The 114,029-nt window shown below is 64.6% G+C and carries 106 protein-coding genes, 1 tRNA gene and 1 other RNA gene (1 of these 108 running past the window's edge); 70 read left to right on the top strand and 38 right to left on the bottom strand.

What is annotated here, in order from left to right; all coding sequences use genetic code 11:
- The 5 genes in view from ACH488_RS09390 to ACH488_RS09370 are tightly spaced (at most 17 nt apart) and all read right to left on the bottom strand, a layout consistent with a single transcriptional unit that may run on beyond the window.
- Window positions 1-173, bottom strand: partial view of a M20 family metallo-hydrolase gene (locus ACH488_RS09390; RefSeq protein ID WP_397323760.1) — the 5' end (the start) only. 1,084 nt of this gene lie to the left of the window's left edge; only the first 173 of its 1,257 coding nucleotides appear in the window; its start codon is at window positions 171-173; its stop codon lies off the left edge, out of view.
- Window positions 174-181: 8 nt separating this feature from the next.
- The gene (locus ACH488_RS09385; protein ID WP_397323759.1) at window positions 182-1,897 is read right to left on the bottom strand and encodes an amidohydrolase; all 1,716 of its coding nucleotides are present in this window, start codon (window positions 1,895-1,897) and stop codon (window positions 182-184) included.
- Window positions 1,898-1,905: 8 nt separating this feature from the next.
- Window positions 1,906-3,303 carry a gamma-aminobutyraldehyde dehydrogenase gene (locus tag ACH488_RS09380; protein ID WP_397323758.1) on the bottom strand — a complete coding sequence of 466 codons (1,398 nt, stop codon included), beginning with the start codon at window positions 3,301-3,303 and terminating at the stop codon, window positions 1,906-1,908.
- A gap of 17 nt (window positions 3,304-3,320) precedes the next feature.
- Window positions 3,321-4,940 carry a thiamine pyrophosphate-dependent enzyme gene (locus ACH488_RS09375; protein WP_397323756.1) on the bottom strand — a complete coding sequence of 540 codons (1,620 nt, stop codon included), beginning with the start codon at window positions 4,938-4,940 and terminating at the stop codon, window positions 3,321-3,323.
- Window positions 4,937-6,268, bottom strand: coding sequence for an MFS transporter (locus ACH488_RS09370; RefSeq protein ID WP_397323755.1), 1,332 nt, complete (start codon window positions 6,266-6,268; stop codon window positions 4,937-4,939). The genes ACH488_RS09375 and ACH488_RS09370 overlap by 4 nt, the downstream gene beginning before the upstream one ends.
- A 164-nt stretch (window positions 6,269-6,432) precedes the next feature.
- Between ACH488_RS09370 and ACH488_RS09365 the strand changes: the two genes are divergently transcribed.
- The 8 genes from ACH488_RS09365 (at window position 6,433) to tgt (ending at window position 14,021) form a co-directional block, all read left to right on the top strand.
- Entirely contained in the window at window positions 6,433-7,644 is a 1,212-nt protein-coding gene (locus ACH488_RS09365) for a PucR family transcriptional regulator (protein ID WP_397323753.1), read from the top strand.
- 157 nt (window positions 7,645-7,801) lie between these two features.
- Window positions 7,802-9,166, top strand: coding sequence for an MFS transporter (locus tag ACH488_RS09360; protein WP_397323751.1), 1,365 nt, complete (start codon window positions 7,802-7,804; stop codon window positions 9,164-9,166).
- A complete protein-coding gene (locus tag ACH488_RS09355) occupies window positions 9,163-9,570 on the top strand; it encodes a RidA family protein (RefSeq protein WP_397323750.1) in 408 nt (135 codons plus the stop codon). Before ACH488_RS09360 ends, ACH488_RS09355 begins: the two co-directional genes overlap by 4 nt.
- On the top strand, window positions 9,567-10,175 hold the full coding sequence (locus tag ACH488_RS09350) for an RraA family protein (RefSeq protein WP_397323749.1): 609 nt from the start codon (window positions 9,567-9,569) through the stop codon (window positions 10,173-10,175). The genes ACH488_RS09355 and ACH488_RS09350 overlap by 4 nt, the downstream gene beginning before the upstream one ends.
- A gap of 78 nt (window positions 10,176-10,253) precedes the next feature.
- Window positions 10,254-10,793, top strand: coding sequence for an NUDIX hydrolase family protein (locus ACH488_RS09345; protein WP_397323748.1), 540 nt, complete (start codon window positions 10,254-10,256; stop codon window positions 10,791-10,793).
- A gap of 73 nt (window positions 10,794-10,866) precedes the next feature.
- The gene (locus ACH488_RS09340) at window positions 10,867-11,877 is read left to right on the top strand and encodes a DUF6707 family protein (RefSeq protein WP_397323747.1); all 1,011 of its coding nucleotides are present in this window, start codon (window positions 10,867-10,869) and stop codon (window positions 11,875-11,877) included.
- 62 nt (window positions 11,878-11,939) lie between these two features.
- Window positions 11,940-12,647: an SRPBCC domain-containing protein gene (locus ACH488_RS09335; RefSeq protein ID WP_397323746.1), complete on the top strand. Its 708-nt coding sequence runs from the start codon at window positions 11,940-11,942 to the stop codon at window positions 12,645-12,647.
- 69 nt (window positions 12,648-12,716) lie between these two features.
- The gene (gene tgt, locus ACH488_RS09330; RefSeq protein WP_397323745.1) at window positions 12,717-14,021 is read left to right on the top strand and encodes a tRNA guanosine(34) transglycosylase Tgt; all 1,305 of its coding nucleotides are present in this window, start codon (window positions 12,717-12,719) and stop codon (window positions 14,019-14,021) included.
- A gap of 91 nt (window positions 14,022-14,112) precedes the next feature.
- Here the strand turns inward: tgt and ACH488_RS09325 are convergent, their stop codons facing one another.
- The gene (locus ACH488_RS09325; RefSeq protein WP_397323744.1) at window positions 14,113-14,823 is read right to left on the bottom strand and encodes a queuosine precursor transporter; all 711 of its coding nucleotides are present in this window, start codon (window positions 14,821-14,823) and stop codon (window positions 14,113-14,115) included.
- A 304-nt stretch (window positions 14,824-15,127) separates the two neighbouring features.
- Between ACH488_RS09325 and ACH488_RS09320 the strand changes: the two genes are divergently transcribed.
- From ACH488_RS09320 to ACH488_RS09310, 3 genes are read left to right on the top strand one after another with little or no spacing between them, the layout of a single operon-like run.
- Window positions 15,128-15,790 (top strand): TetR/AcrR family transcriptional regulator, encoded by a 663-nt coding sequence (locus tag ACH488_RS09320; protein WP_397323742.1) that lies wholly within the window; start codon window positions 15,128-15,130, stop codon window positions 15,788-15,790.
- Window positions 15,787-16,686, top strand: coding sequence for a TIGR01777 family oxidoreductase (locus ACH488_RS09315; protein ID WP_397323741.1), 900 nt, complete (start codon window positions 15,787-15,789; stop codon window positions 16,684-16,686). Before ACH488_RS09320 ends, ACH488_RS09315 begins: the two co-directional genes overlap by 4 nt.
- A complete protein-coding gene (locus ACH488_RS09310; RefSeq protein ID WP_397323740.1) occupies window positions 16,683-17,117 on the top strand; it encodes a hypothetical protein in 435 nt (144 codons plus the stop codon). Before ACH488_RS09315 ends, ACH488_RS09310 begins: the two co-directional genes overlap by 4 nt.
- 53 nt (window positions 17,118-17,170) lie before the next feature.
- On the opposite strand, the gene ACH488_RS09305 is transcribed toward ACH488_RS09310, so the two are convergent.
- Window positions 17,171-17,557, bottom strand: coding sequence for a methyltransferase family protein (locus tag ACH488_RS09305; RefSeq protein ID WP_397323865.1), 387 nt, complete (start codon window positions 17,555-17,557; stop codon window positions 17,171-17,173).
- 586 nt (window positions 17,558-18,143) lie between these two features.
- On the opposite strand from ACH488_RS09305, the gene ACH488_RS09300 reads away from it, so the two are divergent.
- The 5 genes from ACH488_RS09300 to ACH488_RS09280 all read left to right on the top strand — a co-directional run bounded on the left by ACH488_RS09300 (window position 18,144) and on the right by ACH488_RS09280 (window position 23,569).
- Window positions 18,144-19,526 (top strand): MFS transporter, encoded by a 1,383-nt coding sequence (locus tag ACH488_RS09300; protein WP_397323739.1) that lies wholly within the window; start codon window positions 18,144-18,146, stop codon window positions 19,524-19,526.
- 130 nt (window positions 19,527-19,656) lie between these two features.
- Window positions 19,657-20,319 (top strand): response regulator transcription factor, encoded by a 663-nt coding sequence (locus tag ACH488_RS09295; protein WP_397323738.1) that lies wholly within the window; start codon window positions 19,657-19,659, stop codon window positions 20,317-20,319.
- Window positions 20,316-21,722 carry a sensor histidine kinase gene (locus ACH488_RS09290; protein ID WP_397323737.1) on the top strand — a complete coding sequence of 469 codons (1,407 nt, stop codon included), beginning with the start codon at window positions 20,316-20,318 and terminating at the stop codon, window positions 21,720-21,722. The genes ACH488_RS09295 and ACH488_RS09290 overlap by 4 nt, the downstream gene beginning before the upstream one ends.
- On the top strand, window positions 21,715-22,689 hold the full coding sequence (locus ACH488_RS09285) for a TAXI family TRAP transporter solute-binding subunit (protein ID WP_397323735.1): 975 nt from the start codon (window positions 21,715-21,717) through the stop codon (window positions 22,687-22,689). Before ACH488_RS09290 ends, ACH488_RS09285 begins: the two co-directional genes overlap by 8 nt.
- A 43-nt stretch (window positions 22,690-22,732) precedes the next feature.
- Window positions 22,733-23,569 carry a hydroxymethylpyrimidine/phosphomethylpyrimidine kinase gene (locus ACH488_RS09280; protein WP_397323734.1) on the top strand — a complete coding sequence of 279 codons (837 nt, stop codon included), beginning with the start codon at window positions 22,733-22,735 and terminating at the stop codon, window positions 23,567-23,569.
- On the opposite strand, the gene ACH488_RS09275 is transcribed toward ACH488_RS09280, so the two are convergent.
- A complete protein-coding gene (locus ACH488_RS09275) occupies window positions 23,566-24,495 on the bottom strand; it encodes a cytochrome b/b6 domain-containing protein (protein WP_397323732.1) in 930 nt (309 codons plus the stop codon). The two genes, ACH488_RS09280 and ACH488_RS09275, sit on opposite strands and share 4 nt — an antisense overlap.
- A 295-nt stretch (window positions 24,496-24,790) precedes the next feature.
- On the opposite strand from ACH488_RS09275, the gene ACH488_RS09270 reads away from it, so the two are divergent.
- The 3 genes from ACH488_RS09270 to ACH488_RS09260 are packed head-to-tail and all read left to right on the top strand — an operon-like array spanning window position 24,791 to window position 26,504.
- A complete protein-coding gene (locus ACH488_RS09270; RefSeq protein WP_397323730.1) occupies window positions 24,791-25,405 on the top strand; it encodes a TetR/AcrR family transcriptional regulator in 615 nt (204 codons plus the stop codon).
- A gap of 27 nt (window positions 25,406-25,432) precedes the next feature.
- Window positions 25,433-25,975: a hypothetical protein gene (locus ACH488_RS09265; protein ID WP_397323729.1), complete on the top strand. Its 543-nt coding sequence runs from the start codon at window positions 25,433-25,435 to the stop codon at window positions 25,973-25,975.
- On the top strand, window positions 25,965-26,504 hold the full coding sequence (locus tag ACH488_RS09260; protein WP_397323727.1) for a DUF6036 family nucleotidyltransferase: 540 nt from the start codon (window positions 25,965-25,967) through the stop codon (window positions 26,502-26,504). Before ACH488_RS09265 ends, ACH488_RS09260 begins: the two co-directional genes overlap by 11 nt.
- 125 nt (window positions 26,505-26,629) lie before the next feature.
- Here ACH488_RS09260 and ACH488_RS09255 read toward each other — a convergent pair whose 3' ends face one another.
- Window positions 26,630-27,922: a serpin family protein gene (locus tag ACH488_RS09255; protein WP_397323726.1), complete on the bottom strand. Its 1,293-nt coding sequence runs from the start codon at window positions 27,920-27,922 to the stop codon at window positions 26,630-26,632.
- A 160-nt stretch (window positions 27,923-28,082) separates the two neighbouring features.
- Window positions 28,083-29,597 (bottom strand): helix-turn-helix domain-containing protein, encoded by a 1,515-nt coding sequence (locus ACH488_RS09250; RefSeq protein ID WP_397323725.1) that lies wholly within the window; start codon window positions 29,595-29,597, stop codon window positions 28,083-28,085.
- A 143-nt stretch (window positions 29,598-29,740) separates the two neighbouring features.
- Between ACH488_RS09250 and aceA the strand changes: the two genes are divergently transcribed.
- Together aceA and aceB are read left to right on the top strand one after the other, a co-directional pair.
- Window positions 29,741-31,054, top strand: a complete 1,314-nt coding sequence (gene aceA / locus ACH488_RS09245) for an isocitrate lyase (protein ID WP_397323724.1) — start codon at window positions 29,741-29,743, stop codon at window positions 31,052-31,054.
- Window positions 31,055-31,260: 206 nt separating this feature from the next.
- Window positions 31,261-32,913 carry a malate synthase A gene (aceB, locus tag ACH488_RS09240; protein WP_397323723.1) on the top strand — a complete coding sequence of 551 codons (1,653 nt, stop codon included), beginning with the start codon at window positions 31,261-31,263 and terminating at the stop codon, window positions 32,911-32,913.
- 248 nt (window positions 32,914-33,161) lie between these two features.
- On the opposite strand, the gene ACH488_RS09235 is transcribed toward aceB, so the two are convergent.
- Together ACH488_RS09235 and ACH488_RS09230 are read right to left on the bottom strand one after the other, a co-directional pair.
- Complete coding sequence (locus ACH488_RS09235; protein WP_397323721.1) at window positions 33,162-34,355, bottom strand: CynX/NimT family MFS transporter; 1,194 nt, start codon at window positions 34,353-34,355, stop codon at window positions 33,162-33,164.
- 85 nt (window positions 34,356-34,440) lie between these two features.
- A complete protein-coding gene (locus ACH488_RS09230; RefSeq protein ID WP_397323720.1) occupies window positions 34,441-35,661 on the bottom strand; it encodes an ROK family transcriptional regulator in 1,221 nt (406 codons plus the stop codon).
- Window positions 35,662-35,850: 189 nt separating this feature from the next.
- Here ACH488_RS09230 and ACH488_RS09225 point away from each other — a divergent pair, with 189 nt between their 5' ends.
- From ACH488_RS09225 to ACH488_RS09165, 13 genes are all read left to right on the top strand, one after another.
- Window positions 35,851-36,942 carry a Gfo/Idh/MocA family protein gene (locus ACH488_RS09225; RefSeq protein ID WP_397323718.1) on the top strand — a complete coding sequence of 364 codons (1,092 nt, stop codon included), beginning with the start codon at window positions 35,851-35,853 and terminating at the stop codon, window positions 36,940-36,942.
- Window positions 36,939-37,733 (top strand): hypothetical protein, encoded by a 795-nt coding sequence (locus ACH488_RS09220; RefSeq protein WP_397323716.1) that lies wholly within the window; start codon window positions 36,939-36,941, stop codon window positions 37,731-37,733. Before ACH488_RS09225 ends, ACH488_RS09220 begins: the two co-directional genes overlap by 4 nt.
- 111 nt (window positions 37,734-37,844) lie before the next feature.
- Window positions 37,845-39,164: an ABC transporter substrate-binding protein gene (locus tag ACH488_RS09215; RefSeq protein ID WP_397323715.1), complete on the top strand. Its 1,320-nt coding sequence runs from the start codon at window positions 37,845-37,847 to the stop codon at window positions 39,162-39,164.
- A gap of 11 nt (window positions 39,165-39,175) precedes the next feature.
- Complete coding sequence (locus ACH488_RS09210; RefSeq protein ID WP_397323714.1) at window positions 39,176-40,144, top strand: carbohydrate ABC transporter permease; 969 nt, start codon at window positions 39,176-39,178, stop codon at window positions 40,142-40,144.
- The gene (locus ACH488_RS09205; RefSeq protein WP_397323712.1) at window positions 40,144-41,037 is read left to right on the top strand and encodes a carbohydrate ABC transporter permease; all 894 of its coding nucleotides are present in this window, start codon (window positions 40,144-40,146) and stop codon (window positions 41,035-41,037) included. Before ACH488_RS09210 ends, ACH488_RS09205 begins: the two co-directional genes overlap by 1 nt.
- 66 nt (window positions 41,038-41,103) lie before the next feature.
- Entirely contained in the window at window positions 41,104-41,868 is a 765-nt protein-coding gene (locus ACH488_RS09200; protein ID WP_397323710.1) for a sugar phosphate isomerase/epimerase family protein, read from the top strand.
- Window positions 41,865-42,986 (top strand): Gfo/Idh/MocA family protein, encoded by a 1,122-nt coding sequence (locus tag ACH488_RS09195; protein WP_397323709.1) that lies wholly within the window; start codon window positions 41,865-41,867, stop codon window positions 42,984-42,986. The genes ACH488_RS09200 and ACH488_RS09195 overlap by 4 nt, the downstream gene beginning before the upstream one ends.
- Before the next feature lie 33 nt (window positions 42,987-43,019).
- Window positions 43,020-44,198: a Gfo/Idh/MocA family protein gene (locus ACH488_RS09190; protein WP_397323707.1), complete on the top strand. Its 1,179-nt coding sequence runs from the start codon at window positions 43,020-43,022 to the stop codon at window positions 44,196-44,198.
- Between the two features lie 2 nt (window positions 44,199-44,200).
- Window positions 44,201-45,199, top strand: a complete 999-nt coding sequence (locus ACH488_RS09185; RefSeq protein WP_397323706.1) for a sugar phosphate isomerase/epimerase family protein — start codon at window positions 44,201-44,203, stop codon at window positions 45,197-45,199.
- A gap of 4 nt (window positions 45,200-45,203) precedes the next feature.
- A complete protein-coding gene (locus ACH488_RS09180; protein ID WP_397323705.1) occupies window positions 45,204-46,094 on the top strand; it encodes a DUF1080 domain-containing protein in 891 nt (296 codons plus the stop codon).
- On the top strand, window positions 46,091-46,987 hold the full coding sequence (locus tag ACH488_RS09175) for a TolB family protein (protein ID WP_397323703.1): 897 nt from the start codon (window positions 46,091-46,093) through the stop codon (window positions 46,985-46,987). The genes ACH488_RS09180 and ACH488_RS09175 overlap by 4 nt, the downstream gene beginning before the upstream one ends.
- Window positions 46,988-46,991: 4 nt before the next feature.
- Entirely contained in the window at window positions 46,992-48,002 is a 1,011-nt protein-coding gene (locus ACH488_RS09170) for a Gfo/Idh/MocA family protein (RefSeq protein ID WP_397323702.1), read from the top strand.
- Entirely contained in the window at window positions 47,999-48,469 is a 471-nt protein-coding gene (locus tag ACH488_RS09165; protein WP_397323700.1) for a heme-degrading domain-containing protein, read from the top strand. Before ACH488_RS09170 ends, ACH488_RS09165 begins: the two co-directional genes overlap by 4 nt.
- A 4-nt stretch (window positions 48,470-48,473) precedes the next feature.
- Here the strand turns inward: ACH488_RS09165 and ACH488_RS09160 are convergent, their stop codons facing one another.
- Window positions 48,474-49,544 (bottom strand): YeiH family protein, encoded by a 1,071-nt coding sequence (locus ACH488_RS09160; protein ID WP_397323699.1) that lies wholly within the window; start codon window positions 49,542-49,544, stop codon window positions 48,474-48,476.
- Between the two features lie 101 nt (window positions 49,545-49,645).
- Here ACH488_RS09160 and ACH488_RS09155 point away from each other — a divergent pair, with 101 nt between their 5' ends.
- A complete protein-coding gene (locus ACH488_RS09155) occupies window positions 49,646-50,545 on the top strand; it encodes a LysR family transcriptional regulator (protein WP_397323698.1) in 900 nt (299 codons plus the stop codon).
- Window positions 50,546-50,551: 6 nt separating this feature from the next.
- On the opposite strand, the gene ACH488_RS09150 is transcribed toward ACH488_RS09155, so the two are convergent.
- Window positions 50,552-51,220: a response regulator gene (locus ACH488_RS09150; RefSeq protein WP_397323697.1), complete on the bottom strand. Its 669-nt coding sequence runs from the start codon at window positions 51,218-51,220 to the stop codon at window positions 50,552-50,554.
- Complete coding sequence (locus ACH488_RS09145) at window positions 51,217-52,794, bottom strand: ATP-binding protein (protein ID WP_397323696.1); 1,578 nt, start codon at window positions 52,792-52,794, stop codon at window positions 51,217-51,219. Before ACH488_RS09145 ends, ACH488_RS09150 begins: the two co-directional genes overlap by 4 nt.
- Window positions 52,795-53,091: 297 nt before the next feature.
- On the opposite strand from ACH488_RS09145, the gene ACH488_RS09140 reads away from it, so the two are divergent.
- The 5 genes from ACH488_RS09140 to ACH488_RS09120 all read left to right on the top strand — a co-directional run bounded on the left by ACH488_RS09140 (window position 53,092) and on the right by ACH488_RS09120 (window position 57,155).
- Window positions 53,092-54,099 carry a Bug family tripartite tricarboxylate transporter substrate binding protein gene (locus tag ACH488_RS09140; protein ID WP_397323695.1) on the top strand — a complete coding sequence of 336 codons (1,008 nt, stop codon included), beginning with the start codon at window positions 53,092-53,094 and terminating at the stop codon, window positions 54,097-54,099.
- A complete protein-coding gene (locus tag ACH488_RS09135) occupies window positions 54,096-54,599 on the top strand; it encodes a tripartite tricarboxylate transporter TctB family protein (protein ID WP_397323694.1) in 504 nt (167 codons plus the stop codon). Before ACH488_RS09140 ends, ACH488_RS09135 begins: the two co-directional genes overlap by 4 nt.
- On the top strand, window positions 54,599-56,137 hold the full coding sequence (locus ACH488_RS09130; protein WP_397323693.1) for a tripartite tricarboxylate transporter permease: 1,539 nt from the start codon (window positions 54,599-54,601) through the stop codon (window positions 56,135-56,137). Before ACH488_RS09135 ends, ACH488_RS09130 begins: the two co-directional genes overlap by 1 nt.
- Before the next feature lie 20 nt (window positions 56,138-56,157).
- Window positions 56,158-56,550 carry a universal stress protein gene (locus ACH488_RS09125; RefSeq protein WP_397323692.1) on the top strand — a complete coding sequence of 131 codons (393 nt, stop codon included), beginning with the start codon at window positions 56,158-56,160 and terminating at the stop codon, window positions 56,548-56,550.
- Between the two features lie 74 nt (window positions 56,551-56,624).
- Window positions 56,625-57,155, top strand: coding sequence for a GNAT family N-acetyltransferase (locus ACH488_RS09120; protein WP_397323690.1), 531 nt, complete (start codon window positions 56,625-56,627; stop codon window positions 57,153-57,155).
- On the opposite strand, the gene ACH488_RS09115 is transcribed toward ACH488_RS09120, so the two are convergent.
- A complete protein-coding gene (locus ACH488_RS09115; protein ID WP_397323689.1) occupies window positions 57,156-58,205 on the bottom strand; it encodes a glycosyltransferase family 4 protein in 1,050 nt (349 codons plus the stop codon). It abuts the gene before it with no gap.
- Between the two features lie 131 nt (window positions 58,206-58,336).
- Here ACH488_RS09115 and ACH488_RS09110 point away from each other — a divergent pair, with 131 nt between their 5' ends.
- Window positions 58,337-59,035 (top strand): DsbA family oxidoreductase, encoded by a 699-nt coding sequence (locus ACH488_RS09110; RefSeq protein ID WP_397323688.1) that lies wholly within the window; start codon window positions 58,337-58,339, stop codon window positions 59,033-59,035.
- 4 nt (window positions 59,036-59,039) lie between these two features.
- Here the strand turns inward: ACH488_RS09110 and ACH488_RS09105 are convergent, their stop codons facing one another.
- The 5 genes from ACH488_RS09105 to ACH488_RS09085 form a co-directional block, all read right to left on the bottom strand.
- Entirely contained in the window at window positions 59,040-60,578 is a 1,539-nt protein-coding gene (locus ACH488_RS09105; RefSeq protein ID WP_397323687.1) for an alpha-N-arabinofuranosidase, read from the bottom strand.
- Window positions 60,579-60,619: 41 nt separating this feature from the next.
- Window positions 60,620-61,516 (bottom strand): carbohydrate ABC transporter permease, encoded by an 897-nt coding sequence (locus ACH488_RS09100; RefSeq protein WP_397323686.1) that lies wholly within the window; start codon window positions 61,514-61,516, stop codon window positions 60,620-60,622.
- A gap of 2 nt (window positions 61,517-61,518) precedes the next feature.
- Window positions 61,519-62,460, bottom strand: coding sequence for a carbohydrate ABC transporter permease (locus ACH488_RS09095; RefSeq protein WP_397323685.1), 942 nt, complete (start codon window positions 62,458-62,460; stop codon window positions 61,519-61,521).
- Between the two features lie 34 nt (window positions 62,461-62,494).
- On the bottom strand, window positions 62,495-63,829 hold the full coding sequence (locus tag ACH488_RS09090) for an extracellular solute-binding protein (protein ID WP_397323684.1): 1,335 nt from the start codon (window positions 63,827-63,829) through the stop codon (window positions 62,495-62,497).
- A 215-nt stretch (window positions 63,830-64,044) separates the two neighbouring features.
- Window positions 64,045-64,980: a LacI family DNA-binding transcriptional regulator gene (locus ACH488_RS09085; RefSeq protein WP_397323682.1), complete on the bottom strand. Its 936-nt coding sequence runs from the start codon at window positions 64,978-64,980 to the stop codon at window positions 64,045-64,047.
- On the opposite strand from ACH488_RS09085, the gene ACH488_RS09080 reads away from it, so the two are divergent.
- The 3 genes from ACH488_RS09080 (at window position 64,979) to ACH488_RS09070 (ending at window position 67,065) form a co-directional block, all read left to right on the top strand.
- The gene (locus ACH488_RS09080) at window positions 64,979-65,800 is read left to right on the top strand and encodes a hypothetical protein (RefSeq protein WP_397323680.1); all 822 of its coding nucleotides are present in this window, start codon (window positions 64,979-64,981) and stop codon (window positions 65,798-65,800) included. The genes ACH488_RS09085 and ACH488_RS09080 overlap by 2 nt on opposite strands.
- Window positions 65,797-66,273 (top strand): HEPN domain-containing protein, encoded by a 477-nt coding sequence (locus ACH488_RS09075; RefSeq protein ID WP_397323678.1) that lies wholly within the window; start codon window positions 65,797-65,799, stop codon window positions 66,271-66,273. Before ACH488_RS09080 ends, ACH488_RS09075 begins: the two co-directional genes overlap by 4 nt.
- Before the next feature lie 111 nt (window positions 66,274-66,384).
- The gene (locus ACH488_RS09070) at window positions 66,385-67,065 is read left to right on the top strand and encodes a TetR/AcrR family transcriptional regulator (protein WP_397323677.1); all 681 of its coding nucleotides are present in this window, start codon (window positions 66,385-66,387) and stop codon (window positions 67,063-67,065) included.
- Window positions 67,066-67,069: 4 nt separating this feature from the next.
- Here ACH488_RS09070 and ACH488_RS09065 read toward each other — a convergent pair whose 3' ends face one another.
- Both ACH488_RS09065 and ACH488_RS09060 read right to left on the bottom strand, forming a co-directional pair.
- Window positions 67,070-67,738 (bottom strand): LytR C-terminal domain-containing protein, encoded by a 669-nt coding sequence (locus ACH488_RS09065; RefSeq protein ID WP_397323675.1) that lies wholly within the window; start codon window positions 67,736-67,738, stop codon window positions 67,070-67,072.
- Complete coding sequence (locus tag ACH488_RS09060) at window positions 67,731-68,030, bottom strand: type II toxin-antitoxin system VapB family antitoxin (protein WP_021471645.1); 300 nt, start codon at window positions 68,028-68,030, stop codon at window positions 67,731-67,733. Before ACH488_RS09060 ends, ACH488_RS09065 begins: the two co-directional genes overlap by 8 nt.
- Before the next feature lie 137 nt (window positions 68,031-68,167).
- Here ACH488_RS09060 and ACH488_RS09055 point away from each other — a divergent pair, with 137 nt between their 5' ends.
- Both ACH488_RS09055 and ACH488_RS09050 read left to right on the top strand, forming a co-directional pair.
- The gene (locus tag ACH488_RS09055; protein WP_397323674.1) at window positions 68,168-69,088 is read left to right on the top strand and encodes a hypothetical protein; all 921 of its coding nucleotides are present in this window, start codon (window positions 68,168-68,170) and stop codon (window positions 69,086-69,088) included.
- 105 nt (window positions 69,089-69,193) lie between these two features.
- Window positions 69,194-70,723: a stealth conserved region 3 domain-containing protein gene (locus ACH488_RS09050; RefSeq protein ID WP_397323864.1), complete on the top strand. Its 1,530-nt coding sequence runs from the start codon at window positions 69,194-69,196 to the stop codon at window positions 70,721-70,723.
- Here the strand turns inward: ACH488_RS09050 and ACH488_RS09045 are convergent.
- The 4 genes from ACH488_RS09045 to ACH488_RS09030 form a co-directional block, all read right to left on the bottom strand.
- Complete coding sequence (locus ACH488_RS09045) at window positions 70,701-71,666, bottom strand: phosphodiesterase (protein WP_397323672.1); 966 nt, start codon at window positions 71,664-71,666, stop codon at window positions 70,701-70,703. The two genes, ACH488_RS09050 and ACH488_RS09045, sit on opposite strands and share 23 nt — an antisense overlap.
- A gap of 140 nt (window positions 71,667-71,806) precedes the next feature.
- Window positions 71,807-72,289: a glutathione peroxidase gene (locus tag ACH488_RS09040; RefSeq protein WP_397323671.1), complete on the bottom strand. Its 483-nt coding sequence runs from the start codon at window positions 72,287-72,289 to the stop codon at window positions 71,807-71,809.
- 100 nt (window positions 72,290-72,389) lie between these two features.
- Window positions 72,390-73,919, bottom strand: coding sequence for a M23 family metallopeptidase (locus tag ACH488_RS09035; RefSeq protein ID WP_397323670.1), 1,530 nt, complete (start codon window positions 73,917-73,919; stop codon window positions 72,390-72,392).
- A 160-nt stretch (window positions 73,920-74,079) separates the two neighbouring features.
- Entirely contained in the window at window positions 74,080-74,457 is a 378-nt protein-coding gene (locus ACH488_RS09030; protein WP_397323669.1) for a MarR family winged helix-turn-helix transcriptional regulator, read from the bottom strand.
- Between the two features lie 97 nt (window positions 74,458-74,554).
- Between ACH488_RS09030 and ACH488_RS09025 the strand changes: the two genes are divergently transcribed.
- Entirely contained in the window at window positions 74,555-75,994 is a 1,440-nt protein-coding gene (locus ACH488_RS09025) for an MFS transporter (protein WP_397323667.1), read from the top strand.
- A gap of 9 nt (window positions 75,995-76,003) precedes the next feature.
- Window positions 76,004-76,915, top strand: coding sequence for an oxygenase MpaB family protein (locus tag ACH488_RS09020; protein WP_397323666.1), 912 nt, complete (start codon window positions 76,004-76,006; stop codon window positions 76,913-76,915).
- Window positions 76,916-77,041: 126 nt separating this feature from the next.
- Here ACH488_RS09020 and ACH488_RS09015 read toward each other — a convergent pair whose 3' ends face one another.
- Window positions 77,042-77,812, bottom strand: a complete 771-nt coding sequence (locus tag ACH488_RS09015) for a DUF3800 domain-containing protein (RefSeq protein WP_397323665.1) — start codon at window positions 77,810-77,812, stop codon at window positions 77,042-77,044.
- Window positions 77,813-77,945: 133 nt separating this feature from the next.
- On the bottom strand, window positions 77,946-81,407 hold the full coding sequence (locus ACH488_RS09010) for a proline dehydrogenase family protein (RefSeq protein ID WP_397323664.1): 3,462 nt from the start codon (window positions 81,405-81,407) through the stop codon (window positions 77,946-77,948).
- Between the two features lie 124 nt (window positions 81,408-81,531).
- On the opposite strand from ACH488_RS09010, the gene ACH488_RS09005 reads away from it, so the two are divergent.
- Window positions 81,532-82,434 (top strand): LysR substrate-binding domain-containing protein, encoded by a 903-nt coding sequence (locus tag ACH488_RS09005; protein WP_397323663.1) that lies wholly within the window; start codon window positions 81,532-81,534, stop codon window positions 82,432-82,434.
- A gap of 59 nt (window positions 82,435-82,493) precedes the next feature.
- Here the strand turns inward: ACH488_RS09005 and ACH488_RS09000 are convergent.
- Window positions 82,494-82,578 (bottom strand) — tRNA-Ser (locus ACH488_RS09000).
- Window positions 82,579-82,881: 303 nt separating this feature from the next.
- On the opposite strand from ACH488_RS09000, the gene ACH488_RS08995 reads away from it, so the two are divergent.
- Window positions 82,882-83,205 (top strand): hypothetical protein, encoded by a 324-nt coding sequence (locus ACH488_RS08995; RefSeq protein WP_397323662.1) that lies wholly within the window; start codon window positions 82,882-82,884, stop codon window positions 83,203-83,205.
- A 63-nt stretch (window positions 83,206-83,268) separates the two neighbouring features.
- Here ACH488_RS08995 and ACH488_RS08990 read toward each other — a convergent pair whose 3' ends face one another.
- The gene (locus ACH488_RS08990) at window positions 83,269-83,838 is read right to left on the bottom strand and encodes a recombinase family protein (protein ID WP_397323660.1); all 570 of its coding nucleotides are present in this window, start codon (window positions 83,836-83,838) and stop codon (window positions 83,269-83,271) included.
- Between the two features lie 326 nt (window positions 83,839-84,164).
- Here ACH488_RS08990 and ACH488_RS08985 point away from each other — a divergent pair, with 326 nt between their 5' ends.
- The 12 genes from ACH488_RS08985 to recR all read left to right on the top strand — a co-directional run bounded on the left by ACH488_RS08985 (window position 84,165) and on the right by recR (window position 95,672).
- Complete coding sequence (locus ACH488_RS08985) at window positions 84,165-84,296, top strand: keywimysin-related RiPP (RefSeq protein ID WP_397323659.1); 132 nt, start codon at window positions 84,165-84,167, stop codon at window positions 84,294-84,296.
- Window positions 84,297-84,488: 192 nt separating this feature from the next.
- A complete protein-coding gene (locus ACH488_RS08980) occupies window positions 84,489-84,620 on the top strand; it encodes a keywimysin-related RiPP (protein WP_397323657.1) in 132 nt (43 codons plus the stop codon).
- Between the two features lie 102 nt (window positions 84,621-84,722).
- Entirely contained in the window at window positions 84,723-86,363 is a 1,641-nt protein-coding gene (locus ACH488_RS08975; protein WP_397323655.1) for an asparagine synthase-related protein, read from the top strand.
- Window positions 86,360-86,659, top strand: coding sequence for a PqqD family protein (locus ACH488_RS08970; RefSeq protein ID WP_397323653.1), 300 nt, complete (start codon window positions 86,360-86,362; stop codon window positions 86,657-86,659). The genes ACH488_RS08975 and ACH488_RS08970 overlap by 4 nt, the downstream gene beginning before the upstream one ends.
- Window positions 86,656-87,081 carry a lasso peptide biosynthesis B2 protein gene (locus tag ACH488_RS08965; RefSeq protein WP_397323651.1) on the top strand — a complete coding sequence of 142 codons (426 nt, stop codon included), beginning with the start codon at window positions 86,656-86,658 and terminating at the stop codon, window positions 87,079-87,081. The genes ACH488_RS08970 and ACH488_RS08965 overlap by 4 nt, the downstream gene beginning before the upstream one ends.
- Window positions 87,078-88,910: an ABC transporter ATP-binding protein gene (locus tag ACH488_RS08960; RefSeq protein ID WP_397323649.1), complete on the top strand. Its 1,833-nt coding sequence runs from the start codon at window positions 87,078-87,080 to the stop codon at window positions 88,908-88,910. The genes ACH488_RS08965 and ACH488_RS08960 overlap by 4 nt, the downstream gene beginning before the upstream one ends.
- Before the next feature lie 40 nt (window positions 88,911-88,950).
- Window positions 88,951-89,706, top strand: coding sequence for a hypothetical protein (locus ACH488_RS08955; RefSeq protein WP_397323647.1), 756 nt, complete (start codon window positions 88,951-88,953; stop codon window positions 89,704-89,706).
- Between the two features lie 22 nt (window positions 89,707-89,728).
- Window positions 89,729-90,445, top strand: coding sequence for an ABC transporter ATP-binding protein (locus tag ACH488_RS08950; protein WP_397323645.1), 717 nt, complete (start codon window positions 89,729-89,731; stop codon window positions 90,443-90,445).
- Window positions 90,442-91,239, top strand: a complete 798-nt coding sequence (locus tag ACH488_RS08945) for a hypothetical protein (RefSeq protein ID WP_397323643.1) — start codon at window positions 90,442-90,444, stop codon at window positions 91,237-91,239. The genes ACH488_RS08950 and ACH488_RS08945 overlap by 4 nt, the downstream gene beginning before the upstream one ends.
- Before the next feature lie 94 nt (window positions 91,240-91,333).
- Window positions 91,334-91,430: signal recognition particle sRNA small type (gene ffs / locus ACH488_RS08940), an RNA gene on the top strand.
- A gap of 33 nt (window positions 91,431-91,463) precedes the next feature.
- A complete protein-coding gene (locus ACH488_RS08935; RefSeq protein WP_397323641.1) occupies window positions 91,464-95,030 on the top strand; it encodes a DNA polymerase III subunit gamma and tau in 3,567 nt (1,188 codons plus the stop codon).
- A gap of 42 nt (window positions 95,031-95,072) precedes the next feature.
- The gene (recR, locus tag ACH488_RS08930; RefSeq protein ID WP_387434538.1) at window positions 95,073-95,672 is read left to right on the top strand and encodes a recombination mediator RecR; all 600 of its coding nucleotides are present in this window, start codon (window positions 95,073-95,075) and stop codon (window positions 95,670-95,672) included.
- Between the two features lie 6 nt (window positions 95,673-95,678).
- On the opposite strand, the gene ACH488_RS08925 is transcribed toward recR, so the two are convergent.
- Complete coding sequence (locus ACH488_RS08925) at window positions 95,679-96,788, bottom strand: hypothetical protein (RefSeq protein WP_397323639.1); 1,110 nt, start codon at window positions 96,786-96,788, stop codon at window positions 95,679-95,681.
- Window positions 96,789-96,981: 193 nt separating this feature from the next.
- On the opposite strand from ACH488_RS08925, the gene ACH488_RS08920 reads away from it, so the two are divergent.
- Window positions 96,982-98,328, top strand: coding sequence for an aspartate kinase (locus tag ACH488_RS08920; RefSeq protein ID WP_397323637.1), 1,347 nt, complete (start codon window positions 96,982-96,984; stop codon window positions 98,326-98,328).
- 229 nt (window positions 98,329-98,557) lie between these two features.
- On the opposite strand, the gene ACH488_RS08915 is transcribed toward ACH488_RS08920, so the two are convergent.
- On the bottom strand, window positions 98,558-99,151 hold the full coding sequence (locus ACH488_RS08915; protein WP_397323635.1) for a TetR/AcrR family transcriptional regulator: 594 nt from the start codon (window positions 99,149-99,151) through the stop codon (window positions 98,558-98,560).
- Between the two features lie 102 nt (window positions 99,152-99,253).
- Between ACH488_RS08915 and ACH488_RS08910 the strand changes: the two genes are divergently transcribed.
- Window positions 99,254-101,749 (top strand): beta-glucosidase, encoded by a 2,496-nt coding sequence (locus tag ACH488_RS08910; RefSeq protein WP_397323633.1) that lies wholly within the window; start codon window positions 99,254-99,256, stop codon window positions 101,747-101,749.
- Between the two features lie 146 nt (window positions 101,750-101,895).
- The gene (locus ACH488_RS08905; RefSeq protein WP_211713967.1) at window positions 101,896-102,195 is read left to right on the top strand and encodes a DUF4193 domain-containing protein; all 300 of its coding nucleotides are present in this window, start codon (window positions 101,896-101,898) and stop codon (window positions 102,193-102,195) included.
- Window positions 102,196-102,298: 103 nt separating this feature from the next.
- Here the strand turns inward: ACH488_RS08905 and ACH488_RS08900 are convergent, their stop codons facing one another.
- The 3 genes from ACH488_RS08900 to ACH488_RS08890 all read right to left on the bottom strand — a co-directional run bounded on the left by ACH488_RS08900 (window position 102,299) and on the right by ACH488_RS08890 (window position 103,419).
- On the bottom strand, window positions 102,299-102,727 hold the full coding sequence (locus tag ACH488_RS08900) for a lipopolysaccharide assembly LapA domain-containing protein (RefSeq protein WP_397323631.1): 429 nt from the start codon (window positions 102,725-102,727) through the stop codon (window positions 102,299-102,301).
- A 122-nt stretch (window positions 102,728-102,849) separates the two neighbouring features.
- Entirely contained in the window at window positions 102,850-103,083 is a 234-nt protein-coding gene (locus ACH488_RS08895) for a hypothetical protein (RefSeq protein ID WP_397323629.1), read from the bottom strand.
- 111 nt (window positions 103,084-103,194) lie between these two features.
- Entirely contained in the window at window positions 103,195-103,419 is a 225-nt protein-coding gene (locus ACH488_RS08890) for a hypothetical protein (protein ID WP_397323627.1), read from the bottom strand.
- A 107-nt stretch (window positions 103,420-103,526) separates the two neighbouring features.
- Between ACH488_RS08890 and ACH488_RS08885 the strand changes: the two genes are divergently transcribed.
- The 4 genes from ACH488_RS08885 to ACH488_RS08870 are packed head-to-tail and all read left to right on the top strand — an operon-like array spanning window position 103,527 to window position 105,939.
- On the top strand, window positions 103,527-104,003 hold the full coding sequence (locus tag ACH488_RS08885; RefSeq protein WP_397323625.1) for a MarR family winged helix-turn-helix transcriptional regulator: 477 nt from the start codon (window positions 103,527-103,529) through the stop codon (window positions 104,001-104,003).
- Between the two features lie 9 nt (window positions 104,004-104,012).
- The gene (locus ACH488_RS08880; RefSeq protein WP_397323623.1) at window positions 104,013-104,603 is read left to right on the top strand and encodes a serine protease inhibitor; all 591 of its coding nucleotides are present in this window, start codon (window positions 104,013-104,015) and stop codon (window positions 104,601-104,603) included.
- Complete coding sequence (locus ACH488_RS08875; RefSeq protein WP_397323621.1) at window positions 104,560-105,519, top strand: 3-methyladenine DNA glycosylase; 960 nt, start codon at window positions 104,560-104,562, stop codon at window positions 105,517-105,519. Before ACH488_RS08880 ends, ACH488_RS08875 begins: the two co-directional genes overlap by 44 nt.
- Window positions 105,520-105,549: 30 nt before the next feature.
- Window positions 105,550-105,939, top strand: a complete 390-nt coding sequence (locus ACH488_RS08870) for a serine protease inhibitor (protein ID WP_397323619.1) — start codon at window positions 105,550-105,552, stop codon at window positions 105,937-105,939.
- 78 nt (window positions 105,940-106,017) lie between these two features.
- Here ACH488_RS08870 and ACH488_RS08865 read toward each other — a convergent pair whose 3' ends face one another.
- Complete coding sequence (locus ACH488_RS08865; RefSeq protein ID WP_397323617.1) at window positions 106,018-109,173, bottom strand: S8 family serine peptidase; 3,156 nt, start codon at window positions 109,171-109,173, stop codon at window positions 106,018-106,020.
- Between the two features lie 662 nt (window positions 109,174-109,835).
- Complete coding sequence (locus ACH488_RS08860; RefSeq protein WP_397323615.1) at window positions 109,836-112,823, bottom strand: exo-alpha-sialidase; 2,988 nt, start codon at window positions 112,821-112,823, stop codon at window positions 109,836-109,838.
- Window positions 112,824-112,969: 146 nt separating this feature from the next.
- On the opposite strand from ACH488_RS08860, the gene ACH488_RS08855 reads away from it, so the two are divergent.
- Entirely contained in the window at window positions 112,970-113,908 is a 939-nt protein-coding gene (locus ACH488_RS08855) for an NAD(P)-dependent oxidoreductase (RefSeq protein ID WP_397323613.1), read from the top strand.
- Window positions 113,909-114,029: the final 121 nt, after the last annotated feature.

Raw genomic sequence — 114,029 nt, 5'->3', positions numbered from 1 at the left:
GTGAAGCCGCGTTCTTCAAGGAGGCCGGTGAGCCAGCGGCGCTGCTCGCCGTCCGGAATGGTGGCGGCCTGGCGGTCCACGCCGCCGTTCTCGGTGGCTCCGAAGGCGCTCATGGTCCGGAAGTCCTGGACGAAGGCGGTGTCCTGCGCGGTGAAACTTGTGGTGGTTGTCATGGTCTCCCCTAAGTGCTTTGGTGGGATTGCCCGGCTGGAACCAGCGATGCCGGTGCAGCGTGGAAGTCGGTTGATTGGTAGGTGAAACGGCCTCCGACGGCGGTAGCCAGGACGGTGAGTCCGCTGATGTCCGGAGCGTCCAAAGGAGAGGCCGAGAGGACTGTGAAGTCCGCGAGCTTTCCGGCGGTCAACGTCCCCTTCTCATCCAGGGTTCCTGTGGCTTCAGCCGCACCACTCGTGTAGGCGGCAAGTGCCTGCCAGGGAGTGAGCCGCTCGGCCGGGTTGCCGAAGACCGCGCCGGATGCCGTGCGGCGGTCAACGAACGCCTGCATCCCGCGGAGCACGTTCCCATCGGCAACAGGCCGGTCGGAACTGCCGGCCAGCGTGACCCCGGCTTCGAGGAAGCTCGCAGCCCGGTAGGCCCACGAGAGCCGGTCCGGACCGAGGGAGTCCGTCATGCCGTCTCCGCCGTCGCGGAAGAAGCTGGCCTGTGGGGTGACGGCGATCCGCGCTTCGGCGAGCCTGTCCAGCTGCTCCGGCCGGGTCATGGAAGCATGCTCGATCCTGTTCGGTACCGTGCGTGGGCCGTAGGTGGCCTGGCAATCCGCAAGGATGTCCAGTGCCAGGTCAATGGCCCGGTCCCCGATGGCGTGGGCAGCGATGGACCACCCGGCTGCGTAGGCGGCTTCGATGCGTTCCCTGAGCTGTGCCGGGTCTGCCTGGAAGTACCCCACGTTGCCGCGGTTGTCCTTGTGCCCGTGGCTGCAGAACTCATGGCTCACGGCAGCCGTCTCGCCAAGCAGGGAACCGTCCAGGAACACCTTCGCCGGCCCGAGGGACAGGAACTCGTTCCCGAACCCGCTGGAAATCCCCAAGTCCAGTCCGGCCGGAGCCGCACCGGGGCTGTCCGAGGAATGTCCATCAAGGGGGTGCAGCACATCCAGCACCGGCATCACCTGTGCCCGGGCGTGCAGGCGGCCATTCCCGGCAGCCCGTTGGTAGGCGGCGAGCTCGGCCGGGCTGTGTCCGATCCAGCCACCGCCCACCCCGGCCTCGGTGAAACTCGTGATTCCCTCCGAGGCGTAGTACGCCGTGGCCCGTTCCAGCGCCGCCTCGATGTCCTCCAGCGCGTAGGGCAAGATCAGTTGCTGGATGAGTTCCTGCGCCGTCTCCTGGACGAGTCCCGTGGGACGTCCCGCTGCGTCGCGGACAATCGCGCCGCCGTCGGGATCGGGGAACGACGGCGAGTAGGCACCTGCCAGCCGCAGCGCGGCCGTGTTGACCACGGCCATGTGCCCGGAGTTGTGGCGCATGAACAGCGGCCGCTCCCCCGTGATGCGGTCAAGCTCGGCGATGTCCGGGAAAAGGCCGTCGTGCTGGGTTTGGCTGAAGCCGGTAGCGAAGAGCCAGCCCTCGTCTTTGGTTGCACCGCCGTCCGTGACCGCATCCCGGAGCAGCGAATACAGTTCCTCCAGGCCCCGGGCACCGGACACGTCCAGTTCCGCGAGCCCCAGCCCGAACCACGTGGTGTGGCAGTGGGCGTCGATGAAGCCCGGAGTTACCGTTGCGCCGCCGAGGTCCAGGACCTGGGTGGCTTCCAGGCCGAGCAGTTCCTCGTCGAGGCCCACGATCCGGCCCTGCCAGATGCCCAGCGAACTGGCCGACGGACGGTCCGGGTCCATGGTGATGATGTCTGCGTTGCGCAGGAGGAGATCGAGTTTCATGGCTGTTTCTAGCGGTGGGACGTGGTGACGGACTTGATGCGCGTGTAGTCCTCAAGCCCGAAAACGGAGAGGTCCTTGCCGGTGCCGGAGTGCTTGAAGCCACCGTGCGGCGCTTCAGCGGGGATCACCTGGTGGCAGTTGATCCACACCGCGCCGAAGTCGAGCTCATTGGAAACGCGCGTCACCACACCGTGGTTCTCGGACCACACACTGGACGCCAGGGCGTACTTGGTGCCGTTGGCGAGCTCCAGGGCCTCTTCTTCCGTGGCGAACGGCTGGACGGTCAGGACGGGCCCGAAGATCTCGTCGCACACCACCTCGTCGCTCTGGAACACCCCGTCGATCACCGTGGGCTCAAAGAAGTACCCCGTTCCGGCGCGCTTGCCACCGGCCAGGACGCGGGCGTTCGCGGGCAGCCGGGACATGAAGCCCTCCACGCGCTCCAACTGCGCGGCGCTGTTGAGCGGGCCAAGGTCCTCGCCAACACGAAGAGCCGAGGCAGCATCAGCCAGGGCCGCGGCAAACTCCGTATGGATGTCCTCATGGACCAGCACGCGGGTCACAGCCGTGCAATCCTGGCCCGCGTTGAAGAACGCGCCGAGCGCGATCTCGCGTGCGGTCCGCTGGATATCGACGTCGGCAAACACCACCGCGGGTGCCTTGCCGCCGAGCTCCAAATGGACATCCTTCAGGGTCTTCGACGCCGCGGACATCACCTGGGCACCGGCGCGGGTGGAACCGGTGATGGACACCATTTCCGGAATCTCGTGATCCACCATGGCAGCCCCGGCTTCGCGTCCGCCGCAGACCACGTTCACCACACCGGCCGGGTAAACCTGCTGGGCCAGTTCCGCCAGCACCACCGTGGACCACGGCGTGGTGTCGGCGGGCTTGAGGACCAGCGTGTTGCCCGCTGCCAAGGCCGGGCCGATCTTCCAGATGGCCATCATGAACGGGTAGTTCCACGGCGTAATCTGGGCGACCACGCCGATCGGCTCCCGCCGGATAGTGGAAGAGAATCCCTCGACATACTCCGTCTGTGCCGTGCCAGAAACCACCCGGCACGCCCCAGCGAAGAAACGGAGTTGGTCAGCACCGCGGAGAATTTCGAGCTCACGTGTGAGGGCCGCGGGCTTGCCAGTGCAGGCAACCTCGGCCTCAAGCAGGCGGTCAACGTTGGCCTCGATGAGGTCCGCGAGCTGCAACAACAGCGACTGGCGCGTTCCCGGCGTCGTGCGCTTGTAACTCTTGAAGGCCGCGGCAGCAGCCTGGAAGGCGAGGTCGACGACGGCTGCGTCGCTGTCCGGGGCGGTGCCGATCTGCTCACCCGTGGAGGGGTCGAAGAAGGGCAGCGTTTCCGTTGCGGAGACGGACTCGCCGTTGATGATGTTCTGGAGCTGAATCACGAAAAAGGTCCTGACTCTTAGTTGGACGTCTTGGGCGAACGCGTCGTGGGGTCCTGCGGCAGGTGCAGCAACGCAGGAAGGCCGGAGTCGACGGCGCGGCGGAACGCGGCCGCGAAGTCCTCGGTCCGCTCAACGCGTTCTCCGTAGCCGCCGTAGGAACGGGCCAACGCGGCGAAGTCCGGGTTGGTCATGTGCGTTCCCGAGGGGCGGTCCGGGTAATGGGCTTCCTGGTGCTCACGGATGGTGGCGAAGATGCCGTTGTCCACCACCAGCACAATGAACTGCGCGCCGTAGCCCATGGCCGTGGCGATTTCCTGGCCGTTCATCATGAAGCAGCCATCCCCGGCCACGGAAATGACCTGGCGTCCCGGGTACGCGAGCGAAGCTGCGACGGCCGCAGGGATACCCATGCCCATGGCGCCGTTGCGCGGTGCGGCGAGGGAGTTGGCGGTGTTGTGGGCAAGGTAGCGCGCGGGCCACAGGGCGTGGTTCCCGGCACCGAAGGTGAGGACGGCGTCGTCGTCCATCTCTTTCTTGAGGACCTCCATGGCGACGCCGAGGTCGACGCCGATGCCGCCGTCGGGTGCTGGCGTGGAGAACTTGAGGTAATCAGCGCGGGCGCTGGCAAACCAGCCTTCCTGCGGTTCCACGGCAGCGTCAACGGCGGCGAGGGCACCCGCGAACGCCGAAACGTCGGCAACTATGTGCTGGTCCACCCGGCCGAAGTGGCCCAAGAGGTTGGCGTCTGCATTGACCACAATGGTCTCGGCGCCCAGCCCGCGCTTGTAGCCGTCGGAGAGCACGTCGCCGCGGACGCAGCCCACGAAGACCAGCAAGTCGGCGTCATCCAGGCGCTGGGCGTTTGCGTCGCTGCGGCCGTAACCGAGGAAGCCGGCGTAGGCGTCGCTGCGGTGGGGAACGGCGTCGTAGGCGCGGAAGTCCGCCACCACCGGGATGCTGTGGCGGCTCGCCCAGGCGGCCAGTTGCTCGCCTGACTCCTGCGTCCAGCCTTCGCCGCCGACGACGATGAGCGGCTTGCGTGACTGCTCCAGCTTCTGCTTCATGACGGCTAGGTCCGCGACGGTTGGCTCCGGGCGGGCCACTGTGCGCGGCTCCACCGTGGCGTCGTCGACGACGTGGACCAGGACGTCCTCCGGAAGGCCGATGACCACGGGTCCCGGACGCCCGCTGAGCGCGGTGAAGATGGCGTCGTCCACCACGCGGGCGGCGGAAGCGGCGTCGTCGAGAGTGACCACTTTCTTGGCTGTGCTGCCGAACCAGGCGTTGATGTCGAACTCCTGGAACGACTCGCGCCCACGGTCTGCCACCGGGATCAGGCCGACGAACAGGATCAACGGCGTGGCATCCTGGTACGCCGTGTGGACCGCGATGAAAGCGTTCGCTGCGCCCGGACCACGGGTCACCATGGCCACGCCTGGAAGTTCCGTCAGGCGGCCTTCGGCGAGGGCCATGAACCCGGCGCCGCCTTCCTGGCGGGCCACGACGTTCTGGATGGGTGAACCGTGCAGTCCGTCCAGCACGTCAAGGAAGCTCTCGCCGGGAACGGTGTAGACCCGCTTGATGCCTGCCCGTTCGAGTTGGCCAACAATCAGGTGGCCCGCAGTGGTGGTGCTCAATGCTTCATTCCTTCTTCTTCGATGGAAAGGCGTGGGAGGAACAGGCCGGACAAGGCAGTGAGTGCGGAAACGACCAGCAGGATGATGGCGCCCGGCCAGAAGGAGTTGTTGGTGGCCACCAGGGCCGTGGCGATCAGCGGCACGAAGCCGGAGATGACGCCTGCCGTGTTGGACGTGATGGCGACGCCGGTGTAGCGCACCTTCGTGGCGAAGAGGGCGGTCAGGGCAGTACCGGAGACTGCGTAGGGAATGGAAAGAACAGCGACGCCGATCATCATGCCCAAAACCACCAGGACGGGGTTGCGGCTGTCGATGGCCAGGAACACCGGGACTGCGATGAGGGCCGAGGCAACGCCACCCCAAAGGATGACCTTGCTGGCACCGAACTTCTCGCCGAGGCGGCCGGCCCAGATGAGGGCGCCGATCTCAAGAGCAGCGGCAAGCAGGGTGCCCAGGAGCAACAGTTCAGAGGGCAGCTTGAGGACCTTCGTGCCGTAGAAGACCACGAAACTGGTGATGAGGTAGAAGCCGCCGATTCCCAGGAGGGCCGAGCACATGCCCACCAGGATCTGCCGCCAACTGTTTTTCAGGACGCCGCGGATGGGCGCGTGCTCCGTTTCGCCGGACTCCATGAGGGCTTCGAATTCGGGCGACTCGCTGAGCTTGCTGCGGATCCACAGGGATACGGCCAGCAGCGGGATGGCGGCGATGAACGGAATGCGCCAGCCCCAGGCGTCGAAGTTGGTCTGGCCCACCAGGAAGAGCATGCCGAAGAAACCGCCCGAGGACAGGATGGTGCCGATCGGCGAACCGACCTGCGGAAGCGCCGCATAGCGTGCACGCTTCTCCACTGGAGCGTTCTCGACGGCGATGATCACCGCGCCGCTCCACTCACCGCCGACGGCGAGGCCCTGGACGATGCGCAGAGCCACCAGGAGGATGGGTGCGGCCAGGCCGATGGTCATGTAGTTCGGAAGCAGGCCGATGAGGCCGGTGACAATGCCGATCCCGACGATGGTGACCATGAGGATCTTCTTGCGGCCAACCTTGTCGCCCAGGGCGCCGAAGATGAAGCCACCGATCGGGCGGGCCACGAAGCCCACAGCGAGTGTGGCGAACGAGCCCATCGCCGCGACGAACGGGTCCTGCGAGACGAAGAACTGGGCGTTGAACACCAAGGCCGCAGCCGTTGTGAAGAGGAAAAAGTCGTACCATTCCAACGCCGTGCCCACCAGGGCAGCGAGGGCCACCTTCTTGGTGACGCTTTCATCGACGACGCGTGTTGCCGTTGGGCTGACGCCCGTGGCTCCGCTGACGGTGCTTGCCATTGTTGCTCCAAAAGTGCGAAAACGGGACCGGGCGTTGGGGGCCCGGAGGGTGGTGTGGATGCTTGTGAGGGGATTCACTCCACAGTGACTCATTCCATAGTGCCAGTAGTTTTTCCCAAAATAACTAGCGATACATCACGCAAAAGGGCCGCTAAGATGTGTGAATGCACAATGTTGAAGCGTCCGGGCATAGCCAGCGCTGGACCGAACTGGTGGATCAGCTGGACGGACGGCTGGATGAACTGGCCCGCGCGTTTACCGCCAGGGTCCGCGAGATCCCCGAATACGGCGAAAGCCAGGTGACTATCCAGGAAATCACCGAGACTGCCCGCGGAACGTTCCGGCGCCTGATCCGCGGGCTCAAGAACGGCACGACGGACAGCAGCGACGGACTGCTGGACTTCGCCTCCGACCTCGGTTCCAAGCGCGCGCGGGCCGGAATCCCGCCCGAATCACTGACATCCGCCGTACGACTGGACTTCAGCATCCTCTGGGCGGAACTCTTGGAAATCGCCAAGCCTGAAGACGCCATGCTCCTGGCTTCCAGGGTGGACCAGGTGTGGCGGGTAGTGGACGAGTTCGCCACCAGGACCCACACGAGCTACCTCACTGAGCGCGTGCGCATGGCGCAGGAAGAATCGAGCATCCAGCGCGAATTCATCGCACGGCTGTTCAACCAGAGCACGCCGTCCTTGGAGACCTCCGCACAAGTTGCCTCGGCTTTGGGCATCAACCCGGAATCCCGGTTTGCGCTGGTAGCTGCGAGCGGCGACGCCGGAGCACGGCTACGGGCTGCTGCGTCACAGTTCGGTTCGAACCAGCACTCCCGGCAGCGGTTGTTCGTGCACGAGTCCGGCGGAAATACCTACGTGTTCTGGACCCTGCCGCCGCTCCGGTCAAGGGGCCCGGAAAACCGCGGCGAACTTCACAGAAACGACGCCGAAAAACATCAGCTGCCGCCCGGCGTCGTGGACGTCCCCTGCGGCTATGTTCCCGAAATCCTGGGACTGCGTGCCCTGCCCGCAGCAGCCCGCACGGCGGAAAGCCTCGCCGCGCTCCTCCGCCCCCGCGACGCCGGCCCCCTATCAGCCGATTCGGCGTGGGCCCGCCTGGCGCAACAGAACCTGCAGGACGCCGGACTGGACCTTGCCGCCGAACTCGAGGAAGCCCTGGCCGAGTGCAAGGGCGGCGAGCGCGAGCGCCTGTTGGAGACCGTTCGGAACTACCTGACCACGGGCAATGTCACGCTGACCTCGGAGCAGTTGTTCTGCCACCGGAACACCATCCTGAACCGGCTCAACCGCTTCCAAGAGCTCACGGGAATCGACCTCGCGGTACCGGCGAGCGCAGCACGGCTGGTGGTGGCCTGGGCGTAGGTGCCGTGTTTTGCTCCTCGGCAGCCCGATGTGTGTTCTCACATTCCGCGCCCGTTTTTGCTGGGATTTTTGCCATTGAAGCTGTGATCCGCAACACAGAATAGTTGTAGCTACCTTGCACCGGACACTCGTCCCCGCACCCCATCCGGAGATTCTGATGGCCCAAACGGTAGATACCGAATCCGCTTCCACAGCCAGGCTGGACCTGGCAAAAATGCGCAAAATCGCTTTTGCCAGCGTCATTGGCACCACTGTTGAGTGGTACGACCTTTTCGTCTTTGGAACAGCGTCCGCGCTGGTCTTCAACAAGATCTTCTTCCCCAGCTTCGACCCCATTGTGGGCACCATGCTCGCCTTCGGCACCTTCGCTTCGGCGTACATTGCCCGCATGGTGGGTGCCATCATCTTTGGCCACTTCGGCGACCGGCTGGGCCGTAAGTCGATGCTGCTTGTTTCGCTCCTGACCATGGGCGCTGCGACGTTCGCCATTGGCCTGTTGCCCGACTACCAAAGCATCGGCATCATGGCTCCCCTGCTGCTCCTCCTCCTTCGCGTCATCCAGGGCCTTGCCCTCGGCGGCGAATGGGGTGGCGCGGTGCTCATTACCGTTGAGCACGCTCCCCCGGCCCGCCGGGGTTTCTACGGGTCCCTGGTCCAGGTTGGCGTCCCCGCAGGCACGTTGATCGCCAACGTTGCCTTCCTGATTGTGGCCTCCAGCATCAGCACGGATGCCCTGCACGCCTGGGGTTGGCGCATCCCGTTCCTGGCCTCCGTCCTCTTGGTGGCCGTCGGCATCTACATCCGCTTGAATATCGAAGAAACGCCGTCCTTCAAGGCCGTCAAGACCGCCGGGGCCAATGCCAAGATGCCGTTCGCCTCGCTTATGGCCAAGTACTGGAAGCAGGTTGTCCTGGGCGGCGTGGCCACCCTCTCCACCGGCAGCACCTTCACGCTCCTCGTGGCCTCGGGCGTCTCCTACGGCAAGAAGGAACTGGGCCACTCGGAGAGCCTCATGCTCTGGGTTGTCCTGGCCGCCTGTGCCCTGTGCTTCGTCCTGATTCCCTTCTTCGGCAAGCTCTCGGACAAGTACGGCCGCAAGCCCATCATCTACGCCGGCGTCGCTGCGGAGGCTGCACTCGCGTTTCCGATGTTCTGGCTCATGGACACCAAATCGGTGGCGCTGCTGTTCGTTGCCTACCTCGCGATGATGACGGCGTTCGCAGCCAACTACGGCCCCATTGCCACCTTCCTGGCAGAGCTCTTCGGGTCCAAGGTCCGCTACTCCGGCCTGTCCGTGGCGTACATGCTCTCCGGGCTCCTGGGCAGCGCCGCTACGCCGTTCATCACCACGTGGCTCCTTGGCTTGACCGGCCAGAGCTCCTCGATCGCCTGGTACATCATGGCGGCGGCCGTCCTTTCCCTGGCAGCGCTCTTCGTCCTCACCGAGACCCGGCACGGCAACATCGACTCCGTCGAGGAAGCCCCGGCTGAGGCAGCAACATCGGAAGCGGCAGCCAAATGACCGCATCCACCATCGAGCGCCTGGCCGGCATCCCCGGCCAGGCGCCCGCCGTCGGGCCTTTCTCCCCCGCGGTCATTGCCAACGGATTCGTGTTCACCTCCGGCCAGATCCCCGCGATCACGGGCCTTGACGATCAACCCGCCACCTTCGAAGGGCAGGTCCGCCAGACCATCGAGAACCTCGCAGGGGTCCTGGAAGCCGCCGGCTCCAGCCTGCAGCACGTGGTCAAAGTGAACACCTACCTGACCAGCGAAGAGCAACTTGAGGAGTACAACCGCGTCTATGTGGAGTACTTCGGCGACGCCAAACCTGCACGGACTACCGTTTGCGTGAGCCTCTGGGGTGTGTCCCTCGAGATCGAATGCGTTGCCGTCCTGGCCGGATCGGAGGACACCGCCCCATGATCACCACGCTGCTCCAGGACCTGGAGAGAATCAGCTACCCCACCATCGGCCACTTCCTGGAGGATGGGTTCGTGGATCCGGCCATCCAGTCCCTGCTGGAGAACGTGAAGGTCGCCGGACCCGCCGTAACAGTGCGGATCGCGGACCACGATGCCATCGCCATGAACCGGGCGCTTCTGGCCTTGCGGCCCGGCGACGTGCTCGTGGTGGACATGCTGGGCGACCACCGCCATGCGCCCGTCGGTGCCGTGACGGCAGCCGCGGCGATCGCCCAAGGTGCTGCCGCCGTCGTGGTTGACGGCATGGCGACGGACGTCCTGGAGCTGCGGCAGGCTGCGCTGCCCGTCTTCGCGCGCGGGACCACTTGCCTCACCACCAAACGGCTCCGCGGTACGGGGTCGGCGGTGAACGTCCCGGTGCGCTGCGGCGGAGTGGAGGTCAACCCCGGTGATGTGGTGCTTGGGGATGACAACGGGTTGATCGTGCTTTCACCGGAAGCGGCCCGGGGAGTCCTGGACAAGGCCTTGGCGTCGGACGAGGCCGAGCCTGACATCCTCGCGCGCCTTGCCGCCGGCCACCCCCTCGAGTCAATCCTTGCGTTGTAATACCGCCGAGAGCGTAACGCCACAGCGACCGGCAAGGCCTCAACGGAACTTCGGCTGGTGATGGGGTAGAACTTAACCATGAGCGTACGTACACCCGACCCGTATCCAGGCTGGCTTTCCGATGAGGACCTCTTCGAAGCCCGCGGCCGCCTCCCCATGGTCTACGTGGAAGCTGTCCCTGTCCGCTTGGATCCGCTCGGGTACGTCAATGAAGTGGGCACCCTCCTGCAGGGCGACGCCGACGGCAACATGGTGCGCTACCTCGTCTCCGGCCGTGTTCTCTACCGTGAAACCATCCGGGCAGCCCTGCTCCGGCACATGGAAAAGGACCTCGGCCCCCTGGCTTTCCCGCAGCTTCCCATCAGTCCGGTGCCGTTCACGGTGGCCGAATACTTCCCGGCGCCTTCCCAGACCGGCTTCACCGACGACCGCCAGCACGCCGTTTCGTTGGTGTTCATCATTCCCGTCACCGGAGAATGCGAACCGCGGCAGGACGCGTTGGAACTCACGTGGATGACGCCGCAGGAAGTCCTCAGCGAAGGAGTCCAGCAGGAATTCGAAGGCGGCCGCGGCAGCCTGGTCCGCCAGGCTTTGGCGTTCTCCGGCATCGTCGCCTAGCGGGTCCTCAGGTTATTGGCGGTCCGCTTTTGTAGACTGGACGGCGGACCGCAAGAGAACCAAAGGACTTCCGATGACTCACAGCCCAGCCTCACAGCAATACCGCGAAAAGCAGGCTGGGGACCTGCAAGCCGGGGATTTCGTGTACCTCCCCGGGGACGGTCCGGCCGAGGAAATCGCCTCCGTTGAGGTCCAGAACGACGATTACGGCACTGCCGCGCTGCTGCTGGTCACCACGTACGACGCCGGCACGGTACGGATCGCTGTTGGGTCCAGTGTTCCTGTGGGCGACGGTGTTCCGCGCGGCTTGGGTGGCGACGCGGCCGACGATGAGGCGGCTCCCGGCGAGGCCGCGTTAGCCGACTCCAGTACCACCGCGGATGCCGAGCCCGGCGCAGAGCCCGGTCCCGCCGTCGTCGTACCTCCCCGCCCGGCGGACCCTCCCGCCTTCACCGGCCCCACTGCCGAAGAACTGGCCTTGATCCCCGAACCGGACGGAACGCCGGAGGCCGTAGTGCGCGCCGCGGTGGCCAAACACAAAGGCAAGAACGGCGTGCAGGTGCTGGCCGAGCGGCTGGCGAAGGGCATCAACACCAAATCCGGCAGCTGCCTGCGTGACCTCAGCGACCTCGCCTTCGATCTCTGCATCGTGCTGCGCGACCCCGACCATTCCCTGGAAGTCGCGGACCTGCTGAACGTGCTTCCGTTCGACGGGAACCTGGACCGCTGGGCATCGATCGAGCGGGCCCTCGCGTTGTCCAGCTTCATTTGCCGCGAAGCCGGCCAGTCGGAGCGGGCCGCCGTCTACGAGAAACTGCTCCGCGCTCCCGAATCGCAGGAAGAGGACCCGTTCAAGGCACTCGTCAACGCCCGGGTCCGCCAGCGTTCCCTGAACGAGCCCAACCTCTACGACAAGGAAATTTTTCGCGCCGTGGACAACGGGAACCGCGACGCCGAGCGTGAATGGCGGTTCCTGCGGCTCGAAGCGTTGATGTTCCTCCGGGCACACGGCGGCTCCAAAACCATCGCCGAGGATGAACTGGGACGCCGGATCGCCAACGAGCTCGAAGCAGTCCGTGCCTAGTCCTCTGCGGACGGAAGTGCAAGGCCTGTTTTAGGCACCCAAACGGCGGTAAATTCAGGGCCATGACGAACAATCTGAGCGTAGTGATTAATGCTGACGCGCAGCAAGTTTGGACGATGCTGCGCGAACCGTCGCTGGTGGCCCAATGGCACGGCTGGGAAACCGACGAGCTGACCGACGAAATCAAGCAAATCTACTTTGATCCGAGCGTCGTGGAAGGACCGGACCACACCAGCCTGACCGTTCGCGGCGGCGATGAGTTCGAGCTCCATCCGGTATCCGGCGGCACGGAAGTCAAGGTCACCCGCGCCGCGTTGGACCACGACTCCGAGTGGGCGGAATGGGACGAGGACATCACCCAGGGCTGGCTCACTTTCCTGAACCAACTCCGCTTCACCCTGGAACGCCACCCCCACGGCAAGCGCCGGACGCACTTTGTCTCGGTCGCCGGTGGCGGGTCGGCCATTGAGAAGCTGGGGTTGGGCGATCTTCCGCCGGTCGGGGACGAATATTCACTCACGCTGTCCACCGGCGAGTCGATTTCCGGAAAGGTCTGGTTCAAGAGCCGCCATCAGGTTGGCGTCACCGTCCACAGCTACGCCGAACACGGCGATGGGCTGTTGATTGTCGCCGAACAGCTGGCGATTCCGGAGAAAAGGCCCGACGGCGGCGCCATGGTGATCGCCTCCACCTACGATTTGGGGGCGCACACTTTGGCGGACATCCGGTCCTCGTGGGACAAGTGGAAGGACTCAGGCTCCGGGTCCTGATGGTTGCTGCCGGGCCCTCCCGGGTCTGCCGGGCAAGTTACCCGCGGTAAAGCTGGCACACTTGGTAGCGTGCCAGCTTCCGTGTCTTCGCCCTCATCCGTTCCGTCCGCCGTTTCCGATCCTGCCTCCGGGTTCTCCTTCTCGGTGGGCCAGCGACTGACTGAAACGTCGTCGCCGTCGGACGCTTTGGTGGACGCCAACGGCGGCGAGTTCGTTGGCAGGACCGGAACCATCACCACGCCGCACGGAACCATCCAGACACCGGCGTTCATCGCCGTCGGAACCAAGGCCACCGTCAAGGCCGTGCTGCCGGAGTCCATCGCGGACCTCGGCGCGCAGGCCGTTCTGGCCAATGCCTATCACCTGTACCTGCAGCCCGGTCCCGAGATCCTCGACGCCGCGGGAGGCCTCGGCGCGTTCATGAACTGGTCCGGCCCTACCTTCACCGACTCCGGCGGATTCCAGGTGATGAGTCTCGGCTCCGGGTTCAAGAAGGTCATCGACATGAAAAATGTGGATACTTCCGGCCCGGATGACGCCGTGGCACCAGGCAAGGAACGCCTGGCGCACATCGACGACGACGGTGTCTGGTTCAAGTCCCACCTCAACGGAGACAAGCACAGGTTCTCCCCCGAGATTTCCATGCAGGTGCAGCACCAGATCGGCGCGGACATCATGTTTGCCTTCGACGAGCTCACCACGCTGCAGAACTCGCGGGCGTACCAGGAAGAGTCGTTGGAACGCACGCGCTTGTGGGCTCTGCGTTGCCTGGACGAGCATTTCTCCTTGACGGCCTCCCGCGTGGGCAGGCCGTACCAGGCGTTGTTCGGCGTGATTCAGGGTGCCCAGTATGAAGACCTCCGGCGCAAGGCCTGCCGGGACCTCGGAGCCATGCCTTTCGACGGCTACGGAATCGGCGGTGCCTTGGAGAAGGAGAACCTGGGAACGATCGTGCGCTGGTGCAACGAGGAACTTCCCGAGGACAAGCCGCGGCACCTGCTGGGCATCTCCGAGCCGGACGACATTTTCACGGCCATCGAAAACGGCGCGGACACCTTCGACTGTGTCTCCCCCACCCGCGTTGCCAGGAACTCCGCGTTCTACACCCCGTACGGCCGGTTCAACCTGTCCGGAGCGAAGTACAAGAAGGACTTCGGGCCGCTGCAGGAAGGCTGCGACTGCTACGCGTGCTTGAACTACTCGCGCGCCTACATCCACCACTTGTTCAAGGCCAAGGAGATGCTCTCGGCCACGCTCATCTCCATCCACAATGAGCGGTTCGTGGTGAAGATGGTGGACGACGCCCGTTTGGCCATCGAGTCCGGGGACTTCTTCGAGTTCAAGGCCGAAACGTTGGGGCGGTACTACTCGTAGCCTTTGTTGGGCGCCGGGTTCGCCGGAAACGTGCTTGGAGGCTGGGAAACTTCCAGCGACTGGGCACCGTTCCAGCGAACCCGGCGTGGGCTTACGCTGCGACTACTCCGTAGCTCGGCTCGCGCTTCTTGATCCAACCCACTACGAGCACGGTGATGGGCACGAAGATGAACTCGACGGCGGTCTTGTAGACGAAGCCCACCAGGACGTAATTGACGAACGAGCCTGCATCCGAGATGCCGATCACCGAGGCAGCGATGCTGCAGAAGATCAGCGTGTCCACGAATTCGCCCACCACAGAGGAACCCATGAGCCGGGCCCACAGGGTCTTCTCTCCGGTGCGTTCCTTCATCTTCACGAGGATCCAGGAGTTGATGGTCTGGCCGGCCAGGAACGCGAGCAGGGAGGCCAGCACGATCTGCGGCACCGGACCCAAGGCGCCCTCGATGGCAGCTTGCTTGGCCGTGCCGTACTCATCGTTGAAACCGGGCAGGATGATGATCACCCAGTAGCAGAGGGATGCGAACACGCTCAGCGCAAAGGACGTGATGATGGCTTTGCGGGCAACCTTGAACCCGTACACCTCACTCATCACGTCGCCCAGGATGTAGGCCAGCGGGAACAGGAAGAACCCGCCGTCGGTGATGATCGGGCCGAGCACCACCCCCTTGGAGGCACCGATGTTGGACAGGATCAGCACCACGGCCATGACCGCCAGCATGATGCCGAAGTAGGGGGATCCGATAGAGGCAAAGCGGGGAGCTGGTTTGCTCAACGTGCTGGAGCCTGAGGGCGAGGGCATGGGTCATCCGTTCGTAGTGGTTCGCGCAGGCGCTCGTTTCGAGGCCGCCCCGCTGTATTAGCACTGTGTTTGGTGGGGCATCCGGCCCGACACCAGCTACATTCTCCCACCTCCCCGATCCTCTCTCACCAAACCACCCCTCCCCCGCCGATCCTCTCTCACCAAACCACCCCTCCCCCGCCGATCCTCTCTCACCAAACCACCCCCTCCCCACCGATCCTCTCTCACTGCCAGTTTTGAACACGTTCATAAACAGTGCAATACTCATTCTTGAACACGTTCAAAATCCAGTGAGGGATATCCCATGGCAGCCAAGAGTGAGCAGACCAGACAACTCGTCGCCAGCGTCGCCCTGAAAATGTTCCGCGAGATCGGCTTCGAGAAGACCACTATGCGCGCCATCGCCCAGGAGGCCGGGGTGTCCGTCGGCAACGCCTATTACTACTTCTCCTCCAAGGATGAGCTGGTCCAGGAGCTCTACATCCAAGTCCAGGACGAGCACGCCATCGCGGCCGCGAAAACCCTCGAAGGCGTCCAGGACCTGGCCGGACGACTAAAAGCAGTGCTGCACAGCGGCATCGACGTCATGGCGCCGTACCACCAGTTCGGTTCCGATTTCATCGCGACGGCGATCCGGCCGACGTCACCCGTCAATCCGTTCGGCGAGGCGTCCAGCGCCGCCCGGGACGCTTCGCTCGCGATCTTCCGCTCCGCCGTCGACGGTTCCTCACCCGCCGTCGCGAAAAAGCTGCGCGCCGACCTGCCCGAACTGTTGTGGCTCGCCTACATGGGGATCGCGCTGTTCTGGGTTTACGACACATCCGAGGGCCAGCGCCGCACGCGCAAACTGATTGACGGCGCGGCGCCGCTGGTGGCCCGCGGGCTGTCGCTGGCGAAAATTCCGGGTGTCAGCAAGGTGTTCGACGACGTCCTCGGCTTGGTCCGCAACGTCAGGGAAGACTCATGACACGGACGGTGGTGCTCGCTGGCGCTTCGGGGTTCATCGGCAGCTACTTTCGGCGGCGGTTCGTTGAGGAGGGGTGGCAGGTGCGAACCATTGGTCGCGATGCTTGGGCTGACGCGCAATGGAACGACGACGGCGGCATGACCCGCGTGCTGAACGGCGCCGAGCTGCTGGTGAACCTCGCCGGACGGACCGTGAACTGCCGTTACAACGATCGGAACCGCCGGGAGATCCTCGATTCGCGGGTCTTGACGACGCGGTCATTGGGGGTGGCGTTGTCCAATTGCGGCGAACCCCCGCGGACGTGGATCAACGCAAGCACAGGAACCATCTACCGGCATGCTAAGGATCGGCCGCAATCGGAGATGTCCGGCGAACTTGGCCGGGGATTCTCCGTGTCCGTGGCCCGTGCATGGGAGGACGAACTGGCCGCGGCTGTGGTGCCGGCTACTCGGAAAGTGCCGCTGCGGATCGCGATTGTCCTGGGTGGGGACGGCGGAGTGATGGGTCCTTTCCGGAACCTGGCCCGCGGTGGTTTGGGCGGACATATGGGTCCAGGCACACAAAAGTTCAGCTGGATCCATGTGGAGGACTTGTTCCGGGCCGTATTGTTCATCCACCACCGGCCCGCGCTTTCTGGACCTGTCAATGCCGCGTCGCCGTATCCGGTGGACAACCGAGAGCTGATGACGTTGGTTCGACAAAGCCTCGGTATGCCGTTCGGCCTTCCAACGCCGAAGTGGTTGCTGGAGCTGGGCGCGGTGATGATCCGCACTGAGACGGAGCTCGTCTTGAAGAGCCGCTGGGTGGAGCCACGCAGGTTGCTTGACGCAGGGTTTGCCTTTGAGCACCCGTCCTTGGCGGGCGCCCTCAACGAGATTGTGGCGGCAAAGTCATGAACGACTGGGACGACGAGATGGGCTTAGCCGAGCCGCGGTGCTCACAGTACGACCCTCGGGACCGCGTGATTTTGACCGGCAAGAGTCTCGCTGTGGGTGTCCCGGTTGCCTATGTGGTCTTCAGTTCACTGCTGACCACGCAGGCTCCGGGTTGGGCATTGATCTTCTTCATCTACGCGGCCATCCCCGCAGCATTCATCGGCACCGCGGTAGGGGCCGTCCTGGGATGGGCACTTCGCCGCGTCCGAAACCAGTGGATTCACGTTGCCGTGTTCTTCGCAGCCGGCGCCTTGATCTGCGTACCCTTCGGCGGCTTCTCAAGCTGGGGTGCAACTCTTTTCAGCCTATCCATTGCTTTGGCGGCGGGGGTGGGCCGGTTATCGGTGTGGAAGCTCGTCAAACTCAACCCCCAACGCTCTCTCACCGAATAACCCCAATCCCCCATCCCTCTCTCACCAAATAGCCCCATCCCCAGAACCGTCTATCACTGTGGTTTATCGGCGCGCATAAGTCTGCTCGCGGGGTTGCCCACATAGCGCGGCACGGCCCGCATGTACTCGGCGTATTTGTAACCGAATTTCGTGAGGAGCGCCTTTTCCTCCCACAAAACCCCGACGTGTTCAACAAGGATCCCGGCGGGCAGTGTGGCCAATGCCCCGGAGGAACCCCGGAAGATGGCTATCCCGGAGTGGATCAGCCACCATCCCAAATACATAGGATGGCGGCTCAACGAGTAGGGGCCGGTCGTCACCAGGTCCTCCGGGTGGCTCAAGGCGAAACTGCCATTACTACGCATGCGGCGTTCTGCTACCGCCCAGACCGTGATCCCCGCGCCGGTCACGACTAAAACCATTCCGAAGACTCTGCGCATCCTCCGGCCGGACGGGGCAGGTGACTGAAAGAGCCGGTCCAGGATGGGGTCCAGCACTAGTCCAACCGTCTGGCCCGGCGGGAGCGGAACATTGGCTGCGTCATGCTTCAAGACAAGAGCTGCTCGGTGAAGTGCGCTCATGGCATGAACCATATTCCTGGCTTTGCAGGAAAGCCACGGCCAGCGGGCGGCTGGGGAGAGAAGGTCCGCCCAGACCGGTCATTCGGTGAGAGAGCGTCCGCCCACACCGGCCATTCGGTGAGAGAGCGTCCGCCCACACCGGCCAATCCGTGAGAGAGCATCCGGGGGCCACAGCGAAAGGGTCGTCGGGCGCCCAAGCTGCGTGCCGCCGTCGTACGTCGCCAAACGCGACCCGAAACCTAAGGAAGTGTTAGGAAATCCCCTCCCGCGTTGGTTGTGCCGTGCATCACCCCTAGTTTGGAATACGTCCTCTTCACCCCAAGAGGGCCTTTCCCAGTCGACGAAGAGCCATGCGCAAGGACGCCATGAGCACGAGCTTCATGGACAGAACGAACTCATGAAAGACACGGCTGCCGCGTGCGCAGCCGGCCAGGAAGGTTCATTGATGAGCACCCAACAAGCTGCGCCCCTCAGCGAGGCGGCACAAACCCGCAAGGCCGTGGGCAATATCCTCAAGGGCTCCGCGGGCAACCTCGTGGAGTGGTTCGACGTGTACGTCTACACGGCGTTCGCGGCGTACTTCCAGTCGCACTTCTTCAATTCCTCGGACGATCTCCAGGCCGGGCTTGAAGCGATGGCGGTCTTCTCGACGTCGTTCCTCATGCGTCCGATCGGCAGTTGGTTCTTCGGCCGTTACGCTGACCGCAAGGGCCGAAAGGCCGCGCTGACGCTGAGCGTGACCATGATGTCAGCAGGTTCGTTCGCCATCGCCATCCTCCCGACCCAGGACGTGATCGGCCTCTGGGCGATGATCCTCTTGGTGTTCGTCCGCGTAGTCCAAGGCTTCTCCGTGGGCGGTGAGTACGGGACAAGCGCCACGTACATGTCCGAGGCGGCAACCGCCAAGCGCCGAGGCTTCTTCTCGAGCTTCCAGTACGTGACGCTGGTCGGCGGACAGATGCTGGCCCTCCTGGTACTCGTGATCCTGCAGAACACCATGACCAAAGAAGCCCTGACCGAGTGGGGTTGGCGCATTCCGTTCGCTATCGGTGGCGTGGCAGCCCTGGTGGTCCTGTGGCTCCGCCGTTCGATGGAAGAAACCGTTTCGGCCGACCAGATCCGTGCCGCCCACGTCAAGGTTGCAGGCGAAGCGCAGCCCGGCACCATGAAGCTCTTGTTCACCAAGCACTGGAAGCCGCTGCTGATCTGCATCGGCATCACCCTTGGCGGCACGGTGGCGTTCTACACGTACACCAACTTCATTTTGAAGTTCATGAACGATACGTCCGGCATCCCCAAAACCGACACCTCCGTCATCAACTTCTGGGCACTGTTCATCTTCATGCTCCTGCAGCCGGTCTACGGCATGATTTCGGACAAGATCGGCCGCAAGCCGCTGCTGGTGTGGTTCGGCGTGACGGGTGTCCTGTTCACGTGGCCGCTCCTCTCCATGCTCGCCGGCACCAAGGATCCGTTCATGGCCTTCCTGCTCATGATGGGCGGGCTGCTGATGGTGGGCGGCTATACGTCGATCAACGCACTGGTGAAGGCCGAGCTCTTCCCGGCATCCATCCGCGCCCTCGGCGTTGGGCTGGGTTACGCGATCGCCAACTCGCTGTTCGGCGGCACGGTTCCATTGATCGGTGCGGCGCTGCAGAAGGCCGGCCAGGAGAACCTGTTCTTCACCTACGTCACGGCGGCCATTTTCATCTCACTGCTGGTTTACATCTTCGCGCTCAAGAACAAGAAGGCCACGCACCTGGACACCGAACAGGGCCACGCCTGGGAAGGTCGCGGGGACGGCAAGAAGGACCTCGTCGACGCCTAAGGCCCCCTTTGTGAGGCCCGCTTTGCGCCCTTGGATTGTTCCAAAGGGCGCAAAGTGGGCCTCACAAATTTAAGGAAAGGAGTAACGTCCAAGACGGACCGCCCAGCAAAACGCAAGGAGAACACCCACCGTGCACGTGCTCATTGTCGAGGACGACGACGCTATGGCCTCCGCACTCAGTGCCGCCGTGGCTTCGGCGGGCCACAAGCCCACCCGGGTTTCCCGTGGCGAGGACGCGCTGCTCGATCATCGCAACCACGAGGTCATCCTCCTGGATCTGGGCCTCCCGGACATGGACGGCCTGGATGTCCTTCGCAAGCTCCGCCAAGTCACGCACGCCCCCATCCTCATCCTCACGGCAAGGGACGATGAGCGGAGCGTGGTCCTGGGCCTGCGCTCCGGAGCCGACGACTATCTGGTCAAACCCGTGAAGCTCGTGGAACTGCTCGCCCGCATCGAAGCCGTGACCCGACGGACCAACCGCTCCGGCCCCAGCGCTCCACAACAGATCACGCTCGGACCCCTCACCGTAGACCTCGACCGCAGGGTAGCCGCCGTCGAACATCGCGAACTGTCCCTGACCGCCACGGAATTCGACCTCCTCGCCCTGCTCGCCAAGAACGCAGGGTCCGTGGTGACCCGCGAACAGATCCTCGATGCCCTCTGGGGTGACGCGTTCCTGGCGCACTCCCGCTCCCTGGACGTCCACCTCACCGGGCTGCGGGCCAAGCTCAAGCTTCCTGGTTTCATCATCAACGTCCGCGGCGTCGGGTACCGGGTGGAGCAAAAATGAGAGTCCGTGTCCTGGGCATCCTCGGCGTCATCGCGGTGCTCCTTGTGGTCACGGTGTCCAGCGTGATCCTCAGCTCGGCCGGGCGGGAGATCACCCAGGAAGTCCAGATCAACCGCGTGGCCGCCCTCAACCGCTTCGCCCAACTGGCCAACGATGCCTCAAACGACAATGACACCACGCAACTCCAGCGTGAAATGGACCGGTACTCCGAGCTCTACGGAGAAGGAATCCTGATCCGGCTGCAGGAGAAAACCCTACGGTCGGGCAACCTCTCCGAAGACCGTCGGGACGTGGAAGAGGCCATCAGCCGGGCCAGCCTCAACCTCAGCGACACCACAATCAGCACGGTCCAGCCCTTCGAGACCGGGACGGAAACCATTTCGCGGTCCTTCGGCACGGCAAGCCAGGTACTCGGCGAAACGGTCCTGGAAGTCGATCCCAGCGCTGCCAGGGCGAAACTACGGGAGCGGTGGTTTGTCGTCGGGCTTGCGGCACTGGCGATGTTCGCAGTGCTGCTGATGGCGGCGGCGCGGGTCACCGGCTGGGTGCTGCGGCCGGTGCACAGGCTCAGCAAGGCGGTGCACGAACTCGAAGAAACCGGGAAAACCAGCCAACTCCCCGAAGCGGGTCCGCCGGAACTGCGCGAGCTCAGCCGCTCGTTCACCGCAATGGCCAACACGGTCAGCGCGAGCATGGCATCGCAGCGCCAACTGATCGCCGATACCTCCCACCAACTCCGCAACCCGGTGGGTGCCCTGCGGCTGCGGATCGACCTGCTGCAACTCGAACTGCGGAACACACCCGGCGAGGCCGCAGCGGCGGGAGTCGTTGCGGAACTGGACCGCGTGGAACACATGCTCGACGGCGTGCTGAAGCTGGCTGCGGCGGAACACCGCGCCGTTGCGGGGGCTGCTGGAACAGCGCAGGCCTCGGAGCACCGACGGCAAAGCGTGATTGACCCCATGCCCGTGCTCCAGGGCGAAGTGGAACGTGCCGAACCCGCAGCGAAACGGGCGGGCTGCACCGTCACCCTTGCCCAGCCGGGTAAGCCACTGGCCATCCGTTGCGACCCCGAAGAGCTGGGCCAAATGGTGGGCGAACTCCTGGCCAATGCCATCAAGTACGCTCCAGGCGGCCGCATCGCCGTCTCGGCCCGGCCCACCCAAGGAGGTGCCGCCGTCGTCATTTCCGACGACGGTCCAGGCCTCAGTGCCGAACAGCGCGCTGCTTCCACAAGCCGGTTCTGGCGGGCGCCGCAGCACAGCAACCTTCCCGGGAACGGCTTGGGCATGACCATTGTGGAACGCCTGGCCGAGGCCAACGGCGGCGCGCTGTTCCTGGACGCCCGGGAGCCGCAAGGACTTGCAGCGCGGCTGGAATTCGCAGGCGGATCCGATGCGTGAATTGATGCCGCGGCGGGCCGTCCTGCGGGCCGGGCTGGCCTTCGGAGCAGGCGGGCTGCTGGTGTCCGCCTCCGCGTGCACTCCGGCGCCCAGGCCTCAGCTGACCGTTGCCGGCGGCGAGTCGGGCGGCTTCTACCTCGAGTTCGCCACCCTGTTGGCCGGGCTGCTGCAACGCGAGGGCGTCGCCGGGACCGCGACACCCGTGGTCACCGGAGGAAGCCTGGACAACGTCAGGCGGGTCCTGTCCGGCGACGCGACACTCGCCGTCGCCCTGGCTGATACCGCGGTGGTCGAAGCTGCTGCCCACGGGCGGGGCGACGGGTTGGTGGCTCTGGGCAAGGTGTACGAGAACTACGTCCACTGCATAGTCCGGGAGGACAGCGGAATCCGTTCATTCTCCGAGCTGGTGGGCAAGACCGCGGCCGTAGGCGAAGTGGGCTCCGGAACCACCCTCACCGCCGCAAGGATCATTGCCGCGGCCGGGCTGGGGCCGGAACAGGGTCCGGGCAGGGCCCTGAAGCAGGTGAACCTTGGACTGAACCAAGCCCTCGCGGCCTTGAAGGACGGGTCAATCGACGTGATGATCCAATCCGGGGGTGTACCCACTGCACCGGTCGTGGCTGCCGCCAAGGAAACCGGACTGCGGCTGCTGGATCTCTCCGGCATCATTCCGGCCACCAGGGCGCAGTCCGGCTTCTTCTACGACCGCGTACTGATCCCGGCCAACAGCTACGGCCAGGCACCCGCTGTCTGGACTGTGGGCGTGGCCAACCTGCTGCTTTGCCGGCGTGACCTGCCTGATGAACTGGCCACGGGCACGGTGGAACTGCTCGTGGAGCATGCCAGGGACCTGGTGCCCGCTTCCAGTGCCGGCGTCCAGTTCCTCAGTCCGGAGACGCTTATCAACACGGCCGGCGTTCCCCTGCACCCTGCTGCCGTAGCTGCGTACCAGGCGCTGCACGGCTAGCACCGTTTAGGAGCGACGCCGGGCAACTGCCAAAATAGGATCCATGACTTCAGCCGTTTCCCCCGCCATTGCACTGACCATCGCCGGCTCGGAAGCGACCGGCGGCGCCGGTGCGCAAGCCGACCTCAAGACCTTCCAGGAACTGGGAGTCTTCGGCATCGTCAACCTCACGTGCATCGTTTCGTTCGATCCCAAGGACCAGTGGAACCACCGCTTTGTGCCGGTGGACCAGCAAGTCATCGCTGACCAACTTGAAGCCACGACGGCGGCATACGGCGCCGGTTCAGGCGCACCTTCGGTGTTGGACACCGTAAAGATCGGCATGCTTGGAAGCCCCGCGACGATCAGCACGGTCGAGCAGGCTTTGTCCGAAGGTTCTTTTGCCAACGTGGTCCTGGACCCGGTCCTGATCTGCAAGGGCCAGGAGCCGGGCCACGCACTGGACACCGACCAGGCGCTCAAGGCCCAGATTCTTCCCCTCGCCACGTTCGTGACGCCGAACCACTTCGAGGCCGAGTCCTTGTCCGGGCTGACCATCACGGACGAGGAATCCCTCAAGGCCGCAGCCATCCGCATCCACGAGCTGAGCGGTGCAGCAGTGCTCGCCAAGGGTGGGGTGCGGCTGGAAGGTGCTGACGCCGTCGACGTTTTCTACGATGGCGAGACGCTGGAAGTCCTGCGCGCTCCCAAGGTGGGCGAGGTGGCTGTGTCCGGTGCCGGTTGCTCGCTTGCTGCAGCCGTAACCGCGGAACTGGCCAAGGGCGCCACCCCGCTGGAAGCTGCCCGCACGGCCAAGGCTTTCGTGACCGCGGGCATCAAGAACCGCGTCGCCTCGGGCGCACCGTTCGACGCGCTGTGGCAGGGTGGGGCGCTGAGCTAGCGCGAAACCTTGCCCATCAAGGAAGCGATCGGGCGCAGGAACAGCGGCCGGGCCAGGAACCACGCCGCAGCCGTGAACACGATGGACGCTGCGAAGATACCGAAGCCCCACCAGCTGACGTCGTTGTTCGAGGCGTACATGTGGTTCAGGTTGTTCAGTGCGCCCGTGGCCAGGACCAGCGTCACGTGAACGATCACGAATGCCACGAAGTAGATCATCACGGGGAAGTGGATCTTGCGGGCCAGCTCGATCGGGTAGAACTTGTTGACCGCAGCCTTCTTGGGCCACGCACCGGACATGCGCAGGCCGGTGATGATGGCAAGCGGGGAGGCAATGAAGACCGTAATGAAGTAGGTCAGCAACTGCAGCGAGTTGTAGTTGTTCCAGCCGTTTTCCACGGGCCAGTTCAGCGAGGCATACTGCAGTCCGGCCGAGACGGCGTTCGGGAACACGTCCCAGCTGGTGGGCACAATCCGCAGCCATTGGCCGGTGGCGAAGAGAAGCACAATGAAGATGATGCCGTTGAGCACCCACAAGGCATCCAGTGTCAGGTGGAACCAGAGATCCAGGCTGATCTTGCCGGGCGGGTTCTTGGTCTTGATGAAGCCCTTGTTGTTACGGGTCCAGTACGCCGGTGGACGAGTGGTGGTCCGTACCTGCCACCCGGATCGGATGATCAGGACAAGGAAGAACATGTTGAGGAAGTGCTGCCACCCGAGCCAGGCCGGGAAGCCTGTGGGGGTGCCCTCCGGGATGGCGGAGTGCCCGGGGTAGTCGACCAGGAACTGCTTGACGGGATCCAGCGTGCGAAGCCAGATGGCGATGAGCACCAGGATCAGCGCGACTACCAGAGCCCCTGCCGTAACGACGACGGGTTTGAACCACCTGTTCGACGTGATCCCGGACGACTTGCTTGAAACGGACATCAGGCCGCGTTCCTCTCTGGCTTGTTGGCGTGCGACCAGTTGGCGCTCTCTCATAGCGATTCAACCAGTTGCTGCCCGACGGTGAAAACGGCACCCGGGTTTTGGGGCGTTCGGCGTCAAAAATCGCAGCATTTGGTTACATACTGCAATACATATTTCTAGAACAGACTTTCAGAATTATTTCCTGTAGCTTGGGGCTGGGTCAAGGATATTGTGGCGCTGCCAGCCGGTTCCGTGGGTACGCCTTCCAGAATTGAGCCCCGACGACACACCGAGGCTGCATCCAGGAGGACTGATGGTTCGAAAAGCATCCGATGCCGCAGTCCATGCCGGTTCCTGGCAGTGGCAGCGCACGGCTGTTACACGGCGCAACCTCCTCGACGCGGCCGCCTCTGTCTTCTCCGAACAAGGCTTCACTGACGCCGGCATCTCGGACATTGTTGCGCGCTCCGGCTCCAGCGTTGGCAGCCTGTACCACCACTTCGGCGGCAAGACTGAGCTCTTCCTGGCTTTGTGGGACGACTACCAGAACGAACACGAGCGGCTCGTCGCTGCTGCGGTGGCCAAGGCCCGCAAGACGGGAGAGAGCGACCCCCTGGCGCTGTTCAACGTGGGCAGCCGAAGCTACTTCGACTACACATGGAAACATCGCGCTTTGGAACGCGTCTTCATCCAGGGCGACACTCCCCCGGGCTTCGAACTCCTCCGGCGCGAACGCGGGCGGGAATGGGTCCGCCAAAACTCCGTCCTGCTCGGTACCAGCGAGGACACCTTGGGCCGGCTCACCGTTGCGGTGATCACGGACATCATCACCGTTGCCGGCCAGGAGGTCGCCTTGAGTGCCACCAAGCGGGAAGCGGACGACGTCGTCAACGCTGCGGCAGTGCTGGTGGCACGGCTGGCTGGTTAGCGTAGTTGCACGGGGGTACCATACAATATGGACATCAACGTCGACGAATTGGTTCAGGAAGCTGAAGACCTCGGCAGAATCAGCGAGCAATTACGCCTCGAACAACTGGTGGCTGCCCATCGGAGGCAGGAGGCCATCCTGTCTCTCCATGCCTTAGGACTGTCGATTCGAGACATCGCCAAGAGAATTCATTCCAGCCCCGCCGTTGTCCAGGCGTCCCTGAAGTCCGCCCGTTCCCGACGCCCACATCTGGTGCGCAGGGAAGAACGCATCCCGTTTGAATTGCACATCCAGTTGAGCCTCAAGCTGCACGCTGATGAAGAGAAAATCCGCAGCATAGGTCGCGCGGGGGTCAAGAAAATGCGCGAAAGGCCCAGAAGCAGCGTTGCCGATGAGTGGGTAGACAAATGGGACCAACTCCTGGGCCGACCGGTGGCAGAGATTGATGAGGCGATGCTCGAGGACAGCCCTTTCGCCACTGAACTCAGGCAGATGAGCCCCTTCGCTGGAGCGCTCTCTGACCAAGAGCGCTTGATCGCAATCAAGAAGGCAGCTGCTTTTGCGCCGTGAAGAACTAGAGCACGCCATTCGGGCTGCCACTGAAATCATCCACAACGATCGTGTCATTGTCATTGGCAGCCAGTCCATCCTGGGCTCCTTCACCGAGGATCAGTTGCCCGTGGCGGCCACCATGTCGGACGAAGTGGACATCGCACCGATGTCGGATGATGATGCCGGGACCTTGGCAGACAGCATTGACGCGGCCATCGGCGAGTGGTCTCCGTTTCACGCACAGTTCGGCTTCTACGTGCAGGGAGTCGGCAGGGGAACGGCTGTGCTCCCACGCGATTGGGAGTTCAGGCTGGTCAGCGTCCGGAACGAAAACACAAAGAACAGCACGGGTCTATGTCTGGACCCGTACGACCTCTGCGCTGCCAAGCTCATTGCCGGCAGGACCAAGGACCATGCGTTCGTCGTTGCCCTTGTTGAGTCGAAACTCATTGACCCAGTCGCCTTGGTGGAGCGCATTAAGCTCATCGACCCGGCAGAACACCGCCGGGCAAACGCCTTGGCTTGGGCAAGTTCCCTAAACAGCTGAGCTGTGCTGCGGACGTAGTCCTGCGCCGAGGTCGCGGGAAACCGCCGAAGGCCCCCGGAAACTTCCGGCGTCACCGCGCGGATGCCGCGTACTCGAGACCACGGGCCCAGGTCTCCGGGCAGCCCTCACCGCGGATCCGCCACCCAGCCCGTGAACAACGGCAGACCCGTCTCCGAATGCAGGATCTGATAGTGGAACGGGTGGTCCAGGATAATCTCGCGCTCGGAGCCCCTACCAGCAGAGTCCGTTGCGTTCATCTGGGTTACTGCAGCCGCCACCGTCCCCTTTTCGGCGACCTTGATGTTTGCAGCCTGGGCCGCCTGGGTGAGCCTCATCCCACCCTGGATGGCGTCGAAGTCGCTCTCGGTTGCCAGCATCTCCTTGAGCCCCAGAGATTTGAACACCTTCCGCAGGTCGAAGGTGGTCTTGTGGTCCCACTTCGGCAGACTGATGGTGACCAGGTCCGAGGGAGCCTCAGCCAACGATTTCCCAACCCCGGCAAGCACCTCCGCCGAAACCGCAGCCGGAGAATCCGAACCCGGCGTACCGGCGTCGGGCAGTACCAACCGCATCACAAAACCTTCAGCGTACGGCAGGTCCACGGCCTTCCAGCCAGCGGCCTCTGCGTACTTCATACTGACCGTTTCACCCATGGTGGGCACATTCACCACCTGGCCGCCGGTCTTGGTGAAGGGCCGGTCATAGGTGTCGTTCGCGCTGAAGGGGGTCTGCCACGCGGCCGCGAAGTACAGCGCATTGACCAGGCTGAACGTGTTCTTGGGATCGTATCCGGCGGGAGCCTCCTTGATCCGCCCGCCGGTGTTGTCGCTGACCCAGCGGTCGATTGCGGGCTTCGTCGCGGCCTCATCCTGGAAGGCCACCGGGTACACGCCCGTGCCATACTGCCGCCCCAGGGTCGCCAGGAAATCCTGCCCCGTGGGAGTCGAGCGCTCCACGAACAGCCCGTTCGCAGCGTGCATCACAGGCTTCCGCGGCGGGTTGTTCTCGTCAACCGAGCCGGGGTCGCCGTCGTACTTTTCCAGCGAGGTGAGCAGCGCGTTCATGGCCTCGTCGCGTCCCTGAGCGGGCAGACCCAGGACAGCGTCCATCTCCGCGGCCGTGGCGCCGGACGTTCCGGCCCGCAGCATGCCCAGCGCGATGAGCACGCTGGCGGGAGAGGACACCACGTTGCCGTTGGTTCCGTCGCCCCCGTCGGCCAGGAGCGCGTCCCCGAGCTTCCGGGCGGAAGCGTTCAGGGCCTCCAGTTGCGCGCCGTAGTCCTCCGTTTGCACCGAAACCCGGGTGACGCCGTCGGCCTTCACAAGCACGACGGCGGCTGGCTGGGGCGCGCAGGCAGCCAGGGCTACCAGCGCGCCCACCAAAGATACAGAAGCAAACCTCAGCAAGGTCCGGGCCATGACACTTCCCCCTTGAAACAGTGATGGCTTCATGGTGCCCCGGAAGCGGTCCAAACTCACGTGAAGTGAGAGAGGGATGCTCGAATGTTGCCAGAAGGTGATAGAGCGATCGGGAAAAGAGGCGGGAAGGAGAGAGAGCGTTGGATTCCTGGGAGGGAGCTCAGCGCCCGGAGTGGGCCTCGAGGAAGGAGTACACCTCTGTCTCGTCCACGCCGGGGAACGCGCCCGGGGGCATGGCCGCGAGCAGGTGCGAGTGGGCGCGGGCGGAGGGCCACGCATTTCCGGCCCACTCATTCGCCAACGCGGCGGGCGGGCGCTTGCAGCAGTTCGGGTCCGGGCAGGTGGAGGTGGCACGGGCCGTGGTCTCCCGTCCCCGGAACCACTTCACGTGCTGGTACGGCACCCCGATGCTAAGCGAGAACTCGCCGGCTGCGGATCTTTCAGTGCGGGCCGTGCACCAGTACGTACCGGACGGAGTATCCGTGTACTGGCTGTAGGCGCTGAACTTATCCGGCACATCGAACACTGCCCGCGACGTCCAGGCCTTGCACGACGGCTGTCCCTCAATAGCCCCGGTGTGGTCCTGCGGGAAGGTGACGCCGTCGTTCTCGTAGGCCTTGTAGATAATGCCCGACTGGTGGGTTTTCTGGAAGTGCGTGGTGATGCCCAGGTGCTGGGTGGCGAGGTTGGTGAAGCGGTGGGCCGCAGTCTCGTAGGAAACGGCGAACGCATCCCTGATGTCCTCCACGGCGATTTCCTTGGCCGCTTTGGCCTTCTGCAGGAAGTCAACGGTGGCTTGCTCGGGCAACAGGAGCGCAGCCGCGAAGTAGTTGGTGGCCACCCGCTGGGCCAGGAAATCCCCGTAGTTGCGTGGCGTTCCATGGCCCAGGACGTAGTGCCCCAGCGCCTGGAGCAGCACCGAACGGGGGTCGTGGTCCTGCCGCTGGTTCTGTGTGAGGTAAATTCTGCGGTTCTTCAAATCCGTCACCGAGCGCGTCGAATGCGGCAAATCACCCACGTGGTGCAGCGAAAAACCGAGGTTCTCGGCGATGTCCGCAATGACGTGCTGGCTCAGCGGACCCGACGTGTAGCCCACCCCTTTGAGGACCTTCTGTGCCTCCGCCTCATACTCAGGGAAATAGTTGCCGCGCTCACGCATCATGGCGCGCAACTCGCCGTTCGCGCGGCGGGCTTCTTCCGGCGTCGCAACCTGCTCGTTCAGTTTGCGTTCGAGCTCCTGCAGCAGCCCCACCTGGGACTCCAGCACATCCAGCGGAAGCCGCGAGCTGATGCGAATTTTGGGCAGGTTCAGCGACTCGTAGAGAGGCCCGCGCTGGTACCGTTCCAGCTCGATTTCGAGCGCCGCGCGACGACTCGGCGGCTCGGCCCCGAGCAACTGGTCGATGCTCACATTCAGCGAGGCGGCGAGCTGCTGGAGCAGGCCCAGTTTGGGTTCGCGTTTGCCGTTTTCGATCAGGCTTAGCTGGCTTGGTGCGGTCCCGACGGCGGCACTCAGGTCATCGAGCGTCAGGCCCGCCTGCTTGCGCAAATGGCGAACGCGGCGGCCCAGGCTGATGACGTCCAGTTCGGGGGTTACAGGGGACGACGACGGCGACGCGACGTCGCGGCTCCAGCTCACAGGCGACATTTCTTGAGAATACGCGAAGAACTGCATTTCTTTCCATGGTTTTCCTCTAGAAAGCCTCTTGAAAGTGCAGAAAAGTAGTTCTCACGAAAAAGAAATACAGACCCCGGTAGCCGGCCGACGTTGCAACGACGCAGCCAAGGCCGGCCCGGGAACCAACAAGGAGACATGCAATGACCGCATCGTTTGAACCAGAGTTGACCGCAGAAGAGCAGGCAGCGGCACTGGAACTTGAATGGTCCGCCAACCCGCGCTGGGAGGGCGTCACCCGTGATTACTCGGCCACCGACGTCGTTCGCCTCCGTGGTCGCGTCTCCGAAGAGCACACCCTGGCCCGCCGTGGTTCGGAGAAGCTTTGGAAGCAGCTCACCGAGGAAGCTCCCACCGGTGGCTACACCAACGCCCTGGGCGCCCTGACCGGCAACCAGGCAGTGCAGCAGGTCAAGGCCGGGCTGCGGGCCATCTACCTCTCCGGTTGGCAGGTCGCCGCTGACGCGAACCTTTCCGGCCACACGTACCCGGACCAGTCGCTGTACCCGGCCAACTCGGTTCCGCAGGTTGTCCGCCGTATCAACAACGCGCTGCTGCGTGCCGACCAGATCGAGTACGCCGAGGGCATCAAGACGGTCGAGGACTGGCTGGTCCCGATTGTTGCCGATGCCGAGGCCGGTTTCGGTGGCCCGCTGAACGCTTACGAGCTCATGAAATCCATGATTACCGCCGGCGCCTCGGGCGTGCACTGGGAAGACCAGCTCGCTTCGGAGAAGAAGTGCGGCCACCTCGGTGGCAAGGTCCTGATCCCCACCCAGCAGCACATCCGCACGCTGAACGCGGCCCGTCTGGCTGCCGACGTCGCTGGCACCCCCACGGTGGTCATTGCCCGCACCGACGCCGAAGCCGCAACGCTGATCACCTCGGACGTTGACGAGCGCGACCGCGAATTCATCACCGGAGAACGCACCGCCGAGGGCTTCTACAAGGTCCGCAACGGCATCGAACCCTGCATCGCCCGCGCCAAGGCCTACGCCCCGTACTCGGACCTGATCTGGATGGAAACGGGCACCCCGGACCTGGAACTGGCCCGCAAGTTCGCCGAAGCCGTCAAGGCCGAGTACCCGGACCAGATGCTCTCCTACAACTGCTCGCCGTCCTTCAACTGGCGCAAGCACCTGGACGACGCCACGATCGCCAAGTTCCAGCGCGAACTCGGCGCCATGGGCTTCACGTTCCAGTTCATCACCCTGGCCGGCTTCCACGCCCTGAACTACTCGATGTTCGACCTCGCCCACGGCTACGCCCGCGAAGGCATGAGCGCCTACGTCGAGCTCCAGGAAAAGGAATTCGCCTCCGAATCCCGCGGCTACACCGCCACCAAGCACCAACGCGAAGTCGGCACCGGCTACTTCGACGACATCGCCACAGCGCTCAACCCGAACGCCTCCACCCTCGCACTGGTCGGATCGACCGAAGAGGGCCAGTTCCACTAACCACACCCCCGACGGCGGTCGTCACCTCCGGTCTCCGCTGCGGCAATGCTCTGCCTGCTATCCCCATGCCCGCCCCAAGACCTCGTAGAACTCGGTCGGGGGCGGGCACAGGGCCCCTTTACGCAGGCTGCCGCATCACCGCACCTCCGGCCTCTTGCGCACCTCACGGAAGCGCCGCCGTCGAACATTTTCTTAGGAGTCTCGAAATGAACAGCTTCACCGACAACTTCACTATTAATGGCATCACGTTGACCGCGCAGCCCATCTCGCGGCAGAACGAGGTCCTCACTCCCGACGCCCTTGAGTTCGTTTGGAAGCTGCACCGGGCGGTCGCCGATCGGCGGCAGGAGCTGATGCAGGCGCGGCACGCCCGCCGCAACGCAATCTCGAGTGGCCAGGACCCGCGCTTCCTGCCGCAGACCGAGGGCATCCGTAACGACCCGTCCTGGCGGGTGGCTCCCCCGGCACCGGGATTGGAGGACCGCCGCGTGGAGATCACGGGTCCGGTGGACAAGAAGATGACCATCAACGCGCTGAACTCGGGGGCGAAGGTGTGGCTGGCGGACATGGAGGATTCCTCCACGCCGACGTGGCGCAACGTCATCCAGGGCCAGCTGAACCTGACCGATGCCTTGGAGCGCCGGATCGACTTCACCTCCCCCGAGGGCAAGGAGTACAAGCTTAGGCCCGCCGACGAGCTGCCCACCATCGTGGTCCGTCCCCGTGGCTGGCACCTGCCGGAGAAGCACCTGCTCATCGATGGCAAGCCGATCGCCGGCGGCATCGTGGACTTCGGGCTCTACTTCTTCCACAACGCCCGCCGCCTGCTGGCCCAGGGCAAGGGCCCGTACTTCTACCTGCCCAAGATCGAGAACCACCTCGAAGCACGGCTCTGGAACGACATCTTCATCCTGGCCCAGGACCTGCTCGGCATCCCGCAGGGCACCATCCGCGCCACCGTGCTGATCGAAACCATCACCGCCGCGTTCGAAATGGAAGAGATCCTGTACGAACTGCGCGACCACGCGGCGGGCCTCAACGCTGGTCGTTGGGACTACATCTTCTCCCTGATCAAGAACTTCCGCATCCGTGGCCCGCGCTTCGTGCTCCCGGACCGCGGACAGGTGACCATGACCCAGCCGTTCATGCGGGCCTACACCGAGCAACTGGTCCGGGCCTGCCACCGCCGCGGTGCCATGGCCATCGGAGGCATGGCGGCCGCAGTACCGAACCGCAAGGACGAAGCAGCCAACGCCGCGTCCTTCGAGAAAGTCCGGACCGACAAGACCCGCGAAGCCAACGACGGCTTCGATGGCTCCTGGGTAGCCCACCCGGACCTGGTTCCTGTGGCCCGCGAAGTCTTCGACTCAGTACTCGGCGACAAGCCCAACCAGCTGGACCGCAGCCGCGAGGACGTCACCCCGGACGACCGTGCCCTGATCGACATCTCCACCACCGAGGGCACCATCACGGAAGCCGGCATCCGAATCAACATCGAGGTAGGCATCCGCTACATCGAGTCCTGGCTCCGCGGCAACGGGGCCGTGGCCATCCACAACCTCATGGAAGACGCCGCCACCGCGGAGATCTCCCGCTCCCAGCTGTGGCAGTGGATCCACGCCCACGCCATCACCGAACACGGCGACATCATCACCCGTGAATGGGTCCAGGACATGCTGGACGAGGAATTCGCCCGGCTGGAACGCTTCGACGGAGACCGCTTCGCAGACGCCCGCAGCATCTTCGAAGAAGTCACCCTCACCGAAGAATTCCCCACCTTCCTGACCATCCCGGCCTACGCCCGCTTCCTCACCGAAGCCAAGGAAGAAGCCACGCAAGAAGAATTGGTCGCCGCCTAGCGAACGGCCATACCAAAGCCCCGCGACCCACGCCGCGGACACCAAAGCCCCGACGCTGGGCTGCCTGCACTCTTCGCAACAAGTGACCCCGAAGGCCGGGGAGGCAGCCCAGTACCGGGGCTTTCCCGCACCCAAGTAAGTCGCAGTTCGCGTCGTTCCCAGCGCTGGGAACGACCTGAACTGCGACCCAGTTGGGTACGCACGACGGCGGCACTCGCCTTGCGCGGGCGGCTCACCTTGCGGGCGGCTCAGGATTGGCGGGCTACCCAGCGCACGGACAACGTGGTGCAGATGCAGAACGTGAGCACTGAGCCCAGGATCACCAGCAGCGGAACCGTCCAGCCGCCAGACACGCTGTGCACGTAGCCAACGATCGTCGGAGCCAAGGCGGCGAAGCAGTAGCCCACGCCCTGCACGACGGCGGACATCTTCCCCGCCGCTGCCTGGGAATGGGCGAACTTGATGACGGCGATGAAGATGACTGTGATGCCGCCGCCCTGGGCAATCCCGCCCAGCGAGGACCACAGCCACCACTGGCCGGGCGCGAACAACAGGCCAACGGGAACGGTCAACCACAGCACGCTCAAGGTGACCGCCACCGTCGTCGTACTTGAAAAGCGCGCCAGAAGTGGAACGCCCAGGCCGCCCACAATCGCGAAGATCTGGAACAGCGACGATCCCGCACCCGCTTCGGCGGTCCCCATGGCGAGTTCGTCGGACAGGAAGCTCGGCAGCCACGCGGTGACGCCGTAGTAGGAGAACGCCTGGCCGGCGAAGCCCAGCGTGAGCCCGGCAACGAGCCAGCCAACTCCGCGCGTCGGACCGGAAGCCGAAGCAGCCACGGGCGGAACCGGCGACGGAACCAGGGCCCGTCGCACACCAACGGTAGGCAGCCAGAACACGATCGCCGCCAACGCCAGCAACGCACTCGCAGCGAGGGAGAGCCGCCAGCCCAGCAGATCAGCCAACGGCGCAGTGACCACGGACGTCAGGAACGAGCCGATATTCAACGCAGCCGTGTAGACGCCCATCGCGGTGGCTTGCCGGCGGGGCGCGAAGTCGCGCCTGATGATCAAGGGCACCGCAATGTTGCCGATGGTGATGGCCACGCCGATGAGGACCGTACCCACCATGACGGGCACGCCGCCGCCACTCGAACGGATCACTACGCCTGCCAGGACGCCCAGCAGGGTGAGCATGATGGCGAACTCTGCCCCGAACCGCCGTCCGGCCATGGATGCCAGCGGAGATGCGAGCGAGAAGCACAACACAGGAATGCCGGTCAGCAGGCCGAGTTCAACCGGGGAGAACCCCAGGTCCTGCCGCAGCGAATCCACCACAGGGGCAACGGCGACAAAAGGCCCGCGCATGTTAAGGGCAATAAGGCCTATGCACGCGAGGATCAGCCAACCGCGCGGGACTTTGGCGAGGAGGTGGCTCATGGCGCAGGCACAGAAATGGCGGGAAGCGTTTTCATCACTTTCATTGCTATCACGCCTGCAGCCACCAAGGCGCCGGAAGTCGTTCCTAACCGGTGGCTTGCAGCGTGGCTTCGATCACGGCGGGCGACAGCACGTGCTGGGTGACCATCTGGCTTGCGCCGAGGATGGCCGCCCGGTCGCCGGCCATGGAGATGCCGATCCGCAAGTGTGTGGTGGCCAACGGCAGCGAGCGGCGGTAAACCACCTCGCGGATGCCGGCCACCAGGTGTTCCCCGGCCTCCCCCACGCTGCCGCCAATGACGATCATGGACGGGTTGAGCAGGTTGACTACGGTGGCCAGGACATCGCCGACGTCCCTGCCGGCCTGGCGGAGCGCCTGGATCGCCTGCAGGTTTCCCTCGGCCACCAGGCGCAGCACGTCCGCGCCGGAGACGGCTTCCAGCCCTTGGGCCGCCAATTGACGGGCGACGGCGGGACCTGAGGCCAGCGCTTCGAGGCACCCGTGGTTGCCACACCGGCAGAGGACATCGTCGCCCCGCGGCACGCGGACGTGCCCCAGGTCGCCGGCCGTACCGTTGGCGCCGCGCTGCAGGTCACCGCTGCTGATGATGCCCGCGCCGATGCCGGTAGCCACTTTGATGAACAGGAAGTTCTCGTGCTCGGGCCAGTAGGCGGTTCGTTCGCCGAGCGCCATGATGTTCACGTCGTTGTCCACCAGCACCGGAACGGGCAGTGAGCGCTGGACGTAAGGGACGACGTCGAAGCCGTCCCAACCGGGCATGATCGGCGGCTTCACGGGCCGTCCGGTGTCGTGTTCCACGGGACCCGGCAGGCCGATGCCCATGCCGGCGAGGTCTCCGACGTCGCGTCCGGCTTCGATCAGCAGTTCCTTGCCCGCGGCGATGACCTTGCCTAGGACAACTTCCGGACCGTCGGCGACTTCCTGCTTGAGGCGCCGCTCGGCCAGGACCTTTCCGCCGAGGTCGGTGACGGCGACGATCACGTGCGTGGCACCCACGTCGACGGCCAGGACCACCCGAGCTGCGGGGTTGAAGGCAAAGCGCGACGGCGGCCTTCCGCCGCTGGAGCTTGCCTCACCAGCGGGACCAACGAGTCCGGAACTGATGAGGGCGTCGATGCGCGAGGCGACGGTGGACCGCGCCAGACCGGTGGTCAGGGCAAGTTCGGCGCGGGTCCGGGCTTGTCCGTCGCGAAGCAATTGAAACAGATCACCAGCGCGCGAAAGACTGCCGGCCTCTTGTGCAGAGGCTTCTTTGCCAGCGTCATTTCCGGGGGCTGAGGTCATGGAAACAGTGAAGCACGGATGGTTATGCGTGTCACGCACCAAAAGATTGTCGGGAATATTTCAACTTTTGCTTGACGCTCGGCAAAAGTCCCCATAGGTTGTGAGCAGCACCACATCACAACAAACGATGTCCGGTATCGCCGGCGTCGATCTCCCGTTCTGATTCTGCTTACGAAGAGGTAACTGAACTTGTCCAGCCACACAGACGCCGCCCGAACCCTCGGAGTCGGCATCCTCGGCGCCGGTCCCGTCACGCAGGCAATCCACCTGCCCTCCCTCGCCCGCCTGGGCGATCTCCTCACCGTCCGCCACATCATGGACGTGGACCCCGCGGTGGCCGAATCCGTCGCCGCACGGGTGGGCGCTACCCACAGCACCAGCATTGATGCCCTCCTGGGCGACCCCCAAGTAGACGTCGTTGCAATCTGCAGCCCGCACCAGTTCCATGCAGAGCAGGTCATCGCAGCATGCCGTGCCGGCAAGAAGGCGGTTCTTTGCGAGAAGCCGTTCGCCTGGAACGCCGAAGAGGCCGCACAGATCTCGGCCGTCAGCGAAGAAACGGGAGTGCCGATCATCGTGGGCGCCATGCACACCTTCGATCCCGGCTGGCTCGCTGCGGAAGCCAACTGGGGTGATCTTCCGGAGACGGCCCACACCATCCGCTCCTCGATCGTCCTCCCGCCGAATGCCCGTTTTGAGGACTTCGCCACGGAGATCATCACCCGACCGGCCGGTGGGACTCCGGACTACTCGGACATCGAGGTGGTCAAAGGCATGCTCCGCGGCGGCGTCATGGGCCTGGCCATCCACGACCTCCCGCTGGTCCGCCGCTTCACCCCCGACTTCGAGGAGGTCGAGGTCCTCGAAGCACGGCACGTCCGCCCGTTCGGCTACGTCATTTCCCTCCGCACGCCAACGCGCACCATCGAATTGCGCGCGGCCATGAACAACACGTGGAAGCCCGAATGGAGCTTTGAGGCCTTCTCCGACGACGAGGCCGTCCGCATCGATTTCACCCCTTCCTATGTGCAAGCCGGTTCCGCGGTGGCCACGTTCAGCCGTGGCGCAGACACAACCGTCCACGGCCCGTTCGACCACAACGGCTACGAGGGCGAGTGGCGCGAGTTGGCAGCCATCGCCACCGGAACCAAGCAGGCACCGGCCGCCCGGACGTTGATCGACGACCTTACGTTCGCCCTGGACATCGCCGAAGCAACTGCAGCCCGCGTGGACGCGGACCACAACGCCCAGCAGGCCGTCCGCGAAGGAGCGCACGCATGAGCAAGCACTACACGGTCCAGACGTCCCCGGAAGCACAGGAAGCGGGCGCCGTTGCCTTGTCCGTCGCGTCCCTGCCCGAAACGTTCGCCCACGCCTCCACCACGGCCGATGTCCACGTCATCAGCGGCCGCCCCGGCTGGACCGGCCAGGCCATCGAAGCGATCGACGCCGGTGCACGCGGCATCGTCGTCGTGAACCCGGCCTCCGAAAGCCTGTCCAAACTCCAGCAGGCGGCGAACGCCAGCGGAACCGCGATCGTCCTGGACCAGCGCTGGGCTTCGAACCCTGCGGCTGCCGGAGCCGAAGATGCCGTCCGCACCATGGCTGGACGCGCCGCGCTCCTCGACTCAGTGGCTACCGCCGCGGCGGGCAGCGACGCAGGTGCGCTACTCGCGGACCATCTCGCCGCCGTCGTGCGTTTGACCGGTCCGCTCGAGAACCTCCGGCTCCTCAACCGGGGAACGCACGGCTATACAGTGTCCGCGCAGCTCGCCAACGGCGCGCCCGCGGCGCTGCAAGGCATCGTCTCCAGCGCACGTCCCGCAGGCGTCCACATCAGCCTGTTGACGGACGACGGCGGCGCCAGCGTTGCGCTTCCGGAGCCCATGGCTGCGTGGCCGGCCACGGTCAGAGTCACCGGACCGCAGGGCGAACTGCTCCTGCCGACGCTTTACGAATCCGCACACCGCGCCACCTGGCGCCGGCTCAAGGAACACCTCGACGCCGGCACCGCCCCTTCCGATCTGGACCGCTTTGCGGTGCTGACGGAGTCCCTGTCCACCCTCTCCTAGTTCGCAACCTTTTTCACAAGAAGCAGTACCAGTCATTCACAGCATTTGCCCTTCTCAACGTTGAGCTGGCCCGGCCACCAGGAAAGTGGACCGGTCACGAAAGGAATCATCATGAATGTTCAGCCCGCAGCCAACAAAGCCTTTTCCCGCCGCGGTTTCCTCGGCCTGACGGCAGCCGCCGCGTCGGTTCCGCTGCTGGCCGCCTGCGGTGGCGGCTCGGCCTCGCAGGGCGGAGGCGGTGCCGGCGGCAGCATCAAGTTCTGGGACATGCCGTGGGCCACGCCGGCCTACAACGACGCCGCCAAGAAGATTGCCGAAGGATTCTCCGGGGCCAACAGCAAGGCCACGTACCAGATCATCCAGTGGAACAACTTCTACCAGACGTTCTCCTCGGCCATCGCTTCCAAGACCGGCCCGGCCGTCTCCACCGGTGGTGGCTTCCAGGCATTCCAGTTCGAGGAGCAGGGACAGATCGCCTACGCGGACAAGGTCATCGACAAGCTCAAGTCCAACGGCATGTTCGACGACTTCCTGCCCGGTGTGGTGGAACCCTTCAAGACGTCCAAGGGCTACGTCGCCGTCCCATGGCAGCTGGATATCCGTCCGCTCTGGTACCGCAAGTCCCTGTTCGACAAGGCCGGCGTCGCGGTCCCCACTGACTGGGCTTCCCTGCTGGAGGCGGGCAAGAAGATGAAGTCCCTCGGCGCCGTGGGCTTCGCCACCGGTTCGGGTGCGGGCAACAACATCGGCAACCACTTGATGATCATGATGATGATCAACAACGGCGGCGGCGTATTCACCAAGGACGGCCAGCTGGACGTCATGAATGACCGCAACGTCGAAGCGATCGAGTTCATGCTCGAACTCGTCTCCAACGGCGTCATCGATCCCGCAGCCGTCAGCTACACCTCGGACAACCTCAACGCCCAGTGGAAAGACGGCAAGGCCGCCTACGGCATGCTGACCCTCGGTGTTCCCGAGCGGGTAGGCGACACCTCCGGCGACCTCGTCGTGGCAAGCCCCATCGCCGGCCCGCACGGGGACAAGGCCGCGCTGATCTTCCCGAACAACATCATGATGTACACCAACACCCCGTCCCAGGAGGCCTCGGAAGAGTTCGTGGTGTACTACCTGGGCAAGCTCAAGGAACTGTGGCAGCAGAAGCTCATGAACGCCCTGCCCGTGTTCAAATCCATCACCGAGCTCCCCGAATTCACGGCCGACGCCAACAACGTCAAGATCGTCAAGGAATACGTCCCGATCGCGAAGACCTTCGCTTCCCAGGGCACCACCCTCAGCGCCGACCTCGCAGCCCTGGACGGCGGCCAGGCACTGAACCAATTCACCCAGACCGTCCTCACCGGCAAGACCGACGCCAAGTCCGCACTGACGGCCTTTGAAACGGGCCTCAAGTCCGTCCTGAAGAAGTAGGCGCCGGCACCATGTCCTCCACTACAGCGCAGTCCGGCCTGGCCCGGGCCCGCAAGGGGCTCGCCCCCGGCGGGCCCGGGGGCGGGTCCCTGAACCTGAACCGGAAGAGCAAGCTCTCCGCCCAGGCCACCAAGACGTTCTTCTGGCTCCTGCTCCCCTCGGTGATCCTGCTGGTCCTGATCCACGGCTACCCGCTCTTCCAGGCAGGCGTCCAGGCCACCCACGACGGCAACCTGATCCAGACCGGCGACTTCGTCGGGATCCAGAACTTCCAGCAGGTCCTGTCCTCCCCAGCGTTCTGGAAAGCCGCCCAGTTCACCCTTCTGTTCACCATTGTTGGCGTGTTCGGCTCCTGGGCCGTGGGCCTTGGCCTGGCACTGCTGCTCCGCACCAAGATCCCCGCCGGCGGCACCTTCAAGGTCCTGCTGCTCCTGCCCTGGGTGGTCCCGATCGTGGTGTCCTCCACCGCTTGGAACTGGCTGGTTGCCACCCCGGACAGCCTGATCCCCTCGATCTTCCGTGGCCTCGGCCTGGGCACCCCGCTCTTCCTGGCCGATCCCACCCTCGCCGCCGTCACCGTGATGATCTTCAAGGTGTGGGTGTCCTTCCCCTTCATGATGATGATGACCTCCGCGGCCCTGGCCTCGGTGGATGACACCGTCTACGAAGCAGCCAGCATGGACGGCGCCTCCCGGTTCCAGCAGTTCACCCAGATCACCCTCCCGCTGATCGCCCGCTCCACCTACATTTCCTGGATCTTGATGACGATCTTCTGCGTCAACGACTTCCCCACCATCTACCTGCTCACCGGCGGCGGCCCTGTTGACGCCACCACGTCCCTGGTGGTCCTGGCTTACCGCACGGTCTTCCAGGACTTCGCCACCGGCCCCGGCGTCGCTATCGCCTTCCTCATGACCATCACCCTGGTAGTCGTCTCGGTCATCCTGTACCGCCAGATCCGAAAGTCGAGCGTCGAATAATGAGCGCAGTACTCCACGCCCATCCCGAGTCCGGCCCCGCCCTGGGCATCGCAGAACCCGGCAAAGCCCGCCGCGTCCTGTCCGAAGCCGGCATGCGCGGACGCTGGTGGCGGTTCGCCCTGATCCTGGTCATCACCGCGATCGTCCTGGTGCCGATCATGGTCACCATCATCCTGGCCCTCACCCCGGCCCCGAACAGCACCGCCACCGGGCTCACCCTCGAGAACATCACCGGGGTCTTCTCCAAGACCCTCGCCGGGATCTGGCTGCAGAACAGCCTCATCACCACCCTGGCCACCGTGGTTGTCTCCGTCGCCGTCGCGGCTCCGGCCGGGTACGTGCTCTCCCGCGGACGGTCCAAGGCAGTCTCCGGCTACTCCCTGTTGCTGTTCGTCATGCAGTCCCTGCCCATCATCACCTCGGTGGTTCCGCTGTTCATCCTCTTTGCGGCAATGGGCCTGGTGGACAACCTCATGGGCCTGACCATCATCTACGTCGGCTCCACCATGACCGTGGCCACCTGGATGATGGCCGCCTACTTCGACTCCATCCCGATCAGCCTCGAAGAAGCCTCCTGGATCGACGGGTGCTCCGTGTTCGGTTCCTTCACCAAAGTGGTGCTGCGCAACTCGCTCCCGGGCATCCTGTCCACCGCGATCTTCGCCTTCCTCCTGGCTTGGAACGACTACCTGGTAGCGATCGTGTTCCTGCGCTCCAACGAAATCTTCACCCTCCCCATGGGCGTCCAGTCCTTCTTCCAGCAAAACCTCACCGACTGGTCCGGAGTCATGGCATTGGCTGTGATCATGATGCTCCCGCCCATCATCGTCTTCGCCGCCCTGAACAAATACTTCAGCGTCGGCGGAATCGGCGGATCCCTGGCAGGCCGCTAGGCCCCTCCCGCTCACTGCACCCGAAGCGTAACGTCAAGAAAAAACCACTCCCTGTAAAGGAATCCCATGTCTTACTCACTCCAGCTGTACACCCTCCGCAACGCGATCGCCGAGGACCTGCCTGGAACCATCAAGAAGGTCGCGGAGATCGGTTTCACGAAGGTTGAGCCGTACAACTTCGTGGCCACGGCTGCCGAGCTCGGCGCAGCGTTGAAGGAAAACGGGCTCACGGCCCCTTCCGGCCACGCGCCGCTGTTGTCCCAGGACCAGGATGAGATCTTTGCCGCGGCGAAGGAGTTGGGCATCGCCACGGTGATCGATCCCTACCTTCCGGCCGAGCATTGGCAGAACGCCGAGGACATCCAGGCCACCGCAGCCAAGCTCAACGCAGCGGCGAAGAAGGGCGCCGAATACGGCATCCGGGTGGGCTACCACAACCACGCCTGGGAGCTCGAGTCCACCATCGAGGGCACCACCGCGTTGGAGTACTTCGAGTCCCTCCTGGACCCGGAACTGGTCCTGGAAGTAGACACGTACTGGGCAGCCGTGGGCGGCCAGGATCCCGTTGAGTTGCTGGCCCGCCTGGGTGACCGCGTAAAGTTCATCCACATCAAAGACGGCCCGGCCACCACGGACATCAAGGCCCAGCAGCCCGCCGGCCAGGGCACCATCCCGGTCCTGGATGTCATCGCCGCAGCCACGTCCCTCGAAGTAGGCGTCGTTGAATTCGATGACTACTCCGGAGACATCTTCCAGGGCATCACCGAGTCCCTGAACTACCTCAACGCAGCAGCAACGGAAGGCGCTGTGAACCAGGGGGCCAAAGCATGAGCTTCGCACCGTCCACCCGCAAGGGCCCTGTTGGCGTCGCCGTCATCGGCGCGGGCAACATCTCCAAGCAGTACCTGGATAACCTCACCACGTTCCCGGACCTGAAAGTCCACGTGATCGCGGACCTGTTCGTTGAGGCAGCCGAGGCGCGGGCCAAGGAATACGGTATTCCCGAGTTCGGTGCCCCCGAGCTGGCACTGAACCATCCCGACGTCGAAATCATCGTGAACCTGACCATCCCGGCCGCGCACGTCGAGGTGGCCACGGCCGCGGTGAACGCGGGCAAGCACGTGTGGACCGAGAAGCCGTTCTCCCTGGACCGCGAATCCGGGCTCGGTCTGCTCAAGGCCGCCGACGCCGCGGGCATCCGCTTGGGCACCGCCCCGGACACGTTCCTCGGCGCCGGGCTGCAGACCGCGCGGCGGATCATCGAACGCGGTGATATCGGCACCCCGTTGACGGGCATGACCACGTTCCAGACCCCCGGCCCGGAATCCTGGCACCCGAACCCGGCGTTCCTGTTCGCCCAGGGCGCGGGCCCGCTGTTCGACATGGGCCCGTACTACCTCACGGCCCTGATCCAGACCTTCGGTTCGGTCCGCAAGGTGGCCGCCGTCGGCTCCGCCGCGAAGAAGACCCGGATAGTTGGTTCCGGCCCCAAGGCAGGCGAGGAGTTCGCCGTCGAGGTCCCCACGCACGTCTCCGCGATGGCGCAGTTCGAAGGCGGACAGTCCAGCCACAGCGTGTTCTCCTTCGAGTCCCCGCGCCTGCGGATGGGCTTCGTCGAAATCACCGGCACCGAAGCGACGCTCTCGCTGCCGGACCCGAACTACTTCGACGGCGACCTCAAGCTCTGGCGTCCGGGTGCGGAAGAACCGGAGATCATCCCCGCCACCGGACCGGCCCAAGGCCGCGGCCTCGGTGTGCTGGACATGGCCCGTGCCCTGCGTTCCGGCACGGCTCACCGCGCCACCGGCGACCTCGCCTACCACGTGCTGGACACCATGGTCTCGATCTCCGAGTCCGTCGAGTCCGGTTCCTTTGTGGACGTCACCAGCAACGCCCCCGTTTCGGCCGCGGTCCCTGAAGACTGGGCCCCCGAAACAGCAACGCTCTAGCAGCTCGCCAAGCGAGAGAAAGAGAACAAGAACATGACCACCCCCGCCCACTCGTCCCTGCCTTCGGACCGTCCACTCGGCGTGGCCGCCATCGGCTACGCCTTCATGGGGAAGGCCCACTCGAACGCGTGGCGGAATGTGGCCAGTTTCTTCGACGTCCCGGCCTTCGAGCAAAAAGTGCTCGTGGGCCGGGACGCCAGCCAGGTCGCGGAAGCCGCAGCAAAGTACGGCTGGGCCGAATCCGCCACCGACTGGCGCGATGTGATCCACCGCGACGACATCGACATCATCGACATCTGCGCCCCCGGTTGGATGCACGCCGAAATCGCCATCGCCGCCCTCGAAGCCGGCAAACACGTCCTGGTCGAAAAACCCCTCGCCAACACCCTCGCCGAAGCCGAACTCATGACCGCCGCCGCAGCCAAGGCCCGCGCCCGCGGTGTGCAGTCCATGATCGGCTTCAACTACCGCCGCGTCCCCGCCCTCGCCCTCGCCCGCGAACTCATCGCCGAAGGCCGGCTCGGCACCATCCGCCACATCCGCGCCGCCTACCTCCAGGACTGGCTCTCCGACGCCGAATCCCCCATGACCTGGCGGCTCCGCAAGGAAACCGCCGGCTCCGGCGCCCTGGGCGACATCGCCTCCCACGCCATCGACCAAATCCTCTACCTCCTCGGCGACGCCGTCACCGAAGTCACCGGCCGCCTGCACACCTTCGTCGACCAGCGCCCCGGCCCCGAGGGCCCCGAAGACGTCACGGTCGACGACGCCGCCTGGGCCACGCTCACCCTCACCTCCGGAGCCATCGCCTCCGTGGAAGTCTCCCGCGTCGCCACCGGACAAAAGAACTCCCTGAAACTGGAAATCTACGGCGACAAAGGCACCATCCTGTTCGACCTCGAAGCCCTCAACGAGCTCGGCTTCCTGGACGCAACCCTTCCCGTCCGCGAGCAAGGATTCCGCCGGATCCTGGTCAACGAACCCGAACACCCCTACCTTGAAGCGTGGTGGCCGCAAGGACACATCATCGGCTGGGAACACACCTTCACCCACCAAGTCCGTGACTTCCTTCTCGCCGTCCGGGACGGAAGCCAGCCGTCGCCGTCGTTCGAGGACGGCCTCCAAATCCAGCGCGTCCTGGCCGCCGTCGAAGAGTCCGCCGCCGCCAAAAGCTCACTGATCCAGCTGTCCAACACCACCGAAGGAGCCTGACCATGCCCCGCCCGTACACCCTGTTCACCGGCCAGTGGGCCGACCTCCCCCTCGAGGAAGTCGCCAAGCTCGCCTCGGGCTGGGGCTACGACGGCCTGGAAATCGCCGTCTCCGGAGACCACCTGGACGCCTGGCGCTGGGACGAACCCGGCTACGTCGAATCCAAACTCGAACTCCTGGACAAGTACAACCTCAAAGTCTGGGCCATCTCCAACCACCTCAAAGGCCAAGCCGTCTGCGATGACCCCATCGACTTCCGCCACGAAGCCATCGTCGGGTCGAAAGTGTGGGGCGACGGGAACCCCGAAGGCGTCCGCCAACGCGCCGCCGAAGAAATGAAACACACCGCCCGCCTCGCCAAAGCCCTGGGCGTGGACACCGTGGTCGGGTTCACCGGCTCCTCCATCTGGCAATACGTGGCCATGTTCCCGCCCGTCCCGGAGAAGGTCATCGACGCCGGCTACCAGGACTTCGCCGACCGCTGGAACCCCATCCTGGACGTCTTCGACGAACAAGGCGTGCGCTTCGCCCACGAAGTCCACCCGAGTGAGATCGCCTACGACTACTGGACCACCGTCCGCACCCTCGAAGCGATCGGCCACCGCGAAGCGTTCGGCCTGAACTGGGACCCCTCCCACATGATGTGGCAGGGCATCGACCCCGTGTCCTTCATCTGGGACTTCAAGGACCGGATCTACCACGTGGACTGCAAGGACACCAAGGTCCGCCAAACCGGCCGCAACACCGTCCTCGGCTCCCACCTGCCCTGGGGCGACCCGCGCCGCGGCTGGGACTTCGTCTCCGCCGGACGCGGCGACGTGCCCTGGGAAGCGTCCTTCCGCGCCCTTACCGCCATCGGCTACAACGGACCCATCTCGGTGGAGTGGGAAGACGCTGGCATGGACCGCCTCCACGGCGCCCCCGAAGCCCTCGCCGCCCTCAAGAAATACGACTTCCCCGCCTCGCAAACCTCCTTCGACGCCGCCTTCAGCCAGGACTAGGCGCGTGGCGAAAGCGGTAGAGAACGACGACGGCGACGGTTTCGTCCCGCTGTTCGATGGCAAATCCTTGTCCGGTTGGTACTCCGTTCCGCGCGTGTATGGCACGGAGTATCCTGGCGGGCCCCTGCTCCTGGAGCGTTTCGAAGCCTTGGGGCTCACTCCGCCGGTGGAGCCGGAGAAGCACCCTGCCCATTGGTTCGTCGAGGATGGCGTGCTGATCGGCGAACAGGATTCTCCGGGCAGCGGCTATGGTGGCTACCTGGTCAGCGAGCAGGCCTTCGGCGACTTCGAACTCGTCCTGGAAATGCGTCCGGACTGGCCGGCGGACACCGGGGTGATGCTTCGCCGCCGCCCGGATTCCTGGGAAGGTTTCCAGGTGTTGGTGGACCACCGGCCCTCCGGTGGGATCGGCGGGTTCTTCGGCAACGGGCTCGCGAGTTTCTCGGCGGTTCCCTTCGCCGTGGACGTCGCGCTGGACGAGGACGGCCGCCCCGCTGGCCTGATCGCCGATGACCCGGCCACCTCCGTGGAACCCGTCACGGAAGAGAAGCGCGCCCGTCTGGCGTTCGCGGCCGACGTCGAAGACTTCCTTAAAGCCTGGCGCTGGGACGATTGGAACGAACTGCGCATCCGTTGTGTGGGAGCGCTGCCTGTCATCACCACGTGGGTCAACGGCGTGCAGATCGCCGGGCTGGACACGGCCACCCTGGATTCGCCCAATTACAACCCAGAGGATGTCCTCGAAGCACTCGGCCCGCGGGGGCACATCGCTCTGGAGGTGCACGACAACGACTCGATGTTCGGTGAGGCCCGCTGGGGCAAGGGCGCGCAATGCCGCTGGCGGAACATCCGCATCAAGGAACTCGACGGCGACAGCGGGAAGGACACTGAGTGAACCGCACCCTCCAACCCGGCCAACGCAGCGAAGTCTGGATCGCCTCGGTCACCGGCCAGGCCGAACTCCTCTACAGCACGGACGAGATCCTCCTCGAAGCCCCGAACTGGACCGCGGATCAGTCGCCGGACGGTTCGGCACTGATCTTGAACGGCGACGGGAAGCTGTGGCGTCTGGACGTGGCCAGCCGCGAACTCACCCACATCCCCCTCACCGGCATCCCGGACCTGAACAACGATCATGTCCTGGCTCCGGACGGGAAGAACATCTTCCTCTCCGCCAACGACGGCCACATCTACCGGGCACCGCTCACCGGCGGCCACGCGGAACGGATCACCGAGGACGACGGCTCCTGGCACTTCCTCCACGGCGTCAGCCCGGACGGCGCGGAGCTCGCGTACGTGGGGATCGCGGACGGCGACTTCTCGCAGCCGGGCCGCCTCCTGACCATCAAGTCCGACGGCGGTGCTGCCGCCGGCGTCGATGTCGGACCCGGCCACTGCGACGGCCCGGAATACTCCCCGGACGGAAAGTGGCTGTACCTCAACACGGAATCCTTCAGCTCGGTCAAAGGCCACGCCCAGCTGGCCCGGATCCGGGTGGACGGAACCGGCTTCGAACAACTCCTTGAGTCCGACACCGTGGACTGGTTCCCGCACCTTTCCCCTGATGCCCAGTACGCCTCCTACATCCGGTTCCCCAGCGGAACCGAAGGCCACCCCGCGGACTTGCCGGTCGCCGTCGTACTCGTCCCAACAGGTGACTGGCGCACTCCGCTGCACACCTGGCCGCTGTTTGGTGGCCAAGGTACGCTCAACGTCAACAGCTGGTCGCCGGACTCCGGGCGCTTCGCGTTCGTCGCGTACCCCCTCACTGACTCACCAAAGGACTAACAACGTGACCCACATCCAAGGCACTTCCGACGGCACCATCCGTTGGGGAATCCTCGGCACCGGCTTCATCGCCGGACTGCAAACGCAGGACCTGCGCGAGAACGGCTTCACGGTCCAGGCCGTGGGCTCCCGCTCCCTGGACTCCTCCAAGGCGTTCGCCGAACAACACGGCATCCCCACCGCGCACGGCAGCTACGAAGACCTCGCCGCGGACCCCGATGTGGACGTCATCTACATCGCAACCCCGCACCCGATGCACCACGCCAACGCGCTGCTGGCCCTGAACGCCGGAAAGCATGTGCTCGTTGAGAAGTCGTTCACCATGAACGCCCGGGAGGCCCGCGAGATTGTTGATCTGGCGGAGGAAAAGGGACTCGTGGCACTGGAGGCCATGTGGACCCGGTTCCTGCCCCACATGATCCGGATCCGCGAGATCATCGCGGCCGGCACCATCGGCGAGGTCCGCAAGGTCGTGGCCAGCCACAACCAGAGCCTTCCCACCGACCCCGCCCACCGGCTCAACGACCCCGCCCTGGGCGGCGGCGCGTTGCTGGACCTCGGCATCTACCCGGTCTCCTTCGCGATCGACATCCTCGGAGCGCCGTCGCGCGTCACCGCGACCGCGGTCATGTCTGCTACCGGCGTCGACCGCCAGACCGCCGCGATCTTCGACTACGACGGCGGTGCGCAGGCTTTGGTGGATTGCGAACTGGACGCGGCCAGCGCCAACCGTGCGTTGGTGATCGGGACGGAAGGCTGGATCGACATCGAGCACACCTGGTACAACCCCGTACCGTTCACCGTTCACGCCGTTGATGGGTCAGTGGTGGAACGCTTCGACGAGCCCGTGAACAGCCGCGGCATGCAGTACCAGGCTGCCGAGCTGGAGCGGCTGGTGGCGGCCGGTTCGACGGCGGGCACCATCCTGCCGCCTTCCGAGAGCGCTGCGATCATGGCCACGATGGACGAGATCCGCCGGCAGATCGGCCTGAGCTACGAGGCGGATGCTGCATGAGTGAATCACCCCGGCTGCTTGAATTGCGGCAGCAGGAAGAGGAACTGGTCTTCGACAGCTTCGACCACCACGATGCGTGGCGGCTCGGCTCGCTGATCGCCAACCATGCCATCGCGTCGGGTTTCGGGGTGGCAATCGATATCCGCCGGCACAACATCGTGCTGTTCCGCTGCATCCTTCCCGGCGCCACGTCAGACCAGGAAGAGTGGATCCGCCGGAAGTCGGCCTCGGTGCTTCGGTTCGAGCACAGCACCGCCTACCTCACCGAACAATTCGCCGACTATGACCCAATCCAGGGCGGCTGGCTCGCACCAGAGAACTACACCCTGGCCGGCGGCTCCTTCCCCATCCGGGTCAGTGGAGCCGGAGTCATCGGAGCCATCACGGCGTCAGGCCTGGCTTCCGACGAGGACCACCAATTGGTAGTGGACGGCATCCGGAACTACCTGAAGACGGTCGGGACGTGAATTTCTAGGCCATCAACCACACGGCGCCCAGGCCCAGGGCGGCGATCAAGGCCCAAGCGCACAATGCCATGACAAGGGACCGTGGTCCGGCATGCAGGAGTTCCCGCACCTGGACCGCGGAACCCAGCCCAAAGAGGGCCGTCCCGAGTGCGATCTCCTGCAGCAGTCCCCCAACATCCAGGACCATCGGCGAAGCCCAGCCGAGGGTTCGGAGGGCGATCATGGCCAGGAAGCCCAGCACGAAGAGCGGCACGATCGGCGGAAACTTACCTGGGGTGCCCGGGGCGCCCGCACCGCCCCGTACCCGTCGGCGGCGCTCCCACACGCCAGCCGTCGCAACGATGGGTGCCAGCAAAACCACCCGCGTGAGTTTGATGACCACCGCAGCACTCAACGCCACCGCACCGGCGGTCTGGGCGGCGGCCACCACCTGCCCCACGTCGTGTACTGATGCCCCCACCCAGCGTCCGAAGCCCACAGCGTCCAAACCCAGAGGGTGCATCAGCAACGGCAGGGTGCCAATCGCCAGCGTGCCGCACAGGGTCACCAGGGCCACCGGCAGCACGGTGTCCTCATGCTTGGTTCCCCGGACGGCGGCCATGGCCCCAATCGCCGAGGCACCGCAAATGGAGAATCCAGTGGCGATCAGCAGCGCCGCGTCGCCTGGAAGCTTGAAGAGCCTGCCCAGTGCGTAAGTCCCGGCAAAGGCGAGCAACACCACGGCGACGATAAGCCCGAAGGCCTGCCAGCCCAGCGAAGCGACATCTCCCAGGCTCAGCTTCAGGCCCAAAAGGACAATGCCCGCTCGCATCAAATGCTTGGAGGCAAAGCGGAGACCCGGCTGCCGGGCACCGCCCACCCAGCCTGAAACTCCGGGCACATTCGCGGCACCAATGCCCAAAACCACCGCCAACGTCATGGCAGGCAGGGACGGCAGCAGGGCGTGAAGCCCGAAGGCGACGCCCACGGCGACGACGCAGGCGGCAAGTCCGGGAGCCAGAGCAAGGACAGCCGGCAATGCGGGGGCCTTCGTCGTCGCCGGGACGTGTGCGCTGCGCGGCCTGGTTGTGCTCATGATTCCACGATCCCCCTAAAACATGCGCCGCGGTAGCCGTTCCTTCAGCCTGAACCCATGCTTAATTGACATGGGCTGAAGGCGAGGCATATCTTCCAAGCATGAGCAGTCGTCCGGATCTGACCGCCTTGGAAATCCTCGTCCTGGTCGCCGAGACGGGCTCGCTCGGCGCTGCGGCCCGCCGCGTGGGCATGGCCCAGCCCAATGCCAGCCGCGCCCTCGCCCGGCTGGAACGGCAACTGGGACTCACCTTGGTGATCCGCACACCGGCTGGATCGAGGGTCACGAACGAGGGCGAAGTGGTGACGGCCTGGGCCCGCGAGGCGCTCGGAGCCATGGACCGGATGATCCTGGGGGCACGGTCGCTGGCGGCTGAGCGTGCTGCCCATCTAACTGTGGCTGCCAGCCTCACCATTGCCGAGTACCTGGCCCCGCGGTGGTTGGCGCGCTTCCGCAGGGCGCACACGGACCTGCACGTCAGCCTGGCCGTGGGGAACTCCGGGGAGGTCCTGGAACAGGTAGCCGCCCGGCAGGTTCCCCTGGGCTTCGTGGAAACCCCGACGCTTCCCCGCAGTGTTGCATCAACCACCGTGGCCCGCGACGAACTGGTGGTGGTGGTCGGCACTACCCACCCGTGGGCGCGCAGGCGTACACCGGTGGATCCCCAGGAACTGACCGGAGCCGACCTGGTGCTCCGGGAGGTTGGATCGGGAACCCGCGACACCCTGGTCCGGGCGCTGGAGAGATCGGGCACGCCGTTGCCCGAGGCACGCCTGGAGCTTGCCAGCACCGTCGCCGTCAAAGCGGCAGCCGTCGAAGGCACAGCCGTGGCCGTGCTGAGCGAGCTCGCCGTCACGGCCGAACTCGCCACCGGGCAACTCGTCGCCGTCCCCGTTCAAGGACTGGACCTCACCCGTTCCCTGAGGGCCGTTTGGCTGCCGGAACGCCGCCCCGAGGGCAGCGCGGCGCAACTGATCCGCATCGCCAAGGCAAGCAGCTAGGAACGGTCACCGGCCTTTTAGCACGTAGCGCCTTTCAGGACGTCCGACGCCGTACTTCAGCTTCACGTCAAGGGCGCCGGCATCATGGAGGTACTCCAGGTAACGCCGGGCGCTGACCCGCGAGGTGCCCAATTGCTCGGCCACCTCGGCTGCAGAAAGATCTCCTGACGCCGCCTTCAACGTCTCCTCAACCCGCTCCAACGTCTCAACGCTGCACCCCTTAGGCAGGCTCCGCTCCGAGGCACCGAGGCCGAAGACCCTGTTGACGTCGGACTGCTCCGCTTCCACCTTGGAGCCATCCAAGCCGTGGTACGCGTTCAGGTAATGCTCCAGCCGCTCCTGAAGATCAGCTTGGGAAAAGGGCTTGATGAGGTAGTGCACAATCCCGCCGCGCAGTGCCTTGCGGACGGTCTCCACCTCCCGCGCGGCACTGATCACCAGCACGTCCAGGTCCGGGGCCACCGCACGCAATCGATGCATGAGGTCCAGCCCATTGATGTCCGGGAGGTGGATGTCCAGCAGCACCAGATCCGGTTGGAGCCGCTCCGTTTCCAGCACGGCCTGCACGCCGGTGTGCGCCACTCCGAGCACCACGAAACCCGGCGTCCGCTGGATGAAGCCGGCATGTACCTTGGCCACCATGAAGTCGTCATCGACAATCAGGACCTTGATCACGGGCGGACTGCCTCCTTCTTGAATCGGGCGGCAAACACGGCACCGCCCTCGTTTGAGACCGTCAGGTCGCCCCCACCGCGCCGGCAAATGACCCGGGACAGGGCCAGGCCGAAACCACGAGCCTCACCCGGATCCGGGTCCTTGGTGGAGAAGCCCTGCTGGAAGATTTCCTCCACGGCATCATCCGGCACACCCGGACCATTGTCCCGCACGGTCACAGTTACCGAGCCCTCCGTGTCCACCACCAGCACGGTGACGGATGCCCCGGGAAGGCCCGTGACGGCGTCGAACGCGTTGTCCACCAGGTTCCCCGCAACTGTGGCGAGGTCGCGGGAGAGTTCCTCCGGTACGCGCGGCAGGGCCGATTCCGGCGCGAGCTGAAGCTCCACGCCGCGCTCAGCCGCAAGGCTGGCTTTGGCAATCAACAAGGCGGCGAGCGCCGGGTCCTGGATGCGGCTGGTGACTTCGTCGTTGAGGCGCGTGCGGTCCACCTGGGCTCCGTTGACGAACTGGATCACCGAGTCGTATTCCTCCAGTTGGAGCAGGCCGGAGATCACGTGGAGTTGGTTGGCGAACTCGTGGGCCTGGGCGCGCAGGGTGTTGGTTACCGTCCGCGTTGCCCCGAGTTCGCGTTCCAGCGAGGACAGTTCCGTGCGGTCCCGCAAAGTGGTCACGGAGCCGATGTCCCGGCTGCCGGACTTCAGCGCCACCCTGTTCATGACCACCAGGCGGTCCCCCACCAACACCAACTGGTCCGGGTCGGCCTGCTCCCGCGCCAGGACCACTTTCAGCGCCGGATCAACGGACAGGGAGCCGAGGCGCTTTCCCACGCAATCGTCAGGCAGGCCCAGGAGTTGCCGGGCACTCTGGTTGGCCACCGTGATCCGTTCGTGGGGATCCAAGGCCACCACCCCTTCTTTCAGGCCTTGCAGCATGGCTTCGCGGTTCTCCACCAGGCCCGTGATCTCGTGTGGTTCCATGCCCAGGGTTTGCCGTTTCACCCTGCGGGACATCAGGAGGGAACCGGCAACGCCCAGGACGCTGGCCACGCCCAGGTAGGTGAGCAGGTTCGGGGCGGCGTCTCCCAGCCTTTCCAGTGTGGAGGGGTAGTTGCGGCTGATGGAGGCGATGCCGATCATCTTGCCGGCGTCGTCCAGGACCGGGACGTGCGCCGAGAGGACAGGACTGTTCCCGCCTGCCACCACACCGGTCCAGGCCCGCCCCTCCATCACCCGGCTCTCGCCGAGCGGGAGGGCCTTGCCAACCAGCCCGGGGTCGGACGCGGTGACCACTGTGCCGTCCAGCTTTGCCAAGGCCACCTGGGCTGAGCCGGACACCGTACGGACCGATTCCGCAACGGCTGGAAGGGATGAACCGGCGCGGGGTTCCGCCGTCGGAAGCAGTTCGCGCACGGTGGGATTGTTCCCCAGGGCCTCGGCAGCGGAGAGCGCCCGGCGTCCCTCCGTACGTTCAAAGGTTGCCGCCGACTCGGCAAGGGAGATGGCGGCGACAGCTACCAGCACGGCGAGGACAATCAGCAGCTGAAGCACAAGGTATTGTCCCGCGAGGGACATGCCTCTTCTTCGAGACGGTCGGGTCAAGGTGTGGTCCTTTGGATGATGTCCACGTTGCCGGACGCTGCTGGGGGCTTCGATGCGATCGCTGGCTGTCCGCCATGGAGTACCGGAACTATACCCCAGTGCTGGCCAACAGCGCTCCGGAGCGTGAACGCAATGAACTTAAAGATCACTGCGAACACAAGAGTGATCCCCGTCACGGACGGTCCTAGCATCGACGGCAGGGCAGGAACCCGAAGACGGGCCCTGCACAGGAATTCGACGAAGAATTTTCACACTGAGATGAGGAACACCATGCGCCAGATCCGCGCATTGCGCATTGCCGCCGTAGCAGCCGGCATCGCCCTGATGGCCACCGGTTGTGGTGCCACCAGCAAGAACTCCACGGGCACGGAAAGCTCCGGGGCCGCCAAGCCCATCAGCGGGCTCCAGATCATGGTCCCCAACACCCCTGGTGGTGGCTACGACACCACAGCCCGCGCGGCGGCCAAGGTCCTGGATGACGAGAAGATCACCAGCAACACCGAAGTCTTCAACCTGGCCGGAGCCGGTGGCACCGTGGGCTTGGCGCGCGTGGTCAACGAGAAGGGCAACGGCGACCTGGCAATGCTCATGGGCCTGGGCGTGGTGGGTGCCAGCTACACCAACAAGTCCGAGTCGAAGCTGACCCAGACCACCCCGCTGGCCCGGCTGATCGAGGAACCAGGCGCGATCATGGTCAGCAAGGACTCCCCCTACAAGACCATCGACGACCTGGTGAAGGCGTGGAAGGCCAATCCGGGCTCCATCGCCGTGGGTGGCGGTTCCTCGCCGGGCGGCCCGGACCACCTCCTGCCTATGCAGCTGGCGGGGGCCGTAGGCATCGATGCCACCAAGGTGAACTTCGTTTCCTACGACGGCGGCGGCGACCTGCTGCCTGCGATCCTTGGCAACAAGCTCGGCTTCGCGGCCTCCGGCGCCGGTGAATACCTGGAGCAGATCAAGTCCGGCGAGGTCCGCGTCCTGGCCACCAGCGGTGAGAAGCGGCTGGACGGTGTGGACGCCCCCACCCTCAAGGAATCCAACATCGACCTGGTGTTCACCAACTGGCGCGGCATCGTGGCCCCTCCCGGCATCAGCGACGAGGACAAGAAGTCCCTGATCGCGGCGTTGGAGAAGATGCACGAATCCGCTGGCTGGAAGGAAGCCCTGAAGACCCACAGCTGGACCGATGCGTTCATCACCGGGGACGAATTCCAGACCTTCCTGACCGACCAGGACAAGCGCGTTGCCGATGTCCTCACCAAGCTTGGCTTGGCGTGAGCACTGCAGTAAAAGCCCTCAAAGGCCGCGCCGAGCTGGGGGTCTCCCTCCTGCTCGGCGCGGCCGGGGTCCTGGTTTTCCTGGACGCCAATGGCCTGGTCACCCCGTATTCGAAGTCGGACCCGGTGGGGCCCAAGACTGTGCCGTTCATCGTGGCCGGGCTCCTGGTGGTTTGTGCCGTGTTGCTGGCCATCAACGTCCTCCGTGGCGGCAAGGGTGAAGCCGAGGGTGGCGAAGACGTGGACCTCGCCCACCCCGCCGACTGGAAGACCGTCCTCCCCTTGGCCGGCGCGTTCATCCTGAACATCCTGCTGATCGACTGGGCCGGCTGGGTAATCTCCGGCACCGTCCTTTTCTGGGGCAGCGTCCTGGCCCTGGGCAGCCGAAAGTATGTCCGGGACGGCCTAATCGCACTGGCCCTTTCCTTGCTGACCTTCTATGGCTTCTACCTCGGTCTTGGCATCGCACTGCCTGCCGGGCTTCTGGAAGGAATCCTCTGATGGACGTCCTGTCCTCCCTGATGGACGGTTTCGCTACCGCCCTGACCCCCATGAATTTGCTCTACGCCATGATCGGCGTGCTCCTGGGCACGGCCGTCGGTGTCCTGCCGGGGCTCGGGCCTGCCATGACAGTGGCACTGCTGCTTCCCGTCACGTACGCCCTGGAACCCACCAGCGCCTTCATCATGTTCGCCGGCATCTACTACGGCGGCATGTACGGCGGCTCCACTACCTCGATCCTCCTTAACACCCCCGGAGAATCGTCTTCGGTGGTCACGGCGATCGAGGGCAACAAGATGGCCAAGGCCGGACGCGCAGCGCAGGCCCTGGCCACAGCCGCCATCGGATCCTTCGTTGCCGGAACCATCGGAACCGCCCTGCTTGCTGTCTTCGCGCCGATCGTGGTGAAGTTCGCCGTCAGCCTCGGCGCGCCCAGCTACTTCGCCATCATGATCCTGGCCCTGCTGGCCGTCACTGCTGTGCTGGGCTCTTCGCGGCTCCGCGGCTTCGCCTCCCTGGCCCTCGGCCTGGCGATTGGCCTGGTGGGCATGGATTCCGTGACAGGCCAGCGCCGCTTGACGTTCGGCCAGCCGCTGCTTGCCGACGGCCTGGACATCGTTGTGGTTGCGGTGGCCATCTTCGCCGTGGGTGAGGCCCTCTGGGTTGCCGCCCACCTTCGCCGCAGCCCGCTCCACATCATCCCCGTGGGCCGTCCATGGATGGGCCGGAAAGATTGGTCCCGCTCCTGGAAGCCGTGGCTTCGCGGGACGGCTTTCGGTTTCCCCTTCGGCGCCTTGCCGGCGGGTGGAGCGGAGATCCCCACCTTCCTCTCCTACGTGACCGAAAAGCGGCTGAGCAAGCACAAGGAAGAGTTCGGCAAGGGAGCCATCGAAGGCGTCGCCGGGCCGGAAGCCGCCAACAACGCAGCGGCAGCCGGGACCCTGACCCCCATGCTGGCGCTGGGCCTCCCCACGAACGCAACGGCCGCCGTCATGCTCGCAGCGTTCACCACCTACGGCATCCAGCCAGGACCACAGCTCTTCTCCAGCCAAGGACCACTCGTCTGGGCGCTCATTGCCAGCCTGTTCATCGGCAACCTTTTGCTGCTGCTGATCAACCTTCCCTTGGCTCCCCTTTGGGCGAAGCTCTTGCAACTCCCCCGGCCCTACTTGTACGCGGGCATCCTGTTCTTCGCCACCCTTGGCGCGTACTCGGTCAACCTGCAGGCCTTCGACCTGGTGATCCTGCTGGTCCTCGGTGCGCTCGGCTTCATGATGCGCCGCTTCGGGCTCCCTGTCCTGCCGCTGATCCTGGGCGTCATCCTCGGCCCACGCATCGAAGGCCAACTCCGCAAGACCCTGCAACTCAGCGCCGGCGACCCCTCCGGACTCTTCAGCGAACCCATTGCGATCGTCGTCTACATCATCGTGGCGATCGTGCTGGTGTGGCCCTTTGCCTACAAGCTCATCAAGCCCAAGCGGAAAGCCAAGGACCCGCTGCTCCCCGCCAACTCCGGCGCTGGCGACTACAGCGTCTAACCCCAGAAACAGGAGAACCCATGACCATCGTGGTGGGATACGTCCCCACACCCGAGGGCGAAGCAGCCCTGACGCAGGCCATCGCCGAAGCCAAGAACCGCAAGGACACGCTGCTCGTCATCAATTCCTCCAAGGGCGATGCGCTGGTGGACAACCGCTACGCCCAGGAGCCGGACATCCAGACCGTGGAGGACCGGCTGGCGCAGGAAGGCATCCAGCACACCATCAAACAACCGGTACGTGGCCACGACGCTGCGGCCGAGGTCCTGGACGCAGCCGACGAACACGACGCGGAACTCATTGTGATCGGCCTGCGCCGGCGCAGCCCCGTAGGCAAGCTCATCATGGGCAGCGTCTCGCAGCGGATCCTCCTCGAGGCCGACTGCCCGGTGTTGGCGGTGAAGGCGGACTAGGAGTCCATACAGAAAATGCCCCTAAGATGCGTTCTTAGGGGCATTTTCCGTACGCACTTTCCCAGGGGGACCTCATGACCGAAACCATCCGCACTGCCCGCACGGGCGACGCCGGGAAGCTGGCCGAGTTGGCCGCCGTCACCTTTCCGCTGGCGTGCCCTCCCGGGGCATCGCCGGCAGACATCCAGGCCCACCTTGAGCGCACGCTCAGCGAGGCCAACTTCATGGAGTACCTCGCCGATGCGAACATCACCATCCTGGTGCTCGACGACGGCGGGCAGCTGAACGGGTACACCATGCTGATCGCCAAACCGGCAAGCGACCCGGATGTCGCGTCGGTCCTCTCGGCGCTGCCCTCCACAGAGCTCAGCAAATGCTATGTGCACCCCGACCATCACGGCCAGGGTGCAGCGTCCCGCCTGATCAGGGCCTCCTTGGCCGATGCCGCGGACAAGGGTGCCGCCGGTGTGTGGCTGGGTGTCAACAGCGAGAATGCCAAGGCCATCCGCTTCTACGAGAAGTCCGGTTTCCAGCGGGTGGGCACTAAGTCCTTCAAACTCGGCGACTCCGTGGAGCACGACTTCGTGATGGAGCACCGGCTTTAGTCAGGCGGAGGGAGCCGCCTGAAAGGCCCTCGAACGGAACTCTTCGATCACCCGTGAGTACAACGCCACGTGCTCCCCAGCCATCCGGGTGGCACTGAAGTACTCGTCCACCGCTCGACGGCAGGCCGCCCTGGACAAGGAAACCGCCGCCTCCACGTAGTCGGCCAAATCTCCCACATCAGCGAGATAGCCGGTTTCACCGTGCCTCACGATCTCGGGAGCTGCACCCATCCTGGTGGCCAACACAGGGGTACCCGTGGCGAGTGCCTCGATCATCACCAGGCCGAACGGCTCGGGCCACTGTATGGGGTTGATCAGGGCTACGGCACCACCCATGAGTTCATACTTTTCCGGGTCGGAGAGCTCGCCGAGGAACTCTTCGTCCGGGCCCAGGAAAGGCCGAACCACATCCTGGTAGAACCGGACTTCGTCCTTGGCGTGCATCTTGGCGGCGATCCGGAGCGGGACACCTGCCTCCCGTGCGATGTGCACCGCCTCCATGAGGCCTTTGTCCGGGCACATGCGTCCCACGAAACACGCGTAGCCACCGCTTCCGTCGCCAACGGACACCGTGGAGAGGTCCAGTCCGTGGTGGATGACGGAGGCAACGTCGAAGTCCGGCACCATGGACCGTTGGTCGTGGGAGATCGCGATGATGGCAGTGTCCCCGGCCATGGCGCGGTAAAGCCCGGCCGATTGCGCCGTGAGCTGGCCGTGGATGGTGGTCACCACGGGAGTGTCGGCAGGCCGGTGGGCATAGAGGGGACCGGCCAAGGTGTGGTCGTGGATGATGTCCATGCCGCGCAACCCCTGGTAGGCCCGCGCCACGTGGCTCAGCTCGCTCAGCGTGCACCCGAGTTCTTCCGGCACGCTGGGGCCGAAGCCGTCCAACTGGGGCACAGGACACGTACTGTCCGAAGCCGCCGCAAGGAGAACCTCATGCCCGGCGTCCACGAGGGCCCGTGCCAAGGCGTCAACAACCCGTTCGGTGCCGCCGTATCTCTCAGGTGGGACGGTGAACCAGGGTCCAACAATGAGTCCGATGCGCATGCTGGGGCCTCCGCGCAAAACCCCCAAAACCAGGAGCTGACTGCACAACCCTCATTAAGGCTATAAGCCCCGTGAGGAATCTAACAGGCCTTTTTCGGAATGCTCCTCCGTTCCTCCCGGTTGACGAAACCATGAAGATTGAGATCTGGTCCGACGTCGCGTGCCCCTGGTGCTACATCGGCAAGCGCCGTTTTGAAACTGCCCTGGCACAGTTCCCGCACCGCGAATCCGTGGATGTTGAATGGAAGAGCTACCAGCTGGACCCTTCCGTCCCCGAGCAATACGACGGCACCGAGCTGGACTACTTGAGCAAGCGCAAGGGCATGGCCCCGGAGCAGGTCAAGCAGATGTTCGCCCACGTCACGGAGACCGCCAAGGGAGAAGGCCTCGACTACCACTTCGACAAAGTGGTTGTCGCCAACAGCTTCACGGCACACCGACTCATCCACCTCGCTGCGACCCACGGCAAGCAGGACGCCGCCAAGGAACGCCTGCTCAGCGACCACTTTGAGCACGGCAAGGACATTGGCAACCAGGACTACCTCAGCGAACTCGGTGCTTCCCTGGGCCTTCCGGAAAGCGAAGTCGCGGAGCTCTTCACCACGGACAAGTTCACCGACGAGGTCAACCAGGACATCAACGAAGCCCGCGCCATTGGTGTTACGGGTGTCCCGTTCTTCGTCATTGACCGCAAGTACGGCATCTCGGGCGCCCAACCGGCGGAGCTCTTCAGCCAGGCCCTCAACCAGGCCTGGCAGGAAGCCAACCCCCTGATCCCGGTGGGCGCCACAGACGCCGAGGCCTGCGGCCCCGACGGCTGCAGCATCTAGCCAGCTAGGCTTTCGCCACCTCAAGCTCGACGACGGCCCAGGACAGGGCGGGCAGCGTCAACCGTAGCTCGGACCCGCTGGCCTTGACGTTCTCAAGCGGCGTCAGCCCAACCCGGTCCGGCTGGGACTTGCTGTTGACCGTGAACCGGTCGCCGCCGTCGGGCATTTCCAGGACTTCGGCGCGCACCACCTGACGCGCGTCGAAACCCCGCAAGGCCGTCTCGACGTCGGCCGCCTCGTCCAGGCCGCGGTTGGCGAAGAAGAGGGCAACCCGGCCGGTCTCCTCGTTCCAGGTGGCGCTGACGTCCACCAGGTCCGTGTCACCGAAGCGGTTGTTCGAGTACTTGTCCGAGTCCACGGACAAGCGCAGGATCTGCCCCTTGGCCAGCTCGGCCATGCGCGCGAACGGATGGAAGATGGTCTGCTTCCATGCCGGTCCGTTTTCTTCCGACAGGATCGGCGCGATCACGTTGACCAGCTGCGCCTGGTTGGCAATGTGAACGCGGTCGCCATGGCGGAGCAGCGAGTTGAGCAGCGTTCCGACCACCACGGCGTCCGTCACGTTGTACTTGTCCTCGATCACGCGGGGATGCTCGCGCCACGGTCCCTTGACGATGTTGCTGAGCTGGTCCTCGGTGTCGCGGCCACGCTGGTACCAGACGTTCCACTCGTCGAAGGACAGGTTGATGTGCTTCTTGTGCTTGCCCTTCGCCCGCACCGCATCCGCCGTGGCTATGACCGACTCGATGAAGTAATCGGTGTCGACGGCGGAAGCCAGGAAGCTGCCCACGTCGCCTTCTTCTTCGAAGTAGTAGGCGTGGAGGGAAACGTAGTCCACCTCGTCATAGGTGTGCGTGAGGACCGTCTGCTCCCAGTCACCGAAGGTGGGCATCCGGGAGTTCGAGCTGCCGCACGCCACGAGTTCAATGGACGGATCCACGTAGCGCATGGCCTTGGCGGCTTCCTGGGCCAGGCGTCCGTATTCGTCGGCGGTCTTGTGGCCGATCTGCCACGGCCCGTCCATCTCGTTCCCGAGGCACCAGAGCTTGATGTCGAACGGATCCTTGTGGCCGTTCTTCGCACGGAGGTCGGACCAGTAGCTGCCTCCGGGGTGGTTTGAATACTCCACGATGGCGCGGGCTTCCTCGACGCCCTTGGTGCCAAGGTTGATGGCCTCCATGATCTCCGTGCCGGCCTGCCGGGACCAGTCGACGAATTCGTGCAGGCCGAAGGCGTTGGTTTCCACCGTGTGCCAGGCACCATCCAGCCGGCGGGGCCTGCTTTCGCGCGGCCCAATGCCGTCTTCCCAGTTGTAGCCGGACACGAAGTTGCCGCCTGGGTAGCGGATCACGGTAGCACCGAGCTCCTTGACGAGCTTGAGGACGTCCTGCCGGAAGCCTTGCTCGTCGGCTTCGGGGTGGCCGGGTTCGTAGATGCCGGTGTACACGCAGCGGCCCATGTGCTCCACGAAGGAACCGAAGAGGCGGCGGGGTACTTCCCCGACGGTGAAATCGCGGTCGAGGGTAATGCGGGCGCGGGACATGGTTCTCCTTAAGTCTGGTGATTGCTGGAAAAGGTGCCGGGTCAGGTTCCGGCGAGTCCCGTCGTCGCCACGCCTTTGATGATCTGGCGCTGGAAGAACAGGAAGACGAGGATGAGCGGCAGGGCCGCGAGCAACGCGGATGCCATGTTCTGCGCATACTGGATGCCGTAGGCGCTCTTGATGGTCTGCAGTCCAACGGGCAGGGTCAGCAACGAATCGTCGTTGGTGGCGATGAACGGCCACAGGAAGTTGTTCCACGCGCCGATGAACACGAAGATCGCGACGGCGGCCAGGATGGGCCGGGACAACGGCAGGATGATCTGGGTGAAGATCCGCAAACGGCTGGCCCCGTCCATCACTGCCGCTTCTTCGAGTTCGCGGGGAATCTGGTCGAAGAACTTCTTCAGCACGAACACCATGGCAGGGTGGATGACCTGCGGCAGGATGATGGCCCATGAGGTGTCGATCATGTTCAGCGCAAGCATTTGGTAGAACAGCGGGATGATCAACACCGGTGGCGGGACGATGATCGAGGCAATGATCACGGTCATGAGGACCTTCTTGCCCTTGAAGTCGATCCTGGACAAGGCATACGCCACGAGTGCCGAGATCACCAGTGTGATCGCCGTGATGGCCACCGAGGTGTAGAGCGAGTTCCAGGTCCAGAGCGGGATGTTTCCGTCCTGGAACACCTTGACGAACGCGTCCACGGTAAAGCCCGACGGCGGCACCCACGTCACCTTTGGAGCGGCGGCATCCGTCTCGGACTTGAAGGCGGTGACGGTGGCCCAGGCAAAGGGAACCAGCCACAGGACAGCGATCACGGCCGCGACGACGATGGCCGCGATCTTGCCGATGGTCGGCTTCTTGCGGGGTTGGCGGAGCTGTTGCGCGGCCGCTTGCGGTGCCGCGGGCCGGGTAAGGGTTGTGGTTGCCATGGTTATGCGCTCCTGCGGCGGGTGATGACGAACTGCATGACGGAGACCAACACGATCAGTCCGAAGAAGATGTAGGAGATGGCTGCGGAGTAGCCCAGCCGATAGCCGGTGAACCCGGATTCGAAGATGTACTGCACCACGGGACGGGTTGATCCACCGGGACCACCGGCCGTCATTTGGTACACCTGGTCGAAGATCTTCAACGAGGCCAGTATCTGCAGGAGCACGATCATCACCGTGGTTGGCGTGAGCTGCGGCAAGGTGATGGAGAAGAACTGACGCCAGGCCCCCGCACCGTCCAGCGATGCCGCCTCATAGTGCTGGGCAGGAATGTTCTGCATGGCTGCCAGGTAAAGGAGGAAGTTGAAGCCCACGGTCCACCAGAGCGTGGCGATGACTATGGCCCACATGGCCACATTGGGATCGTTGAGCCAAGCCACTTTGGGCAGGCCGATCTTGGCCAGGAAGTCATTGATCAGGCCCAACTGCGGGTTGTACATCCAGGTGAAGAACAAGCTCACCACGGTGGAGGCCAACAGGTACGGCGCAAAGTAGGAGAGCCGCCAAAGCCACTGTGCCGGCAGCCCGATGTTGAGCAGGGCCGCCATCACCAAGGCCACCAGGACCAAGGGAACGGTGCTGATCACGGTGAAGTAAACCGTATTGCCCAGGGACCGCCACATGTCTGCGTCGGCCAGGGCTTCGGCGTAGTTGGCGAAACCGATGAGGCTGTCATTGGCCCCGGTGAGGGATTTGCCGGTGAAGCTCATGTACAGCCCGTAAATGAGCGGCCATACGAGGAACACCAGGAAGAACACCAGGAACGGGGTGGCAAAACCCCAGCCGCTGAGGTTGTCGCGGGAGCGTCGCAGGGACTTGGCTGTACCTGCGGCAGGAATGGTGGGGGTCCCGGGGTTTTGCCGGGACAAGGTAGGGGAACTCATCTAAGGACTCCTTTGTCGCTCGGGGCTTGGCCCGTTACACCGGGTTGGGTCGGGAAAGAAGGGTGTTGGTGCGGCGTTCGAAGGCATCCCAGCCAGCGGCTGCCTTGTCCCTGCCGAGCAGCACGTTCTGGACGTTCTCCGCGAAGTACGTCTGCCAGTCGGAGCCCGAGCCGCTGAACCAGGCCTCAGGATCGTAGGCAATGATGTCCGCCGCGTTGGCGTAGTGGATCTGGGGCGTCAGCTCGCGGTACGCCTGCGATTGGACCACCGGCTGGTACGCGGGAATGTGGCCGGCCTCCGCCCAGGACAGCGAGCCTTTCAGGACGTCGCTGACGAACTTGTAGACGTCCCGCCGTTTCTCCTCGTTGACCCTGAGTTGCCGCGGAAGGACGAAGGAGTGCGAATCCGCGTATGACGCCGGTGTGCCGTAGAGCGTGGGGATGGTGGCAGCATCCACGGGAATGCCGGCCTTCTTCATGGTGGGCAGTTCCCACACACCGCTGAACAGCATTCCGGAACCGCCACGGGCAAACTCGGCGATGCCCGTACTGATGTCACCGCTCTTGGCCGCGATGGTGTCGTCGAACAGCGATGCCATGAACTCCAAGGACTCGATCGCTGCGTCCCGGTCCACCTTCATGGGCTGTCCCGGGGTCAGTTCCATGTCCGCTCCGTGCTGCTTATAGAGCGTGTAGAAGAGGCGCCACATCTGGGAGCCACTGCCCAGGTAGCCGAAGGACAACCCGTGGGCCCCGGTAACTTTCTGCATCTCGACTGCCATGGCCTTGAAGTCCTGCGGCGACGCAACGTCCTGGAGTTGGCCGTCGCTCCCCATGACCCCGGCTTTGTCCGCCACGTCCCTGTTGTAGAACATGATGAACGGGTGCGAGTCCAGTGCTATGGAGAAGACCTTGCCGCTCTGCTGGCTCTTCTCCCAGATGCGCGGCGCGAAATGCTCGCCCGTGATGCCGTTCTCGGCCAGCAGATCCAGGTCCCACGGATCGATCAAGCCGCCGGGAGCGTAGCCGGGCACCCTGCTTGCGTGCATGATGGCGACCTCTGGCGGACGTCCTCCCGCCGAGGCCATGGCGAGCTTGGTGTAGTACGGCGGTCCCCAGGCGAGAACTGTTGGGTGCACCGTGAACCCGGGATTGGCCTTGTTGGCGCTGTTGATCATGGCCTGCATCTTGATCCCGTCACCTCCGGAGAGGAGGTGCCAGAAGTCGATGTCCTGCGCCGCCGTCGCTTGGGCCGCACCGCCGCAACCACTGAGGCTGCCGGCAAGGGCAAGGCCTCCCAAGGCCGCGGATCCGGCGATGAGTTGCCTGCGGGATAGCTGTCTCCCGGTCAAAGATTCGAACTGCTTCACCCGTCACTCCTTTGGATGGGTCCGCTGAAAGGGCACTGCTTCATTGCAAAAGTCCGGTTCCGGTGCTTCACGGTTCCGGGTAAATGGTGGCCCGGCGAGTGACGCAGCTCTCACATTACATCGATGTAATAGACACGGCAAGAGAAAATTGTTAGCGCGAACAATTTGCTCATTCCGAAGGGCCAAGACGCGGGCCGCCGATGGCAATCGGAGGTTCAGCCGCCAGTACTGGCCCGCTCCACGATCGAATAGGGCACCTGCACCACCCGCTGCTCCTGATGCCTGCTGGCCATCCGTTCGGTCAACAACCGGATGGCCTCGGAGGCGATGGTGCGCTTATCGAAAGACACCGTGGTCAACGGCGGGACGGCAAAGCGTCCGTCCGCAACGTCGTCGAATCCGGCGACGGCGATGTCTTCGGGCACACGGATTCCGAGCTTCCACAGCGCATTGAGCGCGCCCAGTGCCATGGAGTCCGTAAAACAGAAGAGGGCTTCCGGCACTGGATGGGAATCCAGATACTCCGTGAGCGCCTGCGCTGCCGACTCGGAGGTCCATTTTTCGCAGCGGATCAGGAGCTCGTCATCGGCCTCGACACCGAGGGATTCCAACGCCGCTTCATAACCAGCCGCCCGGTGGATCGCAGTGGCCGAATGCCGTCCGCGGTTGATGCCCAAGGCCGCGATCCGCCGTCGTCCGTTCTTCGCCAGCGCCAATGTCATGTCCCGGGCCGCAGCAAAGCTGTCCACATACACGCGGTCCGCCAGGTGCTGGGTTACCTCACCCAAAAGGACCACGGGAGGAAGGGAAATCCCAACCTTCACGGCGCTTTCCTGCAACACCACAGGGTTCAGAATGAGCCCGTCAATCAGGTTTGCCCTGGCGCGGGTCATGAGTTCCTGCTCGCGATGCGGGTCCGAGCCGGTTTCTTCGATTTGGACACTCCAACCCTGCTCATGGGCGACTTCCACCAGGTGGTGTGCCATCTCGGCCGAGAAGGGTGTAGCCAGGTCCGGCAAGGCCAGGCCGATGACCCCGGACCGGCCGTTACGGAGACCCCGCGCGGACAAATTGGGAACGTAGTCCAGCTCCTGCATGGCCTGCTCCACCCGGAGACGCGTCGATTCGCTCACCGGCACGACCCCGTTCATGACGTTCGAGACGGTTTTCGGCGACACCCCCGCGCGGCGCGCCACATCCTTGACCGTTGCCCGCAACAGTCCCCCTTTTGAATTTTGTCCGGTTGGATCGATGCTACGCGAGTTTGCGCCCACCCCGCTGCGGCGGCAGGGTGTCCGCGTCCCCCAGGCAGCCCACTGTCGTCCAGGATCCGGCACACGAAGGTTGTTTATCCAAATAACGGGTAATATTATCGCGTATGTGAATACTCAAGCCTCAGCGCTTTCACCCCTGTTTCGCTCGGATGCGCAGGGTGAGATCCTGGCCAGGATCTTCCTGAATCCCGATCGCAGTTTCACGGTTGCGGAACTTGCCCGCGCTGCCGGAACCCCCTACGCCAGCGCTCATCGCGAAGTGGCACGCATCGTGAAAATGGGCTTAGCGAAATCGGAAAAACGCGGACAGTCCCTGGATATCCGAGTTTCAACAGACTCGCCTTTATATCGCCCGCTGGCCGAAATACTCCGATTTACCTATGGTCCTCCGGCCATCCTGCCCAGGTTCCTCGCCCAAGTCCAAGGCATTGATGAAGCGTACATTTATGGTTCATGGGCCGCCCGCAGAGAGGGCGAACAGGGCAGCGCGCCGAATGACCTGGACGTCTTATTGGTCGGTAACCCGCCCCGCGCTGAAGCCTATGACTCAGCCCAGCGCGCGGGTTCTGCGCTGGGCAGGGAAGTTAACGTGCGTATTCTGAGCCCGGCCACATGGGCGGCCGCGAATGACCCCTTCACCAAGACCCTGAAGAAGCGTCCGCTTGTGAAACTCGAGTTGAAGGAGAGTGTTGAATGATTGACCGATGGGACCGTGGCCGCGCTGAAGTCGACCAATTAATTGAGCAATCGAGGCTCACCGAGGTTACGCCGAACCCGGAGTTGGCCGATCACTATATCAGCCAGGCACACACCCACCTCAAAGCCGCGGAGACCCTACGTGAGCAGGATCCTGCCGGTGCATTCACACTTGCTTATGATGCCGCTCGTCTGTCACTGGCCTCGATCCTCGTCGTTCAAGGATTACGGCCACGAGGAGAGGGCGCTCATGGCGTCCTCTTGGAAGTGGCGATATTTCAGTTGGAACCGCCACGGCAAAAGGAAATCCGCGAGTTTGATTGGATGCGCCGCCTGCGGAACGACACCCAATACCCCGACGTAGATCGTCCAACAGCCGGTGTCGATGACGTGGACCAAGCCATCCCCGCCGCCCGCGCGATTGTTGAGCGAGCTGAACGACTGGTAGGCATCATGCCGCCCTACAGGGGGTGACCCGGAGTTTTTCTTTTAAGCAGTGGCGAGCCTTGCGCGTCCACGACGGGCCACAAGGAACGCACGGTACGAGCTGCTCAACTTGCTGACAGATCCCTGTAAAGTGTCTATATGCCAAGGATCACGGCCGCCACGAATGCTGCCCAACGCGCCGAGACCCAACGACGGATACTGACCGCCTTCGGAGAGCTGCTCTTCACCCATGGGCTCCCCGGGCTCACCATGACGGACGTGGCCCGGCACGCAGGGGTTGGCCGAACCGCCGTCTACAACTACTACGCGGACATGGAGCAACTGCTCATCGCGTACGCCCTGGACGAGACCGAGCGCTTCATCGTGGACCTTCGGGAGTCGCTGGCCGCCTTGGAGAATCCCGTGGACCGCCTGGCGCTCTACGTTCGCGCACAAGTGGAGGACCTGAGCCGCCGGCACCTGCCACCCGGTCCGGCAATGGCCGCAGTCCTCTCCCCCGGCTCCTTCTCCAAACTCGCGGACCACGTGGGCGAGTTGAACATCCTGCTTGAGGACATCCTCAAGGACGGCGTCCAGCAGGGCTACCTGCCGGACATCGACGTGGCCCAGTTGGCGCGGCTCATCCACGGAACGCTCTCCGCCAGCGCCGCGCGCCGCAACCGGACGCCCGACGGCGACAGTCCGGTCCCGGCCCCGCTCGCCGACGTCGAAACCGCCACGGCGCAGACGGTGCGCTTTATCCAATTGGGTGCGGGCGCGCGTTTCGACGACGCCGGCCGGCCAGTGCGCAACGGCGCGGCGGACACGCTGGCCAGCTAGCTCCCTACTGCCCTGCAGGATTGGTGGGGATGATGGGCCACTTGGTGCCGTCCACTACGCGCTGGTCCTCGCGCGGGCAACTGAGCTTCCCGGGCGTCTGGTCCACCAACTGCGCATCAACCAGGCCTTGGTATCCCGGAGTGAGGACGACGTCTACCGACTCGTCCTCACGGTTGTCCTGGTAGTAGTCCGTCCCTGCGAGGTTCCGCTGGACGTTGAAGGCTGCTGCTTGGCCCTTGACGCCGGAAATCACTACACCCACACCCGAGTACGCGGTATCGCTGTTGTCTACGGAGGCCACCTTGTAGCCACGTGACGCGAACTGGTCGGCGACGGTGCGGGCCAGTCCACCGCGGGAGGTGGCGTTGAAGACGTTGAGGTTCACGGTTTCGTTCGGGATGTAGTCGAACGTGGTGCTGGGACACAGGCTGCTCGGGGCTTTGCTGGCCACTGCCGTGGGCACTTTGATGACGCCGTTCATGACCGCCCAGGCACCAACCGCTCCGGCGGCAATGACGCCGATCAAAAGGACCAGGACAATGGCGTGGAAAAGTCGACGCCCGAAGCGGGAGCGGGGAACCTCGGCGTCTTCAGCGAACGTGGCGCGAAGCTCGGCCCCCGTGACCACATGGTGGCCGTGGAGCCGGGTGGCGTCCGCGGGCCGCTTAGCCATCGATCACCAACACGCGTGCGTGGATGGCGGTGCGCTGGTGGAGCGCAGTCCTGACTGCCCGGTGCAGGCCATCCTCCAGGTACATGACGCCCTGGTACTGGACCACGTGGGGGAACAAGTCACCGAAAAACGTTGAATCCTCGGCCAGCAATGCCTCCAAATCCAAAGTGCGTTTGGTGGTCACCAATTCGTCCAGCCGGACGGGTCGCGGCGGGAGGGCTGCCCAGTCACGCGGCGCAGAGTATCCATGGTCAGGGTACGGGCGTCCCTCGCCCACAGCTTTGAAGATCACCCTGCAAGCCTATGGAAGTTGCCGCCCTAACGGAACTTGTGACCCGCAGCACACGCAGGTTGTAGCCAAATGGTGACTATCCTTTCGCGCTGCGTCATAGCTGTGGAGGACCCGCCGCGGACTGACAGAATAGGGGCATGACTCAACCGCTCCACGGCACTGACCGGACCGCTGCCCAGAAAGCCCCGGCCCTCGCGCTGCTGCTCGACGTCGATGGCCCCATCGCCAGCCCTGTGACGCGGGACGTCAAGCCGGACATCATTGCAGACCTCGTGGCGCTGGCCTCCGCCGGAATTCCCGTCATCTTCAACACCGGCCGCTCTGACGCCTTCATCGCCCAGCAGGTCATGGAGCCGATGATCGCTGCCGGTATGCCAGCGGGAACCGTCATCCACGCCATCTGCGAAAAGGGCGCGGTCTGGTTCAGCTACACCTCCGCCGGACCGGGCCCCATCCATGTGGACCACGAGCTCGCCGTGCCCAAGGCCTACGGGGACGACATCCGCCGGCTGGTGGCCGAGGATTACTCGGCGCACATGTTCTTCGACGAGACCAAGCGGGCCATGGTTTCCGTGGAACAGCACCTGGACGTTGCCAGCGCCGACTATCTCGAGGAACAGAAGCTCTTCGACGCCGATGCCCTGGATATCCTGAACCGGCACGGCCTCAACGCCGCGCTCCTGGACCACCATGCGCCGGAATCGGACGATACCGCCGACTACCGCCTGGACCCCACCATCATTTCCACGGATATCGAATCCGTGCGCCTGGGCAAGGACCTGGGCGCCAGCCGCGCCGTCGAACTTCTCGCGGCCCAAGGCATCACGCCGCTGGCGTGGCGGACGGTGGGCGATTCCCGCACGGACTACGCCATGGCAGACTGGCTCCACCACAACGACCACGAGGTCAAGCATGTGGATGTCCGTCCCGCGGACGGCGTGCCCGTCAAGCCCTACACCATCCTCACCGCAGCCGACCTGGAGCTGGCGGAGGACGTCATCCACGACGACGCCGGCGGCGCCTTCCTGCGCAGCTGGCGCGAAGCGCTGGACATCTAGAAGCCTGCCCACCCACGCACCACGGAACAGTACGGAGAAGCAGCCATCACTGAAGCACAGGTCGATCCGGTTTACCACGGCAGCCCCACCGTCGAAGAGGACGCGATCGTCGAGGCGTCCTCGCCTGCCGTCGTCGCGCACCTCAAGCACAGGTCCGACGTCGTCCGTCACCGCGGGCGGTACGCGCTGGTCAATGCGGACCTCACACCGCAACAGGCCATGGTGTCCGACCTCCTGGCCGTCCGGGCGGCGCTGGACGCTGCCGGCGTCGACTTCATCCTGGTGCGCGGCAACGACGAGCGGCCCGTCATCGCCGTCGATTGGGAGTCCCGGAAGGCCGTCCGGGACGCACTGGTGGAAGCCTTCCGGAACGAACCCTTCTACTCGATGACCGTGGACGCCAAGAAGAAGGCCTCGGTGCTGGTGGCTGACGGCGAGTTGTCCGCCAACCGCAAGTCCCGCATCTTCCGGCTGTACCGGCCCCGGGTGGAGACCGAAGGAGGCCTCTGGTACGGCCCTGCGCTCGGTGTCCAACTGGAGCTGTGGCGCTTCGACGGCGACCGGCTGGAACTGCCCGTGGAGAACTCGCTGACCCGCCGGACCCTGCTGCGGCAGGACGCGGTCCGCGGCTCCGTGCAGCGTCATGGACTGGAATGGCCCACCATCGAGAACATGTTCGCGGACCACGCGAGCGATATCGACTTCGACGTGGATATCGTCTTCTCCTGGGTTGACGGCACGGACCCTGCCTACATCGCGGCGCGGCGGGCCCAGCAGGCGGACGCTGTCCTGGGCGAGGGCGACGACCACGAGGCCCGCTACCGCCAGATCAACGAACTCAAGTACGCGCTGCGTTCGGTGCACATGTTCGCGCCCTGGATCCGCCGGATCTTCATCGCCACGGACTCCCCCGCCCCGGCTTGGCTGGCTGACCATCCAAAGGTGACGATTGTCCGCAGCGAGGAGTTTTTCGCCGACCCCTCGGTGCTGCCCACGCACAATTCACAGGCCGTCGAGTGCCAGCTCCACCACATCGATGGGCTCTCGGAGCATTTCCTCTACTCCAACGACGACATGTTCTTTGGCCGTCCGGTTGGCCCGGACATGTTCTTCACCCCCGGAGGCATCACCAAGTTCATCGAGGCCAGCACCAGGATCGGCCTGGGCGAGAACGACGCCGAACGCAGCGGATTTGAAAATGCGGCCCGCGTCAACCGCAAGCTGCTCTGGAAGCGCTTCGGCAGGATCACCACCCGGCACCTGGAACACACCGCTGCCCCGATCCGCCGCAGCGTGGTGGCACGCATGGAGCAGGAGTTCCCGGAGGAGTTCACCAAGACTGCGGCCAGCCGGTTCCGGGCCGCGGACAACATCTCGGTGACCAACTCGTTCTACCACTATTACGCGCTCCTGACGGGCCGTGCAGTCACCCAGACCAACGCCAAGGTCAAGTACGTGGACACCACGTTGTGGTCCGGGTTGCACTACCTGCCCAAGCTCCTGGCCAAGCGGAACATGGACCTCTTCTGCCTCAACGACGGCAGCTTCCCAGAGGTCCACGCAGACGAACGGGCCGGGCTGGTCACCGACTTCCTGGAGAAGTACTTCCCCGTCAAGGCACCTTGGGAGAAGTAGCACCACGCGGTGCCACGGGCACCCGGGGCTGCCGCGGCCGGCTGGTCCGCGGGTGCTTCGGGATGCTGATTCCGGCTGCGGCGAGACGCCGCTGAACCTCCTCGGCATCCACGGGCTCGCCCACGGTCACCCCGCCGGACATCGGCACCACGGAGTGCACAATCGTGTGCTCGTACACGTGCACCATGTTGTAGGCCTGCGCACCGTCGCGCCCGCGCTGGCCGCCGGCTGTGACGCCCAGGTCCTGCGTGTAGCACGTGGCGGAGGCCACCGACACAGGGATGCCGGCGAAGCTCGCCGTGGTGGAGAAATGCAGGTGGCCGCCCAGGATGGAGCGGACATCCGTATTGCGCACGACGGCGGCCAGCGCGGCTTGGCCACGGAGCTCTACCAGGACCGCCAGGTCCTGGACGCACGGCACGGGTGGGTGATGCAGCGCGAGGATGGTGCCGTCCGGCGCCGGGGTGGAGAGCTCGTCCGCAAGCCATTCCAACTGTTCCTCGGACAGTTCGCCGTGGTGGAAGCCGGGAACCGTGGTGTCCAGGGTGATGATCCGCAGGCCGTTGACGAAGTAGCTGCGGTCCATCGGGTCCTGGGGCCGGCTGTTTTCCGAGGCATCCACGAACGCGGATCGGAAATTGGCGCGGTCATCATGGTTGCCCATGGCCCAGATGGCCTTGGCTCCGAGGGCATCGCACACGGGCTCGATCATCCCGCGGAGCCGCCGGTACGCTTCGAGTTCGCCGCGGTCGGCAAGGTCTCCGGTGAAGATGATGGCTTCCGGCTTCAGCCTTGAAGCGACAATCTGATCGCAGATCTCCTGCAGCCTGGCAGCGCTGTCCACCGATCCGTAGAGTGTGCCGGGTCCACCCACCAGGTGAAGATCGCTCAAGTGCAACAGCACATGACCTGGTTTCGGGTACTCGGCCTCGATGAGCTCCATAGCTGCCTTAGCGTTAGGTGGGAGACGGCGCCTCCCGTGTAACCCCAGTAGGACCAATCCAACCAGACGGGAAGCCAACACTTGGCTAATATCCGGCGGAATGTTGGAAAATTACTTTCCTCCTTTCTGGAATTCCAGGCTTATGCCAATGCCTTTTCCACTGCTTCTACAAGGTCTTCGGAGTCGGGCTCAACGGCGGATGGGAACCGTGCGATCATTTCTCCCTGCCGGTTGATGACGAACTTTTCGAAGTTCCATTTCACCTTCACCGGCTGGCCGTCCTCGTCCCGGGTCAACTCCGAGAACAGCGGATGCTGCTCCTTGCCCAGGACGTTGGCCTTGGCGGTCAGGGGGAAGGAGACGCCAAAATTGCGCTCACAGAATTCGGCGATTTCCTGGTCCGAACCCGGCTCCTGGCCCGCGAACTGGTTGCACGGAACACCCAGGATTTCCAGTCCCTCGCCGCGGTACTTCCCGTAGAGCTCCTCCAGGCCGGCGTACTGGCGCGTGTAGCCACACTTGGAAGCGACGTTGACCACCAGCACCGCCTTGCCCTCGAACCGGCCGAAGTCAGCTTCGGTGCCATCGTTGAAGGTGAGTGGAATGCTGTAGAGGGTGCTCATGGATCGCTTCCTGACGACGTCGGCTGGCGGGATTGCCGCCATCGAGCTTACGGGAGCTTCGTAAGGGCCACGAAACGCGGGGTGTCCGCGTTTCGTCGCGCTACGGGGTGGGAAGAATGAGGCTGGACAACGGCACCGTTGTGCCGTCCGGCTTCCGGACCAGGTCCGGAGCAATCAGGACGTATCCAGGCGGAAGAACCACCGTTGGCAACGTGGCAGCGAGCGTCGTAGTCGGAGCAGGCGCAGGCGCTGCCGGGGTGACCGGCGCCGCCGGCTGCGTCACCACGGGAGCCGGCGCAACAACCGACGGTGCCGGCGCGACTACTTTCGGTGCAGGCACGACGGCGACAGGCGCCGAAGCAGGGACGCTCGGCTGAGTGGCGGGGGCAACCGGAGCGACTGCCGGTGCCGGTGCGGTAGTGGTGACCGGAGCCGGCGTCGTGGCCGTTGCAGCTGGTGCCGTGGCGGTCGCACTCGGGGTCGGCGTAACCGTCGGCGTTGCCGTAGTGCTCGGCGAAGGCGAAGCAGTCGCCGTCGGGCTCGGGGTAGCCGTAGCGGACGGCGAAGGCGAGGCAGTCGCCGTCGGGCTTGGCGTAACGGTCGCGGACGGCGAAGGCTTGGCAGTCGCCGTCGGGGTTTGCGTCACGGGAGGCGTGGAGGTGCCGGTACCGCCCGGCGTGGTGGCTGTACCGCCCGGGTTGCTTGGAGTGACCGGCGGGGCGACGTCTTCCTCGTGTTCGCCACCAATAACGGCGCGGTTGGTGCCATCCGAAACGGGAACGGCCCACTGCGGCGAGCTGGAACCGGCGCCGACGCCCGGCTGGTAGTTGACCATGGTGATCGGCTGCAGCGGATCCACCTGTTTGGTGGGCAGGAGCTGCCACTGGTTGGGGTTGGTGTGGAGGCCGTTGACGATTGTTTCGAAGTGGAGGTGGCAGCCAGTGGACCACCCGGTGGTTCCGACTTCGGCGATGACCTGGCCAACCCGGACGCTTTGGCCTTGGGTCACTCCAATGGCCTGGAGGTGGTTGTAGGTGGTCACCAGTCCGTTGCCGTGCTCGATCTCCACGCGGTTGCCACCGCCCCAGATGTGCCAGCCCACGGCCTTGACCACGCCTGAATCGGCAGCGTAGACGCGGGTTCCACAGGCCGCGGCGTAGTCCTGTCCCCAGTGGAACTCACCGGGCAGGCCAGTGAGCGGGCTGTAACGGTAGCCGTAGGGCGAGCTGGGGTTGAGCACCTCGAGGGGTGCGTAGAGGTAACCTGCGGGTGGCCGGGACAGCCCGGCGGATGCGACATTCAGGGCGCCTGACCCATCGGCACCTACAGCGTGGACCAGTGCCCGGTCGAAGAACACCATGGGCGTGCCGGCCGTTTGCTGCGGAGGCTCGGGCAGGTCGTCCATCACCAGGGTCTGGGCCTCGGGCGGCGTCAGGCTGCCCAAGGAATTCGGTCCTACAACCCCCTGGGCCGAGGCTCCATTCAGGGACGTTGAGGACGCGGACGTCAGTGGTTGGAATCCGAAAGCAAAAAACGCGGCCACTGCGAGGGTTGCGGCGAAGAAGACGCGGCGAAAACCCTCGGTGCGCACCAGGGTTGCTACCCGGTCTGATTCATGATGCTTGCCCACAAAAACACTCCCCAAAAGCCAGCGGCACCAAACCCCAGCCTGGCGTGCAAGCACCATTGTTGCCGTTCTCAGGGCGAAAATAAAGTCTTCCAGGTTGCCTGCTGGTGAAAGGTTGGCTCAGTTTTTCCTCAAGACGTCTTGAGCAATTGGGAGGGTCGGCTCAGGCCAGGTTCTCCTTGAGCAAGGCCCGGTGCTCAATAGCTGCCGAAGTATGCAAGGCCCGGCCTGCCTCGGTCAGTTCCAGGAAGAGGGACCGCCGGTCATCGGCGCACGTTTGGCGTGAAACCAAGCCGGCTTTTTCCAGCCTGTCCACTACTTTGGACACGGCACTTTGGGTCATGGGGGTGCGCTCCCCCAGTTGCTTCATGCGGCACGCGGCGTCGGCGCATTCGGCTACGAGGTCAAGGATCTCGAACTCGTTCAGGCCGATGTCGAACTTTGCTTCCAGGGCACGGTCCAAAGCTCCCGCCGTGCGGAAGTAGGAGTCCTGGATGGTGCGCCACTGCTCAACCAGTTGGCGGTCACGCGTCGTTGCCATGGTCCGATTCTAGTTCATGACGCCATTTGAATCCACGTCATAAGATGACACGTCATATTCCTTGTCATTGAATGACGTGTCATCTACATTGAAGAACATGACATCACCCACCACCCTTCAAAGACCTGCCGATGCCCTGGCCTCCGCGGTCCGCTGGACCCGGGCCCAATGGCTCCTGCTGATGGTCGTGTGCACCGTCCTGGCCCTGGACGGCCTGGACGTCTCCATGGTTGGCGTGGCCCTGCCCTCCATCGGTCACGAACTCAACCTCGGCACCGATTCCCTGCAATGGATCGTTTCCGCCTACGTTCTTGGCTACGGAAGCCTGCTCCTCCTGGGTGGGCGGCTCGCGGACCTTTTGGGCCGCCGTCGTATCTTCCTCATAGCGCTCTCAGTCTTCGCCGGCGCATCGCTCCTGGGTGGATTGGTTGACGACCCCGCCATCCTGATCGCAACGCGCTTCGTGAAGGGCCTCGCTGCGGCGTTCACCGCGCCCACCGGCTTCTCCATCATCACCACCAACTTCGCCGAGGGCCGCGCCCGCAACAAGGCGCTGTCCATCTTCACTACCTTCGGCGCCAGCGGCTTCTCCCTGGGCCTGGTGGTTGGCGGCCTCATGACCAGCCTGAGCTGGCGCTGGACCTTCCTCGTTTCGGTTCCCATCGCCGTGATCGTGGTGCTGCTGGGCATCAGGTTCATCCCGAAGGACAAGCCCTCCGCCGAGAACAGCGGGCACGACATCTGGGGTGCCGTCACGCTGGCACTGGGCATGCTCGGACTGGTGTACACCTTGGTGTCCGCACCTGAGCAGGGCTGGGGATCTGTGGCAACAATCGCCGGATTCGCAGTATCTGCCGCCGTGCTGGCAGCCTTCGCGGTCATCGAGAACAAGGTGAAGCACCCGTTGATCCGCTTCGGCATCCTGAAGGAGGGCTGGGTGGCCCGAGCCAACCTCAGCGCCGTCGGGCTGTTCGGGTCCTACCTGAGCTTCCAGTTCATCGTCACCATGTTCCTGCAGTCGGTGCTCGGCTGGACTCCCTTGGGCATGGCCCTGGCACTGCTTCCCGCAGGCCTGCTCGTGGCCACGAGTGCGCCCTTCGCGGACCGGCTGATCGAAAAGTTCGGGGCAAAGCAACTCATCCTCACCGGACTTACCGCCCTTGGCCTGGGCTACGTCCTGTTCCTTCGCGTTGGCACCACGCCCAACTACGCGCTGGACATCCTGCCCTCGGTGGTCCTGCTGGGCATTGGTTTCGCCTTGGCCTTCCCGTCCATCAACGTGCTGGCCACGGAAGGCATCAGCGATTCGGAGCAGGGACTCGCCGCCGGCCTGATCCAAACCAGCACCCAGGTAGGTGCGGCACTCGTTCTCGCCGTCACCACGGCTTTGGTGAGCGGACACGGCCAGGCTGTGGGTACCGTCAGCGCCCAGGCCATGCTGGAACAGTACCGTCCGGGACTCATCCTGAGTGCCGTCGTCGCCATTGCCGCCCTGTTGGTGGCAGCGGCACCTGCCAAGCGCCGCGCCCGCGTGTAGTTTGTAGGCATGAGGAACCTTTTCCTCGACTACCGGCACGAACTCCAGCGCACGTTTACGGGAACCTCCGGAACGCCGCCGGATTGGGTGCCGCGCCTTGCCGAAGGGAACGACGCCGGATATCACCTTCCGGGGTCGGCGGTCTGGGCTGTGCACGGCTCAATGTCCACCATCGTTGCCGGAATCCGGGTGCTCCTGATGCAGGCCCTGCATCCAGGAGCACTCGCCGGCGTGTACGAACACTCCGGCTTCAAGGAAGATCCCCTCGGCCGCCTCGCCACCACCATCCGCTGGATCTTCACGGTGACCTACGGGTCCACGGAAGCGGCCGAGGAGGCGAGCGGCCGGGTCCGGAAGATCCACAAACACGTCAGAGGGACGTATGTGGATGGCAACGGGGCCCAGCGGACGTACCAGGCCAATGATCCCGAACTCCTCCGGTGGGTACACGTGACGTACGCCGAGTCCTTCCTCACGGCGCACCGCATCTTCGGGGGGCCAATTCCTGGCGGACCCGATGCGTACGTCCGTCAGTGGGCTTCGGCGGGCCGGCTCATGGGCGTGGAGTATCCGCCCCTCACAGAGGCCTCTGTCCGACGGGAAATCGAAGAGTGGCGCGCCTCCGGCGTCCTCCGCTCCGATCATCGGCTGGCCGAGACCGTGGCTTTCATCCGCCGCCCGCCACTGAGCCCCTTGCTGAGGCCGGGGTACCGCATCCTCTTCGCGGCCGCCGTCGAAAGCCTCGAACCGGAGTACCGGGAGATGCTTGGACTCAAGACGGCCCGGATCGGCCCGGTCCCACTGCCCGCGATCCCGGCCGCACGAGTCGCCCTGGCCATGGTTCACCTGGCCCTGGGCCGGCGCGGCCCCAGCGAACTAGCGGCCCGAAGCCGGCTTGAGCGGCTGGGTTGGCCGAACTAAGGCATCCCACTTTGACGTGACAAGTGAGAGTGGTAGCTTGGTAAATGCAAGGCCCTAGGCAGTTCATCTGGCTGTACAAAGGGTCTTGCATCCCGCGAACCCTCCGATTGCCGGAGGGTTCTTGCGTTAAGGATGCCTCCACCAAATCATTCCCTGGTCAGAACCATCCAACCAATGCTTGCGGAGCCTGCTGAAGGCGATCGCTGCCCCGGGCAAAGGCGTGATGCCGTCACCCCAAATTTCGGGATGGTCCTGAAGGTGTTTGTGGAATGAGCAATAGGCAATAAGGTCGACCGCCTGGATCAGCTGGCTGTATCTGCTGTCCTGCATCAAAACATCTTCCAGAACCCGTCGGTCCGCGATGTCGAGGCTGCGATGCACCCTCCTGTAGGCGGCCGCGTTTCTGGCTGCTGCGGTCCACTGCTCCCACCCTTTGTGCGGCTCCAGGAGGTCGTCATCGAGCAGATGTTTGAAGCCCTGCAAGCCGTCGTAGAAGACAACTACGTATGTATCCTCGGAGCGCGCCCAGTCATCCAGGTGTGCGATGACTTCCTTATAGAGTTCGTGATTTCGCGTCGTTGCCATTCCAAAGCTGACAACCCTGAATTGTTCGTAGTCAGCCAGCGTCCTAAGAAGGACCCGACTGGCGGCGGCGCGGGCAGCCTTGCCAAATTTCCTGTCCTGCTCGGGCGTATCACAGAAAGAACCCCGTCCCTTCAGGAACTTGTTCGCGTGTATTTCCGTATTCTTACCCACACCCCATTCAGTGTGGATGCGCCGGCGCCCTTCAAGCCATGACTTCAGGAGTCCGTTCCAATGCTTGTCTTCCACCAGAAGCGCCGACATCGTGGAGCCAACCCTGGAATCGCCCGAATCATCGATGTAGCAGAAATACACAACAGTTCCTCCCGCGCCAAGCCCCGCAAACACGGGTCTTCTGTAGGTGGGCGGGATCGATGATTTCTGACGCGATTGAAGGAGGCGACGCCGGGCCTTCCGCAGAATCAGAAAGCCCGGCGCCGCGCGGCTGCTAGATCAGTTCGTCCGAGAGGTGGTTCGGCGTGCCGAAGCGGTGGGCCGTGATGGACACAGCCTGTTCGCGGAGGAACGGCAGCATCTCGATCCGGCCGGCCTGGGTCACCGCACCGTGGTAGACAGCGATGTCCGGACGGCCACCGGTCGCCGCGCTCAGCGCGGTGAAGTCGCCACCGATCAGGCGGATGCGGCCGCCGTCGAACGCTGCTGCGCGGGCCAGCCACGCGGCGTCGTCCTCAACCCGCACGCTGACGCCCAGGTTCGCGAACACGGTCACCACGGCGTCCGGAAGTACGACGGCGGAACTCACCTTGAGGGCCGAGCCTGCCACTGCGCCGGCAGCCACCGTGCGGAGCAGGTCCACGAGCCGCTCGCCTTCGGAAAGGCGGATGGTGACGGGGATGGGGCGGTAGCGGAAGACGTTGCGTTCTGCGGTCAGTCCGGAGACGTCCTTGCGGGTGCCGAACTCCGAATCCCAGGCGGCAGCGTCGCTGAAGAGTGCTTGCTGGAGGGTCTGGAGTTCGTCGGCCGTAACGTCAGCCGACTTGGCAGCGGTCAGGATCTGCGAGGCTTCGCCCTGGAACGTGGTGCCGCGCTTGGCAGTGGCCTCGGCCGGGAGCCAGGAACCCAGGCCGATCAGGTAGTTGGGGCCACCTGCCTTGGTTCCGGCTCCGACCGCGGACTTCTTCCAACCACCGAACGGCTGGCGTTGCACGATCGCACCGGTGATGCCGCGGTTGACGTAGAGGTTTCCGGCTTGGATGGTGTCCAGCCAGATGCCCATTTCGGCGGAGTCCAGGGAGTGCAGGCCGGCGGTGAGGCCGTACTCGATCTCGTTCTGGATGGCGATGGCCTCTTCGAGGGTTTCGGCGGTCATGACGCCCAGGACCGGGCCGAAGAACTCGGTCAGGTGGAAGTAGGAACCGCGCTTGACGCCCGAGCGGATGCCCGGGGACCACAGGCGGCCGGACTCGTCGAGGCGTTCGGGCTTGATGGCCCAGGTTTCACCCTCGCCCAGGGTGGTGAGGGCGTTCAGGAGCTTGCCGTTGGCGGGCTCGATGATCGGTCCCATCTGCGTGGTGGCGGTCTCCGGGTAGCCAACGGTCAGGGAACGGGCGGCGTCGATGAGTTGGTTGTGGAACCGCTTGGACTTGGCCACCGAGCCAACCAGGATCACGAGCGACGCGGCGGAGCACTTCTGGCCGGCGTGACCGAACGCGGAGTACACAACGTCCTTCGCTGCCAGGTCCAGGTCAGCGCTCGGGGTCACGATGATGGCGTTCTTGCCCGAGGTTTCCGCGAGCAACGGCAGGTCCTGGCGGAAGGAACGGAACAGCTCAGCGGTTTCGTAGCCACCGGTGAGGATCACGCGGTCAACGCTCGGGTGCGAGACCAACTGGGTGCCCAGCTCCCGCTCTTCGAGCTGCACGAGTGCCAGTACGTCCTTGGGAACGCCCGCCTCCCACAGCGCCTCCACCATGACCGAACCTGAACGGCGGGCCTGCTTTGCGGGTTTGATCACGACGGCGGAACCCGAGGCGAGTGCCGCCAGCGTCGACCCAGCGGGGATCGCCACCGGGAAGTTCCACGGCGGGGTCACTACGGTGAGTTTCGCTGGGACGAACGTGGCGCCGTCGACCGTTTCCAGGTCCTTGGCGCGCTCTGCGTAGTAGTGCGCGAAGTCGATCGCTTCGCTGACCTCGGGGTCGCCTTGGTCGATGGTCTTACCTGTCTCGGAAGCCATGACTTCGAGGAGTTCGGCGCGGCGGGCTTCGAGGACCTCGCCGGCGCGGTGCAGGATCGCGGCACGCTCGACGGCGGGGCGGGCACCCCAGGCCTGGCCGGCATCCACTGCGGTGGTGATGATGCGCTCAAGTTCGGCAGCGTCGGAGACCTTGGTGGACTCAACGGTCTTGTTGCCTGCCGTGGAACCGGGGATGCGGGCCAGGATGTCGCGGCCCCAGGCACGGTTTGCGGGGAGGGCAGGGTCCGTGTCCGGGGTGTTGCGGAAGCCTTCGGTCGGAGCAGGCTCAGCCGGGAGGCGGCGGTCCTGCTTGCGGTTTGGGCCAGGGACGGTCTCGCTGAGGTTCGCCAGGGAGTTCAGGAAGCGCTGCTTCTCGCGCTCAAAGAGGGGTTCGTTCTCACTGAGCTCAAAGACCGCGGACATGAAGTTTTCCTGGCTGGCCCCCTCTTCGAGACGGCGGATCAGGTACGCAATGGCGACGTCGAATTCGCCAGGGTGGACTACGGGTGTGTAGAGGAGCAGGCTGCCAACGTCCTTGCGGACCGCAGTGGCCTGCCCGGTTGCCATGCCCAGCAGCATCTCGAACTCGATGCCCTCAGTGACACCGCGCTGCTTGGCCAAGAGCCACGCGAAGGCGACGTCAAAGAGGTTGTGCCCGGCAACACCGATGCGGACGGCGTCCACGCGCTCCGGCGTGAGGGCGTAGTTGATGACACTCTTGTAGCTGGTGTCCGAGTCCTGCTTGGTTCCCCACGTTGCCAGCGGCCAGTCGTGAAGGGATGCCTCAACCTGCTCCATGGGAAGGTTGGCGCCCTTGACCACGCGGACCTTGATGGGAGCACCGCCCTGGGCGCGGCGGGCCGCGGCCCATTCCTGGAGTTCCTGCATGGCGCCCAGGGCGTCCGGGAGGTAGGCCTGCAGCACGATGCCGGCCTCGAGGTTCTTGAATTCAGGCATGTCCAGGATCCGCTTGAAGACGGCGATGGTCATGCTCAGGTCCTTGTATTCCTCCATGTCCAGGTTGATGAACTTGGGCTTGCTGAAGGACGCAGCGAGGCGGTACAGCGGGGTGAGCTTCTCCACCACGTGGTTGACGGCTTCGTCGAAGGCCCACGGGGAATGCGGAGCCACGGTGGAGGATTCCTTGATGGAGACGTAGTCCACGTCCTCGCGGGCAAGGAGCTTGAGCGTACCATCGAGGCGGCGCTGCGCTTCGTGCTCGCCGAGGACAGCTTCGCCCAGAAGGTTCACGTTGAGGTGCACGCCGTCCTGGCGGATCTTGGAAATGGCCGGGCCAAGCTTGGCATCAGTGGCATCCACGATCAAGTGGCCCACCATCTCACGGAGCACGCGGCGGGCAATCGGTATAACCACCTGCGGCATGACCGGAGCCATCAGGCCACCCACGCGGACCGCGCTGCGCATGTACCAGGGCAGGAACGTGGGCACCTTGGGGGCAAGTTCGGCAAGTTTCCGGGCGGCGACCGAGAGATCCTCCGGGCGGATGACGCCGTCGACGAAACCAACCGTGAAGTCCAATCCGTTCGGGTCCTTCAGGACGCCAGCCAGGCGCTGCGCGGAGACATCAACGGGGATCTTGCTGGCTTCTGTCAGCCAGTGACGGACCAAGGCAATGGCTTCGGTTGCCAGTGCGTCGAACTGCCCGGAATCCTGGGTGCGCGGGGAGGTCGCATCCGGGAGGGTGCTGGTCATGAAGGGCTCCTTATGGGACGGAGTAGTTTGCTTGTTTCCATCAGTATGGATCTACAATCCCATTAGGAAAAGCGATCTTTTCTGACGAATATTCGTTATCCATCCCGATGTTTTGGAGGCAGCCGTGCTGGACGTCCGCAGGCTCCGTTTGCTGCACGAATTGAAGATCCGCGGGACCCTCGCGGAAGTGGCCGATGCCATGCAGTACAGCCCCTCGTCGGTATCCCAGCAGTTGACGCTCCTGGAGAAGGAAGCCGGCGTTGAGCTGCTCCGGAAGGCCGGGCGCCGCGTGCAGCTCACACCACAGGCGGAGATCCTGGTGGCGCACACAGCGGCGCTCCTGGAAACGCTGGAACGCGCCGAGACTGAACTGGCCGCCTCCCTGTCCACGGTCACCGGTACCGTGCGGCTGGCCGTCTTCCAGTCCGCGGCACTGGCACTGCTCCCCGACTTCCTCACCATCATGCGCCAGGAGTACCCCGAGGTCCGCGTGGAGATGACCCAGCGCGAACCGGAGACAGCCCTGTATGAGACGTGGGCCCGGGACTTCGACATTGTGGTGGCCGAGCAGTACCCCGGACACGCCGCCCCGCACCACCCCGGCCTTGATCGCGCCACCCTGACCAGCGACGCCATCCGGCTCGCCACTCCCCCGGTGGGCCTGGGCGGCGAACACATTGCGTCCATCGCGGACACGGCGTCCATGCCCTGGGTCATGGAACCCCGCGGCGCGGCATCCCGGCATTGGGCAGAACAGGCCTGCCGTTCGGCGGGCTTCGAGCCGGACGTACGCTACGAAACCGCGGACCTCCAGGCACAGATCCGACTCATCGAGTCAGGAAACGCCGTGGCTTTGATGCCCGATCTTGTGTGGACGGACATGGAGCGGCCGGTGCAACTGCTTGACCTCCCCGGGTTGCCCGCCCGCACCATCTTCACGTCCACCCGGACAGCAGGGCGGATCCACCCGGCCATCCTCGCCTGCCGCGAGGTTCTGGAGCGGGTGGCAGCCGCGCACCGCCAGTAATCCCAGGCACAATCCCTGGGCACGCAAAAGGCCCCGATCCAAAGGACCGGGGCCAAACGCGGAGAATGGGGGATTTGAACCCCCGAGGGCGTTAACCCAACACGCGTTCCAGGCGTGCGCCATAGGCCGCTAGGCGAATTCTCCTTGCTTTCGAACCGAAAGCAGATACCACTGTACCCGAGATTTTCGGCATCGCCCAATCGGGGGTCGGCACTCACATCAGGCAGCGTTTCCGGCTCGCGCTTTAACGGAAAAATGGACGCCCCCAACGCGCCCATTCTTGCGGTATCACCGTTGAGCTGCCGGGTCCGGCCCCTCTTGCCCAGGCCCCGCAGCTCACAATCTGGAAATTGCCCCAATCGGTGTACATACTTATGGTCCGCTGTGACTCGCGGATATGCAATGCTTTGGCCGCCTTTTGGCGTTCTTTACTGACAGGATGTGCCCATGACGCAGCTCCACGCCCTGGTCACCTACGTGCCGGTGGACCACCTCGACGAGGTTCTGCGGGCGATCGGGGATGCCGGTGCAGGCCGGATCGGCGATTACTCACATTGCGCCTTCACGTCCCCTGGGACGGGCCATTTCACGCCCCTCGCAGGAGCCCAACCCTTCATCGGTGAAGTGGGCGTCGCGGAGCAGGTGCCTGAAGTGCGGGTTGAGTGCGTGGTTGCCGCGGACATGCTCGACGGCGTGGTGCTGGCTTTACGGGCAGCACACCCGTATGAGGAACCGGCTTTCATGACCTGGCCGGTACAGGGGTGGCGGTGAGGGTCTGGGCCCCCACATCCGGGGATTCGCCTGCTCTGATTCTTTGGGCTCGCTAACCAGCCGCTAGGGCGGGCCGCCACCCAAGGCCCTTGCGACGGTGGAGATACTGACGCCCAGCGTGCTGGCGATTTCGCCGAGGGTCATCTTCTTGAGCCTGAGGTCGCGGGCCGTCTCCAACTTGTTCTGCGTCATCGCTGGAGGCCTTCCGCCAAGCCGGCCCCGGGCACGCGCCGCATTCAGCCCGGCCCTGGTGCGTTCGGACATCCGGTTGCGCTCGTATCTGCCAATCGATTCGAAGATCTCAAGGATGAGTTGACCACACGGGCTCCCCGTATCCAGCCACGGTTCAGCGAGGGCGCGGAACCTGACGCCTTTTCCGGCGAGCGAGGCAACAATATCGGCCAGATCCACCGCGCTGCGGCCCAGACGGGACATGTCACTGACCATGAGCGTGTCTCCGCTCTTCAACTCCTCGATGCAAGCCCGCCACTGCTCCCTGATTTCAGTAGCTCCCGAGGCGCGCTCCTCATACACCTTCACTGCTCCCGCCGCCTTGAGGGTGGCGATTTGGAACGAAAGCGATGGACCCACCGTCCCTTCCCTCGCGTAACCAACTGAAATATTTCCTTCCAACAATTTCCCAAAAACCTCCCTTTCTTGGGTTTCTCGCTTTTTGATTCAGAGAACGACTTTTGACATGCAAACCCTTTCATTCAAGCGCATGAAACCCGGCGGGAAGTTTCGTTTGCAGAAATCGACTTTAGAGGGAACCCTCCCCGAGTCGATCACGGAAACCGCTTATGGCCTCCGCACGGCCATTATGACACACGGCGAAGAATGGGAGCCGGAAATGAGAAATTGCCGGATAAGAGGATTTTGTCCTGTCCCAGTGGATGGCAATACTCAATTCACGTCAGGCAATCCGCCTGATCACGTTTCCCTCAAAAGGATGGATCACGATGGAAAACAGCTATTCAGCTCCCCGCATTGCCCACGCCGGCTCGTTCCGCAAGGTAACGAACGGAATCTGGTGTGGCCGCTACCGCGACCTCTTCTGCGGCCGCTCCATTTTCAAGCCCTGGTTCTGCTAGGACCTTGAACCAACTCAAGGCGGGTGCCGCCTCTTTGCGGTAACCCGTGTTGATTTCGGCAACGGGTTTTGGCAAAGGATCATCCCTTGCACGAGGTGGTCCACCCGGCACAAACCCTACTTTCCCGGGATTGACTTTCGGGAATTAGCTGGAGGAACAATTAATAAGCTCTCCAAGGGAAGGAGGAAATCGATGGAAAACACCTATTCCGCTCCGCGCATCGCACGGGTTGGTTCGTTCCGCAAGGTGACGAATGGATATTGGTTCGGGCGTTGGCGTGACATCTTCGGCGGTCGCGCCTTCATCAAGATCACCATTGGCTAACCCGCATCACGCCGTTCAGGCGGGAGCCCCACCCTCGGGACGGGGCTCCCGCTCTGCGCCACTCTCCACCCTCCGACGAATACCGCAGGTGCCATCGATTCCATGCATGAATACTTCCTTCCCCACCACGCTTCCGCCGCTGGCCAGGCCGGGTTGATTCCTGCCGGCGCCCAGGTCACCTTCCTCGATCCGGACTACGACTCCGTTACCCGGCCCCGCCGCAACCAAGCCCCGGCTGAAGGTCCGGAGCCGCGCTACGCCCCTTTCGCGTACGGCTCCCTTTCCACGGCACGGACGCTGTACTGGACCGACATCGAGGGAACTCACGTCGGGTCAACATCCCAGGGCGCCCTCCGTCGAATCGCCAAGAGGAAGTTGGACCAAAACCGTGTCCGCTTGGCACTTTGCGCCAACTTGCCGGGCTTCCTCCGCCACTTGCCCTTCTGGGAAGGTGTGCACGCCGTACAGCCCGGCTTCGCCCTGACATTCAATGATGGCCGCGCCAAGTCGGTGGACCTTGCACCAGTGGCGGGTGAACCTTTCGCCGACCTGTCGGACGCAGCACTTGCCATGTCCGGTGCACTCAAGGAGTCCATCGCCGGACGGCTGGCCAGCTACGGAACGGTGAGCGCCGATGTCTCAGGGGGCATGGACTCCACAAGTTTGGCGTTCTTCCTGGACTCGCTGCAGGAAGGAAGCATCTTCTATCACGCGGGCACCGACGATCCGCAGAACCGCGACTCCGAGTTCGCGCGGAGGGCAGCCGACGTCTTGAGGGGCCAACTCATTGAACTGGAATCGCTGACGTCCACCTCTGCCGCCTTTGGCGAACCCGACCCCGCCATTGGCGCCCTCGACGACGGCCCTCCCGGTTGGGCTGCGAACTCGCACCACCTGGGCTCATTGTTTACGGATGCCGCCCGACGCGGTGTGCGCGCCCATCTGACCGGGATTGGCGGAGACGAACTGTTCGATCCCCTTCCCGCCATGGCCCTCGGACTCCTCTCCACGTCCTCGTGGAAAGCCGGCGTCCGCGTCCTGCGACGGCTCGGCAAAATGCAACGATGGCCGGCCATCTCGCTCGGCCGGGCCGTCGCGTCCAAAGTCGGATTCGACACGGAGGTGCTGCGGCGCGCCGGGAATGTCGGCAATCCCGTTGATGGACCCGGCGAAGCCTTCTCGTGGGCTCCGGGGTTCGGCCTGTCGCGCTTCGCCACCGAGGAAGCCCGCGAGGCGGTGGCTTACAAAGTACGCGAAGGCCTGGAACGGGGAGCCCGGCCCCACCATGCTGAGCGCTTCAGGCACCAAATGACCGAATCCCTGATGTTCCAAGGCGAGATCGCCCGCCAGGTCAACCATGCGTACAGCCAGCTGGGCGTCGCATGGGAAGCGCCTTTCCTGGACGACCACGTCATTCGGCTGGTCCAGAACCTGCCTGTCGAAGCGATCCTGGGCGTGGTGGAAAGCAAACCGCTCCTGGCGCGCGCCACCAACGGAGTGGTACCCCGCTGGATCTTCACCCGCGAAGACAAAGGGGAATACAGCTCGGACCTTTTCCAGGAGTTCAAGGCAAGGCGCCGCGAACTGTCCAGGCTGTTCGATGACAGCTGCCTGGTGGACATGGGACACGTTGACCCGACTGCCGTACGGAGTGCGCTCAGCATGCCGGTCATCGGCACGGACGAACTGTATGAACTGGAGCACCTGGCCGGTGTGGAGCGATGGATAAGGAGACTCATATGAGGAAAGCCACCAAGGCGATCGCCGATTCGGATGTTTTTGAAACAGCGCCCAAGCTGACGTTCAACCTCGACGACGACGGCCTGACGGTTTTCGACGCACGCGGCGGCTCGTACTGGCGCGGGAACGCAACGGCGGGAGAAGTGATGGAAGGCATCCGGCTGGGTCGGCCGGTCAACAGCCTCATCACGTCCATCGCAGAGGCCTACAAGGTGGACCAGGAACGCGTGCGCGGGGATGTTCATGCGCTCCTGGCAGAGCTGGAGCAGCACGGAATCATCCAGCGGGTTCGGCAATGAGCCTGCCCATCGTTCCCCAGCGCGCCATCATGCCCCGGGGACTGGCATTGCTGAGAACACGGATGGTGGTTGCTTTGGCGTGGCCCATGACCTTGCTTCCCCCGGCCCTGCTCGAGTCAGTCTTCCGGGCCGTGGTGCACCGCTCCCGTGCAAGCAGCCATGCCCAAGCGCGCCGCATCCGGGCTGCCGTGTGCGCGGTCAGCTCCCGGTGCGCGGGCGAGGGCTGTTTGCAGCGTTCCATCGCCGTGTTCCTCCTCTGCCGTTTGGAGGGCCATTCCCCAGCGTGGAAGACCGGCTACCGGCTTGAGCCGTTCACGGCACACGCGTGGGTAGAGGTGGATGGTCAGCCAGTCGACGAGCCGGCGGCCATCAGCGGCTACATCCCGGTGCTCGCCGTCAGCCAACCAAGGACCGCCTCATGACCATCGAAACCCAGGCTGTGGGTTCCCGGCGGGCAGGGCTGGCCGAACTGTTCCGCCACGTCGCCGTCCAGCGCCGATTACTCGCGGTCATCATCGTCCTGAGCCTCGCCGGGTCCGGTCTTTCCCTCGCACAACCGTTGCTGGTGCGCGAGGTAATCGACCGTGTTACCGGCTCAAGGCCCCTTGAACTGTTGCCGTGGCTGGTAGGCGGGCTCGTCGTCGTCGGCGGAATCCTGGGCGGCGTCAACCAATACCTGATCCAGCGCACCGCGGAGACGGCCATCAGGAGGTCAAGGCACGGCCTGATCCACCACATCCTCCACTTGCCGGTGGCCACGCTCGACCAACGCCGTGTGGGAGACCTCGTGGCCCGGGTCACGACGGACACCACCGTGGTCCGCAACATGCTCAGCCAAGGTTTCGTCGAGTCCTTCGCCGGCATCTTCACTGTCATTGGTGCGCTCGTTTCCATGTTCTTCCTGGACCCGGTCCTCCTGCTCATTGCAGTTGGTGCCTCCGTTGGGGCGGTCATTGCCGTGGCCTGGGTGACCTCCCATATTGAACGTGCCAGCCTGGGTGTACAGAACTCCCTGGGCAAGCTGGCCGCCTCAATGGATCGCGCCATCAGGGCCACCCGGACGGTCCGCGCCGCCAATGCCACGGAGCACGAAGCCGGCCGCGTGGAGGACGACGCAACGAGCGTGTGGAAGGTCGGGCTGAAGGTAGCCGCCACAACGGCACTTGTTTCGCCCATCTCGTCCATCTCCACGCAAGCCACCTTCCTCGCCGTCATCGGCGTCGGCGGCTGGAGGGTGGCGTCCGGAGCGCTGACGGTGGCCGACCTCGTCTCCTTCATCCTCTTCCTGTTCCTCCTGATCGTGCCGCTCGGTCAGCTCTTCGGTACCGTCACCGCCATTGGCGAGGCCCTGGGCGGAGTGGCCCGGATCAACGAGATACTGCAGCTTCCAGTCGAGAACGACCGGCCAAAGCGTGCGCCGACCGGCACCATTGGCAATTCGAGCCTGGTTTTTGAGGGCGTGGGTTTTCAGTACACCGACCACGACGGCGGTGACCAAGCCCGGCAGGCGACGCTCAGCGACGTTTCTTTCCGCGTGGAACCCGGGCAAACAGTGGCCATTGTTGGCCCCTCCGGAGCCGGCAAGAGCACCATCCTGAACCTTATTGCCCGCTTCTACGACGCTTCGGCGGGCCGCATCCTCTTCGGGGGTGCCGACGTCGAAAGCGTCACCAGGTCAGCAGTCCGCTCGCGGATTGCCTACGTCGAACAGGACGCACCGGCGCTTGCGGGAACGCTGCGTGACAACCTCAGCATCGGAAATCCCAACGCCACTGATGAGGACATGGTGTCCATCCTTGAGCACTTGAACCTGGGGTCCGTGCTCCGGCGATCGGAGCACGGGCTCGACGCCGGGATCGGCGAGGGAGCCGTCCTGCTGTCCGGCGGCGAGCGCCAGCGGATCGCGGTGGCCCGGGCACTCCTGGGAAACCCCGCGGTGCTGATCCTTGACGAATCAACATCCAACCTTGACGGCGTCAGCGAGGACCGGGTCCAGGAACTCATCGCCGAGCGCGCGTCGGGTTGCACCCTGGTGATCGTTGCCCACCGGCTGGCCACCGTGCAGGGCGCTGACATGATCCTGGTTATGGACAGGGGCAGGGTGGCCGCCTCGGGTACGCACGCTGAGCTGGTCCAGAACTCACCGTTGTACCGCGAACTGGCCGCCAAGCAGTTCCTCAACAGGGAGTCCGACGGCGGGATAGTGTCCGACGGCGGGGCGCTGCCTTACGCGCACGACGCCGTTGGTTGAGGCAGCGACGGACATGCCAGACGGTGACCAACCATGGATCGTGACGCTTGCGCGCGCTGCCAGGTCGGAAAGCACCAAGCTCCTGACCCTGCCGTTGTTCCTTTACACCGCAGTTGGGACCATCCTGTTGAGCATCGGCTTTTCGTGGATCACCACCGCGTTGGTTGCCGCGGCACTGGCGGCGGGAAAACCCGAAGAGACCGGTGGATTGGACGCGGGCAGCGCTTTCCTCACAATCCTTCATTTCGGCCAGATAGGCGTCATCCTGGTGGGCGCTTGGGCAGTGCACCAGGAGGTTGACTCCGGCTCGCTCCGCAGCACCCTCATTGCCGTTCCGCAACGCTCCGCGGTTTTCGCCGCCAAGGCACTGGTGGTTTCCGGTGGCGTACTGCTGACGGCAATACCCAGCGTGGTGGGAGCAACGGCGGTCCGGTGCCTTGCGGTGGACTGTTCCGCCGAGGGTGCCCGGATAGCGCCCGACGTACTCCTGGGCGTGGTCCTCTACTGGATCCTCATTGCCCTCTTCACGTATGCCCTGTCCGTCATCCTCCGCAGCGGCCTGGCAGCGATGAGCGCGGTCCTGGCCTTGGCCCTGATCGTGTCCACGTATTTGCTTCCCATCACAGCCGCAGCGAAGTTTCTTCCGGACCAGGCCGGCGCGCAACTCTACCAACTGCCTCCACTGCCTGTTGATGCCCTGGGGCCGGTGGGAGGCGGGCTGGTCCTCCTTGCCTGGGTGGCGGCGGCAATGGGTGGCGCCTTGGTGCTGTTCATCCGCCAGCCGGTCCGAAATTGAGAACCAAAGGGAGAAGAATCCAGTGATCGAAATCAAGAACCTGTGCAAGCGTTACGGGAAGTCAGCCGGCATAGAAGATGTCACGCTGACGGCCGAGCCGGGAAAGGTGACGGCCTTCCTTGGACCCAACGGCGCGGGAAAGTCCACCACGTTCCGGCTGCTCCTGGGGCTGGACCGCGAGGACAGCGGGTCGGCGCTGATCGAAGGAAAGCCCTACCGGGATTTCGCCTCGCCCCTGTGGACCATCGGCGCACAGTTCGATGGCTCCGGCGCGCACAAGGGCCGCACAGCACGCGCCCATCTCACCTGGATGGCCCAATCCAACGGCATCCCCACCTCTCGCATCCCTGAGGTCCTCGAGTTGGTGGGCCTTAAGGATGCGGCCGGCAAACGCGTTGGCAAGTTCTCCCTGGGGATGGGCCAACGGCTGGGAATCGCTGCCGCGCTTCTGGGCGATCCTCGGATCGTGGTCCTCGACGAGCCAACCAACGGACTGGATCCTGACGGCATCCGCTGGATCCGCATGCTCCTGCGCAGCCTCGCCGAGGCAGGCAAGACCGTCCTGCTCTCAAGCCACCTCATCAACGAGGTGGAGCACATGGCAGATCACGTCGTGGTCATCTCCCAAGGCCACATTGTGCGTTCGGGCAGTGTTCCAGACCTGGTTGCGGGCTACCCGGACCTTGAGTCGGCGTACTTCGGACTGACGGGCAACCCGGCGTTGGACAGTGCATCGTGAGTGCGCCCGCCATCGCCAGGAGCCGACCCCGGCTGCTGGGATCCGAACTGTCCAAACTCATCACGCTGCGAGCCGTGTGGATCAGCGCCCTGGCGACTTTCGCCGTCGTCGTCCTCATGGGGTGGTCACAAGCGGGGCCGGTGGGGGAAGGGCTCCGGCGCCACGATCCGGACCTGGCACCTGGCGCAAGCCCGGCGACCGTAGGCTTCGACTGGGTGGCGCTTGGCCTCATCGGGATCATCGTCATCGGAGTCATTTCAGCAAGCAGCGAGTTCGTCTCAGGGCAGTTGCGTTCCAGCATGGTGGCAGTCCCCCAGCGCTGGCGCCTGTACGGAGCCAAGTGTGCGGCTGTGCTGCTGTTCGTCACCGCGATAGGTCTGGTGACCATTCCCCTTTTGAGCTTGTTGTCGCAGGCGGCCATCGGTGAACTGTCCGTGCTGGACGGCGGTCTTCCGGCAGAGTTGGTTTTTCGTTGGCTGGGCGCCATCGTGTTCTGGGACGCGTCTGCGTTGATTGGCTTCTCGCTGGGCATCCTGTTGAGGCAGGGCTTGATCCCCTTGTTCCTGCTGATCGTCCTGTCCCAGCTTTCGCTGATGCTGCTCCTTCTGGGACCCGCCCTTGCCTACCTGCCAACCATCGCCGGAGTCCAGCTTTTCGACGCCGGTTTGGTCACCGGTTCGTTCCCGAACGCCGCCCTCGGGGTTCCCCTGGCAGCCACTGCCACGGCTGCCTGGACGGCGGGCTTGCTGCTGCTGGCCGGCTGGAAGTTCGTGGCCAGGGACGTCCGGAACTAGCCGGTTCGGCGGCACGCCGCCACCCGCCGTCGGGCGTTTTCCACACCCCTCACCAGCCGATTCGAACCCCGAAGTAAGTTCGGGTAAGCTTGTCGACGGCCCCTCATGTGGCGTCATCCTGTTGAACTCCCCCAGGACCGGAAGGTAGCAAGGGTAGATGGGCTCTGGCGGGTGCATGAGGGGTCTCTTATTTAAATGTCAGTCCCTATAGGTAGGTTTCCCCTGTGACTGTTACAACTGCCCTGTACCGACGCTACCGCCCGGACTCTTTCGCGGACGTTATCGGGCAGGAACACGTCACGGAGCCGTTGATGACGGCGCTGCGCAAGAACCGCGTCAACCACGCCTACCTCTTCTCCGGTCCCCGCGGCTGCGGCAAGACCACCTCCGCGCGCATCCTGGCGCGTTGCCTGAACTGCGCCGAAGGCCCCACCGACACCCCCTGCGGTACGTGCCCCAGTTGCGTCGAGCTGGCCCGCGGCGGTTCGGGATCCCTGGACGTGATCGAGATCGACGCTGCCAGCCACGGTGGCGTGGACGACGCCCGGGACCTCCGCGAGCGCGCTACGTTCGCCCCCGTTCGCGACCGCTACAAGATCTTCATCATCGACGAGGCCCACATGGTCACGTCCGCCGGCTTCAACGCTTTGCTCAAGATCGTCGAAGAGCCGCCGGAACACATCAAGTTCATCTTCGCCACCACCGAACCTGACAAGGTCATCGGGACCATCCGCTCCCGCACGCACCACTACCCGTTCCGTTTGGTGCCGCCCGAGCCGCTCATGAAGTACCTGGAACTGCTGTGCCACCAGGAGAACGTTCCGGTGGCCCCGGGTGTCCTGTCGCTCGTGATCCGGGCCGGCGGCGGTTCCGTCCGTGACTCCTTGTCCGTCCTGGACCAGCTGATGGCCGGCGCCGGAGCCAACGGCCTCGACTACGAGCTCGCAGTGGCCCTCCTGGGCTACACCCACGCTTCGCTGCTGGACGACGTCGTTGATGCCGTCGCCGCTGCGGACGCCGCAACGGTGTTCCGCGCCGTGGACCGCGTGATCCAAACCGGCCATGATCCCCGCCGCTTCGTCGAGGACCTGCTGGAGCGGTTCCGCGACCTCATCATCGTCCAGGCCATGCCGGAGAGCGCCCACGCAATCCTCCGTGGCATGCCCGAGGACCAGATTGCCCGCATGCGCAACCAGGCCACCAACCTGGGCGCCGCCGAGCTCTCCCGGGCCGCGGACGTCACCAACACGGCCCTCACCGAGATGACCGGCGCCACCTCCCCGCGCCTGCACTTGGAGCTGCTCTGCGCCCGCATCCTGTTGCCCAGTTCCGAGCAGACGGAGCGGGGAATCGCCGCGCGCATCGACCGCGTGGAACGCCGCCTTAACTACGCGGGCGACGCCGGGATCCCGGCTCCCGCCGCCACGGCGCCTTCGGCCGGGGCTGCTTCCGCCGCGTCGGCAAGCAACACTGGGTCCAGCGTCCAGCCAGCGGCATCCGAACCGCAGCAGTCAGCACCCGCGCCGTCAGCACGCCCGGCTTCTCAGGCCCAAACTTCTCAGGCGCAGGCTTCTCAGGCCCAGGCCGCACAGCAGCCGGGTCCGTCCACTCCCGCCCCATCGGCCCCCGCGGAGCAGCCGGCACCGGCACAGCAATCCGCAGCGCCGTCGGGCCCGGCGGCGCCAGCCCCCACGGAATCCCGCTCCCCGCTCACCGCTCCCCGGGTATCCACCAGCGACTGGCCGGTAGAAGACCGGACGGCGACTGCAGCGCGCCCCACGCAGGAAACCCCAGGCGGGGCCATGCAGGGCGGCTACCCCCAGGGCAGCAACGCCCACGGTGCAGGCTCAACGTCACCAGCTGATCAGTCCCACACCGCCACCCCACCGACGGCACAAACACCGCCACCCGCAACCGCGCCCACCCCCGCGCCTGTGCCGTCCAACCCGGCAGCGTCGAACGCACCGGCCAATACGGCACCATCCCACCCGGCGCCGTCGAACGCACCGGCTGGAGCCGGGGACGTCGAGGCTCTCCGCCGGGCGTGGCCTGAAGTCCTGCAAACCTTGACCAAGGTCAAGCGCAGCACGTGGGCCCTGGTGGAACCCAATGCCCAGGTTGCCCAGTTCGACGGCCAGGTCCTGACCCTCGCCTTCACCACGGGCGGCCTCGCAGGAGCCTTCGGCCGCGGCGACCATTCGGAGAACCTTAGGCAGGCCATCCACAAAACCATCGGCATCGACTGCCAGATCGTGGCAGTCGCTGGCGGCAACAGCTCAGCGAGCTCTGAGCCAAACCCAAAAGCGCCTACTAGCCGGGAGACCCCGGCTCCGCCTGCTCCGGCGCCCGCACAAGCATCAGCACCGGCACAAGCACCGGCACCGGCACCGGCTGCTGCACCGTCGACGCCCAGCGCCGTCTCGGCCGTGGATACAGCCTGGGGACTGGCGCCCGCAAGCGCAGGCACACTAAATGGCAGCAAGCCTCCCGTACCCGGCGAAAGCAACCCACCCGCGCCGGGCGGCGCCCACGCGCCCAACCCCGACCGCACTGCCACGCCGAGCCCCAGCAGCGCGCCGAGCCCCACCAACGCGGCCGAGGCCGGCCAGGCTGCCTCAGACACCCGCACCACCACTCCGGCAAGCAGCACCCCACCCTCAAGCGCCAGTGGCACATCCACCACGGGCCTCACTGCTCAAGGCGCCTCGCAAGCCTCCGTCAACGGGCCGAACACCCCAGGCGAACTGGCGAGCCCCGCGACCGAGGCACCAAGCGGGACAGCACGGCCCGAGTGGCCCACGCCGGCCACCCAGCGAGGCAACACCACCGCTGAAACGGCCACCCCGGCGACCCCCGCCGCGCAAGCGCCCCTCAACGGGCCGGACACCTCCGTCCCGGAGTCGGCGGGCGATTACTCGTACCCCGACGACGATTGGGGTCCGCCGCTGGACGAGGACGCCCCGCCCCTGGACGAGGAACCCCCAATGGATTGGGAGCCATCGCCACGATACGGCTCCCCCACGGCAAACCAGGCCGGAGCAACAAACACCGGCCGGGAAACTACAGCTCAGGCACCAACAGCTCAGGCACCCACCGCCCAGGCAAGCCCGGTCCCGTCCCCGTCCCAGCCAAGCAACCCAACCTCCGGCACCACCAACCACAGCGGTCCCGAAACCACCACCCAGCCGGACAGCACCCAGGACCCGTGGTCCCGGGCCGTCGAGCAGGCCCCGGGCACGTGGGTGGTCGGAACGGAATCCAACGTGGGCGCCAAGTCCACCCAGCCGGCCGAGGAAGCAGCACCGGCCAGCGTCCCGGACTACGAACCGGCAGCGGCACAGGTCCCGGAGACCGTGGAGTACGGCCGCCCAACCAGTGGCGAACAGACCGGACCGTCGGGCTGGAACGTCGCACCGGCGTCGGACTGGCCCGGAACTGCGGGCGCACAAGCCCAAGCCCCCGCCGCATGGCCCTCAACAGCAGCGTCATCCGAGCCCCAGGAAGCGCGCGGCTCCGTCGCGACGCTCGAGGAGGGTGCGCCGTCGGGAAGGCCGGCCAAGCAGAGCCTGTATCAGCGGCTGACCAACAGCCCGGAAGCCCAGATGGGTCGTGTCCAGGCGCCCGCCCGCACCCAGGTCCAGCAAGAACCCACGGCTGAGGACATCCCGAGCCCGGAAGACGAAACCATCGAGGAATCGCGGGTGTTTGGGCGTGCCGCCGTGGAGCGTATTCTGGGCGGAAAGCTGATCGAGGAACGGGCCTTGGATGGCTCGCCGCTCAACCTGCGCTGACGGTGCACTCAGCCCACAAGCAACTAAACGAACGAGGAAATTGTGTACGAAGGTGCAGTTCAAGAGCTGATTGACGAGCTCGGCCGGCTTCCCGGCGTGGGCCCCAAGTCGGCGCAGCGCCTGGCGTTCCACATCCTTGAGGCCGACCCCGAGGACATGAAGCGGCTGGTGGCTGCCATCACCACGGTCAAGGAGCGCGTGAAGTTCTGCTCGGTCTGCTTCAACGTCACCGAGCAGGAGACGTGCAACATCTGCCGCGATCCGCGCCGGGATCCCTCGGTGATCTGCGTGGTGGAAGAGTCCAAGGATGTGCTGGCCGTGGAGCGTACCCGCACTTTCCGCGGCCGGTACCACGTGCTTGGCGGCGCCATCAATCCGATCGCGGGCGTGGGCCCTGAACAGTTGAGGATCCGCGAACTCCTGACCCGCCTCAATGATGGCGCCATCCAGGAGATCATCATTGCCACGGACCCCAACCTTGAAGGCGAGGCCACGGCAACGTACTTGGCCCGCATGTTGAAGACGATCGGGATCGCCGTGACCCGGCTTGCGTCCGGTTTGCCTGTGGGCGGTGACCTTGAGTACGCCGATGAGGTAACGCTCGGCCGCGCGTTCGAGGGTCGCCGCAACGCTTTGGCGTAGGCGGACTCAAACCCCCGCCGACGGCGAACGCCTGGTCCGCGCCAACCGTCCTGGCACATACACTGACGCAACCACCGCGCTTTGGAGCGCCAGTCCCGTGAGCGCAACGGGCAAGGTGGGCGGCAGTCCGTCGCTGGATTCGCCGCCGAGGCACGGCACGTCACGCTGGGGTCCGTCGGCTGCCCACTGCAGGCCAGAGAGTACCCAGGCGAGTTCGTTGTCCTGCGTCATTGATCCGGCCGCCACGCTGCCGAAAACCATAGCCGGGTTGCTGGCCGCGATCCACGCCACCCGGTCCGTGTGCGCAACCTCCACGGAGTGCAACTGTCCCACGCACTCGTAGGCAGTGATTCGGCCGGTATCGTCGCGTTCCACGTTCACCGGAATAGAAGCTTGCTCCACTGACATGGTGGACGGGATCAGCAGGACGGTGAGCACAAAATTGCCTGCGCCAAAGAACACCAGCAGCAGTCCCAGCAGGATGGCCCCGGGAGCCACGCGTGCGAACAATGCCCTGAGGCCCGCACCCATGAGCCCGAACAGCGTCACTTCCACGGCGGCAATCACGACGGCGGCACCCGCCAACGCGATCGGCCCACGACTGCTGGCCCCCACCAGGGCGAGGACGATCCCGGCCGGCACGGCGAACGCAGCACCGCGCAGGAGTCCCACCATGAGTGCGATGAGGAACCGTGACGCTGCTCGTCGAAAGCCCCACACGGCGCCCAGGATGGCTGCGGCAATGGCCAGCCACGCACCCATGACCAGATACACAGCCGCGGCGACCGGCGTCGAGAACCAGGCATTGGACTCCCCCAACGCGATGAGGCCCGCTGCGAGACCCCATGAGGCCAGGATTCCGAGTCCGCAGGCCAGCCAAAACCACACAGACCCGAATGATGCCCGCGCTTCACCCCACGCAGTCCATGCGGCGTCAACCATCACGTCCATGGGGCCAGGCTTGGGAGGGCTCGGCTCGGCATCGACCAGGTCTTCGCGGTGCGGGAAACGGTCATCGATCACGCCGCTGCCACCGATCAGTTCATAATCGGATTCACTGCCCCGCGTGGAATCCTGCCCGGGGCGGGCCACCGGCTCCTCAGGAACCTTGCCCACGGGTGCTCGCTAGCGTCATAAATTGGATGGTACGCCCGGCACGGTCGAGCCGAAACGCCCAGCGTAACCGCCATTTGGTCACAATTCCTGTGCGGACAGTCCGCGGCGATAAACTTTCCAAATAAGCTACGCGGGCGTGCCCAAATTGGTGCGTGCCGCGTTCGAACCCTATTGATGCAGTGAGGGTGCGCGCATGACTATGCCCACTACCGAAGTGAAAATCGAAGAGCTCCCTGACGGGGCTGCCATTACCAAGCAGCTGATCGTTCAGAAGTTCGGCGGTTCCTCGGTCGCCGACGCTGATGGCATCAAGCGCGTGGCCCAGCGCGTCGTGGACGCGCAGAAGGCCGGTAACGAGGTTGTGGTTGTTGTTTCCGCCATGGGCGACACCACCGACGAACTCCTTGACCTCGCAGCACAGGTCACGGATTCCGCGCCCGCCCGCGAGATGGACATGCTGTTGTCCGCCGGTGAGCGTATTTCCATGGCCCTGCTTGCCATGGCCATCAACAAGTTCGGTGCCTCTGCCCAGTCCTTCACGGGCTCGCAGGCCGGCATGATCACCGATGGTATCCATGGCAAGGCCCGGATCATCGACGTGGACCCGCACCGCATCCGCACTGCCCTGGACAAGGGACACATCGCGATCGTGGCCGGTTTCCAGGGCATGAGCCGCAGCACCAATGAGATCACCACGCTGGGTCGCGGCGGCTCGGACACCACGGCCGTCGCTTTGGCGGCTGCCCTTGAGGCCGATGTGTGCGAGATCTACACGGACGTTGACGGCATCTACACTGCCGATCCCCGCGTTGTCTCCTCGGCGCAGAAGATCGACCGCATCTCCAGCGAGGAAATGCTTGAACTTGCCGCATCCGGTGCCAAGATCCTGCACCTTCGTTGCGTCGAGTACGCACGCCGCTTTGGTGTGCCGCTGCACGTCCGTTCCTCATTCAGCCACCACGAAGGCACCTGGGTCATCCCGGGCGCCGATGAAAAGTTCAACATTCAAGAGGGAGTTGCCTTGGAGCAGCCAATCATCTCCGGCGTTGCGCACGACCGGTCCGAAGCCAAGGTCACCGTAGTCGGCGTTCCGGACATCCCCGGCAAGGCCGCAGCCATCTTCCAGGTCATTGCCGATGCCCACTCGAACATCGACATGATCGTCCAGAACGTCTCCACGCACGGCACGGGCCGCACGGACATTTCGTTCACCCTGCCGATCGTCGAAGGCGCAGACGCCCTGACCGCCCTGCGCGCTGCCGAGGGCCAGATCGGCTTCGAAAGCATCGAGTACAACGAGAACGTCGGCAAGCTCTCCCTGATCGGTGCCGGCATGCGTTCGCACCCGGGCGTTTCGGCCACCTTCTTCAAGGCCCTGTCCGACGCCGGGATCAACATCGACATGATCTCCACCTCGGAAATCCGCATCTCCGTGGTCACCAGCGCCGACAAGCTGGACGCGGCCGTCATCGCCATCCACAACGCCTTTGAGCTCGACGGCGAAGCGGAAGCTACCGTCTACGGCGGCACCGGCCGCTGACCCCAGCGAAAGCAACGCAAACGCACGACGGCGACTGCCGCCGTCGTGCGTTCGAAGGACCGGAGCACGCGCTCCGGTCCTTCGGCGTTTGTAGCAGGGTTGTCACCCCAGGCGGGCGTACCGCCACGACCCACTTTGGGACCGGCCCCGCGGGACACGCCGCGTTTTCAGGCATCTCCTGGTTTGTGCGCGTTCAAAGTCGGTGGTGGCGGCACGGCCGGGAGGAGCACTAGGCGGGCCCGTCAGGGGCCAGCAGCACGTCCACCAGCTTCCTGAGCCCTTCCGCCATGTCCACGTCCTTGTCGTAGAGCCACTGCAGCTGGAGCCCGTCGAAAGCGGCGATGACCAGCCGGGCAAGCGTCAGGGAGTCCACGTCCCCCCTGACCTCGCCGTCCTGCTGGCGACGGGCAATGTCCTCGCTGACCTCGCGAACCACGTTCTGGTAGCGCTCCTTGAAGTAGCCGTGGGAGTCGTGCCCGGGATCGTTGGCGGTTGCGGACGCGACGGCGTAGAGCGTGGTGAGCCCGGGCTCCCGACGGTTCCGCTCAGCGATGGGTGCCATGAGACGGACCCCCACCTCGGACTCTTCGCCCACAGCAACGGAGCGGCGGTCCCTCTCTGCCAGGACTGCGGTGAGCAGTTCCTGCTTGCCCTTGAAGTAGTGGAACAGCGTGGCTTCCCGGACTCCGACCAACTCTGCGACGCGTTTGAGCGCGGTCCCTTCGAACCCTTCGGTGGCGAAAACATCGGTGGCTGTCTGGATGATCTGTTCCCGACGCTCCGCACCTTTTGCGTACTGGCCGCGCGCCTTCGAAGTTGACATTGGTTCAGTGTATTTCACCGTCACACCATAAAAATCTAGTCAGACTCGGTTTTGATGGGTACAGTGAAAGCAGAGGTCCACGAAGCACAAAGGAGTCACGCCATGAACCCCGCCCTCTCCCCCGTGGTGACCACCCCGACCGCCGGTTCACCCGATGCCGAGGCACGAATCCGCGAATTGGCGCAGAGCCTGTCCCTTGAGCAGCAGGTCCAGTTGCTGACCGGCGCCGATGTCTGGTCCACGCATGCCATCCCGGAGATCGGCATGAGCCGCATCGTGATGTCCGATGGCCCCGCAGGTGTCCGCGGCGAGGACTTCGACGAGCGCCACGATTCCATTTCCCTGCCCTCATCCTCGGCATTGTCCGCCACGTGGAGCGTCGAAACCGCCCGCCGTTACGGCCAGGTCCTGGGCCAGGAAGCCCGCCGCAAGGGTGTGCATGCCGTCCTGGGCCCCACCATCAACCTGCACCGCTCCCCGCTGGGCGGACGCCACTTTGAATGCATGAGCGAGGACCCCCGGCTTACGGCCACCATCGCCGCCGGCTATGTGGAGGGCGTGCAGTCCATGGGCGTGGGCGCCACGCCTAAGCACTACATTGCCAACGAGGCCGAGACAGACCGCTTCACGGCCGATTCCGTGGTGGACGAGCGTCCCCTGCGCGAGCTGTACCTCGCGGCCTTCGAGGACGCCATCACCGAGGCCCGTTCGTGGCTGGTGATGAGTTCCTACAACTCCATCAACGGAACCACCGCCAGTGAGAACAAGCTGCTGGAGACCCCGCTCTCCACGGAATGGGGATTCGACGGCGTGGTGGTCTCAGACTGGACCGGCGTCCGCTCGGTTGAGGCCGCGAACGCCCACCAGGACCTGGAAATGCCCGGACCGGTAGGCCATTGGGGTCCCAAGCTCCTGGCCGCCATCAACGAAGGAAAGGTGAGCCGGGAAGCCATCTTGGAGAAGGTCACCCGCATCCTGCGCCTGGCGGCACGGGTGGGCTCCCTCGAAGGCTTCACACCCGCTGTCACCGCGCCGCCCGCCGAACTGAACGGAGCCGCCGTCGCACGTGAAGTAGCTACGCGCGGCGCAGTGCTGGTCCGCAATAACGGCGTCCTCCCGCTCGACGCCACGCAGCTCAAGAGCGTTGCCGTCATTGGCCACAACGCCGATGAGGCCCGCACCCAGGGCGGCGGCAGCGCCACGGTCATGCCGAAGCACACCGTCTCGCCATTGGAAGGGCTCAGGAAAGGACTGCCCGACGGCGTCCAGGTCACCTACGCGCGTGGCGCCAAGGTGGCCGAGGGCCTCCAGGCCTTCCCTCGCACGGCAATCCACAATCCGGTTTCCAATGTGCCGGGCATCCGGGTCACCTTCCTGGACACGGACGGCGCGGTGATCTCGGGCGAGGACCGGCTGGCCACGCACCTCATCTGGTTCGGCATTGGCATCCCCGAAGGTGCAGCATCCATCCACATGGAGACCGACTGGACGGCCCCGACTGCCGGCATCCACCATCTCGGAATTGGAACCGTAGGCCAGATCAGCTTTGCCTTGAACGGCGAGGAAGTGTTCAACAGTGAGCTCGAGGACGATACCGACGTCCTTGGCGCTGCCCTGTTTGATCCGCCCAAGACGGTCCACGCCATCGAGGCCGTTGCCGGCGAGGTGGTCCGGATCGAGGCCGAGTACCAGTTGCCAAAGCAGCAGGTCATCCCGTTCACAGCCATCCTCCTGGGTGAGGAAACCGTGGTGGAGGACCCGCAGGCCGAGATCGATGCCGCCGTCGAGGCAGCTCGGGCCGCGGACGTGGCCGTGGTGGTGGTCGGCACCAACGCTGCCATCGAATCCGAGGGCTTCGACCGGAAGAACCTCGACCTCCCCGGACACCAGAATGAGCTCGTGGCAGCCATTGCCGCCGCCAACCCGCGCACCGTAGTGGTGGTGAACTCGGGTTCACCGGTCCTCATGCCGTGGCTGGACGATGTAAGCGCCGTGCTCCTGGGCTGGTTTGGCGGCCAAGAATTCGGCCACGCGATCGCGGACATCCTGTTGGGCAACGAGGAGCCAGGCGGCCGCCTCCCCACCACCTGGCCCGCCGCGCTGGAAGACGTTCCCGTCCTGAACACCACCCCAGTGGACGGAAAGGTGGTCTACTCCGAAGGCATCCACGTAGGCTACCGCGCCTGGCTCAAGCAGCAGGCAGAGGGTGGCGCCGCTCCGGCGTTGCCGTTCGGTTTTGGCTTGGGCTACACCACCATCGAACTCGGCAAGGCCTCCGCTCCGCAGTGCGTCCCCGCAGGCAAGGATGTGGTGGTGCACGTCCCGGTGAAGAACACGGGCACCCGCACCGGCCGCGAAGTGGTCCAGGCGTACCTGGCACGCAAGGATTCCTCCGTGGAACGCCCCGTCCGTTGGCTGGCCGGCTACGCCGGAACGCACCTCGCGCCTTCCGGTACGGACAGCGTCGAGGTGCGGATTCCCGCCAAGGCTTTCGGCCATTACGACGGCGGCTGGCAGCTTGAGCCGGGCACGTTCACCCTGCTGGTGGGCCGCCACTCTGCTGACACGTTCCAGGAGTTGGAGATCGAAATCCGCTGAATCAGTCGTGACGGCTGCCACTTTGGGGACCTTCATTACCGTGGTTTTCCCCACATGTAGCTTCTTTACGGTATGGTATGGAATTTTCATGGCATGCTGTACGTTGCATAGCCGTAACTCCCCTATCTGAAGAGGCAAGAAAACAAGTGGCAGCCGATTACGACGAACTCCGCACAGACGTCAAAGAAAACCAGGAGCAGTCCCTCCAGGCGCTCCAGTCCGCCAGCGCCCCTACAGCCAAGAGCGTTGTGCTGGAACTCGACGAGACCGATGGCCTTGACGCCAACGGCCCTGGCGGCGAAATCGTCGCCGAGGAACTCGTCATCCAGGTCATCCCGCAGGCAAGCGACGAGTTCACCTGTAACTCGTGCTTCCTGGTCCGCCACCGTTCGCAGATCGCCCGCGAAAAGGATGGCGTCGCCTACTGCACTGACTGCGAAGGCTAAGACGACCCACCACCCGGGCGGTCTGATCGTCGTCAGGGAGTGCCGCCGTCGGGATTTAACTGCGGAAGGACCGGAGCACCTGCTCCGGTCCTTCCGCAGTTAACTAGCCAGCCCGCCTGCGGCGGTGATTGGTGATCCGCAACTGCAGAATGCGGGCACCACCTGCCAGGGCCACCAAGACTCCGCCACCCACGGCGGCGATGAACAGCGTGGTTCCCAGCGCCAGCGACCCCTCGAGCCCGAAGAACCTCACAGTGACCATGTCCTGGTTCTGGACGAAGAAGACGATCAGCAGCACCAGGACCACAAGTCCAACGGCCACTGCCACCCACACAGCGGCAGTGCGCGTGGGTCGGCTGCTCCCGGGAGGCACTGTTGGCTGCGCGGCCCCCGTCGGATCCACGCTGCTTGGATCCACGCTGCGCGGGCGCGCCGGCTGAACCGGCGTTCCGGCTCCCCCTGGCGGCAATCCGGCGTTTGGGTTTGATCCCGTAGTCGCCGGAATCCTCGCGGCGTCGTCCTGGAAACTCATGCTTGACCCCCTGTCCCACACGTCATTCACCCTGCCATCTAATAATAAGCATGCTGATTGACGGGCGGAAGGAGTGCGCAGAAGAGGGACCGGTCCATGTAGATCGGCCCCTCTGCGTCATTTCATTTCATGCTGTAATCCGTGCTGGTGGGCCCGGGGTCATCGTTCCGGACTGCGTAGTGGTGCCCTTCGGAATCCGTTTCGACATCGAAGTGCTTGAGGTCTTCCTCCGAGGCGGTCTCAAAATCATCGTGCTTGTGCACTACAGGAGAGTCCGCGTCCCCACGCGTTGCGGGGCCGAAAACGAACTGCAGCCTCTCGGTCACGTGCTGGAAGCCTTCCAACTTACGTCCCATTTCTTCCACCTCCCCTCCACAGGAAAATGAAAAACGGCAGGTCCGGTGAGCGCCGTACCAGTGAGCCAATTTTACGCCCGGAGGCAGGAAAAGGCCCCGCAAAGGCAACGCCTAGCGCAGCGACTTGTCCTCGGGATTCCGGGGCACCACGTACGTGCTGCCGTCCGGCCGTCGGATGGTTTCCCACTGCTGCGTCTCGGCTTGCCGCTGAGCCAGGAGGCGCCGGTTCTCCTCGGTCATTTCGTGGTCGAGAGAGCTGCTGTGCGCCGGACCGAAGATTACCCGCAGCTTGCCCGTTGCGCGCATGAACTTCCGGGCGAAGGTTTCCTGGGCCACTGGCGATCGACTCCTTCAGCTAGACATTTCGACCGATCAACACCTTCATAGTACGCTAATAATTAGTACACTAACTAATCATCGGATCCGGCCCTGGGAGGGAAGCCATGACAGCAGTCACCCACACGACCGAGGACGCCGACGACCTCCTCCTGGAACGCCAACTCTGCTTCGCCCTCACGGTGGCATCACGCAGCGTGGTGGGCATCTACAAGCCAGTCCTGGAGCGGATGGGGCTGACCCACCCGCAATACCTTGTGATGCTGGCCCTCTGGGAGCGGAGTCCGCGTACCCTCAAGGACATCAGCGACGCCCTCCTGCACGAGCCCGCCACGCTCTCCCCTCTTCTCCGCAGGCTGGAGGAAGCCGAATTGGTCACCCGTGAGCGTGTTCCCGGCAACGAACGCGCCCTGGCCATCAAGCTCACGGAGAAGGGCGCCGCGCTGCGGGCACAGGCAACGGCCGTGCCCGGCACCATCCGCGAGCGCCTGAACCTCAGCCGCGAGGAAGTGGCCGAGCTTCACCAGGCCATGACCGGACTCATCAGGGCAACCCAGCAGGACCCAGCCAACCCGTCAGCGTAAAATGGCATCATGCGCTTGCGATTCGCCCGGCCCGCACTGGCCATTCCCGCACTGGCAGTCCTCGCCATAGCCGGACTGGCGGCCTGCACGGGCACGCCCGCCCCGGACAACAGCACCAGCTCCCCAACATCAAGTGCCACTACCAGCGCCACGCAAGCACCGTCGTCGTCCGCTACCTCCAGCGGCACCCCCACACAGGTACCCACGAGCGTCGGTCCCAGCGATCCCGCTCCCACCCTGCCAGGAAGCACCGCCGGCCAAGGCAACGCCGAACTTTCCATCACCTTCCTGGCGTCCCCCGAGGCCGGACCGCAGAATTACACCTTGGTGTGCTCCGGCGGCGTACCGGCGGCAGAGAGCAAGCACCCCACCGCGGCAGCAGCCTGCGAGGCGTTGAAGAACTACCCCACCCTCCTGACCGCACCTGTTCCCGCCGACCAAAACTGCACCATGCAGTTCGGCGGCCCGGAAACAGCCACGGTGAGCGGCTCGGTGGACGGCACGGAAGTCAACAGGAAGTTCAGCCGGACCGACGGCTGCCAGATTGCACTGTGGGATGCGGCCAGCGTCCTTCTTGGCGCCAGCGGTGGAGCAGCCTAGCCCGCAGCACCTCCCGCAGGAGCAATGGCTCGGGCTGGAGGCTGCCCATCATGCCCGGGTGTCACAGTACGCTGACCCCTACCTGGCGCGGCGTTCGGCCGGGCGGAAGCACCCCGTGGAGGACTTCCTTTTCACGTATTACACCCAGAAGCCCGGCCAATTACTGCGCTGGCATCCCGGCGACGGCGTGATCCTCACGGGCGAGCGAGCCCTTGAACGGGCCGACTGGAAGTTCTACCACCGGCTCGACGACGGCCAGCTCGCCACCGCCGGGCTGGCTCCCGGAACGCCCGCCGTCGCCTTTGACCGCGACGGCTTTGCGTCCCAGCGCGCCGAAGCAGTCCGCTTCACGGGAATCATCCTGCGGGGCACGGCCATGCGCCCGGCCCAGTTCGGCTGCTTCGGGCTGCACGAGTGGGCCATGGTGTACCGGCAGGAAAAGTTCGAACTGCGGCACGAGTACCTGCAGCTGCGGCTCGGTGGCGCCGGCACGGATACTGTGGTGGAGCAGAACCGCATCCGGTGCACGCACTTCGACGCTTTCCGGTTCTACACGCCGGACGCCGTTCCGCTCAACGAGCTCACCCCTACCAGGGAGAACCAGCGCGCCCTGGAACAGCCCGGCTGCCTGCACGCCAACATGGACCTGTACAAGTGGGCCTACAAGCTGACGCCCGCACTGCCCAGCGAATTGGTGATGGATTGCTTCGAATTGTCATGGCGGATCCGTGCCATGGACATGCAGGCGTCCCCCTACGACCTCGAGGAATGGGGCTACCCGCCCATCAGGATCGAGACACCGGCGGGCAAGGCCGAGTACGTTGAGTACCAGCGGGCTTTCGCGGCCGAATCCCACATGCTGCGGGCCCGCGTGCTTGAGGCTGTTGGGCCGCTCCTGGACGCATTGCCCGCCTGAAGCACCCGCCGCCACCAGCGAAAGGTAAGCATGGTCTCCACCGAAAAACCCGAGTACGACGTCGACCTGACAGTCACGCTGACAGAGGCACCTGGTGCTGAACCCCGGGAGTTCCGGTTACGGTCCGTGGACGGCGTCCTGTCACCGGACGAAGGTTCGCTCGATTCGAACCTTCCGGACGCGCACGCGGCGCTTGCCGCCGTCGAGCAATTCGGCGAGGAAATCTTCTTTCCCGTCCCCCGCCCGGACCGGATCTGCACGCAACAGTACGGCGGCCCGCAGACGGCGCTGGTGACGGGCTCATTCCGTGGCCGGCCGGTCAACAGTTCCTTCAGCCGGACCGACGGTTGCGAGATCGCCCGCTGGAAAACCATGGCCCCACTACTGGGCAACACGGGCGGCGCGTCCGGCGCCACCTAAAGCAACGCGGGGTCACTTACGGCCCTTTATGGGCGCCCAGATGGGCTGTAAGTGACCCCGCGTTGCAGGAGTCCGGGGTTAGCCGGCGTTGTTCTCCTGGGTCTGTTCATCACCACGGATCTTGCCGCGGTTCTTCTTGTCCTTCTTGGGATCCTCGTTGTCCGGAACAACAGCGGTTCCGCCCGGGCTCACCACTACCGTGACGAAGCTCGGCTCACTGGTTCCCGCAAAGGTCAGCCTGCCGATGTACGATCCCGGCGCCAGGTTCTTCCAGTTCAGGGAGATGGTGCCCTTCTTGCCGTTGGCCAGTTTGATGGGATTCGGCGTCACCGAGGCGTTGCCTTCGTTGGCCCCAAGGACCGCGGCGTCAACGGAGGCCTTGGTGGGCTGGTTGTTGGGGCTCGCGTAGAGGTTGGCGAAGACGTAGTAGTCTCCTGCCTCCGGGTTCGGCACCGACAGCGACTCGCTGGCCGAGGCCGTAGCGGCCGGCAATTGCTGGCCGGACGGCGTGAGGACCAGCATGTCGAAGTCAGCAGCCTGGTCTGAGGAAATCACCGAGAACTTGGCAAGGGCACTGCCCGAACCCACGGTCACCTTCTTCACGAAGTTCGAGGCGTTGGTTTCGCCGGCGAAAGGACCCGGAACCAGTTCAATGGCCGAGGAGTCGGCCTTGGACAGCCCATCAACGGTGACGCCCACCGGCAGGTTGGTGCCGGAGGTGATGTTGATGGTTCCGGAGCCGTTGGGACCCGTTCCCGTGAAGGCGAGCGCGCGGTCCGCGATCACGGACTGGGGACGGACGGCGATCGGCGAGGTGACGGTCTTGTTGGCACCCTGCCAGCTCAGCGAACCCATGGCGAACTTGCCCAGTGCGGCATTCTTGTTCTCGAACTGCACCTTGAAGGACCGCTTCTCACCGGCACGGCTGAAGTTGAGCACGGACGGGGTGACCTTGACGTCCACACCCGGCACATTCACCGAAGCCCGGTAGAGGCCCGGCGTCAGGGCGGTGACGGTGCGGGTGACCTCGATCTTGCCTGCGAGGTTGCCCAGCGCGAACGATGGCACGTTGACGTCGCGGGCTGCCGTGGTGCCGAGGCCGGGAATGCCCAGGTCCATGCCGGTGCCCTGGACGAACTTGAGGTAGTCCTCGGTGGTGTTGTCGTACACCAGGCCCGGGGACAGCACCTTGGCGGGATCAACCTGCCCTGCGCCGGTGGCGAAGACGTCCGTGTTCGGGGCGCCATTGGCCAGCTTCACCTGGCCGGCCGTGGTCATCATGGCCGACTTCACCGTGGCGGGCGACCAGGTGGGGTTCTTGGACAGGATCAGCGCGCCGAAGCCTGCCACGTGCGGGGAGGCCATGGACGTTCCGGACAGGAAGCCGAAGTTGTCGCCGCCGGTTCCGATCGGTGAAACACCCGCGAGGATGGCAACACCGGGTGCGGAAACGTCCGGCTTCAGGAGGTCGGAGTCGGTGGCAAGCAGCGGTCCGCGCGAGGAGAATCCGGCGATCTGCGGCTGGGCTTCGAGCGGCAGGCCGGTGGTGTCGCGGTTGCGCAGCGAAACGGTGATGGCCGGGTTGGCCGTGACCTTGTCCTTGATGGCCTGCGTTGCCGGCGGGTTCACGTGGACAGTGGGAATAACATGCTTGTCCGTGTCCAGCGAGGAGTCGGTCAGGTTCACCAGGATCATGCCTACGCCACCGGCGCGCTGTACTTCCGCGCTCTTGGCGGTCCGGTCCACAACGCCGCGGTCGCAAACAACCACCTTGCCGGTCACCTTGGCCGGATCAAGTGAATCCGGAGCGCAGAGGGCCGCGTTGCCGTTGCCGCTTGCGGCGTTGGTGGAAAGCACGACGCCGGCCCCGCTCACCTCTTTGTTCATGATGCTCGCTCCGCGGAACTTGCTGCCATCGGAGAATTCGACGGTTCCCTGCAGTTCCTGGGAGAACGAGGTAGCGGCAACTGTGGTCAGCCACGGGGCTCCGTGGTTCACGGTGCTGGGGGTGGGACCGGAGTTGCCGGCGGAGGTTGCCACGAAGATGCCTGCGGAAGCCGCGGACAGGAAGGCCAGGGAAACCGGGTCCGTGGTTGAGGTGGTGGAACCGGAGATGGAGTAGTTCAGCACGTCCACGCCATCCAGGATGGCCTGCTCGATCGCGTCGATGGACGCCGATCCGTAGCAGCCGCCGGTAGCGGGATCCGTGTCTTCCCAGCAGACCTTGTAGATGGAGAGCTTCGCAGCCGGTGCAATGCCGCTGGTGGTGCCGAAGCTGCGGCCGTCCACGGTTGCTTCCACGTTGGCGTTGCCCGCCGCGGTGCTTGCGGTGTGGGTGCCGTGGCTGTCGACGTCCACGGGCGAGATGACTTCTTCGGGGGCTCGATTTTCCGGCGGAACGGTTTCAAGGAAGGCGTCCGCGAAGTAGTGGGTGCTCAGGACCTTGGAGTTGCAGGCGCTTCCGTCGTAGTCGGCGCCGGTGCCTGTTCCTGCCTGGCATTCGCCAACGAAGGTATCCCCGTCGGCCTTCAGCATGGCGATCTTGCCGTCACCCGTGCGGTAGGGAACGCCTACCTGCGGGTTGCCAACCAGCGGGCCCACGGGTTCACCAGCGAAGAACGGGTTGGACGGGGTGTAGCCGGTATCGATCACGCCAACAACCGTGCCCTTGCCGGCGTTGTCCACGCCGCCGTACTGGGTGTTCCACGTGCCGTTGGCTCCGCTGAGCTTCAGGAAATCGGTGGTGGAGTAGTCCGGGGCGTTCTGCGTGTCCGGGGAGACCAGCAGCACTTTGGGGTCCTTCGCCAGGTTGATGGCCTGGTCCGCGGTGAGGTTGGCGCTGAAGCCGTTCACAGCGGTGGTGAATTCACGCTGGATGGTGACGTTTTCCTGCTGCGCCACTTCCTTTTGTTTCTGCTGAAGGTGCGATTGGTACTGCTTGACCGGGGCGCTGTCCGCGTCAAGCTTCTTGCCCTCCTCCGGCTTGGTTGGCGCAAGCCCCGCAGTGCCGCCGTCGTAAGTGGCTGCCGGCTTCTCTGCCAGGACCACCATGTAGCGGCCGTCCTTGTAGGCGTTGGGGTCAAGGTTCTTCTTGGCTACCGACGCAACATTCCCTGGCGCGTTCTCCGCTGATGGAGCGGCCTGGGCCGGCAACGCCACTGAAGAGAGCAGCAACGGAACGCCTACGGCCAAGGCCGCTGCCTTCCGAAGCCCCCCGCTTCTGACGAAGCTCATTCCTTGTGATTTCACGAGTGACTGCACCTTTCACTGGGGAGGACCCGGCGCCTTCGCCCGGACCTGTCAACTGGAGATGGTTGCTTTTTTGACAGGTCCTGTCAAAATAACGCAACCAACCGAGTCACAGAGTACATAGCGACTGGGAATTATGACATACAGCACATTTCGGAAAATTTGTCTTGTCACACGCCGAGCAGCAGGCCATGTGACGAACAAAGAACGGCAGCCGCAGACCGTAGTCTGCGGCTGCCTCAACCCGCTAGGGCTGTGTCTGCCAGAGCCAGCGGACAAGTTCAACCACAAGGCGGCTGAGATTGACCAGCAGGTTCAGGCGTCCCCAAGGCTCGCGGCGTTTCCGCTGTCGAGTCATTGCGGCACCCCCTTCCAGGGAAAAGGGTGCGGCAGCGGGGAGTGCTTGCACCCCCATCGCCAAGGGACATACACTCAATTCGTAGGGATTGAGGTGTATGCCCTCATACCGCACCAATTGAGCGCATCGCTCTGAACTAAAGATCCGACTGCCATCGGATCTTTAGTTCTTTAACGATGCAGCAGGCTTCTGCCCGCTACCCCGAGTCTATGTGAGCGTGCGACAGTTCTCGGGCAGCGTGAGGGGAGGCCGCCGGTGCAGACACCGACTGCCTCCCCTCACAGCGGGTTCAGCCCTTCGGCGTCACTTGCAGCCGATCAAAGGAGACCTGTTGACCGTCCTTGTCCAGCACCACAACATCGTCCCGCCCATTCTTCACGTCCGAAGGAAGAATGAATTCCACGGTGTTATCCGTTGATGGGAAAATCCAGCCCAGGCGGTAGCTCTTCTTATTGAGATACACGTAGTACCACTGCCCGTATTCCAAGCCCTTCAAAACCACCTTCTGGCCGTTGCGGTACTTGAACTCCGTACCGAGATCGAACGGCGGCGTTTGGCCATCGAAGTCCTGGACGGTCAGTCGCGGTTCCACCGACGGCTGCTCCGGCTGGACCTTCAAGGCCAAGGTGTCGCCCTCCGCAGTCGCAGCGACGTCCTTGGCGCCGTTGTGTGCCGTCGCCTCGAAGGACACCGCGGCAAGCGATCCAGCGGCCACGTCGGCAGCCGTCAACACGTGCTCGTGCGTGGCGGTTACGCTGTCACCGGCAGCCAGCGAAGCAACCGAAATCCCGGCCGCGGGAGCTTCAACCCCGGTCAATGCCACGTTCCCGGCGTTACCCACCGTGTAGGTGTACGTCACGGGATCGCCTGCGCTGGCAAAGCGGTCCCCGTCCGCGTCAGACCATTCCGCTGCGACGGTCGCCGAAAGCGCAGCGTCGCGGGCCTTCAGGTCAACTTCGCCACCGTTGATCTGGTAGGTCTTGGTGGACTGCCCGGCAGCGCTGACCTCCCACGAAGTAAGAGGAACAAAGAAGCCCTGCTCAGCCTCGGCCGCTGTCACGGTGTGGCGAGGAGTAGCGCACTGGTAGCTCTGCCCCGCAGGCAACGACGAGTACCGGCAGTTGCCCGCCCCCTCCGGCAGGAACGGACTGAAGTTGCCGGCCATGGGCACTACCTTCTCCCCGAGCGCACTCGTGTTCTTCACGGTGAACGTGTAAGGGACCAGGTCGCCTGCCGCATACGGCTGGGTGGCGAGGTCACGCCCGACGTCGGCACGCGCCCCGCTGATGTCGGCCGCCAGCAGCCCGTCGCGCAAGGCCACCGCAGCGCCAGTGAACCGCACAGTCTTGGTGAGTGACGGCGTCGAGCTTGAGGTAACGGTGAAGCTGGCTTCGGGAACGAAGTAGCCCCGCTCGATATCGGCGGCAGTAATGACGTGCTTGGCCGTGTTGCAGGTGTAGCTGGCTCCTGCAGCGAGGTTGTTGTACCGGCAGTTGGGGGCCGCCGGCGGCAGGAAGCCGGAGTCGAAAGTCCCGGACACGGGCACCGCATTGGCGGTGACGTTGGCGGTGCTCTTGACCGTCAACGTGTAGGCGAGGGTCTCGCCGGCCTGGTAGGGGCTGGCCACGACGTCGCGGGAAGGGGCGGATCCCGTGATGGCGAGTCCCACCTGCGGTGCCACGGGCACCGTGGCAGTGAAGGTGTACTGCGAAACCCGGCCATCCGCCGCCGTGAAGGCCGCGTTCAGGTTCTGCGGCCCACTGGCGTTGGCCGGGGCGGTGAGGGCGACGTTCACGGTCACGGACGCTCCGGGAGCAACAGCGGGCACGGAAACGGTGGTGGCAGACCATCCCGACGGCGTGTAAACAGTGGCAGTGCCACCCGTCAGGGTGGTGGATTCCTGGTTGGTCACAGTCACGGGAACCTGCTGCGTGGCGCTCGGGGCAGTGGTGACCGCGGGAACGGAGAGCGGTGCGCAGGCGTAGTTCAACCACGCGTCATCGAACGTGGCGAACGGCATGTTGTCCGTGTAGTTGCCCTCGTAGAGCACGCCGAATTTTCCATCCGCCAGGCGGCTCACCGTGGAGTAGGCCGAGAAGCCTGAACGGATGGTGCGCACGCCGGGCCACGTGGCACCGTCGTCGCAGGACACCCGGGCGGAAACGTTCTCGCGGCCGGTCTTGGAGTTGGCGTTGGTGAAGATGAGCTTCTTCGCGTCGGCCGAGCCCTGGGCGGCGTTGGGGAACATCCGCGAGATGGCGCCGTTGTTGGCGGGGTCCGGCAGCTCAGTGTCCTGGGTGACGGGACCGTACGTGGCGCCGCCGTCCGTCGAGATGGCCACCTTGCGGTAGCCCTGGTTGGCGTTGTCGCGGGAGTTCAGCAGGACTCGGCCGTCGGAGAGCTCCACAGTCTTGTTTTCGTCCATCCGGTCGCCAACGTTGGCGCCCTTCTTCCAGGTTGCCCCGTGATCGTCGGAGTAGACGCTGTAGGCCTGGATCTTGTTGGTCCCATCGGACTGGCGCACATCGCCCGCGTATTGCTGGATGAGCCGGCCCTTGTACGGCCCGTACTTGAGCTGGATGCCTTCGCCTGAGGAAGCAAAGTTGGAGCGGACGTCCCCGGCCACCGGGCTGGTCTTGCTGGTGCCCGGCTTCGTGACGTTGGTGATGAGCCGCGGCTGGCTCCACGTAACGCCACCGTCCGAGGACTCGATGACGGCGGAGGAGATGACGTTCCTGTCAGCATCGTCGTTGCCGAACTGGCTGCCGCCGAAGCCCTGGTCCTTCGAGTAGACGAAGAACGCGAAGACTTTGTTGGCTTCGGCGTCGTAGATGTACGACGGGTCGCTGTAGCCGTACTTCGGGCCGCTTGAGTCGGCCACGTGGCCGGCGGCAATGACCTGCACCGGACCCCAGGTCTTGCCGCCATCGGTGCTGCGGCGCTGCACGATCGAGTTGGGGTTGGGGGCGTCCGCTGCCGAACCCGGGCGCCCATCCCACGCGGCGAGGACCACGTTGTTGGCCAGGTAGGTGAGGGCGGGGATGCGGTAGAAGAAGTTGGCCGCCGTGCGGTCGGCAGCGAGGTTGGTTTCGCTGAAGCTCCCCGGGGCGAGGGTGGGGTCGTTGGCTGGAATGGATGCGGCCTGTGCGGGCAGACCCAAACCAGCCACCAGGGTGACGGCCAAGGCACCTACGGAGGATAAACGTGCGAACGATAATGCGGGGGATCTCAAATCCAGTGTCCTTTCGAAACGGCGGGATCGATCCAACATGACCATTGGTGTTACGTGCCACGTCGAACGTCCTACAACCATAGGGTGTTGATCGTCACATTGCCAGAGATGAACCGGTGGAATGCGTCGGCCCGCATGCAGGTACTAACGTCGAGCACATACCGGCAAACCCTCAGTAATGGAGCTGCGCAGTGAAAATCCTCGTCCCCCACACCATCGCCCTGGACCTGAGCGCATCAGGGGAAACGGTCGCCACGTACCAGGTCGACCGGCCGATTCCTGACGAACACACGGACGCCGAGGTCCTGGTTGTCTGGCAGAACACCGCCGACAACCTGCGCGACGCGGCGCAGCGGCTCGGAAACCTCAAGCTCGTCCAAACACTCGCCGCAGGCCCTGACTCAGTCCTCGCCGCAGGCTTCGCAGGGAACGTGGCCATCACCTCGGGCCGCTCACTCCACGACGGCCCCGTGGCCGAACACGCCCTGGCCTTGGTCCTGGCAGCGGTCCGACGCTTGGACGTGCTGGCCGAGTCCCAAAAAGCTTCCACCTGGAACCGCGATTACAACGTGGCCCAGTCGTCGCCGGATACCGAACAGCTCTACACGCTCGACGGCGCCAAGGTCACCATTTGGGGGTTCGGCTCCATCGCCGGCCGGCTCGCTCCCCTGCTGGCCGCGCTGGGTGCCAAGGTCACCGGCGTCGCGAATTCCACCGGCGAGCGGTACGGGTTCCCAGTGGTCGCCACCTCCGAACTTCCCGAGGTGCTGAAGGCCACGGACGTGTTGGTCTCCATCCTGCCGGCGACTCAGGAAACCGAGAGCTCCCTCAACGCGGAGGTGCTCGCGGCCCTTCCGGAGACGGCCGTGTTCGTCAACGTGGGGCGCGGTGCCACCGTGGACGAGGACGCGTTGCTGGCGGCCCTCCGCAGCGGCAGCCTGCGCGCGGCTGCGCTGGACGTCACCAAAGTTGAGCCCCTGCCCGCGGATTCGGAGCTATGGTCGGCGCCCAACCTGATCATTACCCCGCACGTTGCAGGAAACCGGCCCAAGGGCTCATCGGCGCTGGTGCTGTCCAACCTGGCAGCCCTCCAGGAAGGCCGGGAACTGACCAACCAGGTAGCCGGCTAAGTCACAAGGGGTATGCAGGTACCCCCCCTGTTGCCTCATTGCAATACCTCCGGGAAGACTGATTCGTTGCCTCATTGAAAAAGCTCCGGGAGGTTAGTACTTCCAGGCCCTGTTGACCGGT

Source organism: Paenarthrobacter sp. NPDC018779 (assembly GCF_044391085.1).
Taxonomy (GTDB): Bacteria; Actinomycetota; Actinomycetes; order Actinomycetales; family Micrococcaceae; genus Arthrobacter.
The sequence above is the reverse complement of the archived record's forward strand: the minus strand, read 5'-3'. Positions and strand labels throughout refer to the sequence as shown.

What these genes read in the sequence shown, in the direction of transcription:
- ACH488_RS08920 (WP_397323637.1), top strand. Translation starts at nt 96,982, where the DNA reads ATGACTATGCCCACTACCGAAGTGAAAATCGAAGAGCTCCCTGACGGG.
- ACH488_RS08900 (WP_397323631.1), bottom strand. Translation starts at nt 102,727, where the DNA reads ATGAGTTTCCAGGACGACGCCGCGAGGATTCCGGCGACTACGGGATCA.
- ACH488_RS09110 (WP_397323688.1), top strand. Translation starts at nt 58,337, where the DNA reads ATGAAGATTGAGATCTGGTCCGACGTCGCGTGCCCCTGGTGCTACATC.
- ACH488_RS09385 (WP_397323759.1), bottom strand. Translation starts at nt 1,897, where the DNA reads ATGAAACTCGATCTCCTCCTGCGCAACGCAGACATCATCACCATGGAC.
- ACH488_RS09130 (WP_397323693.1), top strand. Translation starts at nt 54,599, where the DNA reads ATGGACGTCCTGTCCTCCCTGATGGACGGTTTCGCTACCGCCCTGACC.
- ACH488_RS09095 (WP_397323685.1), bottom strand. Translation starts at nt 62,460, where the DNA reads ATGAGTTCCCCTACCTTGTCCCGGCAAAACCCCGGGACCCCCACCATT.
- ACH488_RS09215 (WP_397323715.1), top strand. Translation starts at nt 37,845, where the DNA reads ATGAATGTTCAGCCCGCAGCCAACAAAGCCTTTTCCCGCCGCGGTTTC.
- ACH488_RS09290 (WP_397323737.1), top strand. Translation starts at nt 20,316, where the DNA reads ATGAGAGTCCGTGTCCTGGGCATCCTCGGCGTCATCGCGGTGCTCCTT.
- ACH488_RS08985 (WP_397323659.1), top strand. Translation starts at nt 84,165, where the DNA reads ATGGAAAACAGCTATTCAGCTCCCCGCATTGCCCACGCCGGCTCGTTC.
- ACH488_RS09100 (WP_397323686.1), bottom strand. Translation starts at nt 61,516, where the DNA reads ATGGCAACCACAACCCTTACCCGGCCCGCGGCACCGCAAGCGGCCGCG.
- aceB (WP_397323723.1), top strand. Translation starts at nt 31,261, where the DNA reads ATGAACAGCTTCACCGACAACTTCACTATTAATGGCATCACGTTGACC.
- ACH488_RS09265 (WP_397323729.1), top strand. Translation starts at nt 25,433, where the DNA reads ATGGACATCAACGTCGACGAATTGGTTCAGGAAGCTGAAGACCTCGGC.
- ACH488_RS09230 (WP_397323720.1), bottom strand. Translation starts at nt 35,661, where the DNA reads ATGACCTCAGCCCCCGGAAATGACGCTGGCAAAGAAGCCTCTGCACAA.
- ACH488_RS09115 (WP_397323689.1), bottom strand. Translation starts at nt 58,205, where the DNA reads ATGCGCATCGGACTCATTGTTGGACCCTGGTTCACCGTCCCACCTGAG.
- ACH488_RS09195 (WP_397323709.1), top strand. Translation starts at nt 41,865, where the DNA reads ATGAGCTTCGCACCGTCCACCCGCAAGGGCCCTGTTGGCGTCGCCGTC.
- ACH488_RS08960 (WP_397323649.1), top strand. Translation starts at nt 87,078, where the DNA reads ATGACCATCGAAACCCAGGCTGTGGGTTCCCGGCGGGCAGGGCTGGCC.
- ACH488_RS08915 (WP_397323635.1), bottom strand. Translation starts at nt 99,151, where the DNA reads ATGTCAACTTCGAAGGCGCGCGGCCAGTACGCAAAAGGTGCGGAGCGT.
- ACH488_RS09155 (WP_397323698.1), top strand. Translation starts at nt 49,646, where the DNA reads ATGAGCAGTCGTCCGGATCTGACCGCCTTGGAAATCCTCGTCCTGGTC.
- ACH488_RS09300 (WP_397323739.1), top strand. Translation starts at nt 18,144, where the DNA reads ATGAGCACCCAACAAGCTGCGCCCCTCAGCGAGGCGGCACAAACCCGC.
- ACH488_RS09370 (WP_397323755.1), bottom strand. Translation starts at nt 6,268, where the DNA reads ATGGCAAGCACCGTCAGCGGAGCCACGGGCGTCAGCCCAACGGCAACA.
- ACH488_RS09020 (WP_397323666.1), top strand. Translation starts at nt 76,004, where the DNA reads ATGAGGAACCTTTTCCTCGACTACCGGCACGAACTCCAGCGCACGTTT.
- ACH488_RS08880 (WP_397323623.1), top strand. Translation starts at nt 104,013, where the DNA reads ATGCGCTTGCGATTCGCCCGGCCCGCACTGGCCATTCCCGCACTGGCA.
- ACH488_RS08980 (WP_397323657.1), top strand. Translation starts at nt 84,489, where the DNA reads ATGGAAAACACCTATTCCGCTCCGCGCATCGCACGGGTTGGTTCGTTC.
- ACH488_RS09280 (WP_397323734.1), top strand. Translation starts at nt 22,733, where the DNA reads ATGACTTCAGCCGTTTCCCCCGCCATTGCACTGACCATCGCCGGCTCG.
- ACH488_RS09055 (WP_397323674.1), top strand. Translation starts at nt 68,168, where the DNA reads ATGACTCAACCGCTCCACGGCACTGACCGGACCGCTGCCCAGAAAGCC.
- ACH488_RS09345 (WP_397323748.1), top strand. Translation starts at nt 10,254, where the DNA reads ATGAGCGTACGTACACCCGACCCGTATCCAGGCTGGCTTTCCGATGAG.
- ACH488_RS09065 (WP_397323675.1), bottom strand. Translation starts at nt 67,738, where the DNA reads ATGGCTAAGCGGCCCGCGGACGCCACCCGGCTCCACGGCCACCATGTG.
- ACH488_RS09190 (WP_397323707.1), top strand. Translation starts at nt 43,020, where the DNA reads ATGACCACCCCCGCCCACTCGTCCCTGCCTTCGGACCGTCCACTCGGC.
- ACH488_RS09140 (WP_397323695.1), top strand. Translation starts at nt 53,092, where the DNA reads ATGCGCCAGATCCGCGCATTGCGCATTGCCGCCGTAGCAGCCGGCATC.
- ACH488_RS09220 (WP_397323716.1), top strand. Translation starts at nt 36,939, where the DNA reads ATGAGCAAGCACTACACGGTCCAGACGTCCCCGGAAGCACAGGAAGCG.
- ACH488_RS09320 (WP_397323742.1), top strand. Translation starts at nt 15,128, where the DNA reads ATGGCAGCCAAGAGTGAGCAGACCAGACAACTCGTCGCCAGCGTCGCC.
- ACH488_RS09275 (WP_397323732.1), bottom strand. Translation starts at nt 24,495, where the DNA reads ATGTCCGTTTCAAGCAAGTCGTCCGGGATCACGTCGAACAGGTGGTTC.
- ACH488_RS09145 (WP_397323696.1), bottom strand. Translation starts at nt 52,794, where the DNA reads ATGTCCCTCGCGGGACAATACCTTGTGCTTCAGCTGCTGATTGTCCTC.
- ACH488_RS09085 (WP_397323682.1), bottom strand. Translation starts at nt 64,980, where the DNA reads ATGAACGGGGTCGTGCCGGTGAGCGAATCGACGCGTCTCCGGGTGGAG.
- ACH488_RS09075 (WP_397323678.1), top strand. Translation starts at nt 65,797, where the DNA reads ATGATTGACCGATGGGACCGTGGCCGCGCTGAAGTCGACCAATTAATT.
- ACH488_RS08895 (WP_397323629.1), bottom strand. Translation starts at nt 103,083, where the DNA reads ATGGGACGTAAGTTGGAAGGCTTCCAGCACGTGACCGAGAGGCTGCAG.
- ACH488_RS09045 (WP_397323672.1), bottom strand. Translation starts at nt 71,666, where the DNA reads ATGGAGCTCATCGAGGCCGAGTACCCGAAACCAGGTCATGTGCTGTTG.
- ACH488_RS09250 (WP_397323725.1), bottom strand. Translation starts at nt 29,597, where the DNA reads ATGCAGTTCTTCGCGTATTCTCAAGAAATGTCGCCTGTGAGCTGGAGC.
- aceA (WP_397323724.1), top strand. Translation starts at nt 29,741, where the DNA reads ATGACCGCATCGTTTGAACCAGAGTTGACCGCAGAAGAGCAGGCAGCG.
- ACH488_RS09120 (WP_397323690.1), top strand. Translation starts at nt 56,625, where the DNA reads ATGACCGAAACCATCCGCACTGCCCGCACGGGCGACGCCGGGAAGCTG.
- ACH488_RS09030 (WP_397323669.1), bottom strand. Translation starts at nt 74,457, where the DNA reads ATGGCAACGACGCGTGACCGCCAACTGGTTGAGCAGTGGCGCACCATC.
- ACH488_RS08910 (WP_397323633.1), top strand. Translation starts at nt 99,254, where the DNA reads ATGAACCCCGCCCTCTCCCCCGTGGTGACCACCCCGACCGCCGGTTCA.
- ACH488_RS09070 (WP_397323677.1), top strand. Translation starts at nt 66,385, where the DNA reads ATGCCAAGGATCACGGCCGCCACGAATGCTGCCCAACGCGCCGAGACC.
- ACH488_RS09315 (WP_397323741.1), top strand. Translation starts at nt 15,787, where the DNA reads ATGACACGGACGGTGGTGCTCGCTGGCGCTTCGGGGTTCATCGGCAGC.
- ACH488_RS09010 (WP_397323664.1), bottom strand. Translation starts at nt 81,407, where the DNA reads ATGACCAGCACCCTCCCGGATGCGACCTCCCCGCGCACCCAGGATTCC.
- ACH488_RS09185 (WP_397323706.1), top strand. Translation starts at nt 44,201, where the DNA reads ATGCCCCGCCCGTACACCCTGTTCACCGGCCAGTGGGCCGACCTCCCC.
- ACH488_RS08965 (WP_397323651.1), top strand. Translation starts at nt 86,656, where the DNA reads ATGAGCCTGCCCATCGTTCCCCAGCGCGCCATCATGCCCCGGGGACTG.
- ACH488_RS09355 (WP_397323750.1), top strand. Translation starts at nt 9,163, where the DNA reads ATGACCGCATCCACCATCGAGCGCCTGGCCGGCATCCCCGGCCAGGCG.
- ACH488_RS09105 (WP_397323687.1), bottom strand. Translation starts at nt 60,578, where the DNA reads ATGTCCCGCGCCCGCATTACCCTCGACCGCGATTTCACCGTCGGGGAA.
- ACH488_RS09305 (WP_397323865.1), bottom strand. Translation starts at nt 17,557, where the DNA reads ATGCGCAGAGTCTTCGGAATGGTTTTAGTCGTGACCGGCGCGGGGATC.
- ACH488_RS09160 (WP_397323699.1), bottom strand. Translation starts at nt 49,544, where the DNA reads ATGAGCACAACCAGGCCGCGCAGCGCACACGTCCCGGCGACGACGAAG.
- ACH488_RS09205 (WP_397323712.1), top strand. Translation starts at nt 40,144, where the DNA reads ATGAGCGCAGTACTCCACGCCCATCCCGAGTCCGGCCCCGCCCTGGGC.
- ACH488_RS09235 (WP_397323721.1), bottom strand. Translation starts at nt 34,355, where the DNA reads ATGAGCCACCTCCTCGCCAAAGTCCCGCGCGGTTGGCTGATCCTCGCG.
- ACH488_RS08995 (WP_397323662.1), top strand. Translation starts at nt 82,882, where the DNA reads ATGACGCAGCTCCACGCCCTGGTCACCTACGTGCCGGTGGACCACCTC.
- ACH488_RS09210 (WP_397323714.1), top strand. Translation starts at nt 39,176, where the DNA reads ATGTCCTCCACTACAGCGCAGTCCGGCCTGGCCCGGGCCCGCAAGGGG.
- ACH488_RS09200 (WP_397323710.1), top strand. Translation starts at nt 41,104, where the DNA reads ATGTCTTACTCACTCCAGCTGTACACCCTCCGCAACGCGATCGCCGAG.
- ACH488_RS08975 (WP_397323655.1), top strand. Translation starts at nt 84,723, where the DNA reads ATGCATGAATACTTCCTTCCCCACCACGCTTCCGCCGCTGGCCAGGCC.
- ACH488_RS09080 (WP_397323680.1), top strand. Translation starts at nt 64,979, where the DNA reads ATGACGTTCGAGACGGTTTTCGGCGACACCCCCGCGCGGCGCGCCACA.
- ACH488_RS09270 (WP_397323730.1), top strand. Translation starts at nt 24,791, where the DNA reads ATGGTTCGAAAAGCATCCGATGCCGCAGTCCATGCCGGTTCCTGGCAG.
- ACH488_RS09025 (WP_397323667.1), top strand. Translation starts at nt 74,555, where the DNA reads ATGACATCACCCACCACCCTTCAAAGACCTGCCGATGCCCTGGCCTCC.
- ACH488_RS09350 (WP_397323749.1), top strand. Translation starts at nt 9,567, where the DNA reads ATGATCACCACGCTGCTCCAGGACCTGGAGAGAATCAGCTACCCCACC.
- ACH488_RS08865 (WP_397323617.1), bottom strand. Translation starts at nt 109,173, where the DNA reads ATGAGCTTCGTCAGAAGCGGGGGGCTTCGGAAGGCAGCGGCCTTGGCC.
- ACH488_RS09340 (WP_397323747.1), top strand. Translation starts at nt 10,867, where the DNA reads ATGACTCACAGCCCAGCCTCACAGCAATACCGCGAAAAGCAGGCTGGG.
- ACH488_RS08885 (WP_397323625.1), top strand. Translation starts at nt 103,527, where the DNA reads ATGACAGCAGTCACCCACACGACCGAGGACGCCGACGACCTCCTCCTG.
- ACH488_RS09325 (WP_397323744.1), bottom strand. Translation starts at nt 14,823, where the DNA reads ATGCCCTCGCCCTCAGGCTCCAGCACGTTGAGCAAACCAGCTCCCCGC.
- ACH488_RS09040 (WP_397323671.1), bottom strand. Translation starts at nt 72,289, where the DNA reads ATGAGCACCCTCTACAGCATTCCACTCACCTTCAACGATGGCACCGAA.
- ACH488_RS09125 (WP_397323692.1), top strand. Translation starts at nt 56,158, where the DNA reads ATGACCATCGTGGTGGGATACGTCCCCACACCCGAGGGCGAAGCAGCC.
- ACH488_RS09360 (WP_397323751.1), top strand. Translation starts at nt 7,802, where the DNA reads ATGGCCCAAACGGTAGATACCGAATCCGCTTCCACAGCCAGGCTGGAC.
- ACH488_RS09285 (WP_397323735.1), top strand. Translation starts at nt 21,715, where the DNA reads ATGCGTGAATTGATGCCGCGGCGGGCCGTCCTGCGGGCCGGGCTGGCC.
- ACH488_RS08870 (WP_397323619.1), top strand. Translation starts at nt 105,550, where the DNA reads ATGGTCTCCACCGAAAAACCCGAGTACGACGTCGACCTGACAGTCACG.
- ACH488_RS08875 (WP_397323621.1), top strand. Translation starts at nt 104,560, where the DNA reads ATGCGGCCAGCGTCCTTCTTGGCGCCAGCGGTGGAGCAGCCTAGCCCG.
- ACH488_RS09165 (WP_397323700.1), top strand. Translation starts at nt 47,999, where the DNA reads ATGAGTGAATCACCCCGGCTGCTTGAATTGCGGCAGCAGGAAGAGGAA.
- ACH488_RS09335 (WP_397323746.1), top strand. Translation starts at nt 11,940, where the DNA reads ATGACGAACAATCTGAGCGTAGTGATTAATGCTGACGCGCAGCAAGTT.
- ACH488_RS09365 (WP_397323753.1), top strand. Translation starts at nt 6,433, where the DNA reads ATGCACAATGTTGAAGCGTCCGGGCATAGCCAGCGCTGGACCGAACTG.
- ACH488_RS09310 (WP_397323740.1), top strand. Translation starts at nt 16,683, where the DNA reads ATGAACGACTGGGACGACGAGATGGGCTTAGCCGAGCCGCGGTGCTCA.
- ACH488_RS08860 (WP_397323615.1), bottom strand. Translation starts at nt 112,823, where the DNA reads ATGGTCATGTTGGATCGATCCCGCCGTTTCGAAAGGACACTGGATTTG.
- ACH488_RS09255 (WP_397323726.1), bottom strand. Translation starts at nt 27,922, where the DNA reads ATGGCCCGGACCTTGCTGAGGTTTGCTTCTGTATCTTTGGTGGGCGCG.
- ACH488_RS08970 (WP_397323653.1), top strand. Translation starts at nt 86,360, where the DNA reads ATGAGGAAAGCCACCAAGGCGATCGCCGATTCGGATGTTTTTGAAACA.